General features: G+C 62.1%; 97 protein-coding genes (1 of these 97 running past the window's edge). 54 read left to right on the forward strand and 43 right to left on the reverse strand.

Going from position 1 to position 115,343, the window contains the following annotated elements:
- The 3 genes from BLW21_RS06810 to BLW21_RS06820 form a co-directional block, all read left to right on the forward strand.
- The coding region (locus BLW21_RS06810; protein WP_139255082.1) for a transposase at positions 1-328 on the forward strand (328 nt) is incomplete at its 5' end.
- 226 nt (positions 329-554) lie between these two features.
- Complete coding sequence (locus BLW21_RS06815; RefSeq protein WP_092738706.1) at positions 555-1,007, forward strand: DUF2147 domain-containing protein; 453 nt, start codon at positions 555-557, stop codon at positions 1,005-1,007.
- A gap of 3 nt (positions 1,008-1,010) precedes the next feature.
- Positions 1,011-2,114: a DUF6268 family outer membrane beta-barrel protein gene (locus BLW21_RS06820; protein WP_139255112.1), complete on the forward strand. Its 1,104-nt coding sequence runs from the start codon at positions 1,011-1,013 to the stop codon at positions 2,112-2,114.
- 225 nt (positions 2,115-2,339) lie between these two features.
- Here BLW21_RS06820 and BLW21_RS06825 read toward each other — a convergent pair whose 3' ends face one another.
- The 3 genes from BLW21_RS06825 to BLW21_RS06835 all read right to left on the reverse strand — a co-directional run bounded on the left by BLW21_RS06825 (position 2,340) and on the right by BLW21_RS06835 (position 4,995).
- Positions 2,340-3,485: a DegT/DnrJ/EryC1/StrS family aminotransferase gene (locus tag BLW21_RS06825; RefSeq protein ID WP_092738708.1), complete on the reverse strand. Its 1,146-nt coding sequence runs from the start codon at positions 3,483-3,485 to the stop codon at positions 2,340-2,342.
- Positions 3,486-3,601: 116 nt separating this feature from the next.
- Entirely contained in the window at positions 3,602-4,297 is a 696-nt protein-coding gene (locus BLW21_RS06830; RefSeq protein WP_092738709.1) for an acetyltransferase, read from the reverse strand.
- A gap of 2 nt (positions 4,298-4,299) precedes the next feature.
- Positions 4,300-4,995, reverse strand: coding sequence for a sugar transferase (locus BLW21_RS06835; RefSeq protein WP_317040222.1), 696 nt, complete (start codon positions 4,993-4,995; stop codon positions 4,300-4,302).
- 171 nt (positions 4,996-5,166) lie between these two features.
- Between BLW21_RS06835 and BLW21_RS06840 the strand changes: the two genes are divergently transcribed.
- Positions 5,167-5,988 (forward strand): 4-(cytidine 5'-diphospho)-2-C-methyl-D-erythritol kinase, encoded by an 822-nt coding sequence (locus BLW21_RS06840; RefSeq protein ID WP_092738710.1) that lies wholly within the window; start codon positions 5,167-5,169, stop codon positions 5,986-5,988.
- A 15-nt stretch (positions 5,989-6,003) separates the two neighbouring features.
- Here the strand turns inward: BLW21_RS06840 and BLW21_RS06845 are convergent, their stop codons facing one another.
- From BLW21_RS06845 to tgt, 3 genes are all read right to left on the reverse strand, one after another.
- The gene (locus BLW21_RS06845; RefSeq protein WP_092738711.1) at positions 6,004-6,927 is read right to left on the reverse strand and encodes a DMT family transporter; all 924 of its coding nucleotides are present in this window, start codon (positions 6,925-6,927) and stop codon (positions 6,004-6,006) included.
- Between the two features lie 174 nt (positions 6,928-7,101).
- Positions 7,102-8,178, reverse strand: coding sequence for an LptF/LptG family permease (locus BLW21_RS06850; RefSeq protein WP_092738712.1), 1,077 nt, complete (start codon positions 8,176-8,178; stop codon positions 7,102-7,104).
- Positions 8,179-8,302: 124 nt separating this feature from the next.
- Positions 8,303-9,433, reverse strand: coding sequence for a tRNA guanosine(34) transglycosylase Tgt (tgt, locus tag BLW21_RS06855; RefSeq protein ID WP_092738713.1), 1,131 nt, complete (start codon positions 9,431-9,433; stop codon positions 8,303-8,305).
- A 153-nt stretch (positions 9,434-9,586) separates the two neighbouring features.
- Here tgt and BLW21_RS06860 point away from each other — a divergent pair, with 153 nt between their 5' ends.
- From BLW21_RS06860 to BLW21_RS06885, 6 genes are all read left to right on the forward strand, one after another.
- Positions 9,587-10,702 (forward strand): glycosyltransferase, encoded by a 1,116-nt coding sequence (locus tag BLW21_RS06860; protein WP_175470887.1) that lies wholly within the window; start codon positions 9,587-9,589, stop codon positions 10,700-10,702.
- Positions 10,693-11,307: an RNA polymerase sigma factor gene (locus BLW21_RS06865; RefSeq protein WP_092738715.1), complete on the forward strand. Its 615-nt coding sequence runs from the start codon at positions 10,693-10,695 to the stop codon at positions 11,305-11,307. Before BLW21_RS06860 ends, BLW21_RS06865 begins: the two co-directional genes overlap by 10 nt.
- 196 nt (positions 11,308-11,503) lie before the next feature.
- Positions 11,504-12,124, forward strand: a complete 621-nt coding sequence (gene rsmG / locus BLW21_RS06870; RefSeq protein WP_092738716.1) for a 16S rRNA (guanine(527)-N(7))-methyltransferase RsmG — start codon at positions 11,504-11,506, stop codon at positions 12,122-12,124.
- 486 nt (positions 12,125-12,610) lie between these two features.
- A complete protein-coding gene (locus tag BLW21_RS06875; protein ID WP_092738717.1) occupies positions 12,611-13,009 on the forward strand; it encodes a hypothetical protein in 399 nt (132 codons plus the stop codon).
- A 99-nt stretch (positions 13,010-13,108) separates the two neighbouring features.
- On the forward strand, positions 13,109-17,551 hold the full coding sequence (locus BLW21_RS06880; protein ID WP_092738718.1) for a CusA/CzcA family heavy metal efflux RND transporter: 4,443 nt from the start codon (positions 13,109-13,111) through the stop codon (positions 17,549-17,551).
- A 95-nt stretch (positions 17,552-17,646) separates the two neighbouring features.
- Positions 17,647-18,837: an efflux RND transporter periplasmic adaptor subunit gene (locus BLW21_RS06885; protein WP_092738719.1), complete on the forward strand. Its 1,191-nt coding sequence runs from the start codon at positions 17,647-17,649 to the stop codon at positions 18,835-18,837.
- A 208-nt stretch (positions 18,838-19,045) separates the two neighbouring features.
- Here the strand turns inward: BLW21_RS06885 and BLW21_RS06890 are convergent, their stop codons facing one another.
- Complete coding sequence (locus BLW21_RS06890) at positions 19,046-20,035, reverse strand: YheT family hydrolase (RefSeq protein WP_092738720.1); 990 nt, start codon at positions 20,033-20,035, stop codon at positions 19,046-19,048.
- 354 nt (positions 20,036-20,389) lie between these two features.
- On the opposite strand from BLW21_RS06890, the gene rpsT reads away from it, so the two are divergent.
- Positions 20,390-20,647 (forward strand): 30S ribosomal protein S20, encoded by a 258-nt coding sequence (gene rpsT / locus BLW21_RS06895; protein WP_092738721.1) that lies wholly within the window; start codon positions 20,390-20,392, stop codon positions 20,645-20,647.
- 156 nt (positions 20,648-20,803) lie between these two features.
- Entirely contained in the window at positions 20,804-22,315 is a 1,512-nt protein-coding gene (locus BLW21_RS06900; RefSeq protein WP_092738722.1) for a T9SS type A sorting domain-containing protein, read from the forward strand.
- Positions 22,316-22,411: 96 nt separating this feature from the next.
- On the opposite strand, the gene pyk is transcribed toward BLW21_RS06900, so the two are convergent.
- Positions 22,412-23,851: a pyruvate kinase gene (gene pyk / locus BLW21_RS06905; RefSeq protein WP_092738723.1), complete on the reverse strand. Its 1,440-nt coding sequence runs from the start codon at positions 23,849-23,851 to the stop codon at positions 22,412-22,414.
- Positions 23,852-23,910: 59 nt separating this feature from the next.
- Complete coding sequence (locus BLW21_RS06910; protein ID WP_092738724.1) at positions 23,911-24,342, reverse strand: IPExxxVDY family protein; 432 nt, start codon at positions 24,340-24,342, stop codon at positions 23,911-23,913.
- Positions 24,343-24,504: 162 nt separating this feature from the next.
- Between BLW21_RS06910 and BLW21_RS06915 the strand changes: the two genes are divergently transcribed.
- The 11 genes from BLW21_RS06915 (at position 24,505) to lgt (BLW21_RS06965) (ending at position 35,228) form a co-directional block, all read left to right on the forward strand.
- Complete coding sequence (locus tag BLW21_RS06915; RefSeq protein WP_019948606.1) at positions 24,505-24,741, forward strand: acyl carrier protein; 237 nt, start codon at positions 24,505-24,507, stop codon at positions 24,739-24,741.
- A gap of 164 nt (positions 24,742-24,905) precedes the next feature.
- On the forward strand, positions 24,906-26,159 hold the full coding sequence (gene fabF / locus BLW21_RS06920) for a beta-ketoacyl-ACP synthase II (protein WP_092738725.1): 1,254 nt from the start codon (positions 24,906-24,908) through the stop codon (positions 26,157-26,159).
- Between the two features lie 98 nt (positions 26,160-26,257).
- Positions 26,258-27,007: a ribonuclease III gene (gene rnc / locus BLW21_RS06925; protein WP_092738726.1), complete on the forward strand. Its 750-nt coding sequence runs from the start codon at positions 26,258-26,260 to the stop codon at positions 27,005-27,007.
- 138 nt (positions 27,008-27,145) lie between these two features.
- The gene (locus BLW21_RS06930; protein WP_139255113.1) at positions 27,146-28,438 is read left to right on the forward strand and encodes a M1 family aminopeptidase; all 1,293 of its coding nucleotides are present in this window, start codon (positions 27,146-27,148) and stop codon (positions 28,436-28,438) included.
- A 93-nt stretch (positions 28,439-28,531) separates the two neighbouring features.
- Positions 28,532-30,505, forward strand: a complete 1,974-nt coding sequence (nadE, locus tag BLW21_RS06935; RefSeq protein ID WP_092738728.1) for an NAD(+) synthase — start codon at positions 28,532-28,534, stop codon at positions 30,503-30,505.
- Between the two features lie 181 nt (positions 30,506-30,686).
- Positions 30,687-31,388 (forward strand): DUF433 domain-containing protein, encoded by a 702-nt coding sequence (locus BLW21_RS06940; RefSeq protein WP_175470888.1) that lies wholly within the window; start codon positions 30,687-30,689, stop codon positions 31,386-31,388.
- Entirely contained in the window at positions 31,372-31,776 is a 405-nt protein-coding gene (locus tag BLW21_RS06945; RefSeq protein WP_092738730.1) for a PIN-like domain-containing protein, read from the forward strand. Before BLW21_RS06940 ends, BLW21_RS06945 begins: the two co-directional genes overlap by 17 nt.
- A 238-nt stretch (positions 31,777-32,014) precedes the next feature.
- Positions 32,015-32,599: an RNA polymerase sigma factor gene (locus tag BLW21_RS06950; RefSeq protein ID WP_245711832.1), complete on the forward strand. Its 585-nt coding sequence runs from the start codon at positions 32,015-32,017 to the stop codon at positions 32,597-32,599.
- The gene (locus BLW21_RS06955) at positions 32,592-32,891 is read left to right on the forward strand and encodes a hypothetical protein (RefSeq protein WP_092738732.1); all 300 of its coding nucleotides are present in this window, start codon (positions 32,592-32,594) and stop codon (positions 32,889-32,891) included. The genes BLW21_RS06950 and BLW21_RS06955 overlap by 8 nt, the downstream gene beginning before the upstream one ends.
- Before the next feature lie 119 nt (positions 32,892-33,010).
- Positions 33,011-34,015 carry a prolipoprotein diacylglyceryl transferase gene (gene lgt / locus BLW21_RS06960; RefSeq protein WP_092738733.1) on the forward strand — a complete coding sequence of 335 codons (1,005 nt, stop codon included), beginning with the start codon at positions 33,011-33,013 and terminating at the stop codon, positions 34,013-34,015.
- A gap of 226 nt (positions 34,016-34,241) precedes the next feature.
- On the forward strand, positions 34,242-35,228 hold the full coding sequence (lgt, locus tag BLW21_RS06965; RefSeq protein WP_092738734.1) for a prolipoprotein diacylglyceryl transferase: 987 nt from the start codon (positions 34,242-34,244) through the stop codon (positions 35,226-35,228).
- A 167-nt stretch (positions 35,229-35,395) separates the two neighbouring features.
- Here lgt (BLW21_RS06965) and fbaA read toward each other — a convergent pair whose 3' ends face one another.
- A complete protein-coding gene (gene fbaA, locus BLW21_RS06970; protein ID WP_092738735.1) occupies positions 35,396-36,481 on the reverse strand; it encodes a class II fructose-bisphosphate aldolase in 1,086 nt (361 codons plus the stop codon).
- A gap of 137 nt (positions 36,482-36,618) precedes the next feature.
- Positions 36,619-37,527 carry an SdiA-regulated domain-containing protein gene (locus BLW21_RS06975; protein ID WP_092738736.1) on the reverse strand — a complete coding sequence of 303 codons (909 nt, stop codon included), beginning with the start codon at positions 37,525-37,527 and terminating at the stop codon, positions 36,619-36,621.
- Positions 37,528-37,655: 128 nt separating this feature from the next.
- Between BLW21_RS06975 and BLW21_RS06980 the strand changes: the two genes are divergently transcribed.
- Positions 37,656-38,759: an aldose epimerase family protein gene (locus tag BLW21_RS06980; RefSeq protein WP_092738737.1), complete on the forward strand. Its 1,104-nt coding sequence runs from the start codon at positions 37,656-37,658 to the stop codon at positions 38,757-38,759.
- A gap of 72 nt (positions 38,760-38,831) precedes the next feature.
- On the opposite strand, the gene yidD is transcribed toward BLW21_RS06980, so the two are convergent.
- Entirely contained in the window at positions 38,832-39,053 is a 222-nt protein-coding gene (gene yidD / locus BLW21_RS06985) for a membrane protein insertion efficiency factor YidD (RefSeq protein ID WP_092738738.1), read from the reverse strand.
- A gap of 146 nt (positions 39,054-39,199) precedes the next feature.
- Here yidD and BLW21_RS06990 point away from each other — a divergent pair, with 146 nt between their 5' ends.
- From BLW21_RS06990 to BLW21_RS07015, 6 genes are all read left to right on the forward strand, one after another.
- Positions 39,200-41,506, forward strand: coding sequence for a S46 family peptidase (locus BLW21_RS06990; RefSeq protein ID WP_092738739.1), 2,307 nt, complete (start codon positions 39,200-39,202; stop codon positions 41,504-41,506).
- Positions 41,507-41,688: 182 nt separating this feature from the next.
- Entirely contained in the window at positions 41,689-43,419 is a 1,731-nt protein-coding gene (locus BLW21_RS06995; protein ID WP_245711833.1) for a ribulokinase, read from the forward strand.
- 88 nt (positions 43,420-43,507) lie between these two features.
- A complete protein-coding gene (locus BLW21_RS07000; RefSeq protein ID WP_092738741.1) occupies positions 43,508-44,845 on the forward strand; it encodes a family 1 glycosylhydrolase in 1,338 nt (445 codons plus the stop codon).
- A 246-nt stretch (positions 44,846-45,091) separates the two neighbouring features.
- On the forward strand, positions 45,092-45,991 hold the full coding sequence (locus tag BLW21_RS07005) for a hypothetical protein (protein ID WP_092738742.1): 900 nt from the start codon (positions 45,092-45,094) through the stop codon (positions 45,989-45,991).
- Complete coding sequence (locus tag BLW21_RS07010; RefSeq protein ID WP_092738743.1) at positions 45,988-48,141, forward strand: helix-hairpin-helix domain-containing protein; 2,154 nt, start codon at positions 45,988-45,990, stop codon at positions 48,139-48,141. Before BLW21_RS07005 ends, BLW21_RS07010 begins: the two co-directional genes overlap by 4 nt.
- Positions 48,142-48,253: 112 nt before the next feature.
- Positions 48,254-48,751, forward strand: a complete 498-nt coding sequence (locus tag BLW21_RS07015; RefSeq protein ID WP_139255114.1) for a hypothetical protein — start codon at positions 48,254-48,256, stop codon at positions 48,749-48,751.
- 168 nt (positions 48,752-48,919) lie between these two features.
- On the opposite strand, the gene BLW21_RS07020 is transcribed toward BLW21_RS07015, so the two are convergent.
- The 6 genes from BLW21_RS07020 to BLW21_RS07045 form a co-directional block, all read right to left on the reverse strand.
- Complete coding sequence (locus tag BLW21_RS07020) at positions 48,920-52,492, reverse strand: reprolysin-like metallopeptidase (protein ID WP_092738745.1); 3,573 nt, start codon at positions 52,490-52,492, stop codon at positions 48,920-48,922.
- A gap of 203 nt (positions 52,493-52,695) precedes the next feature.
- Positions 52,696-54,633, reverse strand: a complete 1,938-nt coding sequence (locus BLW21_RS07025) for a DUF3857 domain-containing protein (protein WP_092738746.1) — start codon at positions 54,631-54,633, stop codon at positions 52,696-52,698.
- Between the two features lie 252 nt (positions 54,634-54,885).
- Entirely contained in the window at positions 54,886-56,946 is a 2,061-nt protein-coding gene (locus BLW21_RS07030) for a DUF3857 domain-containing protein (RefSeq protein WP_092738747.1), read from the reverse strand.
- 83 nt (positions 56,947-57,029) lie between these two features.
- On the reverse strand, positions 57,030-59,051 hold the full coding sequence (locus BLW21_RS07035) for a transglutaminase domain-containing protein (RefSeq protein ID WP_175470889.1): 2,022 nt from the start codon (positions 59,049-59,051) through the stop codon (positions 57,030-57,032).
- A gap of 244 nt (positions 59,052-59,295) precedes the next feature.
- Entirely contained in the window at positions 59,296-60,528 is a 1,233-nt protein-coding gene (locus BLW21_RS07040; RefSeq protein ID WP_245711834.1) for an MFS transporter, read from the reverse strand.
- Positions 60,529-60,745: 217 nt separating this feature from the next.
- On the reverse strand, positions 60,746-63,031 hold the full coding sequence (locus tag BLW21_RS07045; RefSeq protein ID WP_092738750.1) for a LysM peptidoglycan-binding domain-containing protein: 2,286 nt from the start codon (positions 63,029-63,031) through the stop codon (positions 60,746-60,748).
- A gap of 360 nt (positions 63,032-63,391) precedes the next feature.
- Between BLW21_RS07045 and BLW21_RS07050 the strand changes: the two genes are divergently transcribed.
- Complete coding sequence (locus tag BLW21_RS07050) at positions 63,392-64,111, forward strand: porin family protein (protein ID WP_092738751.1); 720 nt, start codon at positions 63,392-63,394, stop codon at positions 64,109-64,111.
- Positions 64,112-64,615: 504 nt separating this feature from the next.
- Here the strand turns inward: BLW21_RS07050 and BLW21_RS07055 are convergent.
- From BLW21_RS07055 to BLW21_RS07080, 6 genes are all read right to left on the reverse strand, one after another.
- Positions 64,616-67,564, reverse strand: a complete 2,949-nt coding sequence (locus BLW21_RS07055) for an outer membrane beta-barrel protein (protein ID WP_092738752.1) — start codon at positions 67,562-67,564, stop codon at positions 64,616-64,618.
- A 111-nt stretch (positions 67,565-67,675) separates the two neighbouring features.
- On the reverse strand, positions 67,676-68,320 hold the full coding sequence (locus BLW21_RS07060; RefSeq protein ID WP_092738753.1) for an O-methyltransferase: 645 nt from the start codon (positions 68,318-68,320) through the stop codon (positions 67,676-67,678).
- Between the two features lie 8 nt (positions 68,321-68,328).
- Positions 68,329-69,204, reverse strand: a complete 876-nt coding sequence (locus tag BLW21_RS07065) for a YDG/SRA domain-containing protein (protein WP_092739000.1) — start codon at positions 69,202-69,204, stop codon at positions 68,329-68,331.
- Between the two features lie 112 nt (positions 69,205-69,316).
- On the reverse strand, positions 69,317-69,751 hold the full coding sequence (locus BLW21_RS07070; RefSeq protein WP_092738754.1) for a YDG/SRA domain-containing protein: 435 nt from the start codon (positions 69,749-69,751) through the stop codon (positions 69,317-69,319).
- Positions 69,752-69,872: 121 nt separating this feature from the next.
- The gene (locus BLW21_RS07075; protein ID WP_092738755.1) at positions 69,873-71,105 is read right to left on the reverse strand and encodes a M16 family metallopeptidase; all 1,233 of its coding nucleotides are present in this window, start codon (positions 71,103-71,105) and stop codon (positions 69,873-69,875) included.
- Positions 71,106-71,343: 238 nt separating this feature from the next.
- Positions 71,344-72,384 carry a glycosyltransferase family 9 protein gene (locus tag BLW21_RS07080; RefSeq protein WP_092738756.1) on the reverse strand — a complete coding sequence of 347 codons (1,041 nt, stop codon included), beginning with the start codon at positions 72,382-72,384 and terminating at the stop codon, positions 71,344-71,346.
- Positions 72,385-73,007: 623 nt separating this feature from the next.
- Between BLW21_RS07080 and BLW21_RS07090 the strand changes: the two genes are divergently transcribed.
- The 3 genes from BLW21_RS07090 (at position 73,008) to BLW21_RS07100 (ending at position 76,883) form a co-directional block, all read left to right on the forward strand.
- Entirely contained in the window at positions 73,008-74,297 is a 1,290-nt protein-coding gene (locus BLW21_RS07090; protein ID WP_092738758.1) for an aminopeptidase P N-terminal domain-containing protein, read from the forward strand.
- Between the two features lie 383 nt (positions 74,298-74,680).
- Positions 74,681-76,156 carry an OmpA family protein gene (locus BLW21_RS22040; protein WP_092738759.1) on the forward strand — a complete coding sequence of 492 codons (1,476 nt, stop codon included), beginning with the start codon at positions 74,681-74,683 and terminating at the stop codon, positions 76,154-76,156.
- Between the two features lie 166 nt (positions 76,157-76,322).
- On the forward strand, positions 76,323-76,883 hold the full coding sequence (locus tag BLW21_RS07100) for a DUF4252 domain-containing protein (RefSeq protein ID WP_175470890.1): 561 nt from the start codon (positions 76,323-76,325) through the stop codon (positions 76,881-76,883).
- A 232-nt stretch (positions 76,884-77,115) separates the two neighbouring features.
- Here BLW21_RS07100 and BLW21_RS07105 read toward each other — a convergent pair whose 3' ends face one another.
- From BLW21_RS07105 to BLW21_RS07125, 5 genes are all read right to left on the reverse strand, one after another.
- Positions 77,116-78,741: a hypothetical protein gene (locus BLW21_RS07105; protein ID WP_092738761.1), complete on the reverse strand. Its 1,626-nt coding sequence runs from the start codon at positions 78,739-78,741 to the stop codon at positions 77,116-77,118.
- Positions 78,742-78,946: 205 nt separating this feature from the next.
- Entirely contained in the window at positions 78,947-79,360 is a 414-nt protein-coding gene (locus BLW21_RS07110; protein WP_092738762.1) for an EVE domain-containing protein, read from the reverse strand.
- 101 nt (positions 79,361-79,461) lie between these two features.
- Positions 79,462-79,914, reverse strand: a complete 453-nt coding sequence (locus BLW21_RS07115; RefSeq protein ID WP_092738763.1) for a hypothetical protein — start codon at positions 79,912-79,914, stop codon at positions 79,462-79,464.
- Between the two features lie 66 nt (positions 79,915-79,980).
- Positions 79,981-80,361, reverse strand: coding sequence for a hypothetical protein (locus tag BLW21_RS07120; RefSeq protein WP_092738764.1), 381 nt, complete (start codon positions 80,359-80,361; stop codon positions 79,981-79,983).
- Between the two features lie 74 nt (positions 80,362-80,435).
- Positions 80,436-80,840, reverse strand: a complete 405-nt coding sequence (locus tag BLW21_RS07125; RefSeq protein ID WP_092738765.1) for a hypothetical protein — start codon at positions 80,838-80,840, stop codon at positions 80,436-80,438.
- A 164-nt stretch (positions 80,841-81,004) separates the two neighbouring features.
- Between BLW21_RS07125 and BLW21_RS07130 the strand changes: the two genes are divergently transcribed.
- From BLW21_RS07130 to BLW21_RS07170, 9 genes are all read left to right on the forward strand, one after another.
- On the forward strand, positions 81,005-82,759 hold the full coding sequence (locus tag BLW21_RS07130) for a helix-hairpin-helix domain-containing protein (protein ID WP_092738766.1): 1,755 nt from the start codon (positions 81,005-81,007) through the stop codon (positions 82,757-82,759).
- A gap of 152 nt (positions 82,760-82,911) precedes the next feature.
- Complete coding sequence (locus tag BLW21_RS07135) at positions 82,912-83,976, forward strand: glycosyltransferase family 9 protein (protein WP_092738767.1); 1,065 nt, start codon at positions 82,912-82,914, stop codon at positions 83,974-83,976.
- Between the two features lie 295 nt (positions 83,977-84,271).
- A complete protein-coding gene (locus tag BLW21_RS07140; RefSeq protein ID WP_092738768.1) occupies positions 84,272-84,928 on the forward strand; it encodes a hypothetical protein in 657 nt (218 codons plus the stop codon).
- A gap of 153 nt (positions 84,929-85,081) precedes the next feature.
- Positions 85,082-85,387: a phosphoribosylpyrophosphate synthetase gene (locus tag BLW21_RS07145; RefSeq protein ID WP_092738769.1), complete on the forward strand. Its 306-nt coding sequence runs from the start codon at positions 85,082-85,084 to the stop codon at positions 85,385-85,387.
- A 3-nt stretch (positions 85,388-85,390) separates the two neighbouring features.
- Positions 85,391-85,840, forward strand: a complete 450-nt coding sequence (locus BLW21_RS07150; protein ID WP_092738770.1) for an OsmC family protein — start codon at positions 85,391-85,393, stop codon at positions 85,838-85,840.
- Between the two features lie 139 nt (positions 85,841-85,979).
- Positions 85,980-86,549 carry a biliverdin-producing heme oxygenase gene (locus tag BLW21_RS07155; RefSeq protein ID WP_092738771.1) on the forward strand — a complete coding sequence of 190 codons (570 nt, stop codon included), beginning with the start codon at positions 85,980-85,982 and terminating at the stop codon, positions 86,547-86,549.
- On the forward strand, positions 86,531-88,870 hold the full coding sequence (locus BLW21_RS07160) for an ATP-binding protein (protein WP_092738772.1): 2,340 nt from the start codon (positions 86,531-86,533) through the stop codon (positions 88,868-88,870). The genes BLW21_RS07155 and BLW21_RS07160 overlap by 19 nt, the downstream gene beginning before the upstream one ends.
- Positions 88,867-89,310, forward strand: coding sequence for a response regulator (locus BLW21_RS07165; protein ID WP_092738773.1), 444 nt, complete (start codon positions 88,867-88,869; stop codon positions 89,308-89,310). The genes BLW21_RS07160 and BLW21_RS07165 overlap by 4 nt, the downstream gene beginning before the upstream one ends.
- Positions 89,311-89,339: 29 nt before the next feature.
- On the forward strand, positions 89,340-90,533 hold the full coding sequence (locus tag BLW21_RS07170) for a sensor histidine kinase (RefSeq protein ID WP_139255117.1): 1,194 nt from the start codon (positions 89,340-89,342) through the stop codon (positions 90,531-90,533).
- Between the two features lie 99 nt (positions 90,534-90,632).
- Here BLW21_RS07170 and serS read toward each other — a convergent pair whose 3' ends face one another.
- Positions 90,633-91,910: a serine--tRNA ligase gene (serS, locus tag BLW21_RS07175; protein WP_092738775.1), complete on the reverse strand. Its 1,278-nt coding sequence runs from the start codon at positions 91,908-91,910 to the stop codon at positions 90,633-90,635.
- A 563-nt stretch (positions 91,911-92,473) separates the two neighbouring features.
- Between serS and rho the strand changes: the two genes are divergently transcribed.
- On the forward strand, positions 92,474-94,654 hold the full coding sequence (rho, locus tag BLW21_RS07180; protein ID WP_092738776.1) for a transcription termination factor Rho: 2,181 nt from the start codon (positions 92,474-92,476) through the stop codon (positions 94,652-94,654).
- Positions 94,655-94,744: 90 nt separating this feature from the next.
- Here the strand turns inward: rho and BLW21_RS07185 are convergent, their stop codons facing one another.
- Positions 94,745-95,476 (reverse strand): hypothetical protein, encoded by a 732-nt coding sequence (locus tag BLW21_RS07185; protein WP_092738777.1) that lies wholly within the window; start codon positions 95,474-95,476, stop codon positions 94,745-94,747.
- A 94-nt stretch (positions 95,477-95,570) separates the two neighbouring features.
- Positions 95,571-96,851, reverse strand: coding sequence for a T9SS type A sorting domain-containing protein (locus tag BLW21_RS07190; protein WP_092738778.1), 1,281 nt, complete (start codon positions 96,849-96,851; stop codon positions 95,571-95,573).
- A gap of 216 nt (positions 96,852-97,067) precedes the next feature.
- Here BLW21_RS07190 and BLW21_RS07195 point away from each other — a divergent pair, with 216 nt between their 5' ends.
- A complete protein-coding gene (locus tag BLW21_RS07195; protein ID WP_092738779.1) occupies positions 97,068-97,745 on the forward strand; it encodes a DsbA family protein in 678 nt (225 codons plus the stop codon).
- Positions 97,746-97,811: 66 nt separating this feature from the next.
- On the opposite strand, the gene BLW21_RS07200 is transcribed toward BLW21_RS07195, so the two are convergent.
- The 4 genes from BLW21_RS07200 to BLW21_RS07215 all read right to left on the reverse strand — a co-directional run bounded on the left by BLW21_RS07200 (position 97,812) and on the right by BLW21_RS07215 (position 100,843).
- On the reverse strand, positions 97,812-98,444 hold the full coding sequence (locus BLW21_RS07200) for a hypothetical protein (RefSeq protein ID WP_092738780.1): 633 nt from the start codon (positions 98,442-98,444) through the stop codon (positions 97,812-97,814).
- Between the two features lie 120 nt (positions 98,445-98,564).
- Positions 98,565-99,437, reverse strand: coding sequence for a UbiA family prenyltransferase (locus BLW21_RS07205; RefSeq protein ID WP_092738781.1), 873 nt, complete (start codon positions 99,435-99,437; stop codon positions 98,565-98,567).
- Between the two features lie 84 nt (positions 99,438-99,521).
- Positions 99,522-100,346, reverse strand: coding sequence for a hypothetical protein (locus BLW21_RS07210; RefSeq protein WP_092738782.1), 825 nt, complete (start codon positions 100,344-100,346; stop codon positions 99,522-99,524).
- Between the two features lie 62 nt (positions 100,347-100,408).
- Positions 100,409-100,843 (reverse strand): hypothetical protein, encoded by a 435-nt coding sequence (locus BLW21_RS07215; RefSeq protein WP_092738783.1) that lies wholly within the window; start codon positions 100,841-100,843, stop codon positions 100,409-100,411.
- A gap of 405 nt (positions 100,844-101,248) precedes the next feature.
- Here BLW21_RS07215 and BLW21_RS07220 point away from each other — a divergent pair, with 405 nt between their 5' ends.
- The 7 genes from BLW21_RS07220 to BLW21_RS07250 all read left to right on the forward strand — a co-directional run bounded on the left by BLW21_RS07220 (position 101,249) and on the right by BLW21_RS07250 (position 105,566).
- On the forward strand, positions 101,249-101,887 hold the full coding sequence (locus BLW21_RS07220) for a hypothetical protein (protein ID WP_092738784.1): 639 nt from the start codon (positions 101,249-101,251) through the stop codon (positions 101,885-101,887).
- A gap of 136 nt (positions 101,888-102,023) precedes the next feature.
- Complete coding sequence (locus tag BLW21_RS07225; RefSeq protein ID WP_092738785.1) at positions 102,024-102,317, forward strand: winged helix-turn-helix domain-containing protein; 294 nt, start codon at positions 102,024-102,026, stop codon at positions 102,315-102,317.
- Between the two features lie 55 nt (positions 102,318-102,372).
- The gene (locus BLW21_RS07230; RefSeq protein ID WP_092738786.1) at positions 102,373-104,004 is read left to right on the forward strand and encodes a DUF4153 domain-containing protein; all 1,632 of its coding nucleotides are present in this window, start codon (positions 102,373-102,375) and stop codon (positions 104,002-104,004) included.
- A 112-nt stretch (positions 104,005-104,116) separates the two neighbouring features.
- Entirely contained in the window at positions 104,117-104,347 is a 231-nt protein-coding gene (locus BLW21_RS07235; protein WP_092738787.1) for a hypothetical protein, read from the forward strand.
- A gap of 6 nt (positions 104,348-104,353) precedes the next feature.
- Positions 104,354-104,728, forward strand: coding sequence for a hypothetical protein (locus BLW21_RS07240; RefSeq protein WP_139255118.1), 375 nt, complete (start codon positions 104,354-104,356; stop codon positions 104,726-104,728).
- Positions 104,725-105,099: a hypothetical protein gene (locus BLW21_RS07245; RefSeq protein ID WP_092738789.1), complete on the forward strand. Its 375-nt coding sequence runs from the start codon at positions 104,725-104,727 to the stop codon at positions 105,097-105,099. Before BLW21_RS07240 ends, BLW21_RS07245 begins: the two co-directional genes overlap by 4 nt.
- Positions 105,100-105,170: 71 nt before the next feature.
- Complete coding sequence (locus BLW21_RS07250; protein WP_092738790.1) at positions 105,171-105,566, forward strand: hypothetical protein; 396 nt, start codon at positions 105,171-105,173, stop codon at positions 105,564-105,566.
- On the opposite strand, the gene BLW21_RS07255 is transcribed toward BLW21_RS07250, so the two are convergent.
- Positions 105,563-106,129: a hypothetical protein gene (locus tag BLW21_RS07255; RefSeq protein WP_139255119.1), complete on the reverse strand. Its 567-nt coding sequence runs from the start codon at positions 106,127-106,129 to the stop codon at positions 105,563-105,565. The two genes, BLW21_RS07250 and BLW21_RS07255, sit on opposite strands and share 4 nt — an antisense overlap.
- A gap of 172 nt (positions 106,130-106,301) precedes the next feature.
- On the opposite strand from BLW21_RS07255, the gene BLW21_RS07260 reads away from it, so the two are divergent.
- On the forward strand, positions 106,302-108,686 hold the full coding sequence (locus tag BLW21_RS07260) for a transglycosylase domain-containing protein (protein WP_245711835.1): 2,385 nt from the start codon (positions 106,302-106,304) through the stop codon (positions 108,684-108,686).
- Here BLW21_RS07260 and BLW21_RS07265 read toward each other — a convergent pair.
- The 4 genes from BLW21_RS07265 to BLW21_RS07280 all read right to left on the reverse strand — a co-directional run bounded on the left by BLW21_RS07265 (position 108,676) and on the right by BLW21_RS07280 (position 112,038).
- Entirely contained in the window at positions 108,676-109,911 is a 1,236-nt protein-coding gene (locus tag BLW21_RS07265; protein WP_092738793.1) for a hypothetical protein, read from the reverse strand. The genes BLW21_RS07260 and BLW21_RS07265 overlap by 11 nt on opposite strands.
- An 8-nt stretch (positions 109,912-109,919) precedes the next feature.
- A complete protein-coding gene (locus tag BLW21_RS07270; RefSeq protein ID WP_092738794.1) occupies positions 109,920-110,834 on the reverse strand; it encodes a TIGR01777 family oxidoreductase in 915 nt (304 codons plus the stop codon).
- 120 nt (positions 110,835-110,954) lie between these two features.
- Positions 110,955-111,638 (reverse strand): GTP cyclohydrolase I FolE, encoded by a 684-nt coding sequence (gene folE, locus BLW21_RS07275; protein WP_175470891.1) that lies wholly within the window; start codon positions 111,636-111,638, stop codon positions 110,955-110,957.
- The gene (locus tag BLW21_RS07280; RefSeq protein WP_092738795.1) at positions 111,631-112,038 is read right to left on the reverse strand and encodes a 6-pyruvoyl trahydropterin synthase family protein; all 408 of its coding nucleotides are present in this window, start codon (positions 112,036-112,038) and stop codon (positions 111,631-111,633) included. The genes folE and BLW21_RS07280 overlap by 8 nt, the downstream gene beginning before the upstream one ends.
- Before the next feature lie 238 nt (positions 112,039-112,276).
- Between BLW21_RS07280 and BLW21_RS07285 the strand changes: the two genes are divergently transcribed.
- Positions 112,277-112,987 carry a hypothetical protein gene (locus BLW21_RS07285; protein WP_092738796.1) on the forward strand — a complete coding sequence of 237 codons (711 nt, stop codon included), beginning with the start codon at positions 112,277-112,279 and terminating at the stop codon, positions 112,985-112,987.
- A gap of 107 nt (positions 112,988-113,094) precedes the next feature.
- Here BLW21_RS07285 and BLW21_RS07290 read toward each other — a convergent pair whose 3' ends face one another.
- Positions 113,095-113,679 (reverse strand): inorganic diphosphatase, encoded by a 585-nt coding sequence (locus BLW21_RS07290; protein ID WP_175470892.1) that lies wholly within the window; start codon positions 113,677-113,679, stop codon positions 113,095-113,097.
- 194 nt (positions 113,680-113,873) lie between these two features.
- Positions 113,874-115,343, reverse strand: partial view of a M1 family metallopeptidase gene (locus tag BLW21_RS07295; RefSeq protein ID WP_092738798.1) — the 3' end only. The gene runs 1,509 nt beyond the window's last position; the window shows 1,470 of its 2,979 coding nt (coding positions 1,510-2,979); its start codon lies off the right edge, out of view; it ends in the stop codon at positions 113,874-113,876.

The following is a 115,343-nucleotide window of genomic DNA, read 5'->3' on the forward strand; positions in this document are numbered from 1 at the left end:
AGGTGAACAAGCCGATTGCACCGTGCTACCGGAACTGCTGGCCGCCCTGCCCGAAAAGCCCGGCGCTGTGGTGGCCGATAAGGCCTACGACACGAACGCCGTGCTAGCGGCTGTGGCCGGGCAACACGCGCAAGCCGTGATTCCGCCTAAGGCCAACCGGATAGACCAGCGGGCCTATGATGAGAACCTGTATGCGGACCGCAACAAAGTCGAACGCTTCTTTGGCCGGCTTAAGGAGGCGCGGGGCTTTGCCACCCGCTACGAGAAAACCGCCACCTGCTTCTTAGCCGGCGCTCACCTGCTCGCCGCCCTCGATTGGCTCCGATGACTGTCCACACAGTCTAGTATAACCGGTTGACCCGGTAACGGAGTGGTGCTAACTGCGCAGATAGGAGTGTAATAGGTTGTTTTTCAAGGCAATGAGCACAGGCAGAGGTGCTTAAAGAAAACGTGTGGATTAAAATAGTATTAAAACTACTTTTAAAGATAGTATTGCTTTGATTTTGAATCTGCATATGATACTTTTAGCCGTTCTATCTCATTTCCAACTTCCTATGAACCAGTTCAAAAAGAGCCTGTTAATCCTATTTGTCTGCCTGTTTAGCGCCGTCGCAGCCCTGGCTGATAATCCCGATGCCGTAGTGGGCGTGTGGAAAAACGGGGAGGGCACGGGCATGATTCAGATTTACAAAAGCGGCGATAAGTACTTTGGTCGGCTGGTGTGGCTGAAAGTGCCCAACAACCCCGATGGTACCCCCCGCACTGATGTCAACAACCCCGATGAAGCGGCCCGCAAAAAGCCCCTGAAAGGCCTTGTGAACATGCGCAGCTTCACCTATGCCGGCGACAATAAATGGGAAGCTGGCAACATTTATGACCCCAAAAACGGCAGCGACTACTCCTGCGAGATGACGCTCGTGGACCCCAATACGCTGGAAGTACGCGGCTTTATCGGTGTGTCGCTTTTCGGCCGCACCGACGTTTGGAAGCGGCAGGTAAAGAAGTAATCGATGCAGCCTCTCTTCCACTTCCTGCTGCCCGGGGCCTTGTTGGTCCTGGGTTCTGTATTCGCCGCGCCGGTCTGTGCCCAGGACCTACCCACTCCCTCCGACTCGTTGGACGTTGAGGACTTTAGCAGCTTTGGCAATGCCGATGCCAGCGCCAACCGCCCCTACGCCAGCCAGAAGGTGCTGTTGCAAAGCCCCACCAAACTCATTTCGGTGGGCTATGAAGGACAGGGGCACTTCGACTTCAACTCGGTAGGTCCGCACCGCCAGCTGTTCGTGCCCCGCCCCGAACCTAACCCGACTGGCTCCGAACCGACGGCCTCCACCGAGTTGGATGAGCGGGTAAACCGTTTCGGGGGACTGCGGCTGGGCTTCAACGCGCCGGTTATTTCTAACTCGAAGCTGATTTTGAACTTGGGCCTCACGTACTGGAATACGGACGTGAACATCAATAATCCCCGTACTTCGTCGCTGTTTACCGGGCTGAACAGGGGGCTGCGTTCAACAGGCTTCAACGCTACGGTTTTTCGGCCCCTCAATGAGAAGAACTACCTGCTGGTGCAGGGCAACATCGACCTGAACGGAACCTACCGCAACTTCGACGATGTGAGCAGCAAAGGACTTACGTACAGCGGCACGGCTATTTACGGCTGGAAACCGACCGAAAGCTACATGTGGGGGCTGGGCGTTACGCGCACCTACCGGGCCGGACAGCTGCTGCATATTCCGGTGGTGTACTATTTCCGCACCTTCAGCCCTAAGTGGGGGGTAGAGGCTATTTTCCCGGCCCGCGTGAACCTGCGCCGCAGCTTCGGGGCAAATTCGCTGCTCATGCTCGGCTACGAGATAGAGGGCAACGCCTACTACCTCGGGTCGGTTAACGGGCAGGACATGTACCTGCGCCGGGGCGAGCTGAAGCCGCGCCTCACCTACGAGCGCAAGCTCACCGGATTCGTGTGGCTCTCGGCGCAGGCAGGCTACCGCTATAACTACCGCTTCGACGCCTTCAGTACCCAAAACCCGGAAGGGAACGACAACCCGGTGTTCACCAACACACTGACCAACCCGCTCTACTTCAACCTGAGTATCAATCTGGTTAGCCCTTAGCCCTGCGGCTCCGCTAACTTCTATTCCAGCTGACAACACATTTTCCGCATGTGGAGCTGGTTTCGGGCCACGCCTGCTGCAACGGGCGTGGCCCTTCTGCGCGCCCGCTGGCGGCGGTCAGAAATATACCCACCATGTTCTGGATATACCCCTGAAAAGAGAACTTGTACTCTTAGAACTGCCGATGGAACCTTATGTGCTATCCATCGGCAGGTTGTGCTGAATTTAGACGGGTATCAATTCGCGTACGGCGTCGGCCACGCGCCGCAAGTGGGTTTCCGTCATGGCCGAGCCGGAGGGCAGACAGATGCCGCGGGTAAATAAATCGGTACAAACTGCGCCGCCGAATACAGGCACGCCGGCGAAAAGTGGCTGCAGGTGCAGCGGTTTCCAGAGCGGGCGGCTTTCCACGTTGTGGGTTTCGAGGTGCAGGCGCAGTTGTTCGGGCGTAATACTGGTTTCGGCCGGGCTGAGGAGCAGGCAGCTGAGCCAGCGGTTGGAGCGCCCCCCGGCCGGCTCGGCGGGGCCGAAGGACAAGCCGGGCAGGCCCTGGAGCTTGTCCTGATACCAGGCGTAAATTTCGCGGCGCTTCTTCACGCGGTCATCCAGCAGGCCCATCTGGCCCCGGCCGATGCCCGCGAGCAGGTTGCTGAGGCGGTAGTTGTAGCCCAACTCCGAGTGCTGGTAGTGAGGTGCGTCGTCGCGGGCCTGGGCAGACCAAGCGCGGGCTTTGGCAGCCCAAGCGGCGTTGTTGGTCACGAGCATGCCGCCGCCGCTGGTCGTCAGGATTTTGTTGCCATTGAAGGAAAACACGCCCACGGCTCCGAACGAGCCCAGCGGCCGGCCTTCGTAGGTAGAGCCCAGGGCTTCGGCCGCATCTTCGAGCACCGGCACGCCGAACTCTTCGGCCAGCGCCAGAATTTCGCGCAGCCGGCAGGGCATGCCGTACAGATGCACCACGATGAGGGCGCGGGGCTGGCGGTTCTGGCGGCGGCGGTCTTCCAGGGCCTCACGCAGCCGGTTGGGGCACATGTTCCAGGTTTCGGCTTCGCTGTCGATAAATACCGGCGTGGCCCCGAGGTAGGTGATGGGGTTGGCCGTGGCCACGAACGTGAACGAGGGGCACAGCACTTCATCACCCGGCCCTACACCCAGCAGCCGCAACCCGAGGTGGATGGCGGCCGTGCCCGAGTTGAGGGCCAGCGCGTGCTGCGCACCGGTAAAGGCGCATACGTCCTGCTCGAAACCGTCGAGGTTGGGGCCGACCGGAGCCACCCAGTTATCCTCGATGGCCTTGTGCAGGTAGTTGAGCTCGTGGCGGCCGAGGTGGGGGGGGGAGAGGTATAGTCGGTCGTAATCCTGGCTGTTCATAGGTGGTTTTCTGGCGGAGGTTGTAGTGCGAAGCTCCAGCTTCGCGTGCCGTTGAACGACGTTGTTTGGTAGTCAGCAACGATACGCGAAGCTGGAGCTTCGCGCTACATTTCGCGCTACACGATCCGGGCCGGCACGCCCACGGCCGTGCAGTCGGCGGGTAGGTTGCGGATGGCTACGGCCCCGGCTCCAAGCACCGTGCGGGCCCCAATGCGGACTTGCTGGAGTACCGTGGCATTGGTGCCCAGGTAGGCGCCGGCTTCAAGGTGGGCGCCGCCGCCTACGTTGGCGTGGGGCATCAGCGAGCAGAAGTCGTCCAGCACGGCATCGTGGCCCACGGTGCCGCCCAGGTTTAGCAGCACATGGCGGCCCAGGCGGATATCGGTGGTAAGAATGCAGCCCTGCGTGATAATGCAGCCGGCTCCAATCTGCAGGTGCTGGAATGATTCGGTGCTGACGCCAGGATGAATGAGGACGGGGAAGTGGAGTTGCGGCGAGGTGAGGCGGGCCACCACGGCTGCCCGGCTGGCGCTGCTGCCCACGGCTACGGCCACGGCCAGCGGCTCGGGCGTGGCGTTCAGGTCGGCGGCTGTGCCAAGGTAGCGCAGGCCATGAATAAGGTCGGTGGCGGGCGGCTGGTCGTCGTAGAAGCCCACCAGGTCCCAGGCGGGGGCCACGGCGTTAAGCTGCCGCAGCAGTACCAGCACCTCGCGGCCCAGTCCGCCGGCCCCGAAAATGGCCAGCCGACGCGGCGTTTCGGGTTGGGGTGGGGCCGAAGGGACCGGTGTGGCGGCGCTGTTGGAAAGTTGCACAGTTAGCTGGGAGAATTGAAATCAGAAGAAGAAGCCGGTGTGCCGGTGAAGGCCGTGGCCGTAGCCTGGCCGGGGGCGGCAATACCGCGCGCGCCGAGCACCCGGGCCACGGTGCGCCCCAAAATGCGCAAATCCAGCCAGAAAGAAAGGTGTTCGACGTACCAGACGTCAAACGCAAACTTTTGTTCCCAGCTCAGGGCATTGCGGCCGTTCACCTGGGCCCAGCCCGTAATACCGGGGCGCACCGTATGGCGGCGGGCCTGCTCGGGCGAATACAGCGGCAGATACTGCACCAGCAGCGGCCGCGGGCCCACCAGGCTCAGCTCGCCGCTCAGCACGTTCCAGAGCTGGGGGAGCTCGTCGAGGGAGGTCGCCCGTACCCAGCGGCCCAGCCGCGGCAGCCGGGCTGCATCGGGCAGCAGCTGGCCGCTGGCATCGTGGCGGTCGGGCATGGTCTGGAGCTTGTAGAAGTTGAATACCCGACCCTGGTACCCCGGCCGGGGCTGGCGGAACAACCACGGCCCGCCGTTCTGGACGGCCAGCGCCAGGGCCACCGGCAGCAGCAGCGGCGCGGCCAGCAGCAGAGCCGGGGCAGCCAGCGCCACATCGAGCAGGCGCTTGCCGCGGCGGGCATACCAGCTGGTTGCGGAGCTGTTAGCTGGTAGCTGATAGCTGTTAGCTTTCGTTGGGCGAGCCAAGGCGTGGTGGGGTGGATGGGATGAAAAGGGTGGCCGTAACGTATCGGAATATAGGGCCAGCAGTTGTTTATAACCTGAAAACTGCGGATTCCTGCCAGAACTTCGAATATTGCATACCGTTTCAATCCCAAAGCTAACAGCTAATAGCTAGCAGCTAACAGCTCCAATGAAATGCTCGTCTTTCCTAACGCCAAGCTCAACCTGGGCCTCTACATCACCAGCCTCCGGCCCGACGGATTCCGCAACCTCGAATCGGTGTTTGTGCCGCTGCCTTGGTGCGACGCCTTCGAGGTGCTACCCGCCCCTGCCGGGGCCGAAACCAGCCTTAGCTTCAGCGGCCTGCCTATTCCGGGCGAGCCGGAAACCAACCTGTGCCGGCGCGCCTACGAGCTGCTGGCCACTGATTTCGACCTGCCGCCGGTGCGGCTGCACCTGCACAAAGACGTGCCCATCGGGGCCGGGCTGGGCGGTGGTTCGGCCGATGCGGCTTTCGCCCTCAAGGCTATCAACAGCCAGTTCGACCTGAAGCTGCCACCCGAGCAACTCGAAAGCTACGCCCGCCGCCTGGGCTCCGACTGCGCCTTTTTCATCCGCAACGAGCCGGTTTTTGCTTACTCGCGGGGCGACATGTTTGATGATTTTGCTCTCGACCTGCGCGGCACGCCGGCGTTGGTCGTGTACCCCAACCTGCACATTAGCACGGCCGAAGCGTATGCCCGCGTGGTGCCCCGCACCCCGTGCCACGACCTGCGCCAAAGCCTCGCCCAGCCCATGGCTAACTGGCGTACCACCGTCAGCAACGATTTTGAAGAGGCTCTGATGCCGACTTATCCGGTACTGGCTGAGGTGAAGCAGCAACTCTACGCCGCTGGCGCTACCTACGCCAGCCTTTCGGGCTCGGGCTCGGCCGTGTACGGGCTGTTTCCGGAGCTGCCCCAGGTGCCGGAGCTACACTGGCCGACGGGCTACACGGTCTGGAGCGGGCAGTTGTAAGGGCGTGCTGCGTCCTTACGTAAGAGCCGGATTTCGCTTGAGCAGCCGGCGCTTGTCCCAACGGTCGAGTAGCGGGTGAATAAGCACGCTGACGAGGATAATGGCGGTGCCGGCATAGAAGCCGGGCGAAAGTTTCTCTTCCTCGAAGCCCGCCACGCCCCACGAATACAGGCCCACGGCCAGGATGATGCCGTACACGGGTTCGAGGTTGATGGTGAGGTTGACCACGAAGGCCGACAGGCGCTTCATCAGCTCCACCGAGGCCGAGAAGGCGTACACGGTACACACGCCGGCCAGCAGCGCCAGCCATAGCCAGTCGGAGCCGTGCAGGGCCAGCTGCAGGCCCCGGCCGTTGGTGAAATAGTGGCTGTAGAGCGGCAGGAACAGCGCGATGCTCAGGCAGGCACCTACCATCTCATAGAGCGTCAGCTTCAGGGGCGGATGCTTTTTTACCAGCTTGGAGTTGATTACGCTGAACAGCGCCGATAGCCCGGCGGATAGTATCGCCACGCCCAGCCCCAGCAGTTGCCCCAGCTCGGCCTGCGATACAATGTAGAGGCCCACCATCGTAAGCAGCCCCAGCGCCACCTCGTAGCCGCGCACTTTGCGCCACAGCACCAGCGGCTCCAGCAACGACGTCCAGAGGGCCAGCGTGGCCATGCCCGCCAGGCTCACGCTCACCGAGGAAAGCCGGGCCGAGAGGAAGAACGTAATCCAGTGGGCGGCCACGATAGCGCCCACGCCCAGCAGCCGTAGCACGTCGGCGGCCGGCATGCGCCAGGGGCGGCGCCGCACCAGCAGCAGCCCCAGCAGCCCCACGCTCGCCAGGCCCGTGCGCCAGAATACCAGCTCGACCGGCGGCACCGTAATCAGCTTGCCCAGAATGGCCGTGAAGCCCCAGAGCAACACGATAAAATGCAGGCGTAGATAGTCTTTCAAGCGGTGAAATGGTGAGGGGGTGAAATGATGGGTTTGATGTTCGGGAAGGAGAGGGTAAGAGGCCATCCTGTCATCCTGAGCGGAGCAAAAGGCCCCCCTAACGCTGCCACAGTTGTGCTGACGTGAGAAGGTCCTTCGCTCCGCTCAGGATGACAGGGCGTGAATCTACTTCATCTACTGCGGTATCACCTTGTAGAGCACCGCCCCGATGGTGGTGAACACGATGCTCGGGACCCAGGCGGCCAGCAGGGGCGAGAGGGTGCCGACGGCGGCCAGGTTGCGGCTTAAAATCACGAAGATGATAAACACGAAGGCCAGCACGAAGCCCAGCGCAATCTGGCCGCCCACGCCGGCACGGCTCTTGCGGGCGCTCATGATCACCCCAATTACCGTGAGGATGAACATGGCGTAGGGGTAGGCAAACCGCTCGTATTTCTCGCTCAGGTACACTTGGGTGTCGTCGGCGCCGCGGGCTATTTTGGTGTTGATGTAGCGGTTGAGCTCGGGCAGCGTGAGGGTTTCGGCCAGGCGGTAGGTGCTGGCGAAATCCTTGGGGAACAGGTTGAGCGTGGTGTCGCGGGCGGCCAGGGTTTTGAGGCTTTCCTTTTCGCCGGCGAAAGTGCGCACCAGCTGGGGCGTCAGGTGCCAGGCCTGCTTGGTCGAGTCCCAGGTGATGGCCTCGGCCGTGAGCCGGCGCTTGAGCAGCTGCCCGTCGATGGTTTCGAGCGCGAACTTGTAGCCCACATTGTTCACGTTGTCGTAGCTCTCCATGAACGCATAGTCCTGGGGGCCGATTTTAAAGTGCACGTTGCGCCCGCTGAACCGGTAGGGGTTTTTGATGTATTTCTTCTCGAACTCGACCCGCGTTTTGTTGGCAATCGGAATCAGCCAGCCCGTCATGGCCATGGTGAGCAGGCCCAGAATGGCGCTGCCCATAATGTAGGGCAGCAGAAACCGCTTGAAGCTGATGCCCGAGGCCAGCATGGCCACCACCTCGGTGCGCGCGGCCAGCTGGGCCGTTACGAACACCACCGCAATAAACACCGTGATGGGCGAGAGCAGGTTGGCGAAGTACGGGAACAGGTTCAGGTAGTACTCCGTCAGAATCTGCCACGCGCCCAGGTCGTGCTGAATGAAGTCGTCGTTCTTCTCCGTGAAGTCAATCACGCAGATAACCGACACGAGCAGCACCACCGTGAAGAAAAACGCGGTGAGAAACTTCGTGATGATGTACTTATCGAGAATCTTCAACTTAGTGCTTCGTTGTTAGAGGCCGGCCAACCCAGATTCCCAGGGCTGAAGCCCAGGGCTATTCAGCGTTCTGATGAACCTGCTCCGTAGCCCAGGGCTTCAGCCCTGGGAATCTGGGGCCAGCCTACAATCTAGTCATCAGCTTCTTTACCATCACGTCCTTCCACTCCCGAAACGTACCGGCCAGGATTTGCGCGCGGGCCTGCTTCACGAGCCAGAGGTAGAAGGTGAGGTTGTGGATGGAGGCAATCTGGGGGCCGAGCATTTCCTTGCTGTGGAACAGGTGGCGCACGTAGCTGCGCGAGTAAAACGTGCTTACGTAGCCGCCCAGCTCGGCGTCAATCGGCTCAAAATCCTCGGCCCACTTGCGGGCCGCCAGGTTCATGATGCCCTGGGTGGTGTACACCAGGCCGTTGCGGGCATTGCGGGTGGGCATCACGCAGTCGAACATATCTACGCCCAACGCAATATTTTCGAGGATATTGGCCGGCGTGCCCACGCCCATCAGGTAGCGGGGCTTGTCTTTGGGCAGAATGTCGCAGACCAGCTCGGTCATCTCGTACATCATGTCGGCTGGCTCGCCCACGCTCAGGCCCCCAATGGCGTTGCCCTCGCGGCCCTGCTCGGCCACAAACTCGGCCGATTTAATGCGCAGGTCCTTGAACGTGGAACCCTGCACAATTGGGAACAGCGTTTGGGAGTAGCCATAGTGGCCCTCGGTGCTGTCGAAACGCTGGATGCAGCGCTTGAGCCAGCGGTGGGTCATGTCGAGCGAGCGGGCGGCGTAGTCGTACTCGCAGGGCCAGGGCGTACACTCGTCGAAGGCCATCATAATATCGGCCCCGATGGTGCGCTGAATGTCCATCACGCCCTCGGGCGTAAACAGGTGCTGGGAGCCATCGACGTGCGAGCGAAACTTGACGCCCTCCTCTTTTATTTTGCGCGTGTTGCTGAGCGAGTACACCTGGTAGCCGCCCGAATCGGTGAGAATGGGCCGGTCCCAGCCGTTGAATTTGTGCAGCCCGCCGGCCTGCCGGATAATGTCGAGGCCGGGGCGCAGGTACAGGTGGTAGGTGTTGCCGAGAATAATCTGGGCGTTGATGTCGTCTTTGAGGTCGCGCTGCTGCACAGCTTTCACGGTGCCGGCCGTGCCCACGGGCATAAAAATGGGCGTTTCAATGGAGCCGTGGTCGGTGTGGACTACCCCGGCGCGGGCCTTGGAGTGCGGGTCAGTCGTGAGGAGGTCGAAGGTCATTACAGGAAGAAGCTAGGAGCCAGAAGGTAGGAGCTAGAAGCAAGAAGTGAGAAACCGGCTCGCAGGCCCTGCTTCTGTCTTCTCGCTTCTAACTCCTGGCTTCTTCCTGCAAAGGTACTCCGAATGCCTACTTTTGCGGCTTCTCAACCCATTATGTTGCTTTCTTACTCCCCGGCTCTGGGGCTGCTACTGGCGGCCGTGCTGGTGCAGCTCTACTACGCCGTCTACTACTTCCGGGCCTTTGCCGCCCGCCCGCCCGAGCCTGCCGCTGCTGCTGCCGCCGACCAGCCGGTTTCGGTGCTCGTGTGTGCCCGCAACGAGCACGCCAACCTGGTGCGCCTGCTGCCGCTGCTGCTGAGCCAGGACTATCCCGCCGACTTACTGGAAATCATCCTCATCGACGACCGCTCGACCGATGGTTCGGGCGAGCTGGCCGCGCAGTATCCGGGCGTGCGCCTCGTGACCATCCGCAGCACGCCGGCCGGCCTGGCCCCCAAGAAATACGCCCTCACGCTGGGCCTCAAAACCGCCCGCTACGAGCGGCTGCTCTTCACCGATGCCGACTGCATTCCGGCCACCAACCAGTGGGTGCGGTATATGCAGCGCGGCTTCAGCCAGCCGGCCGGGCTGGTGCTCGGCTACTCGGCCTACGTGCCCGAGCCGGGGTTTTTAAACAAGCTGGTTCGATTCGAAACCCTGCTCACGGGCGCGCAGTACCTCTCGTTTGCGTGGCGCGGCCGGCCCTACATGGGCGTGGGCCGCAACCTGGGCTATACCCGGGCCGTGTTCCACTCCACCAAAGGCTTTGCCTCCCACATCCGCACCCTCAGCGGCGACGATGATTTGCTGGTGCAGGACGCGGTGGCGGCCGGGGCGCGAGTGGCCGTAGTGGCCCAGCCGGGCGCCCACACGCTCAGCGAAGCCGCCGAAACCTGGGGCGCGTGGTGGCGGCAGAAACGGCGCCACCTTTCGGCCGGAAAACAGTACCGGCTGGCCGACCGGATACGGCTGGGAGCATTCATCGGGGCCAACCTGCTGTACTACGGCACGGCAGTCGTCTTGCTGTTTTCTCCCGCCAATTGGGTACCTTTGGCTATCTTGTGCCTGTTGCGAACCGTGCTCGTCGGGGCCGTTTATCAGCAGCTCAACCGTCGGCTCGAAGGGCAGCTGCCGACCGCCGCGCTGCCGCTGCTCGATGCCGCGTATTTCGTAACTTACCTAGCTCTGGGAATTTCCCTATTCCTTAACCGCTCGCTCCGATGGAAGTAAACCAGGAAAAACAGTTTTCCGCCAAAGCCAAGCACGATTTCAAGCTGATTCGGGCCGCCGTTGAAAACAACGACGAAAAGGCCTACGCCGAGCTGATGCAGATTTATAAGAAGCCGGTGTACCACGTCGTGCTGAAGATGGTGCGCAACACCGACGACGCCGACGACCTCACGATTGAGGCCTTCGCCAAGGCGTTCAAAAACCTGCACAAGTTCAATCCCGAGTTTGCCTTCAGCACCTGGCTGTTCCGCATCGCTACCAACAACTGCATCGATTTTATCCGCAAGAATAAAATCAAAACGATGTCGATTGACTCGGCCATCAAGATTGACAACGGCGACGAAATCACCATCGACTTCCGCGACCAGAACCTGAACCCGCAGGAAACGACCATCAAAAATCAGAAAATCGAAATCATGCAGCACGTGGTGTCGCGGCTGCCCGATAAATACCAGCGCCTCGTGACGCTCCGCTATTTCGACGAACTGAGCTACGAGGAAATTGCCACCGAGCTCAAAGCCCCCCTCGGCACCGTAAAAGCCCAGCTCCACCGTGCCCGCGAGCTGCTCTACGACATGGTGAAAGGCAAAAAGGAAATTATTTAAAGGGAGGAGTCAGGAGATAGAAGCCAGGAATTAGAATCCGGCCTGTCATCCTGACGAAGGAAGGACCTTATTACGAAAGCACAAACCGTTGTTACGGGGAGACTTTTGTAATAAGGTCCTTCCTTCGTCAGGATGACAGCCTTTCTTTTACTTCAGCTTCTGACTCTTGGCTTCTAGCTCCTAGCTTCTCAAAGAAATGAACCTGCTCGACCACTACTTCCCCCAGCTCACCGACCAGCAGCGCCGGCAGTTTGCCCAGCTCGAAACCGAGTTTCGCAACTGGAACGAGCGCCTCAACCTGATAGCCCGCTCCGACGTGGACAACCTTGCCGAGCGCCACATCCTGCACTCGCTCGGCATTGCCCGAGTGGTAGCGTTTGCGCCCGGCTCGTCGGTGCTCGACGTGGGCACCGGCGGGGGCCTGCCGGGCCTGCCGCTGGCCATTCTGTTTCCCGAGGTGAAGTTTCACCTAGTCGACAGCATCGGCAAGAAGATAAAAGCCGTTCAGGACATGGCCGAAACGCTGCACCTGACCAACGTGACGGCCGAGCAAATTCGCGCCGAGCAGCTCTCCGCCAAGTACGACTACATCGTAAGCCGCGCCGTGGCCCGCCTGGCCACCTTCCACACCTGGATTGCCCACCGCTACAAGCCCCGCGCCGAAGCTGCTTCCAACAGTGGCCTCTACTATCTCAAAGGCGGTGACCTGACCGAGGAAATTGCCGAGTCCGGCCTCCAGGCCCAGGTAACGGATTTGAGCGACTTCTTCGTGGAGGATTTCTTTGAGACGAAGAAGGTAGTGGTGGTGCCTGTGTAGGGTTTGCAACGCTTTCTGTATGCCCGATTGTAAGAGGCTATGGGAGCTACGCAGCGTATCCAAAGTGCCTGTTTAATTAGGCAAAGTGCTGATGAATAAGCGGTGTTTATACCGTGCTTACAGTGAATTTAAAGAGTGAAAGTAAGTTCGTGAAATGATAGAATGAGGGTCGCTCTCACCGATTCGGAACGCCAGCACCTGTACTGTACCAGCTGCTAACGTAGTGGCGCGCCGACGAGAGCTACGTTAGGGTAACCACGGCCGGGCTGGCGGCCCTGAGCTGGGAGAACTGGCTTTGTACCGACGCACAGACCGTTGGCGCATAGCTCCGGCCCCACGGGGGCGTACCAACTCGATGCCGCCAGACTCTAAGGCCTGCTTTTCGGGTTAGAGACCTTTATGCGGCGCGCGACGGGGCGGCCCCGCCCGCCGCTGGCCGCCATACGGGCTCCGGGGTTCCCGCCTGAACGCCTACCTTTGCCGGATATGAAGCGCCTGTTGCTCCTGTTATTAAGTCTGCACCTGTTGGCCGTGAGCTGCCTGCCGGGCGGCAACGCGCAGGAACTGGCGGAAGCCCCGGCTTTGTGGCAGCACCACAACCAAGACCATGCGGCCAGCGACCTGGCGGATTTCTTCTACGACCATTTTCTGGCCGCCGCCCACACCCACCATGACACCGGCGGGGCCAACAAGCACCAGTCGCTGCCCTTTCATCATGTCCACGACTACGCGGCTCCGGCCGTATTCCTGCCGCCGGTAGCCGCGCGGTGGGCCTTGCTGGTTGCCCCGGCCTGGTCGGCGCTCAGCGCCAGCCGCCCGGCACCGGCCGTGCTGGCCACCCATCCGGGCATGGCCCGCCGGTGCTGGCAGCCTCCCCAAGCCTGAATCAACCCCCGCTTTTCTGGGTAACGCCTCCTCTTGGTCCTGTCGCTACGCGGCAGCCGGCCGGGGTGCGGGCGTCTTATTGATTCAGCCAACTTCTTCATGCTTGATTCCATTATTCGCTTCTCTATCGGCCATAAGCTGCTGATAGGGTTGCTGACCCTGGCCTTGGTGGCCTGGGGCGGCTACTCGGTGCTGCACCTACCCATCGATGCCGTGCCCGACATCACCAACAACCAGGTGCAGGTCATCACCCAAACCCCCTCGCTGGGCGCGCCCGACGTGGAACGGCTCGTTACCTTTCCCATCGAGCAGGCCATTGCCACCATCCCCGACGTGCGGGAGGTGCGCTCGTTTTCCCGCTTCGGCCTCTCGGTCGTCACCATTGTCTTTCCCGACGCCACGGATATATACTGGGCCCGCAACCAGATTACCGAGCGACTCAAGGAGGCCGAGCGGCAGATTCCGCCCGGCGCGGGCACGCCCGAGCTGGCCCCGGTCACGACGGGGCTGGGCGAGATTTACCAGTATGTGCTGCACCCGAAAAAGGGCTACAAAAAGCAGTTCTCGCCCACCGAGCTGCGCACGGTGCAGGACTGGCTGGTACGCCGGCAGCTGCTGGGCACGCCCGGCGTGGCCGATGTGAGCAGCTTCGGCGGCAATATCAAGCAGTACGAAGTGGCCGTGGAGCCCGAGCGCCTGCGGGCCTACAACGTTAGCATTGGGGAGCTGTTCGCGGCTCTGGAGCAGAACAACCAGAACACCGGCGGGGCCTACATCGACAAGAACCCGGCGGCCTATTTCATCCGCACCGAGGGCTTGGTGGGCTCGCTGGAAGACGTGGGCCGCATCGTCGTTAAAGCCCCGCCGGCGGGGGGCGGCGTGCCCGTGCTGGTGCGCGACGTGGCCGAAGTACGCTTCGGCCACGCCGTGCGCTACGGCCTGATGACGCGCAACCAGGAGGGCGAAGTGGTGGGCGGGCTGGTACTCATGCTCAAAGGGGCCAACTCCTCCGAAGTCATTAAAGCCGTGAAGCAGCGCATGGCCGTTATCGAGCAGACGCTGCCCGAAGGCCTGGTGATTGAGCCGTTTCTGGACCGCACCAAGCTGGTGGACCAGGCCATTGGTACGGTGAGCAAAAACCTGGCGGAAGGCGCGCTTATCGTCATTTTTGTGCTCGTGCTGTTTCTGGGCAACTGGCGCGCCGGGCTGGTGGTGGCCTCGGTCATTCCGCTGGCCATGCTCTTCGCCATCAGCCTGATGCGGGTGTTTGGCGTGTCGGGCAACCTGCTGAGCCTGGGCGCTATCGACTTCGGGCTGATTGTGGACGGGGCCGTGATTATCGTGGAGGCCATCGTGCATCGGCTGGCCACGCTAAACCGGCCGGCCGGCGCGCTGGCGCTCAACGGCGAGGAAATGGACGAAGAAGTGTACCAGGCATCGAGCAAAATCCGCTCGTCGGCCGCGTTCGGCGAAATCATCATCCTGATTGTGTACCTGCCGCTGCTGGCGCTGGGTGGCATCGAAGGCAAGATGTTCCGGCCCATGGCCCAGACCGTGGCCTTTGCCATTCTGGGAGCCTTTATTCTGAGCCTGACTTATGTGCCGATGCTCTCGGCGCTGGCCCTGAGCCGCAACACCGACCACCAGCCCAACCTGTCCGACCGGGTGCTGGGCAACCTGGCCCGGCGCTACCAACGCGTGGTAGATTGGGCATTAGGAGCCAAAGCCTTGATTCTGGGCACCGCGCTGGCCTTATTCGTGGGTGCGCTGCTGCTGTTTGGCACCCTGGGCGGCGAGTTTATTCCGACGCTGGAAGAAGGCGACTTCGCCGTGGAAACCCGGGTGCTGCCCGGCTCGTCCATCACCTACACCGCCGAAAAAGCCCAGCAGGCGGCGGGCATCCTCCTCAAAAACTTCCCCGAAGTAAAGGAAGTGGTGGCTAAAGTAGGCTCGTCGGCCATTCCCACCGACCCCATGCCGGTGGAGGCCTGCGACCTGATTATCGTGCTCAAAGACCGAAAAGAATGGACCTCGGCCGACTCGCGGGAGGCCCTCGTGGACAAGATGTCGGCCAAGCTCAGCGCCATTCCCGGCGTCACGTTCGGCTTCCAGCAGCCCATCCAGATGCGCTTCAACGAGCTGATTTCGGGGGCCAAGCAGGACGTGGTGATTAAGATTTTCGGCGAAGACCTTCAGCAGCTCGACGACTACGCGGGCCAGGTGGGGGAGCTGGTGAAGGGCCTGCCCGGCGCCACCGACCTGTACGTGGAGCGCGCCACCGGCCAGAGCCAGCTGGTGGCCCAGGTGGACCGCGAAAAGCTGGCCCAGTACGGCCTGTCGGTGAATGACGTGAACCGCACGGTGCAGGCCGCCTTCGCCGGGGAAGTAGCCGGCCAGGTGTTCGAGAAGGAACGCCGCTTCGATTTGGTAGTGCGCCTGAAGGAGGACGCCCGCCAGGATATCAGCAACCTGCGCCAGCTCTTCATTGCCGCCCCCGACGGCCGGCAGGTGCCGCTGGAGCAGGTGGCGAAAGTGTCCCTGGTTTCCGGCCCCAGCCAGATTCAGCGCGACGATGCTAAGCGGCGCGTTATCGTGGGCTTCAACGTGCGGGGCCGCGACGTGGAAAGCCTGGTGCAGCAGGTGCAGCAGCGCATTGACAAGCAAATGAAGTTTGCGCCCGGCTACTACGTCACCTACGGCGGGCAGTTCGAGAACCTGCAATCGGCCCGCGCCCGGCTGCTGCTGGCCGTGCCGGTGGCGCTGCTGCTCATCTTCGTACTACTCTACGCCACCTTTAACTCTGTCAGCCAGTCGGTGATGATTTTTACCGCCATTCCTCTTTCGGCCATCGGCGGGGTGCTGGCGCTGTGGCTGCGCGGGATGCCGTTCAGCATCTCGGCCGGCGTGGGCTTCATTGCCCTGTTCGGGGTGGCTGTGCTCAACGGCATCGTGCTCATCGGCTACTTCAACCAACTCAAGCAGGAAGGCATCACCGACCTGCGGGCCCGCATTCTCGAAGGCACCCACGTGCGGCTGCGGCCGGTGCTGATGACGGCCACCGTGGCCTCGCTGGGCTTTCTGCCGATGGCGCTGTCCAACTCGGCGGGGGGCGAGGTGCAGAAGCCGCTGGCCACCGTGGTAATTGGCGGGCTGGTGACGGCTACGCTGCTCACCCTACTAGTGCTGCCGGTGCTTTATTACCTGGAAGAAACCTGGATGGCCCGCCGGGCCGCCAAAAAAGCAGCGGCCGGCTCGTCGGCGCAGCTCGGCGTGGCTGGCCTCGTGCTACTACTGGCCGTGGGTGGGGCGTTGCTGCCCGGCCGGGCGCTGGCCCAGAATGCGGCCGGGCCTGAAATTGGGCCGCTCAACGCCTCCCAGGCGGTAGCGGCCGCCCTGGCCCAGAGCGGTACCGTGCTCGGGGCCGAGCAGCAGCTGGCCGCCCAGCAGGCGGCCGTGCGTGCCGCCCGCGACTTCGGCCGCACCACCGTGCAGGGCAACTTTGGCCAGTACAACTCGGCGCGGAAAGACAACTCGTTCACCATCAGCCAGCCGCTGGCCTGGCCGGGCTACTACGGCACACTCAGGGCCCTGGCCAAGGCCCAGGTAGCCACCCGGGAGCAGCAGCTGGCCCTGGTGCGGGCCGACGTGCGCCGCCAGGTGCGCCTGCAATACGAGGCCGCCGTGCACGCCCGCCACCGCCTGCGCACCCTGCGCGCCCAGGACAGCCTCTACACCGAGTTCGTGCGGGCCGCCCAGCTGCGCTTTCGCACCGGCGAAACGGCCCGGCTGGAAGTAGCCACGGCCCTGGTGCAGCAGGGCGAAACCCGCATTCGCCTCGCCCAAACCCGCACTGAGTATGCGGTGGCCGTGCGCCAGCTCCAGGCCCTGCTCCAACGCCCCGAGCCCGTGGCCGTGGCCGACAGCACCCTCGCGCCGCTAGTGCCCCAAATGCCAACCATCCCCGGCGACACGGCCGCCTTCGCCCGGAGTTTGCTGGCCCAGGTACTTGCCCAACAGGTGGTCGTGGCCCGCGCCGAAACCCGCGTGACGCAGGCCCAAGGCAAGCCGGGGATTAGCGTGGGCTACTTCAACCAGTCGCTCATCGGCCCGCAGCTGGTAGACGGCGTGGCCCGCAACTACGGGGCCGGCGACCGGTTTCAGGGCGTGCAGGCCACCGTGGCCGTGCCCTTGGTGCAGGGGCCGCAAAAGGCGCGGGTGCAAGCCGCTCGCCTGCAGGAAAAAGTGGCCCAGACCGGCTACGCCCGCTACCAGGCCGAGCTGGCCGGCCAGGTTGAGGCCCTGTTGCTCCAAGTCGCTGAGCAGCAGCAGCGCCTGCAATTCTACGAGCAGACCGGTCTGCCGCAGGCCGCCGTCATCACCCGCATAGCCACCAAGGCTTTTAAGGCAGGCGAGAACGGCTACACCGAATACCTGCTCAACCTGGACCGCGCCCTGCGCCTGCGCACCGACCACCTCGACGCGCTGCTGCAACACAACCAGACCGTCATCGAGCTGGACTACCTGCTAAACAGCGGCCAGTAAGCCTGTTTCGCACCCATTGATATTCTCACGTTTGTCATGCTTCGACTGCGCGGATGCCAGATAAAGTATGATGTTCTCTTGATAATCCAGACTGTATGAAATTCCTTCTCAAACCTGCCTTCCTTATGGCCGGGTTCCTACTCGCCGCCGCCGGCTGCACCAGCAACACCGAACCCACCGACCTGGCGAATAACCCGGCCCCGACCATCGAAGCCGATAGTGCCGCCGCACCCACCGACCTGGTTTCGCTCACACCCGATGAGCAGCAGCTGGCCGGCATCCAGACCACTACCCTGACCCAGCGCGTGCTGGGGGCCGGCCTTAAAGTCAACGGCGTGCTGGATGTGCCGCCCGACAAGATGGTGTCCGTCAGCGCGCCGCTGGGCGGTATCGTGGAGCGCACAACCCTGTTGCAGGGCATGTACGTGCGCAAGGGCCAGGCGCTGGCCGTCATCAGCAACCCCGAGTTTATCCAGCTTCAGCAGGATTACCTGGAAACGCAGAGCCAGCTGCGCTACGCCAAACTGGAACTGGACCGCCAGCGCGAGCTGGTGCGCGAGGAGGTGGCCCCCGCCAAAAACGCCCAGCAGGCCCAGGCCCGCTACGGGGCCCTGACGGCCCAGGCGGCCGGCCAGGTGGCCCGGCTCCGGCTGGCGGGCCTGCCCGTGGGTGTCCGGCCCTTCGTGACTACCGCCACGCTACGCGCCCCCAAAGCGGCTTTCGTGAAGGCCGTTAACGTGGCCGTGGGCCAGAGCGTGATGCCCACCGACGCGCTGTTTGTGCTCGTGGACCCCGACCACCTGCACGTAGAGCTGACCGTGTTTGAAAAGGATGCCGCCCAATTAAAGCAGGGCCAGCACATCCGCTTCACCGTGCCGAACGACAGCAGCGTGGAGCGCACTGCCGCGGTGTACCTGATTGGCCGCACCGTGGACGAAACCCAGCGCACGGTGCGCGTGCACGGCCACCTCGACCGCGAAAACGACCCCGCCCTGCGCCCGGGCATGTTCGTGCGGGCCGTTATCGAAACCACTACCCGCCGTGTGCCCGCCCTGCCCAACCAGGCCGTGGTCGATTACGAGGGCAGGCAGTACGTGTTCCTCCAGCAGCCGGCGGCGGCCGGCTACCAGGCCTTCCGCATGGTGGAAGTGCGGCGCGGCGAAATGGCCGGCGGCTACAGCGAAGTATTCATTCCCGGCGCAGAAGCGGCTGACGCTACGGCACGCTACGCCACCGAGGGCGCCTATTCGCTGCTGAGCAAGCTCAAGAACGCCAGCGAGGAGTAGCCGTTGCTCTCACAACTGCCCACTGTGTTGTCCTGAAATATATTGACAGCTTTTCACGCTAAAAGCGGTGATGTAAACAGGCACCGCTTTTAGCCAGGGCCTGATAGGGGGCCGTTGTCGGACCCTAGCTACCCCTGAAGCGCTGCGCTCAGTGCTTATGCAAAAGCCGAGCAGGCCATGAGAAGCAATACTGTAGAAAACCACCTAACTACCCCGGCACCTCGCTCGTGAGAAAATCTACGGCCCGGCGCTCCGAGTAGTACTCGCCATCGGGGGTACCTTCGCCAAAGCCTACGTGGCCGCCATCAGTGGGGGTTTCGAGGAAGACATGGGGGCTCGCGGCGGCTATTTCGTGGGGGAAGCAGGAAGGGGGCAGAAACGGGTCGTTTTGGGCGTTGACCAGCAGCGTGGGTACCTGAATGCCACTTAAGTAGCGGCCGGAGCTGGCGTGGGCGTAGTAGTCTTCGGCCGAGCTGAAGCCGTGCATGGGCGCGGTGAATCGGTCGTCGAACTCCGGGAAGCTCTGTAGCAACTCCAGGTCCGTGAGGTCGACCTGGCCGGGAAGTAGGGTGGCCTTCTGGCGCATCTTCTCACGCAGCGTCTTCATAAAGCGCTTCAGGTAGATGCGGTTTTCGAGGCGGCCAATGTGGTAGGAGCTGGCCCGCAGGTCGGTGGGTACCGAAAACACGGCCGCGCGTTCCACCTCGCGGGGCACGCGGGCGGGCTTTTCGCCCAGGTACTTAAGCGTTACGTTGCCACCAGCCGAGAAGCCCGTGAGCAGTATCCGGCGGTAACGGGCCGTGCCCAGGGCGTAGCGCACCACGAAGTCGAGGTCGTTGGTGTCACCGAGGTGGTAGGAGCGGAGCAGGCGGTTCATCTCGCCGCCGCAGCTACGGTAATTCCAGGCCAGCGCGTCCATGCCCGCCTGGTTCAGGGCCCGCACCATGCCGCGCATGTAAGGCCGCCCCGCGTCGCCCTCCAACCCGTGCGATACGATGGCCAGCGTGTCGCTTGGCGGCCCTCCGGCGGGCCGCCGCGACCAGTCGAGGTCCAGAAAGTCGCCGTCCTCGGTTTCTACCCGCTCGCGCTCGTACTGCACTTCGGGCACCGTGCGCCACAGGCTGGGCACAATGGTTTGCAAATGGCCGTTGAAGAGGTAAAAAGGCGGCTGGTAGGCAGATTCGGGAACGAGAGGCATGGCAGATAGGGCGGCTGAAAGCTGCTGGGGTAGCCGGTGGATACTTATAAAATCAGGGCGCAATGCCGACTAAGCAAGCAAGTTACCTAAATAAAAGTATGCATGCATACTGAATTTGGGGTGAGGTGGGTGAAGAAAGTGGTCAATCAGATTGGAACAAGGAATTTGGCTGGCGTCGTTGAGCGGCAGCAAGCAGAATCGTTGTCCCGCGCTGGATGCCACTCGTTTTGTTTGCGTATCCTGCGCACTCCCATTACTTTTTACCGAAAAAGCCATTTGCTAATTCGGCGCAAATCTTTACCTTTGCACTCCGCAATTGAATTGAATCAGAGCAGAAGACCATAATCAACCCTCATGGCAAACCATAAATCCGCCCTTAAGCGCATCCGTTCCAACGAAGCTAAGCGCGTTCTGAACCGTTATCAGGCTAAATCTACCCGCACGGCCATCAAGAAGCTGCGCGCCAACACCGAAGCTTCGGCTGCTCAGGAGCAGTTCCAGAAGGTGTCGTCGATGCTGGACCGTTTGGCCAAGAAGAACATCATCCACAAGAACAAAGCCGCCAACAACAAGTCGAAGCTGGCCAAGTTCGTGAAGTCGCTGGCTGCTTAGGCACCAACCGGCTTTCTGCTCTTTATAAGGTGAGGCCCGGTGCGCAAGCATCGGGCCTTGCTGCGTTGATTGGTAGTTGAATTTAGGTGATTGGTAGTTAGGCAGTTCCGGGCGTACATTAACCAGCCGTTTACCGCCCATCTACTACCGCTGCTTATGCTACACCGCTACCTGCTGCTCTTGGCTTTACTGCTGATAACGGCCCTGGCCGCAACGGCCCAAAACTGGCGGCCCTTCCGGCCCAACGGGGCCGTGCACGCCTACATGCTAAGCCGCAATGGTGCGGCCACCGACAGTATCCTGACGCTACGCCTCGACTCGGCCGGGGTGCGGGGCGCCGATTCGCTGTACTTCTTTAACCGCATTATGCGGCCGGTGAAGAGCACGAACCTGGGCGAGCGGTGGCGGAAGTCGCGCAACAACCAGTTCGGGGCCCGGCTGCGCTACGAGGGGGCCACCCGGGTTTATTGGCTGGAATGGGCGGCCGAAGTCGGCGAGCCGGCCCGCAGCATCCCGCTACCCGTGTTTCGCAAGGCCGGCACCACGTTCACTGGCAGCAGCGGCCCCACGGCCACCGTCGTCAGCCGAACCGTGCGCGAGTTCAATGGCCAGTCCGATTCGGTGGCTACGTTGCAGGTTGGCACCGAGACCTACGAACTAAGCAAAAACTACGGGCTGCTGGCGGGGCCGCAAACCAGCAAGACCGGCCTTATGCTGGCCCGGCTTCCTGTAGCAGCCGGCCTTAGCTACTACAACCCGCTGCTGCTGGCCAATTTCCAACCCGGCGACGAGTTTGGGTATTATAATGAGCGGTTTGCTTTCGGTGGTGGTCTGATTTGTGAGGCCACCAACCTGCTGCAGCGCGTAGTAAGTCGGCAGCAAACAGCCGACAGTCTGATTTACGTGGTGCGCTACCAGTCGCGCACCCGAACCTCGGGGGCCCCGGGCTGTTCGGCGGCAGGTACTACATTTGAGCCACTCCGTACCGCCCGGCTGGCGGCTTCGCTGCGCACCGGGCAGTGGCAGTGGAGCCCCGGCAGGGCCCTAGGGCCATCGAATAATGCGCACCTGCTGGCCTACGAGTGGGTGGGGTTGGGCACGGGTCTCACGATGGGGCACCCGGTCGTGCCCAGCCGCCCAAGCGGCGTGGCGTGCAGCCCCCGAGCCGCGCTCCGGACTCAGAGGTTGCACCTCATCCGAGGGGGAATGGAAAATGTTTACCTGCCCTTTTTCGACTTTGACTGGCCTGGTTTGAATGAGTTTTTGAGCGCTGACCTAGGCGTCGTGCGGCTGAGTGATTCAAACCTGTTGGACTTGGTTTACTACCGCCGCACGAGCAGCAGCGGCGTCGTAGCCACCTGCGGCACCCGTGAGCCGTTCGACCTACTGCTATCGGCGGCCCCTGGCAGCGTGGCGTCGGCTGGCGTGCGGCTCTACCCCAATCCGGCGGCCATTACGGCCACGCTGGAGTTACCAGTTCCCACTACCGCCCCCGCCCATCTGACGCTGCTCAATGGTACCGGCCAAACGATTCGGACGCAACGGCTGCCATCCGGGACCACGCGGGCCACGGTGGCGCTGGCCGGGCTGCCCGTGGGCCTGTACCTGGTACGCCTGGAGCAGTTGGGCAGCCCGCCGCTACTGTTGCGGCTGCAACGCGGGCAGTAGAGTATTTAGGCCATTAGCTACGAAAGAGCGGTGTATGGTGCGGGGACAAGCCGCGCGCCATACACCGCTCTTTCGTAGCTAACAGCTCAAACGAATCTATGCTACGCTCACCTTTACCATGTTAGTTTTGCCCTTTTTGTTGATGGGCATGGAGGCCGTATTGATGAATACGTCACCCTTTTGCAGGTGGCCCGAGGCAGTGAGGGCGAACTTTATGTCGGACACCGTGCTGTCGGTGCTCACCATACGGTCGTAGTAGAAGCCGCGCACGCCCCAGATAAGGCTTAGCGCCGTGAGCAGCGGGCGGTTGTCGGTGAATATGAAAATGTTGGCTTGCGGGCGGTACTTGGCAATCTGGAAGGCCGTGTAGCCGCGGTGCGTCATGCCGGTAATGGCCTTGGCGTTGGTATTCTTAGCCAAATGGCAGGCCGCCGACAGCACGCTATCGACCATGAAGGAGGAAGCAGTGGGGTCGATGGGGAACCAGTGGTTGTAAAGCGTCGGCACCTGCGTTTCCACGCTTTTAATGGTGCCCACCATCGAGCGGATCACCTCGGCCGGGTAAGCACCCACGGCCGTTTCAGCCGATAGCATCACGGCATCGGCCCCGTCGATAACGGCATTGGCCACGTCGCTGGTTTCGGCGCGGGTGGGGCGCGGGGCCGTAATCATGCTCTCCATCATCTGGGTAGCCACAATTACCGGCACGCCCAGCTTATTGCACTTAGCCACGATAGTCTTCTGGGCCATCGGTACTTCCTCCATCGACACTTCCACGCCCAAATCACCCCGGGCCACCATTACGGCATCGGTGAGGGCAATAATTTCGTCGAGGTTGCGCAGGCCTTCGGGGGTTTCAATTTTGGCTATTACCCGGATGCTTTTGCCGCTCTCGGCAATCAGATTCTTGATGAAGCGGATGTCTTCGGCCCGGCGGGCAAACGAGAGGGCAATCCAGTCCACATCGTTTTCGAGGCCGAAGCGCAGGTCCTCGATGTCCTTTTCCGTCATGCTCGGAGCCGATACGTCGGAGTTGGGCAGGTTGATGCCCTTGCGGGGCTTCACGAGGCCGCCGTAAATAACCTCCACGTCCACTTCCTGCTCGCGGTCGGTAGCCAGCACGCGCAACTCAATCTTACCGTCATCAATGAGAATCATGTCGCCTGGCTTCACGTCGCGGGCCAGGCCCAGGTAAATGGTGCTCAGGCGGGTGGCCGTGCTGATTTCCTTTTCGCCGCAGACGAGCTTGATTTTGTCGCCGGCCTTAATTTCGACTTCGCCACCCTCTACTTCGCCGAGGCGGATTTTAGGGCCCTGCAAATCCTGGAGCAGGCCCACGTTCATGCGCAAGTCTTTGTTGAGGCGGCGCACGGTGTGAATAACGGCCTGGTGGTCTTCGTGGGAGCCGTGCGAGAAGTTGAGCCGGAACACATCAACGCCCTCACGCATGAGCATGGCTAGCTTGTCGTAGGTGTTGGAGGCGGGGCCGACGGTGGCAATAATCTTGGTTTTATTGAAATGCGACGTGACTTCCATGAGGTAGCTAAGAAACGAAAAGGCAAAAAAAAGGAACCGTGGCTGGTTGGCCGCGGCCTTTAGAAAAGAAAATTCTCTTTAAACTTCAGGTCGTTGGGGTCGAACTGGCTGATGAGTTGCACTTCGGGCAGCGCCGTGAGGTGGGCTATGAGCTGTGGGGCGGGTAGCAGGTCGGTTCCCCCGGCATTGATTTGCAGCAGGTAATCGTACTGCCGGATGTCGGGGGCAAGGAAGGGTTTTTTGAGGGCGGAGGCGTCGGCGCTGCGGTTGCGAAACAGGCGCAGCGTGTGGTGCTCGGTGGCGTGCAGGTAGTTGCTGATCACGAGGCGGCCCCTCTGCAGCAGATCGAGAATCAGGTCGGGCTGCTTGATCAGGCGCAGGTGCAGGGCCCGGTTGAGCACCCAGGCCAGCGTATGCTCGCGCGACGACGACACGAGCCCAAACAGGTCGAAGTCGCAGGCGTAATCCACGTCCAGGGTGAAGGTTTTCATAGGCGGCGGTGCGGAGCGAAAAGGCAAAAGTACACTGCGGGCCAAGCCTGCGGAACTGATAGGGCCATAATCTTACACCCGTAAGATAAGGGGGTGGAAGTTTGACAATGTTAGCGAAGATGGTGTTATTTGTGCCGAGTTTTCTTTTAAACCCCCACGGAAATGTCTGAAATTGCAGAGAAAGTAAAAGCCATCATCATCGATAAGTTGGGTGTTGAGGCGTCGGAAGTAACCCCCGAGGCTTCGTTCACCAACGATTTGGGCGCCGATTCGCTCGATACCGTCGAGTTGATCATGGAGTTCGAAAAGGAATTCAATGTGTCTATCCCCGACGACCAGGCCGAAAACATCGGCACCGTAGGTCAGGCTATCAGCTACCTGGAAGAGCACGCTAAATAGTGAATAACGAATAGTGAACAGTGAATAGTGTTGCTTCCAAGTTGGTGAAGCCCCCGACTATTCACTGTTCACTATTCACTACGCACTAAACAAACCGGCCGGCCTGCCGCCGGCCGGTTTGCTTTTTTTTGTCCTTTCCATTTTCTCGCTTCTTGAACTCGCCTATGTCTCTTCGGAGAGTTGTCGTGACCGGCCTGGGTGCCCTTACCCCCGTCGGCAAAACTGCCCCCGCCTATTGGGAAGGCCTGGTGGCCGGCCGTAGTGGTGCTGCTCCCATCACGCGCTTTGACGCCGGTAAGTTTAAAACCCGCTTCGCCTGCGAAGTAAAGGACTACAATCCCGACGACTACTTCGACCGTAAGGAGGGCCGTAAAATGGACATCTTCACCCAGTTCGGTCTGATTGCGGCCAACGAGGCCATTGCCGACGCGCGGCTCATTGAGGACGATGTTGACAAGGACCGGGTAGGCGTTATCTGGGGTTCGGGCATTGGCGGCCTCACCTCGCTGCAGGCCGAGTGCATTGCCTTCGCCCACGGCGACGGCACACCCCGCTTCAACCCCTTCTTTATTCCGAAAATGATTGCCGACAGCTCGTCGGGCAACATTTCCATCCGTCACAAATTCCGGGGCCCCAATTTCGTGACTACCTCGGCCTGCGCGTCGTCGTCGGATTCGATTATTTCGGCCTTCAACTACATCCGCCTCAACATGGCCGACGTCATCGTGACGGGCGGCTCGGAGGCGGCCATCACCGAATCGGGCGTGGGCGGCTTCAACGCCCTCAAGGCCATGAGTGAGCGCAACGACGCGCCCGAGCAGGCCTCGCGCCCCTACGACAAGGAGCGCGACGGGTTTGTGCTGGGCGAAGGCGCGGCCTCGCTGGTGCTCGAGGAGTACGAGCACGCCAAGGCCCGCGGCGCCAAAATATACGCCGAGCTGATTGGCGGCGGTATGTCGGCCGATGCCTACCACATCACGGCCCCCGACCCCGAGGGCAACGGCGTGGTGTTAGTGATGCAGAACGCGCTGCGCGACGCCGGCATCAAGCCCGAAGACGTGGACTACATTAATACCCATGGCACGAGTACGCCGCTGGGTGATGGCGCCGAGGTGAAAGCCATTCAGAAGGTGTTTGGTGAGCACGCCTATGGGCTGAACATCAGCTCGACCAAGAGCATGACCGGCCACCTGCTGGGGGCGGCGGGCGCTATTGAGGCCGTAGCCTGCATTATGGCCATGCAGCACGATACAGTGCCGCCCACCATCAACCACTTCACCGACGACCCCGAACTGGATTCGCGCCTCAACTTCACCTTCAACGAGGCCCAGAAGCGGGAAGTGAACATTGCCATGAGCAATACCTTTGGTTTCGGCGGCCACAACACCTCGGTTATTTTCCGGAAAATCAGCGAGTAGTAGAGAAACGGTGTCATGCTTCGACTGCGCTCCGCTTCGCGGATGCCAGATGAAGCATGACACGTTTTTTAATAGCTTCATCACAACAACTAAATAGAATGCCCAAGTCCGGTCAGCCTTTGCCGATATTCGGCTTTTTTCGCCGGCTGATTGGTCGTGACCGGGCCTTTCGGCAGGCCATTACCACCATTACGGGCCACGCGCCGGGCAACGTGCAGTTGTACCGGCTGGCTTTTACGCACTCCTCGGTAGTACGCCAGCAGGGCGAGCAGGCCCGCCACCAAAGCAACGAGCGGCTGGAGTTTCTGGGCGACGCGGTGCTGGGCACGGCCGTGGCCGAATACCTGTTCCGTAAGTTCCCCTACGAGCAGGAAGGTTTCCTGACGGAGATGCGCAGCCGCATTGTCAACCGCGAGAGCCTCAACGGCATTGCCCTCAAAATTGGTCTTGATAAGCTCGTGCAACTTGATGCCGCGCAGGGCCGGGCGGCCCGCTCGCGCTCGGTAAACGGCAACGCCCTGGAGGCGCTGGTAGGGGCCGTGTACCTCGACCACGGCTACAAAGCGGCCCGCAAGTTCGTGCTCGCCCGTCTGCTCAAGCCCTTCGTTGATGTAAAGGCCATGACCCAGACGACCACCAACTTCAAGAGCAAGCTGATTGAGTGGGCCCAGCGTAGCGGCAAAAACATGCGCTACGAGCTGACCGGCGAAGCCCGCCCCGGCGGCGTAATGGAGTTTTCGGCCGTGGTAGTGATAGATGATGAGGAAATTGCCACCGGCATGGGCCTCTCGAAAAAGCAGGCCGAGCAACTGGCCGCCGAGCGGGCGTTGGCAGCGCTGGGGGTGTAAGAACGGCTCTGCGAAACAGCGGGCTTCTGGTAGTCTCGAATGTGCCCGGATATTCGGAAAAATGGCTAGCTCGGGTTGCTGGCTGGCACCGGTGCTTAGTCCGCAATATTTATACGATTATACCTTAACCATTTGCTGATGAATGCCTCTGCTCTTATGCTGGCAAAGCAATACTTCGGCCTGCTACTGGTTCTGCTGACGTTGCGTAGCGCCCAGGCAGAACCACAGTTGCCGAAGGTGCAGGTGCAACTGCGAGCCGACCCCTCTACCCGTAGCTTCAATTGCCATTACCAATTCACGCTGCCCGCTGCCGATACGAGCACGCGGGTGGTGTTGCGGCTGAACCGGGCCTTCCGGGTGCAGCAGGTACAAGCGAAAGGGGCGGCCTCGGTGCGGCAAACGCGCAGTTATTATCCCTATTTCGCCGATACGCTTCAGCGGGTGGAGGTGCGCTTTAAGCGGGGTGCCCGGCAGGCCCGCACCGTGAGCCTAAGCTACTCGGGCACGCTGGATACGCTATTTGCCACTGCTGCCGTGCTGGAGTTTAGTGGGCATACCGGCTGGTTGCCGTTTCAGCCATTGTGCGAGTATGAGCCAGTGGACTACGAGCTGCGCGTGAAGGTACCGGCTGGTTATCAGGTGGTAAGCTCTGCAGACCTGCTAAAATCAGGCGCGGGCGCGTGGCAGTTTCGGGGGCGCACGGGCCAGATTGAAATTACGGCGCTCATAGGCCGGCAGTTCAGCAGAGCGGCGCTTGCGGCGCGCCCGCAGGTGCAAATAGTGAAGGCGGGTGCTACCACCACGCGGGCTGATACGTTGCTGCTGCGCAAAGCGGTGGATGTTGTCGGCTTCTACAACCGCACGATTGGGCGGCAGGATTCGGTGAAGCGGTTCACGGTGCTTTTGCCCGGTACCGACCGCGACGCATTCGGCTTGCGCGAGGATGCGACGGTTATTACTTACCCTGATTTCAACGTGAGCCAGCGCGGGGCTGAGTTAATTCTGGCCCACGAAATCAGCCATAAGTGGTGGGGCGAAGGGTCAGTGCACAACTACAACGACTGGCTGAACGAAGCCGTTGCCACCTACTCCAGCCTGCTCTACCTGCAAGCCCGCGGCGACACGGCTGGCTACCGCATCGAACTGAATAAACGAGCCCAAACGCTGACGGACAGCACACCGGCCATTATCGGCTTTGAAAGTTCCCAGCACCCTTACCAGGTGTTCCGGCAAGTGATTTACAACAAGGGGACGGTGGTGCTGGCGGCGCTGCACGGCTACCTGGGCGACAAGCAGTTTATTCAGCTGCTGGCCACCGCCGCCGGCCGCCGCACCAGCACTACTGAGGAGTTGTTGCAACTGGTGCAGGCGCAGGCAGGGCCGGAGGCGCGAACTTGGCTGCGGGCGAAATTGGAGCGCGTGGGCCGTTGAGGTCTTTTGTCCGACCTTTGCGCTGCGTTGGGGCGGTAGCAGCACTGCTTGCCACCGCGCCGCGCCGTTGTTCACCCCAATTCATCCATCCCCATGCGAATAGCCGGTGCCGCCCTCAACCAGATTCCCTTCGACTGGACTCATAACCTGCGCACGATTCAGACGGCCATAGCGCAGGCAAAAACTGCCAATGTCGAGTTGCTGTGTCTGCCGGAAATGTGCCTGACCGGGTACGGCTGCGAGGATTTGTTTCTGAGCGACTGGCTGCCCGAAAGCGCGCTGCAGCACCTGCAAACCATCCGGCCCTGGACGCAGGGTATCTGCGTGGTGGTGGGCCTGCCGGTACGCCTGAGCGGCCGCACCTACAATACGGCCGCCGTGCTGCGCGATGGGCAGATTCTGGGTTTCGCGGCCAAGCAGTTTCTGGCCAACGATGGCGTGCACTACGAGCCCCGGTTCTTCCATCCGTGGCCGGCCGGCGAAACCACGACGGTGCAGTGGGAAGGGGAGGAGTGGGCGTTGGGCGACCTCACGTTTGAGCATAAAGGCGTGCGGTTCGGGTTCGAAATCTGCGAGGATGCGTGGCGGCCCGACGATGTGCGGCCCGCCAGCCGCCTCAAGGGCAAGGTGGATTTGATTGTGAATCCTTCGGCCTCGCACTTTGCCATGAGCAAGACCGATGTGCGCTACCAGTTGGTGCTGCAGGCCTCGCGCAAGTTCGAGTGCACCTACCTCTACGCCAACCTGCTGGGCAACGAGGCCGGCCGCATGGTGTACGACGGCGAGATTCTGGTGGCCCGCAACGGCCATTTGCTCCAGCGCAACCAGCTGCTGAGTTTCAAGGAAGTGGATATGGAATGCGTGGACGTGGACTTTGCGGCTAACCTGCCCTTGGCCGAGCAGATTCCGGCCCTGCCCGCGCCCGACGAGTATCTGGAGCTGAACCAGGCCCTGAGCCTGGCGCTGTTCGACTACCTGCGCAAGGCCCGCAGCCGGGGCTTCGTGCTGAGTTTGAGCGGCGGGGCCGATTCGAGCATGTGCGCCGTGGCGGTGGCCGAAATGGTGCGCCTGGGCACGGCCGAGTTGGGCACGGCCGAGTTCATGCGGCGCGCCGGCTGCTTCACGGCCACCGATATTGCGGAAATCACTGGCGAGAAACAAGCCGTGCCCATTCCTCGCGAGCTGGTGGCCGCCGACGGTTCGCCGACCCCCGCGCCGGCCGGCAACCTGCCGCTGGCCAGCACGAAGGCCGTTTCGGGCAATCAACGCGAACTGAACCGCCAAATCACCGGCCGTCTGCTTACCTGCGCCTACCAGGGCACCGTCAACTCTTCCGACGACACCTTCAACTCGGCCCAGGAACTGGCCGACGACATTGGCGCCGTGTTTCATCACTGGGAGATTGACGAAGAGGTGAGCGGCTACGTGGGTAAGATTGAGCAGGCCCTGGGCCGGCCGCTCACTTGGCAGACCGATGACCTGGCCCTGCAGAACATTCAGGCCCGGGTGCGCGCCCCCGCCATCTGGATGCTGGCCAACGTGCAGAACTGCCTGCTGATGACGACTTCCAACCGCTCGGAGGCCAGCGTGGGCTACTGCACCATGGACGGCGACACGGCCGGCTCCATCTCGCCCATCGCCGGCGTCGACAAGTTCTTCGTGAAGCAGTGGCTGCGCTGGGCCGAAACCGAGCTGGCCTACCCTGGCCTGCGCCGGGTGAACGGCCTGCAGCCCACCGCCGAGCTGCGCCCGCTGGCCGATAACCAGACCGATGAGCGCGACCTGATGCCCTACGTGCTGCTCAACCGCATTGAGCGGCTGGGTTTCTACGACCGGCTGGCCCCGGCCCAGGTGCTGGCCACGCTCATTAACGAAGACCCCACCGCCGACCCCGAGCAGCTCAAAACCTACGTCAAGCGCTTCTTCAGCCTCTGGAGCCGCAACCAGTGGAAGCGCGAACGGTACGCCCCCGCTTTCCACCTCGACGACTACAACGTGGACCCACGCTCCTGGCTGCGCTTCCCGATTTTGAGCGGCGGCTACACCCAGGAACTGGCGGCGCTGTAGGTAGTGGAGCTATTAGCTGATAGCTGTTAGCTTTCCTGGGTCCTTCAGGCTTGCTTCGACATCCGCAGGGCGCGGGCAACTATCAGAACGAAAGCTAACAGCCAACAGCTATCAGCTAACAGCTCTAAAAAAGCCCTCCGGCTAAAAACCGATACTTTTACAGCTCCATTCCGCGCAATTCGTGTCGCCAACAACTTTCGAGCAGCTCTACCAGCAACGCGAGGCCTACCGGCTGCCGCTGTACTCGGCGCGGCAGGTGGCGAAGCTTACGGGGCTGGCGGCCTCCACAGTGCAGGCCTGGACCCGCGCCACCGACCTGCACGGCGCGCTGGTGCAGCCGGCCAGCGCCGACGGCCTCTCGTTTCTGAATCTGGTAGAAGTACATGTGCTGGCCGCTATCCGGCACCAGCATGGTATTTCGCTGCAGCGGGTGCGCCACGCGGTGCAGTTTGTGCGCGAGGAGCTACAGGCCGAGCATCCGCTGGCCCAGCATCAGCTCGAAACCGATGGCGTGGATTTGTTCGTGCGCACGCTGGAGGATGACAACCTGCTCATCAACGCCTCGCGGCGGGGGCAGATAACTATTCGCGAGCTGGTAGAAGCATATCTGCGCCGCGTCGAGCGGGCCGCCGATGGCTTCCCGCTGCGGCTGTTTCCGGTGTACGCCAGCACCCCCGGCTTCGTGCCCGACGGCGCCCCGGCCCACCTTGTCGTCGACCCGCGGGTGGCCTTTGGGCGGCCGGTGCTCACGGCCACCTACGTGCCCGTCGATGTAGTGGTGGACCAATACCGCGCCGGCGACGCGGTACTCGATATTGCCCGTAATTTCAACCTTCCGGCCGCGGCCGTGGAAGAAGCCCTCCGGTATGAGCTCGGCGCCTGAACCCGTTTTCTTCCTCGACCGCACCCTCGACACGGCGCTGGTGCGCGCCGCCTTGCAGGGCCGGCCCGGCCCGCCAGTGCTACGCCACGCCGAGCTGTTTGAGGCCGCCACGCCCGATGCCGAGTGGCTGCCCGCCGTAACGGCCCGGGGCGGCTTCGTGCTTACCCAGGAGCGGCGGCTGCACTACAACCCGCTCGAACTGCAGGTTCTGCGGGCCAGCGGGGCTGGCACCTTTATTTTCGTGGCTAAAGGCCTCACCGGGGCGGGCTTGGCCGAATGCGTTGTGCGCGCCCTGCCGCGCCTGCGCCGCTTTGTGGGGCGGCACCCACGGCCCTTTGTGGCCAAAGTCTACGTGGATGGTAGCGTACACCCGCTCGACCTTGGCTAAGGCGAGTGGTCTGTGAAGTTGAGCATGAGCATGCGTAGTGGTTGTTGCTAAAATAGTTGCTTGAATTACAGTGCGTTGTAATTTAATCGGAAGGCCCGCCGCAAGTATTCTGCACCAACCGGTCCTAAGCCTGTGTAACTCCCGGTACTTGCGGTAATGACTGGAATTGGTTACGTGTTGTTTCTCGCCTTCTGTTCTACGGGTGTATACTTTTCCGCTGCCTGCCATTCAAAAACCCTTGTCCACTATTGCTTCTGCTGATGCCGAGTTGGTAGCGCAGTTGCAACGGGGCAGCGAGGTGGCATTTCGTGCGCTGGTAGAGCAGTACCAAAACCGCATTTACCGCACTGTGCTGGCCCTGCTTGGTTCCCCGGAGGAAGCCGAAGATGTGGCGCAGGATGTATTTGTGGAGGTTTATCAAACCATTGGCCGGTTCCGGGGCGAATCGACGCTGGCTACCTGGCTCTACCGGCTGGCTACCTCGCGGGCCCTCAAGCACCGCCGGCAGGCCCGCGCCCGCAAGCGCTTCGCCTACTTCACCAGCTTGCTGGGCTTCGACAACCGCGTGCTCTACGAGCCAATGGACAACGAGCACCCCCAAGCGCAAATGGAAGGCCGGCAGCAGGTAGAAATCTTGCGCGCGCGCATTGCCCAACTGCCCGATCAGCAACAGGTAGCCTTCACGTTGCGCCACGAGCAGGAGCTGAGCTACGAGCAAATAGCCGCCGTACTCAATACCACGGTGCCCGCCGTGGAATCGTTGCTGTTTCGCGCCCGCAAAACGCTTCGCAACCACCTTCAACCCATCCCGCGCCATGCCTGATTCTGCTGCTCGCCCCGATGCCGACGAGGAATGGACCGAGCTGCTGCGCCAGCTGCAGGCTCAGCCCGAAGCCCGGCCCCGACCCTACTTCTACAGCCGGGTGCGCGCCCGCCTTGTAAATGCCAGCGCCGTTGCGCGCCCATCGGCGCAAGCCTGGTTGCGCTGGCCCGCTTACGCGGTGATGCTGGGCTTACTGCTGCTGCTGAGTGGCGACGATGCTGCCTTGGGTTCAGTGAGCAGTGCAAACCAAAACAGCGGTAACTGGCTTGAGGCGCCCTTCGGTGGCGAGTAACCGCATCCGGCGGAGGGTCAAATATGTCCGGCGCTTGAGCAGGAAAGCAGGTTGGCAAAACCCGTAGCCCGTTGACTGACGCCAGCTAGCCCATCTCATTTTTTATATTTCTCTTCGCTATGCTGAGTGCCATCCTTTGGAATCCTGACCCCATTATTGCCCACATTGGGCCGCTGACGCTGCGCTGGTACGGGCTGCTGTTTATGTCGGCCTTCGTGGTGGGAACCTTCATTATGAACCACATCTACAAGTCGGAGAAGGTGTCGCCGCGCTGGGTGGATGTGCTTACGATTTACGTGCTGATTGGCACCGTTATCGGCGCCCGGCTGGGCCACGTATTTTTCTACGACTGGCCACAGTACAAAAATAATCTGCTGAGCATATTTAAGATATGGGAAGGTGGCCTGGCCTCGCACGGCGCTACTATTCCCATCATCTTCGCCGTGTGGCTGTTCAGCCGCAACAACAAGTTCGACGTGCTCTGGACCCTCGACCGGATTGTGCTGGTGGTGGCCGTGGGCGGGGCACTCATCCGCATCGGCAACCTGATGAATTCCGAAATCGGGGGGTACCCCACCGACGCGCCCTGGGCCTTTGTGTTCCCCCGCGACACCGGGCACCTTCAGAAATCCGCCCCCGACCAGCCCCTGCCAGCCGGCACTTACGTAGTGAAGTACCAGCGCCCGCCCGGTGCCACCGAACTCACAGTAACGGCCCAACCAGCCGGCCCCGCCGTGGTGGCTGGTTCGCTGGTGGCCGTGCCGCGCCACCCCACCCAGATTTACGAGTCGCTGTTCTGCGTGTTCCTGTTCGTGCTGCTGTATGGCATGTGGAACCGCACCAGGGAGCGCACGCCCCGCGGGCAGCTTTTCGGCCTGTTTGTGGTGCTGCTGTTCTCGTTCCGCTTTTTCATCGAGTTTTTCAAGGAAGATCAGGTGGCCTTCGAGCAGGGCATGCAGTTCAATATGGGCCAGCTGCTGAGCATTCCGTTGGTGTTTATGGGCCTGTACGTGCTCTGGCGCGCCGGCAAGAACCCCGAAAACCCCTACGGCTACGCCCCCCGCGACCTGGCCGAATACGAAGCGGTTGGCCGCCAGCCTTCAGTTGTTGTGAATACCAAGTAGAATGGTTTCATACGCAATCGGGTACAGGCGCCTTTGGGGTAACAGGGCGAACCAACACTAAAGCCAATGGAGCCCGGGCCGCCCTGCAATATGGAGTTGATGGGCCGCTCGGCATCGAGGCTGAACTTCTCAGCGACGATACTTGGGCAGGAAAGTAGGTTGGCGAAACCCATAGCCCATTGTCTAACTACCTTTGACTTCTTCTCATCCTTTTGTAGCCCTATTCATGCTGAGTGCCATCCTCTGGAATCCCGACCCTATTATTGCCCACATCGGGCCGCTGACGCTACGCTGGTACGGGCTGCTGTTTATGTCGGGCTTCGTAGTGGGCACGTTCATTCTGAGCCACATCTACCGCTCCGAGAAAGTGTCGCCGCGCTGGGTGGATGTCATCACCATTTACGTGCTGATTGGTACGGTGCTCGGTGCCCGGTTGGGCCATGTGTTCTTCTACGACTGGCCTCAGTACAAAGACAACCTTTTGAGTATCTTTAAGATATGGGAAGGCGGATTGGCCTCGCACGGGGCGACCATCGGTATCATCTTCGCCGTGTGGCTGTTCAGCCGCAACAACAAGTTTGATGTGCTCTGGACCCTCGACCGCATTGTGCTGGTGGTGGCCGTGGGCGGCGCACTCATCCGCATCGGCAACCTGATGAACTCCGAAATCGTGGGCCACCCCACCGACGCGCCCTGGGCTTTCGTATTCCCTCGCGACACCGAGCACCTCCAGCGGTTCGCCCCCGACCAGCCCGTCCCCGCCGGTTCTTACGTGGTGGAGCGCTTTCGCCAGCCCAACGACGACGTGAAGGTAACGGCCCAACTAGCCGGCCCCACCGTGACTGCCGATTCGCTGGTGGCCGTGCCGCGCCACCCCACCCAGATTTACGAGTCGCTGTTCTGCGTGTTTCTGTTCGTGTTGCTCTACGGCATGTGGAACCGCACCAGGGAGCGCACGCCCCGCGGGCAGCTGTTCGGTCTGTTCGTGGTGCTGCTGTTCTCATTCCGCTTTTTCATCGAGTTTTTCAAGGAAGATCAGGTGGCCTTCGAGCAGGGCATGCAGTTCAACATGGGCCAGCTGCTGAGCATTCCGCTGGTGTTTATGGGCCTGTACGTGCTCTGGCGCGCCGGCAAAAACCCCGAAAACCCCTACGGCTACGCCCCCCGCGACCTGGCCGAATACGAAGCCGAGGAAGCAGCTGCTAAGAAGTAAGCTGTTAGCTGAGAGCGTATAGCTGTTAGCTTTCGTTCTGAAGCCTCAATTACTTCGCACGAAAAAGGGCCCCGCACTCAATTGAGTACGGGGCCCTTTTCGTTTTTCAGCTAACAGCTAACAGCTAACAGCTAACAGCTAACAGCTAACAGCTAACAGCTAACAGCTTAGCGGCGGTTGGCGGCGTTGAGGTCTTCGAAGGCCGATTTGAGGCGGGTGACGAAGCTTTCCTCGCCCTTGCGCAGCCATACGCGCGGGTCGTAGTACTTCTTGTTGGGCGAATCTTCACCGTTGGGGTTGCCGATCTGGCCCTGCAGGAAGGCTTCGTTTTTTTGGTAGTACTGGCGGATGCCGTCCCAGAACGCCCACTGCATGTCGGTGTCAATGTTCATTTTGATGGCGCCGTAGCTGATGGCCTCGCGGATTTCCTCCTGCGATGAGCCCGAGCCGCCGTGGAACACGAAGTTGATGGGCAGCTTGGCATCGAGCTTGAACTTCTCGCGCACGAACTCCTGCGAGTTGTGCAGGATTTTCGGCTCCAGCTTCACGTTGCCGGGCTTGTACACGCCGTGTACGTTGCCGAAAGCAGCGGCAATAGTAAAGCGGGTGCTGATTTTGCTAAGCTCCTCGTAGGCGTAGGCCACCTCCGAAGGCTGGGTATAGAGCTTGCTCGAATCAACGTCGGAGTTGTCCACGCCGTCCTCTTCGCCGCCGGTTACGCCCAGCTCAATTTCGAGCGTCATGCCGATTTTGGCCATGCGCTCCAGGTACTTCTTGCAGGTTTCCACATTCTCCTCGATGGGCTCCTCCGACAGGTCGAGCATGTGGGAGGAATACAGCGGCTGGCCGTGCTGGGCGTAGTGCTTTTCGCCGGCTTCGAGCAGGCCGTCAATCCAGGGAAGCAGCTTTTTGGCGGCGTGGTCGGTGTGCAGCACTACGGGCACGCCGTAGGCTTCGGCCAGCAGATGAATGTGCAGCGCCCCCGAAATAGCGCCGGCAATGCTGGCCTGCTGCTTATCGTTGGGGAGGCCCTTGCCGGCATAGAACTGCGCACCGCCGTTCGAGAACTGGATGATGACGGGCGAATTCAGGTCGCGGGCGGTTTCGAGCACGGCGTTTACCGTGTCGGTACCGGTTACGTTCACGGCGGGCAGGGCGTAGCCGTTGGCCTTGGCGTGTTCGAAAAGCTGCTGTACTTCGTCGCCGTACAGCACGCCGGCCCGCAGGCCGGAAGGGGTGGAGTTGTCAGCCATCTGCTAGGGAATGAGGTAGTGACGCGGTTGGGTAAAGCGCGTCGGATGGGGAATAGCTAGGTCAAATTTACTCAAAGAAAGCGCCCTGACCAATAAAGTGGCCCAACGGACCGCAGAAGACGGTACGTTGGGGCGACCTACTCGAATTGGTAGGTGAACAGGTTGCCCTGCTCGGTGCTGATGTACAGCGTCTGGTCGGTGGTGAACACGGCGCCCTCGGTCTGGCCCACGCCCTTCAGTGAAATCCGGCGCGGCGCGGCCTTCAGGATGGCGGCCAGGTCGTCGCCCTCGAACACGAACAGTTCTTCGCGGGCCAGCAGCACCAGCCGGCGGCCGTTGGGGCTCAGGGCGGCATCGGTTACCTGGCCGTTAATGGCCAGCTTGGTTTGCAGCCTGGCCGTGTAGTTGCCGGCTTGGTCGGGCACGGTGTACACCTTGCTGGTTTTGCCCTCGCCCCGGTCCTTGGTAAACAGGTACACCTGGCCCGCATGCCAGAGGCTGGCTTCCACGTCGAAGTTGCGGTCCTTTTTCTTGGGCGGAAACTCGTTTTGGTCGGGATATTTCAGCTGGATTTCCTGGACGATTTGCGGGTTGAGCGGGTTGAGGCGGTGGATGACCAGGTCCTTGCGGTTGTTGTTGTTGTTGCCCACGTCGCCGATGTACACGTTGCCCACGTTGTCGCGCGTTACGCTTTCCCAGTCGCGGCTTTTCACCGGAACCTCAATGCGAGCCAGCACTTCGCCCTTGGCATCGACCTTGTAGAGAATGGGCTGGTTGCCGTCGTCGCCGTGGGTGTAAAACGTGCCGGGCTCACCCGTCAGGGCCAGGCCGGAACTTTCGGGTACCTCCTTCATCTTGCCCACTTTCGTCAGGTTATCAATGTCGTCGCCTTTGCCCTTTTTCCCCTTCTTGCCCTGCTCTTTGGCGGAGGTAACCGGGTCGGCGGCAGTGGCAATTGCCAGGCCTTCGGGCTGATTGGTTTTGGCTTCGGAACAGCTGCCGAGCAGGGTGGCTGCCAGGGCAGGAACAACAAGGAATGCACGCATAAGAAAACAGGGAAGTAGCACAACGAACGCGCCGCCTATGGGCGGCGCCGAACCCCGGTATACGGCCCTGCGGCCGCAAGGGTATCTTTGGGTCCGGGCCGGCACTGGTCCGTTCACCTTCTTCCCCGATGGCTACCAATTCCTTCCTCCCCAACTCCGGGAAACCCACCACTACTGCCCACCCGGCCACCGGGCCCACAGTGGTACCATTCGGGGAAGCACCCGACGGAACGGCCGTGCACCTGTTTACGCTGCACAACGCCCACGGCATGCAGGCCAGCATCAGCAGCTACGGCGGCATCATCACGCGGCTGCTGGTACCCGACAAAACCGGCCAGCCGGGCGATGTGGTGCTGGGTTTTGATACGCTGGACGAGTACCTGCGCGAATCGCCCTACTTTGGGGCCCTGATTGGGCGCTACGGCAACCGTATTGCCCGGGGCCGCTTCACGCTCGATGGCAAGGACTACCAGCTGGCCACCAACGACGGCCCTAATCACCTGCACGGCGGCCCGCGCGGTTTCGATAAAGTGGTGTGGCAGGCCGCGCCCGGCACCTCCGCTGCCGGCCAGACCCTCACGCTACACTACACCAGCCCAGACGGCGAGCAAGGCTACCCCGGCACCCTGGCCGTGACGGTCGTGTATACGCTCACCGCCGATAACGCACTGCGCCTCGACTACTCCGTCACCGCCGACCAGGCCACGCCAGTCAACCTCACCAACCATAGCTACTTCAATCTAAGCGCGGGCCAATCGGAAGATGTGCTGGCCCACGAGCTGACGCTGAATGCCAACAGCTACACCGTGGTCGATGATCAGCTGATTCCGACCGGCGAGCTGCGGCCGGTGGCGGGTACGCCGATGGATTTCCGGCAGGCCCACGCCATCGGGGGGCGCATTGCCCGGGTGCCCGGCCCGCCGCCCGCCGGCTACGACCACAACTGGGTGCTTGACGGCGACGGAATGCGCCCAGTGGCCCACGTGTACGAGCCCGTCTCGGGCCGCACATTGGAGGTGCGCACCGACCAGCCGGGCCTGCAGTTCTACTCCGGCAACCAGCTCGACGGCAGTCTAACGGGCAAAAACGGCCAGGTGTACGGCCCGCACGCCGGCTTCTGCCTCGAAACTCAACACTTCCCCGACTCGCCCAACCACCCCCACTTCCCCAGCACCATCCTGCGCCCCGGCCAAACCCTGCGCACCAGCACAATTTTAGCTTTTAGCCATTAGCTGACAGCTGTTAGCTTTGTCTCGATGAACGCAAGCTAACAGCTAATAGCTTTCAGCTAACAGCTTAAAAAATCAAGGCACCGGGTCCTCGCCGAAGCTGCCCCAGGGGTGGCAGCGGCCGATGCGGCGTAGCGCCAGCCGGCCGCCGCGCCAGGGGCCGTGCTTTTCGATGGCCTCCACGGCATAGGCCGAGCAGGTAGGCACGAACCGGCAGCTGGGCGGCTTGAGCGGCGAAATCAGGTGGCGGTACACCCACAGCAGGCCCAGCAGCAGCTGGCGAAACAGGTACGTCATGGTTGGTCGAAGATACGGCCTGTTGGCATTTCCCGCAGAACAGCTCTGTGGACCTCTGCAGTTCTCCTCCGCGCTCCTCTGTGGGAAATGCTACAAGCACAATTCCGTAACTTCGCCCAAACATATTTCCCACCATCACTCTACTTATGCGCACCAATCACTGGGCCAAAGCCCTGCTGCTGACGTTGCTGCTTCCCTTCACGGCCCGCGCCGATGAGGGCATGTGGCTCCCCATGTTCATCAAGCGCCTCAACCAGGCCGACATGCAGAAGAAGGGCCTCAAGCTGACGGCCGAAGAAATTTACGATGTCAACAATGCCTCGCTGAAAGATGCCGTGGTGCAGCTCGGCGGCTTCTGCACCGGCGAGTTCGTGAGCTCGCAGGGCCTGCTGCTCACCAACCACCACTGCGGCTACGACGCCATCCAGAGCAACAGCACGCCCCAAGACAACATCCTGCAAAACGGCTTCTACGCCGCCACCAAGGCCGATGAGAAGAAGAACCCCGGCCTGTTCGTGGATATTCTGGTGCGCATGGAAGACGTGACGGGCAAGATGCTCGAAGGCATTACGGCCGCCACGCCCGAGGCCGAGCGTATGGCCACCATCCAGCAGCGCCAGCGCGAAACCGCCGAGGCTGCCAAGGAAAACGGCCAGTACGTAGCATACGTGCGCGACATGTTCGGCGGCAACGAGTACTACCTGTTCATCTACCAGCGCTTCGGCGACGTGCGCCTGGTGGGCGCGCCGCCCGAGGCCGTGGGTAAGTTCGGTGGCGACACCGACAACTGGATGTGGCCCCGCCACACCGGCGACTTCTCGATGTTCCGGGTGTACGCCGACAAAAACAACAAACCCACCGCCGGCACCCAGGCCGATAACGTGCCCTACGTGCCCAAAAAGCACCTGCCCGTCGCCATGCATGGCATCCAGGAAGGCGACTTCGCGATGGTGTTCGGCTTCCCCGGCCGCACCCAGCGTTTCTTGCCCGCCGCCGGCCTGCAGCTCACGCTCGACGAAAGCAACCCGGCCCGCATCAAGCTCCGCGACACGCGCCTCAAAATCTGGAAGTCCGACATGGACAAAAACCCCGACCTGCGCCTGCAGTACGCCAGCAAGTACGCCAACATTGCCAACTACTGGAAGTATTTCATTGGCCAGAACGAGGGCATGAACCGCCTGAAAACTGTTGATACCAAGAAGGCCGAGGAGGCTGCCCTGGCCCAGTGGATTGCCCAGGACCCCACCCGCCAGCAGCAGTACGGCGAGGCCTTGGGCACGATTGAGCAGGCCTACAAAGTGCAGCGCCAGTACAACCTGAGCAGCCAGTACGTGAACGAAGGCGCTTTCGGCACCGAAATCGTAACGCTTTCTGCCCGCATGATGCCGCTGGCCAATGCCCTGAAAAGCGGCGACAAAGGCGCCATCAGCAAGGCCACCGAAGCCCTGCGCGAGCCGGTGAAAGACTACTTCAAGGACTACAGCGCCCCCACCGACCAGAAGGTGTTTGCGGCCCTGCTGAACCTGTATATGCAGGATGTGCCCGCTGCCCAGCAGCCCGACGTATTTGCCACGGTGAAAAAGCAGTACGGCGGCTCGATGCAGAAGTACGCCGATTACGTGTTCAGCAACTCCTTCCTGACCTCGGAAGCCAAGGTAAACGCCTTTCTGGCCAACCCAACGCTAGCCAAGCTCGAAGCCGACCCAGCCTACAAAACCTACCAGTCGGTGTACTCGAACTATGTGCAGAACATTGCCCCCAAACTGCAGGCCTCGCAGGCCGGCCTGGGCCGCGCCAACCGCCTGTACGTAGCCGCCCTGCGCGAAAAGAACTCCCAAAAGGTATACTCGCCCGACGCTAACTCGACGATCCGCCTGAGCTACGGCACCGTGCGCCCCTACAACGGCCGCGACGCCGTGCACTACGACTACAAAACCACCGCCCAGGGCATTCTGGAAAAGCAGGACCCCACCAACCCCGAGTTCGTGGTGCCCGCCAAAGAGCTGGCCCTGATTAAGGCCAAAGACTTTGGCCGCTACGCCGACAAGGACGGCCAACTGCCCGTAGGTTTCATCACCGATAACGACATCACCGGCGGCAACTCCGGCTCGCCCGTCATCAACGGCCGCGGCGAGCTGATTGGCCTGGCCTTCGATGGCAACTGGGAAGCCATGACCGGCGACTTGGCCTACGACCCCGAACTCAAGCGCTGCATCAACGTGGACATCCGCTACGTGCTGTGGTGCGTTGAGAAGCTGGGTGGTGCCAAGCACCTCGTAGACGAAATGACGCTGCAAAACAACGGCCCCAGCCCCGGCGTGGGTGCTGCCTCGGCCATGAACAGCTCAATGGGCGCCGATATGAGCGACGTGGAGAAGATGAAGGTAAAAACCGAAAACGGCGGTAAAACTAAAATCAAGCGTAAAAACAAGAAGGAAGCCGCCCGCATGTAAGGCCCGGCGCTGCGCTGGATAATTACGTTGCCCGCGGTAGGGGCGGGGCTTATCCCCGCCCGCCATTCGCACCGTTTCAACGATAATCGTTAACAGTGGGCGGAGACAAGCCCCGCCCCTACAAGCCCCTGTTGCCACCCGGCAGCGGGGGCTTTTTGCGTCGTTTGTTTAGCGGAAGTCGTATGTTGAAGTCCTCCCACCACTCCCGTACCGCTATGCAAACCAGCCCCCAATACGTCATCGGCCTCGATTTTGGCACCAGCTCGGTGCGCGCTTTACTTGTGGAGGTAGCCACCGGCCGCGAGGTGGCCGAGGCCGTGCGGCCCTTCCCGCGCTGGGATGCCGGCCAGTTCTGCGACCCCGACCTGAACCAGTTCCGCCAGCACCCGCTCGACCACCTCGAAGGCCTCGAACAGGTGGTGCGCGAAGTAGTGGCCTTGGTGGAAGACCCCGCGCAAATAGTTGCCCTGGCCGTAGACGCCACCGCCTCGACGCCCGGCCCCGTGAACGAGCAGGGCCGGCCCCTGGGCTTGCTGTCCGAATTTGCCGAGGAGCCCGATGCGCTGTTTATCCTCTGGAAAGACCACACCGCCGTAGCCGAGGCCGAAGAAATCAACCAGCTGGCCCGCTCCTGGGGCGGCCCCGACTACACGAAGTACTCGGGTGGCGTGTACTCGTCGGAGTGGTTCTGGTCGAAAATCACGCGCATCACCCGCTGCAACGAGCGGGTGGCCCGGGCGGCGCACGCGTGGCTGGAGCACTGCGACTGGCTAACGCTCGAACTCACCGGCCTGCCCCTGGCCGAGCTCAAGCGCAGCCGCTGCGCCGCCGGCCACAAGGCCCTCTGGCACCCCGACTGGGACGGCCTGCCCGCCGAAGAGTTCCTGGTCCGGCTCGAACCCAAGCTAGCCGGTCTGCGCGCCCGCCTCTACCAGCAAACCTACCCCGCCGACGAAGCCGCCGGCACCCTGAGCCCCGAGTGGGCCAAAAAGCTGGGCCTGCGCCCCGAAACAGTGGTAGCCGTGGGCACCATCGACGCCCACGCCGGTGGGGCAGGGGCGGGCATCACGCCGTATGCCATGGTAAAAGTGATGGGCACCAGCACCTGCGACATCGTGGTGGTGCCGCCCGCCGACCTGGCCAGCCGGGCGCCGGTGGCCGGTATCTGCGGGCAGGTGGAGGGCTCGGTGGTGCCGGGGCTGGTGGGCCTGGAGGCCGGCCAGTCGGCCTTCGGCGACCTGCTGGCTTGGTTCGAGGAGCTGCTCCGCTGGCCGCTGGCCGCCGTGCTGGCCCACGCCGACAGCCTCAACGACAAGCAGCGCGAGCAGCTGCGGCAGGAAGCCGAAAGCAGCCTGCTGGGCCTGCTCACCGAAGCCGCTCAGGCCCTGCCCTTCGCGCAAAGCCCGGTGCTGGCCCTCGATTGGGTGAACGGCCGCCGCACGCCCGACGCCAACCACCAACTGCAGGGCGCATTGCGCAACCTGACTATGGGCAGCAGCGCCCCCGAAATATTCCGCGCTTTGGTAGAGGCCCTGTGCTACGGCTCGCGCCGGATTCTGGAGCGGTTCGAGCAGGAGGGCATCGTCATCAAGGAAATCATTGGCGTGGGGGGCGTGGCCAAAAAATCGGCCTACCTGATGCAGACGCTGGCCGACGTGCTGGGCCGGCGCATTGCGGTAGTGGCTTCGGAGCAGGCCCCGGCCCTGGGCGCGGCCATGTATGCGGCCGTAGCCGCTGGCTGCTATGCCAGCGTGGCGGCGGCCCAGCAGGCCATGGGCAGCGGCTTTTCGGAGCACTACCAGCCCGACCCGGAACGGGCAGCAGCCTACCACGCCCGCTACGCCGAATACCGGGCGCTGGGCGAGTTTATCGAAGCCACCACGCCCGGCCCCGAAAGTCCGGCCGGCACCTAATTCGGGAACAAATTGGACTTGGACGGTTAATCGTGCGTACTACCCAGCGCGCTGCCTAATCGCGCGTGCTTACACCCCCTTCGTATACATGGCTAAATCCTTTCTGACGGAAATTAAAGAACACTTCGGTAGTGGCAACTACGAGGGCGACGAACACGGAGGGGCCAACGGCGCTTCGGGCCAGGGCCTGCCCACCGGCTCGCCGGGCAACTTCATGTTTGCCACCGGCATCGAGTGTTCGTACCCCACCATCGAACACGGTAAAGTGCGCCGCGACCTGCTCGAAGAGTGCGGGCACTACGAGCATTGGAAGAAAGACCTGCAGCTGGTGCAGGATATGGGCCTGAAGGTACTGCGCTATGGCCTGCCCTACTACAGCATGCACAAGGGCCCCGGTGAGTACGACTGGGAGTTTGCCGATAAGGTAATGGCCGAAATCCAGCGGCTGGAAATCACGCCCATCCTCGATTTGATGCACTTCGGGGTGCCCGACTGGCTGGGTAACTTCCAGAACCCCGAGCTACCGGTGCACTTTGCCGAATACTGCGGCGCCGTGGCCCAGCGCTATCCGTGGGTGCGCTATTACACGCCCATCAACGAAATCTACGTAACGGCCAAGCTGAGTGCCAAAGACGGCATTTGGAACGAACAACTGCGCTCGGACGAGGCCTTCGTGACGGCCATCAAGCACATGGTGGCGGCCTCCATTATGGGCAACCAGCAAATTGCCAAGCACCGCCCCGACTGCGTGATTGTGCAGAGCGAATCGGCCGAGTACACCCACGAGCTGCGCACCGAGCGCACGCCCCATATTCAGCTGGAAAACAAGCTGCGTTTCCTGGCCCTCGACCTGCTCTACGCCCATCATCCCGACGGCGAGGTAGTCTCCTACCTGCGCAAAAACGGCCTTACCCAGGAAGAGTACGACTGGTTTATGGTCGGTGAGCCTCCGGGATACCAGATTATGGGCAACGACTACTACGGTCGCAACGAGCGCATGATTCTGCCCGATGGCGAAGTGCTGGTGGCCTCCGATGTAATGGGCTGGTTCAACATCACCCACGATTACTACTTGCGCTACCGCAAGCCGGTGATGCACACCGAAACCAACATCTTCGACCCCAATGAGGCGCCAATCTGGCTCTGGAAGCAGTGGGTGAACATTCTGCAGATGCGCAAAATCGGGGTGCCCGTGCTCGGTTTCACCTGGTACTCGCTCATCGACCAGGTCGATTGGAACCGGGGCCTGGAGGTGAAGGAGGGCACCGTAAACGCCTGCGGCCTTTTCGATATGGACCGCAACCCCCGCCCCGTAGCCGCGGCCTACAAGCGGCTGCTGCAGGAATACGGCCAGATTGCCATTATTCCCCACGGCGAATTGTTCGAGCAAACCAGCCGCCCGGCCACGCTGAAAGTGGAGATTTAGACTTTGATAAGCGAGAGGCTGGGGTTTAGCATAAACCACCTGTCATCCTGACGCAGGAAGGACCTTATTCTACCAGAAAGTATCGTTAATACGGTACTTCTGGTGAGATAAGGTCTTTCCTGCGTCAGGATGAAGGTAGTTTCTTCTGGCTTCTTGCATAATCTATGAAAAAATAATCCTACCATATTTGTAAGAACGAAATAGAGTGGCTACTTTCCAGCAGCTCAACTGCTTAACGGCCACTGTATGGCGAAACTCTACTTTCTGGTAGTTCTTTTGACTGGGCTGCCGCTTGCGTCGCGCGCGCAGGGCTTGTGGGGTGCCCGCTCGGCCGCATTGGGGCAGATTGGCACCGTGCTGGAGGCCGATGGCTGGGCCGGCGCCAGCAACGCCGCCGCGCTCGGCCTGCTTAGCCGGCCCACGGTAGCAGTGGGGGCTGAAAACCGCTACTTACTGCCCACTCTCAACACGGTTTCATTGGTGGTAGCGGTGCCCATCGGCTATCGCCGCGCCGATGTTCTGGCCGCACCAGTGGCGGGCGTGGCAGCCGCCATAGCCGGTGCCGAGGCGCCGCGCTACGGCACCGTGGGCGTTACGGCGCAGCGTTTTGGGGGCACGCTGTACTCCGAGCAGCGGCTGGGGCTGGGCTACGGCTACCAGCTGGGCACCGTGCGGGTGGGGGCCCGAGCCGAGGTGCTGCAAACCAGCATTCAGGGCCTCGGTAGCCGCCGGGCCGTGGCTGCCTCGCTGGGGGGGCAGGCCGATATCATTCCGCGCAAGCTCACCTTCGGGGCCACGCTCTACAACCTCAACCAGGCCCGCTTGGCCGAATACCAGGACGAGCGCCTGCCCACCGTGCTGCGGGCCGGCCTGGCCTGGCGCCCCGCCGACAAGGTGCTGCTGCTGCTGGAAACCGAAAAAGATGTGGAGCAGGATGCCGACTTCAAAGCCGGCCTCGAATACCAGCCCCTGCCGGCCCTGGCCTTGCGCGCCGGCCTGAGCACGCTCACCAGCCAGCTTACCGGCGGCCTGGGCCTGCGCACCGGGGCATTCCGGATTGATTATGCCGCCGGCTGGCACGAGGCGCTGGGCCTGAGCCAGCAGCTGAGTGCCGCCTACGTGTGGGAAAAGCCCGGTAAACCATGAAGCCGTGCCCGCCGCTGGACCGCCCGCTGGCGCGCCCGCTGCCCGCGCTGCTGCTCTTGGTGCTGCTGCTCCTGCTAAGCGCCACCACGGCCCGGGCCCAGGAGTACCCGCGCCCGCCCGTGCCCGACCTCGACCGGCTGACGCAGGAGCTGTTTGCCGAAATCCAGAGCGACGAGAACAGCGTGGCCTACGAGGACCTCTATGAAACGCTGTTGCTCTACTACCAGACCCCGCTTAACCTCAACCTGGCCACCCGCGACGAGCTGCGCAGCCTGCTGCTGCTTTCCGAAACCCAGATAACCCACTTGCTCGACCACCGTCAGCGCACCGGCCTGCTGCTGAGTTTGTATGAGCTGCAAAGCGTCGAGGGCTTCGATCTGCGCACTATCTACCGTATCGCGCCCTTCGTGGCCGTGCTGACGACGGACCCCAACGCGGTGCGCGGCAACCTCTGGCAGCGCATTGGGCAGGAAGAAAACAACGCCCTGTTTCTGCGCTACGAGCGCACCGTGCAGGGCCGCCCCGGCTACAGCCGCGCCGATACGACCAGCACCGGCCGCCCCGCCACCCGCTACCTGGGTTCGCCCGACAAGCTGCTGCTGCGCTACCGCGTGAGCCGGAGCCGCGACTTCAGCCTGGGTTTCACGGCCGAGAAAGACGCCGGCGAACAACTCATCTGGAGCCCTAACACCCGCCGTTACGGGGCCGATTTTTACTCGGCCCACTTCGTGGTGCAGGAGCGGGGCCGGCTCAAAACGCTGGCGCTGGGCGACTATCAGCTGCAATTTGGGCAGGGGCTGTTGCTGTCGTCGGGGTTTGTGGTGGGCAAGGGGGCCGAAACCATTACCACCGTGCGTCGCAGCTCGGTGGGCGTGCGGCCCTACGCCTCGGTGCTCGAAAACTCGTTTTTTCGGGGCGCGGCGGCCACGGTGGCCGTTACGCCCACGGTGCGGGCCACCGTGTTCGGCTCGCGCAAGCGCGTCGATGCTTCTATCCAGCAGGCCCAGGATTCGCTGGCCGAGTTCCGCGAGTTTACTTCGGGCTTACAGCTGAGTGGTTTCCACCGTACGCCCACCGAACTGGCTAACCGCAACGCCCTGCAGGAAACCGTGCTCGGCGGCCACGCCCAGTACACCAGCCTGAGCGGCGACCTGCAGCTGGGCGCCACCGCCATCAACACCCAGTTCGATAAGCCCCTGCAGCGCCGCGACGAGCTATACAACCAGTACGAGCTGCGCGGCGACCACAACCTGGCCCTGGGGGCGCATTACAGCTACGTGTGGCGCAACCTGCTGCTGTTCGGCGAAACGGCCCGCAGCACCAGCGGCGGCCTGGGCACCGTGAACGGCTTGCTGGCCAGCCTCTCGCCGGCCGTCGATGTGTCGGTGCTGCAGCGCCACTACGCCCGTAACTTCCACACGCTCTACGGCAATGCGTTTGGCGAGAATACGCGCAACATCAACGAAAACGGGCTGTACGTGGGCCTGAAAGTGCGGCCCGCGCCGCGCTGGGAGGCCTCGGCCTACTACGACCGGTTCAGCTTCCCGTGGCTACGCTACCAGGTGGGCGCCCCCAGCACCGGCCACGACTGGCTGCTGCGCCTCACCTTCAGCCCCAGCAAAACCAGCTTGCTCTATATGCAGCTGCGCCAGCGTACCAAAGCCTACGACGCCGATACGCTGCGGGCCGTGCCGCTGCCCGTGCCCACCCAGCGCCGCAGCCTGCTGCTGTTTTACGACACCAGCCCGCTGCCCCAACTCAGCTTGCGCACCCGTGTGCAGGGCAGCAGCTACCGCGAAGACGGTGGCCCGGCTAGCCGCGGCTACGTGCTGGCCCAGGACGTAACCGTGCAGCCCCTGCGCCGCCTGCGCCTCTCGGCCCGCTACGCCCTCTTCGACACCGACGACTACGACACCCGCCAGTACGTGTTCGAGCAGGACGTGCTCTACGCCTTCTCCATTCCGGTGCTTTCGGGCCAGGGCACCCGCACCTACGTGCTGGCCCAGTTCGAGGTCAACCGCCACTTCACGCTCTGGCTGCGCTACGCCGACACCCACTACCGCCACCAAACCACCGTCGGCTCGGGCCTCGACGAAATTCAGGGCAACCGCCGCTCCGACGTGAAGGCCCAGTTGCGGTACCGGTTCTAGGGGAGGTTCCACATTAGCAACAACCCTTCTCCGAATGGTTAAGGGCACTGCTGAGAGTGAAGCTGTGTAACTTGCCTCTATGAAGCCGATAATTATCCTTTCTATGATAGCGATGTTGGTATCTGCCAACGCATTCGCCCAAGCACCTAACCCGCCGCTGCTACCCAAGCCTACCGTTACCAAAGACGACCCCCAGGTGTATAACGTGACCCGTAACGGCCTGGAGATGAACGTGCAGTACCGTGGTCCACGCGAGTGCGCCCTGGCCTTTCTGCAACAGGCCCGCGAGGAAGGGTGGAACAAGGAAGAGCAAGCTGAGCAAGCTGCCAAAGTGCCTCCAGGTGGCTACTTGCTCGGCTATTGGTCGCGGTCAACGGCAGCGTTAGCTTCTGCCGAGCACTTCACCATTACGGTGGAAGCGGCCGACGGGCACCCTATTGTGCGCTGGCAATCCCCTGTTTCAAAACCTGAACAGTTGCGCCTGGGAACCAGTATCTTATATACGGAAGTAGTTACGGTGCACCTCCCCGTACCGCTAGCTGACGGGGACCGGGTGCTGGTGGAGGAAAGCACTGTCAAGAAGCGCTTTGTGTTTGTAATTCGGCTGTAATTAAGGTAGCGGCGTGGTTAATGACAACAGCCCGGCAGCGAATATCTTTTGCCGGATATGCTACCACCCGAAAGCGCATAAAAAAACGGTCATCCCCCGCCCATAAGCGAAGGATGACCGTTTTTTCTAAGCTCTAAGCTCTAAGCTCTAAGCTCTAAGCTCTAAGCTCTACTGCTTCAGCAGGCGCACCACGCTCGTGCCGTTGGGCAGGTCGAGGTGCAGCTGGTAGATGCCGGTGCCGAGCGGGCTCAGGTCGAGGCTGGTTTGCAGCTCGGCCGCGCCCTTGGTCAGGGTCTGGGTTTTCACCACCCGGCCCACGGCGTCGGTGACGCGCAGCGTGACGGGGCCGCGCTGGTCGTTGCCGATGCGTACCCGGAACAGGCCGGTGCTGGGGTTCGGGGCTACCTCAATGCCCTGCAGGGCGGCAGCTACGGCACGCGTAATCACTGAAACCGTCTGGCAGGCTTGGTTCGAGTAGGCCGAGGCGCCGGCCGTGTTGATGGCCCGCACGCGGTAGCACAACTGGCCGTTGGTCGTCACCTTGTCGGTGAAGAACGTAGAGCCGGCGGCCACGGTGCCTACCTTGGTGAAGGTAGTAGAGGGGGCCAGCGCGCGCTCAATCTCGTAGCCGGTTTCGTTGGTAGCGTTATCGAGCCAGATCAGGTCGATATCGGCGCCCGTGGCGGTAGCCATCGGCGCCAGAGCGGTCAGCGAGGTAGGCGCCAGGGGCAACTCATCCGAAGTGCATACTTCCAGGCTCCAGCCCGTGAGCGTGCCGCCGTTGCCGGGCTTACTGTCGATAATGGTGAGCGTCCAGTTGCCGTTGGCTGGCTGGTTGAGCAGCTCGCCAAACGAGTTGAGCGGCCGTACCGTGGTGCCGGCTACCAGTGGGCAGGCAATGGCGGCAGTAGCGGCATCGTCGAAGCTCAGGTTTAGGTTGGCACCCGAGCAGTTGCCAGTGAACAACACCACCCGACGGCCGGCGGGGTTGGTGAGCGAAATTTCCAGCTCGCTCACGTCGGGGTGCGTGATGGCCAGGTTGCGCACCCGAATGTTGGAGGTGCGGTTGGTGCTGGTTACGGCGATAATCGACGTAACAGTTGACGTGCCCGTAGCCGAAATGGTGAGCGGTACATTGGTGGCAGCCAGCGTCTGGCAGGTCTGGGTACCGGTCGTAAAGTTGGTCACGGCCGAGTACGGACCCGCCCCGCAGCCGCCCACAGCCCGCACCCGCACAAAGTACTGGGTGGAAGCCTGCAGCTGGTTTGGCACGAACGAGTTGGCCGGGCTGATGGTCTGCGTGATGACGCCCGTGGTGAAGGCCGCATCAAGCGCCAGCTGCACCTCGTAGCCGGTAGCGTCGGGCACCGGCGACCAGCTGATGAGCGGGCGTAGCGTGGTGCGGGTGCTGGCCGTAGTCGGGGCCGTGATGGTCGGGGCCTGGGTAATGCCTGGCAGAATCGTTAGCGGCACATCAAGCGTGCGCGTGTCGGTGCCGCTGACACCCGTCAGCTGCAGCGTGTAGGTACCCGCGGCCGTCGTGCCAGCGGCCGTGATGGTGGCTGTGGTGCTGGTGCCGGCCGCCACGGTAGCGGCGGGGAAGGTAACCGTTACGCCGGCCGGCAGGTTGGTGGCGGCCAGTGTTACCGGGCCGGTAAAGCCCTGGAGCTGGCCCACGGTGAGGGCCACCGTGCCCGAGTTGCCGGCGCAGAAGCGCAGGGCGCTGGCCGGTCCGGCCGGGCCCTGCAGGAAGAAGGTTGGCCCGGTGGGCACGTCAATTTTGAAATTACGGTCCGACACGTCGAAGAAAATACCGCCCGTGGCCTGCACCTTGATGCGGGCCTGTGCGGTAGCGGCCACACTGGCCGGTAGCGTCAGCGTTTCGTAGCCGTCGTTGGGGGTGTTAGCCAGCAGCGTAGTCGGGAAGGTCAGGCCGCCATCGGTCGAGAGCAGAATGTCCACATTGGCGGCGCTGATGGGGGCCTGGGTGGTGTTGGCCACGTCCCAGCTTACCTGCTGCGGGGAGCCTACCAGCCAGTTCGTGTTGGCCGAGTTGGGAGCCGTTACCACAAAAGGACCAGCCGTAGGCACCACGACCACGTTCATCGAGTCGTAATCAACCCCACCGCCGCCGGTCCGGTTGTCGCGGGCCACGAGGCGGAAAATGAGGCGGCGGCCGTAAGTTGGCAGCAGCTCGCCCCGGGTTTGGGTGTTGTTCAAGATGTCGCTCAGGCGCGGGAAAGTGCGGCTGGGGCTGGTGGTGGGAGAGAAGGTGCGGAACAGGGGGGCGTCGCCCTCGGGCGCGTTGGGCGCACCGGCCGGCCCCAGGTTGTACTGCTCCCACGAGTAGGTGAGGGCGTCGTTGTTGGCGTCGGTGGCCGAGCCAGTGAGCGTGAAAGGCGTGCGCACCGGAATGGCGTAGTTGCGGCCGGCATTCACGGCCGGGGCCGTGTTGCCGGTAGCCGTGGCCGCCGAGCAGTCCTGCGCCCGGGTAATGTGGGCCACAATCTGGTCGAAGCTGCGCGAGTGGAAGAAGGCGTCGGAGTTGGGCTGGGTGTTATCAGCCCCGCAGATGCCGGCGTAGGCCATGATAGTGGTGCCCGAGCCCGGCTCGTAGGCCGAAACGGCGGCCCGGTTGCCCCCGCCGCAGCTGCCGGTCTGGCTGTTGAAAGTGTGGTCGCCGCCGAACTGGTGCCCCATTTCGTGGGCTACGTAGTCGACGTCGAAGGCGTCGCCGATGGGGCTGTTGGTGCCCGTTACGCCCCGGGCCTTGCCCGTGTTGATGCACACCGAGGGTTTCTGGGCCACGCCCCCGCCGTTGGTGCTGAACACGTGGCCGATGTCGTAGTTGGCGTTGCCGATGCGCGTATCAACGGTCGTCTGGTTCTGGTTAAGCATGGCACTCCCGTTGTTGTTGGTGTACGGGTCGGTGTCAGCGTCAAAGAAAATCAGGGTGTCATTCTTGGGCACTATCACCATGCGCACGGCCACTTCGCGCTCATAGATACCGTTGATGCGGTTCATCGTGGTGGCGAAGGCCGCCATCACCGACTCCTTGGTACCGCCGTGGAAGGCCGAGTATTCGGCCGTGGCGGCCAGCGCCAGCCGGTAGGTGCGCAGGGTGGTGCCGTTGGCTACGGCCGCACGCTGGGCGGCGCTCAGCTTTATTTCGGGCTCGTTGCCGTCGGGCGCGGGTACGGCGCAGGTGAAGGCGGGCATCAGCATGTTGCGCCGCTCAAACACGAGATGGGTGCTGCTGCCCTTGGCCGTCGGGTCGATGTAGACGGTGTAGCCGACGGCCAGAATCTGGGCGTGGAAGCCGGCGGGCGTTATATCAAGCCGGGCCGTGGCCGAGGGGTCGTCGAGGCCCTGGGCCACGTAGGTGCGGATGCTGGGGTAGCGGGCGGCCAGCGCCGGAGCCATTACCGGCACCTGCTCTACCCGAAACCGCTGCGAGGTGCCGTTGGGCAGGGGCAGCGAAATAACCGTGGCCGGGCCCCGGTTGCCGGTGCGCTCCAGTGGTGCTGTTTTCAGCGCTTCGCGCACGGCGTCCAGCTGAAAACTTACCGACCGGAAGTGGCTGAGTGCCTGCGTAGCGGCGCGGGCCTGGGCGGGTACCTGCGGCGCATCGGCCCACAGCACGCGCTGGGCCTGAGCCGCCGATGAGCCCGCCAGTAGCAGTGCCGAGCCGGCCAGCAGCGGCCGCCACGTTTGCCGTAGCAGAGTAGAAAGTAATTGCATAAAGAAACAGAAGGGTGAGAAAGAATAGAAAGAGGGCGCATCCTCCGCATTAGCAAAGAAAACGCCCTCAAGATATGATATTTGTCGGCAGCCTGTCGGATTTTCTGCTAAAATGGCAGCCGGATTTAGCAAGTAGATCAGCCGAAAATAGGTCAGCCAAACGAAAGCGCATCCCGGATTACTATTCCGCCGCTGGTACCCGCCTACGCGTCGGTTTTCAGTAGTACCAGTTGGGCTTTATCGGCGGCGCTTACTTTGCGGCGGAACTCCAGGTAGGCTGGGTAGTCGGCGCGGGCGAAGCGGGTGCGCGGCATTTCGAGGCGGCGCACGTAGCGGATGCTGCCATCGGGCAGGGCCTGCAGCTGGCTGGAGTAGGTGCCGAAGGGTGTCGTCAGCTGTACCGGGGCCGGGAGCTGCTCGGGCTGCAGGCTGGCGGGCAGGTGCAGCTGCACGGTATCAAGCTGGGTGAACGCATAGTCGAGCCAAACGTCGGTTTGCCGCTCGCCCACGGCTGGCGTGGGGGCCGAGAGACGGCTGAGCAGATTGGGCGTAATAAACACGCGTTTGCCGCTGGGCGGAGCCAGGCCGGGCAGCGTGAGGGCCAGCGTTTCTACCAGGCCCGGTATGGTAGCCGTGGTTGGCAGCGGCTGGAACGCCACCTTATCGAGCGTGAAGTTGCCCAGGGCCAGGCGGTTGCTCACGCGCTTCTTCTGTTCGCTCAGCTCCAGGCCCGCCAGGCCGGCTACGGCATCATACTCGAGGCCAGTGCGTAGGGTGCGCAGCGTGGCCTTCGCGTTGCCGTTGGCATCAAGATACACATCGGCGTGGCGCTGGCGGCGGTTTTCGGCGGCCCCGTAGCGGGGCGTGGGCACCAACCGACCGCCTTCGGGCAGCAGCAGCAGCGCATGGCGGTTGCCCGTAAAGCTGCCCATGTAACCGAAGGGGTTGGTCTGGTCGGTGCATTCCAGCCACACGGTATCGGCCTTAGCAGCTTTCAGCGGCACGCACAGCACCACATGGTTGAACTGCGAGCTGGGAAAATCGGTGCGGATGTCGTGCTCGTCGGCGCCGGCCTTTATCAGGGCAGCATGGGCCGTGATGCCGGCCGCGCTCAGCAGGGCCTGGCAATAGTTGGTCAGGGCCTTGCAGTCGCCGTAGCCCTTGGCGGCCACATCGGCGGCCGGAAACGTCTGCCAGCCGCCCAGCCCCAATTGCACCGAGATGTAGCGGGTGTTGGCCTGCAAAAACTTGTACACCTTCCGGATGCGGGCCCGCTCGTCGGTTTCGCCGGCTACCAGCGCCTGCATGCCGGCCACCAGGGCCGGGGGCAGCGTGGCGCGGTTGGCGTTCAGCTCGTAGGTCCAGCGGCTGAGGTCGGCCCAGCTGTTGAGCTGGCCGGCATGGCCTTCCACCTCAAACGCGCTGGGCGCCGTAAACACGGCCGGCGTCAGCTCCGACACCGGCGGCGCGTCGGTTTCCTCTTCCAGCGCCGCCAGGTTCTGCACCCGCCACGCGTACACCTGCTGGCCGGCCACCGTGCTTTGGGCCAGGGCCGTGCCGGCCGGCAGCCGCCGCTCCTGGAAGCGCAGCGCCAGCCCGGCCGGCATCACCACCTTAAATGTAGCCTCCTGCACGCTGAACTGCTCGGTGGCCTGGGGTTTCCAGGTCGAGTAGAACAAGGGGTTATCCGATACCACTTCGTACTCAAACTCGACGGTGTAGGGGTAGGTGGGCTGGCTGAGGTCGGCCACCCGGCCGCGGGCATCGGTGGCCAGGCTGAAGCCGTCGGACAGGCTGATGTCGCGGATGTCCTGGCTGCGCAGCTGCCGCAGCTGCCGGCCGCCGGCGTCGTACACGGCCCCCCGGAAGTAGCTGATGCGGTTGAGCGAGCTGTAGTACACCAGCTCGGAGGCCCAGCGGCTGCCCGCTTCGTCGAGAATCGTGGTGGCCCGCAGCACCGTTTCCACGGTGCGGGCCGCCGATTTTACCGTCAGCAGCTCATCGTGGCGGCGCTCCACGGCGTGGGCGTTTTCGCGGAGCGCCGCGGGCAGCTCGGCCACCGCGTATTTGGGCGCCGGCCCCGCCCAGGCAGTTAGCGCACTGCCCGCAAAAAGGATAAAAGCGAATGGGATACAACGCATGGCCTTAGTGAATAACGAATAATGAACAGTGACTAAGGAATAGTGAGCTGCGTAATATCGAAGCTGTTTACAAAGTCAAAAGGCGGTCATGCTGAGCTTGTCGAAGCATCTCTACCGCTTCGTCGCAGTCATCCAACGAAGCGGTAGAGATGCTTCGACAAGCTCAGCATGACAATTTCGTAACCATGGCCGACTTTGTAAACAGCTTCATCTGCTCACTATTCCTTAGTCACTGTTCATTATTCACTAAAATCAGGATTTCTTTTTGATGACCAGCCGCTCGCCCTGCTTAGCCATGAGGCGGGCGAAGAACTCGCGCAGGTACGTGTATTCTTCGGCCGAGTAAACTGGCCTGCTCAGGCTCAGGCGGCTTACCAGCTGTATGCCCGCGGGGGTGCTTTGTACTCCGTAAAGAAAGCGCCCGCCCTTTTCGGGCAGATCCATTACCAGGCCCTGGGGTGTTTCGGCCAGCTCATAGCCGGCGGGCAGTGTCAGGGTAATCATGGTAGTTTCTTCCAGCGGGGTGCCAAAATCGACCGGGAAACGGCGGTTCTCGTGCAGAAAGGGGTTTTTCTCCATTCCAAAATCGCGAAGCGGATTCAGATACAGGGTGCCGGCCGGCGCGTTGGCCTCAGCGTTGCTCACAAAATCGTAGTCGAGCGTGAGCGGTTTCTGTAATTGGTCGCGCTCCTTAAATGCGTATTTGGGAATGCTCCAGCCCTCGTGGCCGGCGCTCAAATCGGCTACGTACTTTTTCTCGCCCAGCTCGCGCAGCTTCTCGCGCTGCGCCAGGGCCTGGTAGCCGGCGTGCTCCTGGTGTACACTGCCGCGCAGGCCCCCGTTTTCGTCCAGCGCCATAGTTACCTGGCGGTAGGAGGTGAGGCGCTCTTTGGGCGTAAGCTCCACCCAGCGCGACTCCTGGCCCCGGGGCATAATCAGGCGGCCCTGGCCGTTGAGGCAGCGGTGGGGCAGCATGCCCGACGGAGCCAGCTCCTCGGTGGCATCTACCAGCATTTCCTGGCCGTCGGGTAGCTGCACGTGGGCCAGCACGTAATTGAGGCGGCTGAGCAGCGGCGGCATATCGGGTAGCAAGTGGCCGTGCGAGCGGGTGCTCAGTACCACGGGGTTGGCCTTGAAGCCGGCCTCGCGCAGGGCCGCAATCAGCAGCAGGTTTACATCGGCGGCCGAGCCGGCTTTCTGGTCGTAGGCCCGGCGCACGGTGGAGGTGGCCCGCAGGCTGCTCTGGCCGTTGTGCTTGATGCTGCCACGCACCAGTCCGTGCACGGCGGCCACGCGGGCCACTGGGTCGGTGCCGGCCTTTGCCAGCAGCGGCGTAAGCTGGTCTTTCAGAAAGCCCCCCCGATTCATTTGAGTCCCGAAGTCCTCGTTATTGAGAAGTTCCTCCTCGATTTTGTCCCACGAGCCGGCCACGGCTTCGTAGGGCCGGCCGGGCATGCGCGTGCCCGCCAGCTCGAAATCGATGCGGGCCAGGTAGTCGTCGGTGGTGGTCATGTAAGGCTCCTCGCGCAGGGCCGGTACCTCCTTCATGGCCCAGCGGTAATTGGTCATGAGGGGCGTATACGTATCGGAGCCGCCTGCCGTGCGGGTCGCCGTAAAGCCCCCGCCCTCGCTCTGCCCCGAGTAAGAAACCACGAACTGGCCCGTCGATTTGGTCTGCTCCGTTACCGTTAGCGGCTCGTAGCCCTGCATCACCATCCGGTAGTCGAAATACTCCGGAATAGACGCCCGGTACTCGCTCCAGCGCACCGGAATATCTTCCTGAAACGTCCAGTCCTGGAAGTTGAACGCAAAGTCGGACGCCACCGAGTAGCTGTACTCCACCACCGAGCCCACGCGCACGTTGGGCAGCGTGAATTTGCGCACCGTTACGTTGGCCGAGCTTTCTTCCTTGAAAATAGCATCCGAGTTCAGCTTTTCCTTCACCACCTGCCCGTTTACCAGGTTGTAGGTGAAGCCTTTCAGACTCGTCAGCTTTTCGTCGCGGCCGTTGGCATGGTACAACGGAACCCGGCCGCTGGCGTACTCGTAGCCCGATTTTTTGAGGATTTTAATGCGCTTTACCCGCTCAAATATCACGGAAAAACCTTTGCCACCATACGAAAAGTACGAGCGGCCAAAGTCGCACAGCACCACGGCCGAGGCGGCGCTGTCGGCCACAAAGTTGCGGTCGGTCAGGTCGGCTTCGTTGATGCTGCCGAATTTGATGGGTGCGTCCTGGGCCTGGAGGAGCCCGGCCGTAGCCGTAATGAGCGTGCCGGTTAGCAGCGCCCTGAAAAGTAGCGGTTGCATCATAGTAAGCGGTGGTTTGAGCTTGAAAACATAGTGAAAAATTCCAGGGCAGTGCAGCCCGGCCGGTAGCAGCTCAGCGCCGGCACCTACTGCCGTTGCAGCACAATGGGCTCGGCTATTTTGGCCAGGGCCTTCGTGTAAAATTCGCGCAACGCCTGGTACTCCTGGGCCGAATAGCGGGTTTTGGTGAGTTGCAGCCGACTCACTACCAATAGTTGGCCAGGGCCGTTGGGCGTAGTCTGAAAAACGAATTTCCCGCCGTTGTTGGGCAGCGCCAGCTGCATGCTGGCCGGCAGGGCGGTGGCCGTATAGCCCGCCGGCAGCGTAAGCTCCAGGTGCTGCTCGAGGCGCGGCGCAACGGCAAAATCGACCGGATACATGCGGGTGGCAGCGCGGAAGGGGTTGCTCAGCTCACTCAGTGCCTGCAACGGCCGCAAATACATGGTAGGCGCGGACGACTCGGGGCCGGGCAGGCGGGCCTGCAGGTGCAACACTACCGGGCTATTGGCATCGGTTTCTGCCACTGCTGCCGCCGGCAATGGGGCTTGGTCGAGCTGCCAGTCGGGGTGGTTTTTTTGCCACTGCTGGCGCAGCGTGGCAACCGGCTGGCGGTGCTCGGCGGCGGCGTAGCCGCTGTACTCCTGCCGGATGGTGCCGCTTAGCTCGCCGGTGGGGGCCAGCACCAGTTTGGCTTGGGTATACACAAAATGGGGGGCCGCCGGTGCCAGCGACACCCAGCGCCCTTTGGGGCCCAGCAGCCGGCCCTGCTCATTGAGGCAACCCGCGGGCAGCAGGCCGGCTGTGAGGCTGGCGTCGGTGGCGTCGAGCAGCAACTCTTTGCCACCGGGCAGCGCCACATGTGCCACCACGTAGTTGAATTGGCTGAGCATGGGTAGCTCCGTTTGAATACGGCCGTTGCCGCGGGTGCTGAGCAGCAGCGGCTGGGCGTCCAGGCCCGCTTGTCGCAGCAGCGCTACCAGCAGCAGGTTGAGGTCGGCGGCGTTGCCTTGTCGCAGCTCCAGCACCCGGCGGGGTGGGGTGCTGGCATATAGGGCAGGCGTACTGTTATAGGCCACGGACTCCAGCAGCAGCTGGCGAACGGCTTTGGCCCGCGCGGTTGGGTCGGGTTGTACCGACAAGGTGCCGGCCCTGGCCTGCAGGGGGGAATCCCGCTCCAGGAAGCCACCGAAATCGGCGTGTCTGAGCAGCTGCGCTTCAATCTGCGCCCAGGTGCCCACCTGAAAAACCGGGTCGCGCGATGCGTCAAACTGAATGCGCTCCAGCTCAAAATCCACCCGGCTCATGTAGTCACGTTCCGTGGTCATGAGGGCCTCTTGATGAAATGAGGGCGCATTTTTCAGTACCCAGCGGCGGGTGAGGGCCTGGGCGGTAAGCGTTAGGTTTTCGGCGTAGGCCGGCGAGGTGCCGAAGCCGTTGCCGGACTGCTGGTACGAGGTCCGGTACTGTTCAATACCAGTTTCGTTCACCGTGAAAGGCAGGTAAGTCCGGGTCATCTCCTTGTAAGTATAGAAGGAGGGAATAGCCACCCGATACTCGCTCCAGCGCACCGGAATGTCGTGCTGAAAGCGCCAGTCCTGCAAATTGAACAGGAAGGGGGAAGTCAGCAGATACGTGAACTCGAGGATGGCCCCCGCCCGCACATTGGGCAGCGTGAAGGCGTACTCGTCGTGGTTTTCGTCGAGCTTGCGGCTGAATACGGCCTCCGTTTTCAGGGGTTCCTTGCTGAGCTGGGTGCCTGCCAGGTGGTAGGTAAAACCTTTGAGCTGGCTGATTTGCTCACGGCCGTTTTCTTTATCATGGTAAAGTACCACCCGCACGGTCGCGTGTTCGTAGCCCTCCGACCGGCGGATAAGCAGGCGGGCCGTGCGCTCGAACCGCAATTCGAAACCATCCTGTTTGCCTCGGATGCGCGACTGGCCAAAGTCGCAGAGCACTTCGGCGGCGGCCGAGTCGGGGGTGGGTTGCGCCAGTAGGGCAGCCGCCTCACGGGCATCGAGCTTACCGAACTTCAGCGGGGCCTCCTGGGCCCGGGCCAGCCCCGTAGTTGCCCCAGCAAGCCCAACCAGCAGTAGCTGTCGGCGCAACATGGATACATACATCGACACAACGAAAAAAATAAGCGGCAATAAGCCGGTTAATCCGGCCCGTGCTAACCATACAGGGTTACCATCAGAACCGAAATATCCTATTTATTTCGAAGATGAACAACACATGAAGTAAACTTATTTTCAGACTCCTACGAGCAGGGAGGCCCACGTGCTCCTAGGGTTCAGTAGGCGGTATGTTGCGGCGTTGGGCAGATTTGCCCAACGCCCGGCCCGGGCGGCTTCTTCAGGCTGCTTCCTCGGCCAGCACTGCCGGCACCCGCCGCCGCATCACCAGCAAAAACACTAGCCCGCAGCATACGCTGCCGGCGCTGAGCAGGTGCACGAAGGGCAGGTGAGCGGGCTCGTTGCCGAACACCCAGCCCGCCAGCAGGGCCCCCACGCCGATACCGGCTTCCAGGGCCATATACATTGTGGATACGGCCCGGCCGCGCCGGGCGGGATGGCTCAAATCCACGGTCCAGGCGTAAATGGTAGGCGAGTTGAGGCCCGTGCCCAGCCCGAACAGCATGGCCCCGGCCAGAAATACCGGCACCGAGCTAGCAAAAGCCAGCAACAGCAAAGAAGTGATAATAACGCCGGATGAGCCCAGCAGCACCGGCACCCGCCCGTAGCGGTCGGAGGCGCGGCCGGCCAGCAGGCGTACTAGCAGCGAGGCACCGGTGTAGCAGAGGTAGAACAGGCCCTTGCTTTCGCCGGTGAGGCCCAGCACCCGGCTCTGGTCGGGCACGACCGTGAAAATGGCCCCGAACGGAAACAGGAACAGGAGCGTAGCCGCCGATGGTATCAGCACCCGGGGCTCGAACACTTCCGCCCAGCTTTCAATTTTGAGCAGTTTCCAGCTGAAGCGCTGCCGCTGAGCCGGGGCCAGCGTTTCGGTCATGGTGCCCTGCACGATGAGGCTGAGCAGGGCCAGGCCCGAGGAGCAGTAGAACAGCACGTCGAGCGAGAAGTGGGCCGCCAGCCACGAGCCCAGTGTGGGGCCGGCCGCCATGCCCACCGAACCGGCCACACCCAGCAGGCCCATGGCTTCGCCCCGGCGGGCCAGCGGCACGATATCGGCAATGAAGGCGGCCGTGCCGGTGGGCTTGAAACCGGTGCTGAACCCGTGCAGCAGCCGCAGCCCCAGAAACCCCAGCACCGTAACCGTAAACGGATAAAAGAAGCCGCAGATAAAGCATACCAGCGAGCCAAATACCATCACCGGAATGCGTCCCACGGTATCGGCCAGCTTGCCCGAAAAGGGCCGCGAAAGGCCCGCCGTGAGCGTAAACAGGGCAATGATGTAGCCCTTGTACTCGCCGCCGCCCAGGCTGGTCAGGTAGTCGGGTAGCTCGGGCAGCAGCATGTTGAAGCTCATGAAAAACAGGAGCGACGAGAGGCACATCAGCCAGAAACCAGCCGTGTACACGCGGGGTGGGCGAGGCGCGGGGGCCGTAGTAGTAAGTGGGGAAACCATGCGGCCGCAAAGGTAAGCCGGCCAGGGCGGGGTTCGGCACTCCGGGCTAAGTTACTGCTACAGCTCCGGCTGAAACCTGCCCCCGCAACGGGTGAGCGGTAGCAGTGGACCAAGTCTGCTAGGAACAGCCGAAAAGAGTTCAGCCCCGGCAGAGCAGCGGGGCCGGTAGATCGGTCATGCTGTTCTGCCGGGGCTGAGGAGTAGGCCCGTTTGGCTGCTATTTGGACTGCTGGGCCGGAGCCGTCACGACCAGCACCTCGCCGGGCTTCACGGCGAAATCGGGTTTGCCATTCCACTCCATCAGCTGGTTGATGGTAACGCCGTAGCGGCGCGAAATGGCGTAGAGCGTTTCGCCCGGCTGCACCGTGTAGCGCACGGTAGCGGGCGGAGCAACGGCTGGCGCAGCCGAAGCCTGTGTGGCAGCCGGTGCAGCAGTAGCAGCCGGAGCCGCCACGCGCAGCACCTGCCCGATTTTCAGCGACGGATTAGCCGGCAGTTCATTCCAGGCGATGATATCGGCCGGGCGCAGCTTGAAGCGGCGGGCCACCGAGTACAGGTTTTCCTTGGGTTCCACGGTATGCAGGCCGCTGGCCGGTACCGGCTCCACGATGGTAGGTGGTCCGGCGGCGGGCACGGCAGCAGCTTCCGGGGCCGGAGAGGGTGCCGGGGCCGGAGATGGTGCCGGGGCAGGTGCCGCTGGAGTTACCGCAGTAGGGGCCGGAGCCGGTGGCGGGGTGGCAGCCGGGGCGGGTGTGGCGGGCCGGGGAGCCGGCGTAGCAACCGGGGCCGTCGCGGGTGCGGGCCGCCAAACCGGCGGAGCAGTTCGCGAAGCTTCCATATCGGCCGGAGCAGCGGGTGCTCCACTACGGGGCTCGTCGGCGACGGGGCGCGAGGCCGGCAGCGGCCGCCGCGGCGGTAGCGACGAAGCCGGCGTGGCGGCGGCTACCGGAGCCGCGGCCGGAGCTGGAGCCGGACTCGGAGCCGGAATCGGTTTTGCCGGCGCGGCGGCTGGAGTAGCGGGAACCGGAGCCGCCGCGGTCGGCGACTCGTTTACATCCTCCATCTGGGCGTCGGTCTCGTTGGCTGCCGAATTAGCTTCTGCGGCATCTCCCAGCGTCCGGTTGGCGCGGGCGGTGCTGCCGCGGTAGGGCTCCGGGTCGTTGGTGGTGCGCTTCCTAGGGGCCGGTAGCGGGGCCGGAGTGCTGGATACGGGCTGCTCGAAGGCGGCCAGCGCGGCGCGGTTCTGGCTATCGACGTACTCGATGGGCGTGGTTTTGGGGCGCGTGTGCTGCAACCACAGTACCCGGCCGGGGCGTAGCTCCTCGTTGCGAGCCATCCGGTTTTTCTGCCAGATGGCCTTGGCCCGCAGCCCGTACTTCTGCGACACGGTTAGCACGCTTTCGCCGGGCAAAGCTACGTGGTACTCCACGGCCGCCTTGTCGCGCTTCTTCTGCAGGAAATAGGGCTGGCCGGGCACAATCTGGTCGAAGGCAAACAGGTCGTTGTACTTGAGGAAGCGCCGCAGCTTGAGGCTGCCGCGGCGGGCCAGGGTTTCCTTGGTGTCGCCGGGCAGCGCAATTAGGGCCCGCAGGCCGTTTACGCGCACCAGGGCAGCGTTTTCGGGGTCGGCGGTGGGTGGGTTGAGTAGCTGGGTGGCGGCGGCCGTTTTTTGCTGGGCCGCCAGCAGCGTCAGCTGGGCGGGGTCGGAGATGGGTACCAGCACGGTGTAGGCGCGGTCGGTGGGCACGGTGGGGGCCAGCAGCCAGCGGTTGTGCTTGGCCAGCTCCTCAGGGTCCTGGCGCAGGCTGGTGGCCAGCAGGCTCAGGGGCTGCCCGGCCGGCGCCGGAAACTCCTGAAACAGCAGCGGCGGCCGCGGATTCAGGTTCAGCGCGGGCTCAAAAGCCACCTTGTGGGCCAGAAACGTGAGTACGTAGCCGTTGGTGCGCTCCGAAATCTCCATTTCGGTGGCATCGTAGTCGGTGGGCAGGGTGTAGGGCTTGGCCCCGGTCAGGCCCAGGTTGTAGCTGATGAGGGAGTTAATCCAGTTATGAAACGTTTTGTTGTTGCGCAGCAGGTACTGGGCCGCCGCCTTCGACGAGGCCACAATATGCTTGCGCTCATCCACCGACTCGTTCATCAGCAGCCCAAAATCCAGGGCTGCCTCGCGCTTGAACTGCCAGTAGCCCACGGCGTCGCTGATGCTCTGGGCATTGCCCTGCAAGCCGCTTTCATGGATGGCTAGGTAGCGGAAATCCAGCGGCAGCCCTTCCTGCTGAAAAACCCGGTCGATGAGCGGAAAGTAAGCATCGGCCAGCACTACCCGGGCCTGGAAAGAGGCGGGATGACGGCGCAGCGCGTCCACCTTCTGTTGCACGGCCGCCTGGCCGCCGGGGGTAAGGCGCAGGCGCAGGTTGCCCAGCGTAAGGTTGGCCGGTACAGGCACGGTTTGGGCCACTCCGAGCAGCGGAACCAGCAGCAGGAGCAGCAGATAAAGTCGTTTCATACAAAGCAGGCAATACGCGGAGCCACTGCGCCAGCCCCGCTGGCCGGCCCCGTCAGCCTACAAAGTAGAGGAAAAATCGGGTGCGTTCCGTGCTGGGACTCGCGAATCCAAGAGAATGACGGAATTCTACCGCGTAGCAAAGGGCGGTAAGCGGGCAGTGGTTCGCGCCCGGATCAGTTGCCGCGCAAACCCGGCCAGCGACGCAAGCAGCCCGAATACCGACCCCTTTTATGGCGTTTCGGTTGCTGCACCGATTTTTTTCAAACGTTTCCGATCAGGTCAGCAAGGGGTTACCTTTCCATCACTCGGCGGCCCGTATATTGACTCAAATGAGCGGGGCAGTATCTCTAGCTTTGCACCATGAAACATCTATTTATTCCCTTATTCCTACTCGGTTCCGTTGGTTATGCGCAGGGCCAAACCAGTATCAGCGCGGGGCCCGTTATCGGGTTCAACACCAGCACGGCGCCTTATGAGTACGACCACACCTTTACGACCCACTATCGAACCGGAGGCGCAATTGGCGCACTGGTAAACGTCCAGCGCCAGCACCTGGCCCTACAGGTAGCGGCACTTTACCAGCAGAAAGGGTTTCGCATAGATGATGAGTACACCTCACCCCAAAGTCTGTACACCCGCCAGAAAAACGACTACCGCCTGAATTACCTGAATCTACCCGTGCAGGTGGCCTATGCCTTTCGTGCCGACGGACAAGGCCTTCAGGTGTTTGCCGGTGGCTATGTCGGGTTGCTGCTTCGGGGAAAAGCCGAACTTGACACATACTATGAGGACGCGATGAGTGGAACGAGTGATGCGCGCCAAGCCACCATAAAGCTTAAGCCGGGGCGGGCTACTGATCCTTATTCCATTCATTCCTACTCCCAACGGATTGATGCCGGCCTGCAAGCCGGAGTTGGCTACTGCTACGAGCAGCTACTACTGCAGCTGAGCTACAGCTACGGACTGCGTGACGTTGGCCCCCGGTATGAGGAAGGGGTTGGGGCCGGGTTTATTACGCCCAGCTATTACAATCGGGTAGCACAGGTATCGGTAGCTTATCTGTTTGGGCATTCCGAGTAGCCTGGGCGGGTACTGGGTTTCAGGATCCTCCGGAAACAGGTAGCCGGAGGCCTACATCGCTCAGCCGTTCACGATATACCCCAATCCGAGCACGGCTCACCGACCGTTGCAGGGCTGAACGACAGGCAGGGGATGCTGCCGTATGACATGCAGGTGCAGTTAACATGACGGTCGGTTTACGCGGCTTCTGCAACAGCACAGATCCATTATTTCCATTCTCTCCGGAGAGGATTTGGTGCGCTGCGTAGTTGGTAGCTAGTCAGTGAAGTGGAACCTGGAGTAACGTTTCGGGCGCTGAACCCGCCAAACAGAAGGCCCGCTCCAATCTGGAGCGGGCCTTCTGTTTGGCGGGTTCAGCGGCAAGCTGGCTGGAAGCGGTAAAGCCGCTCGTCATTCCGAGCACAGCCGAGGAAGCTTGTGGGCTGATGTTAGGGCTACTATTGCAACGCCAGTACGCAAGATGCCTCGACTGCGCTCGGAACGAGGTTTTAATAGCCAATGTCCTTACATTCCGCCGCCCCCGGGCCCACTAAAGCCCCCGCCTCCCGGCCGGCCACCGCCGGGGCGCGGGCCGTCGTTGTTGTTGTCGCGGCCTTCGCGCTCGGGTGCCGCGCCGGCGCCGCTGCCGAAGCTGCGGATGTTGTAGGTGAAGCTCAGCAGGAAGTAGCGCTGCAGAATATTGGTGCGCACGTCTTCGGTGTAGGCGGCGGCAATGTTGCGTTGGATGCTGTTGTTCTGACCCAGCAGATCGAAGGCGAATACCTGAATTTCTCCCCGCTGACTGGCAAATATTTTCTTGCCCAGCGAGGCATTCCAAAGCACGAAATTCTGGTTGAAGCCCGCCGCCAGACCCGAGTACAACTGGTGGTTAACATCGGACTTGAGCGTGATGCCTTTGCTGATAATCCAGCTTAAGCGCAGGCTGGTGTTCTGGCGGAAATAGCGGCTGTTGAGCTGTTGCTGCAGGCTGTTGCGCACCCAGTTCTGGCTGGAGTTCGATGAGAGCGTAAAGTCGACCTCGGGGCTGATGTTGCTGCTCAGCGCCAGGCCCAGGTTGGCCGAAGGCGTGCGATTGTAGTTGAGCTCCCCGAACACCAGGCCTGGCGTCTGGGCGTAGTTGGCGCCGGCATTCACGCTCAGGTTCGACTTGATAAAGGCCAGCGGCTGGCTGTAGTTAGCGAAGCTGCGCACCGAGTACTGCTGGCTTAAGTTGACAGGCCGCGTGAGCTGGCCGCCGGCCGGAATAACGATGCCGTCTACGGTCAGTGGGGCGCCGCTGGCGTAAATCGTGTTGTTGGTGATGTAGTTGTTGACGTAGCTGCCGCCCAGGAACGCGAAGAAGGAGCGCGACTTCTCGGGCACCGCCGACGAGTAGCGCACAAACAGGTTCTGGCGGGTTTCCTGGCGCAGGTTAGGGTTGCCTGTGGTCAGCTGCAGCGGGTTGGAGTTGTTCACCACTTCCTGCAGCTGGCCCACCGAGGGGGCGTTGGTGCTGGTGCGGTAGTTGAGGCGCAGGTTCTGCTGCTTCGAGAAATTGTAGCGCACCTGGGCATTGGGCAGCAGGTTAAGGAAAGAGCGGCGGGTTTCGGCAAGCCGGGGGAATTCCTGGTCGCTCTGCAGGCGGGCGTTCTGCAGCTCCGCGCCCACCGACCACTGCAGGTCCTTGTTTTGGTAGCGGTACGTAAGGCCCCCCGAATTTGTGAGGTAGTTGCTCTGAAATACCGAGCTGAGCGTGTCGTTGAGGAGGCTGTACTGCTGCTCGCCGGGCACAAAATCGTAGGTGCGCTTGTCCGATTTGTTGGGCGTGTAGGCAATATCGTACTCGGCCTGCACGGCCCCGTGCTGGCCCAGCGGCTCGGTGTAGTCGAGGCTGCCGCGCCAGTTCCAGCCGGTCTGGGTCAGCTCCGAAAACTGGTTGAGCGTGCTGGTTACCGGCTGCTGCTGGCGGTAGAAAGTAGTGCTCGACAGCAGGTTGTTGTCGCCCCGATTATCGTTGTAGCCGGCGTTGAAACCCGCCGCAAACGTGCGGCCCCGCCGGGCAAAGCGGCGGCGGTACAGCAGCTGGCTGCTGCCCGTGATGCCGGTGAGGGCCGAGCGGTAGGAGCTGGCGTTGGCTCCCTGGGGCGTGGTGGCGTTGGCCGCATCGGCGGCGGCTACAAACGTGTTGCCGTCGAGCAGGCTATTGCCCGTGTTGCGCTGCATCGAGAAGCTGGGTCGCCACAGTAGCGAGTTCAGCGAGTCGAATTTGTGGTCGAGGCGCAGGTTGAAGCGGTTGTTGAGGTTGCGACTGCTGGCACGCGAGTCTTCGGCGTAGCGCAGATCCTGGGGCTGGTCGGTGGTGGGCACGTAGCGGCGCAGCAGGCTGGTGGCGCTGGTGTTGTCGCTCAGGTTGAAAAAGTAGCTGCCCTGCACAGTGGTTTTCGTGCCCCAGGTGTCGGAGTAGTTTAGGCCTATTGCGTGGGTTTTGCTGATGCCGCCCTGCTGGTTCACCAGAAAGTCGCCCGAGTTGTTGCCGCCCCCGCCCTGGCCGCCGCGCCCGCCGCCCCGGCCGCCGCGCCCGCCGCCACCCTGGGCCGAGGAGCCGATGACGCCTAACAGGTCGTCGGTGCCGAAATTCTGCTCGTTGATATTATTGCTCTGCGCCACCACGCTCAGCCGACGCTTGCCCTGGAAGCTGTTCAGGTTGCCGCTTAGCCGGTACCGGTCATCAAGCGGCCCGTAGCCGGCCACCACCCGCCCGAACTTGCCGTTGCGGAATTGCGGCTTGGTGATGATGTTGATGGTTTTCTGCTGGTTGCCGTCGTCGAAGCCCGTAAACTGGCTTTGGTCAGAAGCCCGGTCGTACACCTGAATCTTGTCGATTACCTCGGCCGGCAGGTTCTTGAGCACCGCGTCGGGGTCGTTGCCGAAAAACTCCTTGCCGTCTACCAGCACCCGCTGCACCTGCTCGCCCTGGGCCTGCACCTTGCCGGTGGTAGGGTCCACGGTCACGCCGGGCATCTTGCGAATCAGGTCGCCGGCGCTGGCATCGGGGTTGGTTTTAAACGAGCCAGCATTGAACTGGGCCGTGTCGCCCTTCTGCACGGCCGCGGCGGCCTGGCCTACCACTTCCACGCCCTTCAGCGTCACGCCCCCGGCCTGCAACGTCAGCGCGCCCAGGTTCAGCGGGGCGCTGCCCACTTCTACAACCCGCTGAAGGTCCTGATAACCCAGAAACGATACCGTGAGCCGGTAGCGCCCCGCCGGTACACCCGGCACCACAAACGTGCCGTTGGGCTCCACGGCTGCCCCCCGCCGCACCGAGTCGGGTAGCTGCAGTAGCACCACGTTGGCCCCCAGCAGCGCCGACTGGTCCAGGGCATCAACCACGCGGCCGCTGACGGTCGTCTGGGCCCGGGCGGTAGTCAGCAAAGAGGTAAACAGCAGCAGGCAAAAGAGGAAACGTACTGTCATCGGGTAAAGCGGATAGGGTGTTAGCCAGCACAGACACTAAAAATCCGCCAGCGTTTAATGGTAGCATATATTTATTTTAATAATGACGTGCTGTTTGAAACTGCTGTCTCTTTAGAGCTTGCGCACCAGCAGCAAGCCGTCGCGCAGGGGCAACAGCACGTTTTCCACCCGCACGTCGGCCTGCACTTTCGCATTGAAGGCCCGCACGGCGTGCGTGTCCTTGTCGGCGGACTTCACGGCGTGGAATGGCAATACCTTGCCATTCCACAATACGTTGTCAATCAGCAAAAAGCCCCCTGGCCGCACTTGGGGCAGCACCAGTTCATAGTAGGTGTCGTTGTTAATTTTGTCGGCGTCGATGAACACTAAATCCCAGGTTTCGGCCAGCGCGGGCACCAGCTGCCGGGCGTCGCCGATGTGCAGCTGAATCCGGTCTTCCAGGCCCGCCTCGGCCACGTAGCGCCCGATACGGCCCGCCAGCTCAGGGTTCTGCTCCACGGTGTGCAACAGTCCGTCCGGAGTCAGCCCTTCGGCCAGGCACAGGGCCGAGTAGCCGGTGAAGGTGCCCAGCTCCAGTACCCGCCGCGGCTGCACCATATGGCTCAGCATGCTCAAAAGCCGCCCCTGCGCGTGCCCCGACAACATGCGGGCGTGCAGCACCTGCACGTGGGTTTCGCGGTTGAGGCGGGCGAGCAGCGCGCTTTCGGGGCTGGTGTGGTCGTCGGCGTAGCGCTGGGCGTCGTCGGGGGAGTACATAAGATGCGTTAGAACAAGGTAGGCGCCGAGTGCGGCTGGTAGATGCGGCGGCGGTGGTAATGCAGGTGCAGCGGGTTGACCTCGTGGGCCGGAGCCAGGGTCAGGCGGCCCGGCTGGCCTCGCAACGTCCCATCATCGTTCACCGACCAACTGCCCCGGTCGAAAGTTAGGTGGTGGTTTGGGCACAGGCACAGCAGATTGTCGAGCTTGTCGGGCCCGTGGTGCGGGCCGCCTAGGCCCCGAATGTGGGCCGCTTCGGCGTAGGGCCCGGAGGGCGTAGGCAACCGGGCCGCGCACACCTGGCAGCTGAAATCGTAGAGTTCCTTCACGATCCGCATCAGGCGCGTATCGCGCACTAATCGGTTGGTTAAGGCCAGTTGGCGCGGCGTTGGCTCATACGCCACCGCTGGCTCCTGCACCAGTGTCGTTGCCGAATCTAATGCGCTTTCTGCCGCTATCATTTCCAGCCGAAACTGCCAGATGAGATGACCCGAGCGCCCCATTTGCGCCGCTGAACGGGTAACCAGATACAGCCCGGCGTACTGGTAAAAGGGAGTTTTACCCTGCCATACCTTCCGAATAACGCGCACCGGCGTTTGCTGCTCGAAGCTGAGCTGCAGGGCTAGGTTGCCGCCCTGCAACTGTTGGTCGGCCACCTGCCGGCCCTCCTGGTTGCCGCCCTCGCCGGTGTATAGTATCACCGAGCCCAAATCCAGGTCGTCCTCGTAGCCGCCCGACAGCACAATAGCCTCCGCCGGGTTGCCTTTGAGGCTGGCAATGCCCTTAACAGAGTCCCGGTGCAGCCCCGCGGCTTTCACGTCCAGCCGGTTCAAAAACTCGTGCCCTGGCTCGATGCCCGCAACTGAGCCAAGATGAAGAGGCACCGGACGAGTAGGCATCAGAGAATCGGAGTGGAGTGAGCGGAAGACCAGTACGGTAGTTGGCCCACGGCAAACCTACTAGCATGCGGTACAAAAGCCAAGCAACTCTTCCTTATTACTCGGGCACCAAGCGAAACTTCCAGACCAGAAAGCCCGCTTTGCCGGCCTCATACACCGCTGCCACCACCCGGTACAACCCTTCGTAGCGGTAGCCGTGGCCCGAACCAACCGTAATCCGCCGAAAAACCCGCACCGGGCGGCCGGTTTCGAGGCTTTTGTTGAGGTACAGATTCCGACCGCTCATCTCCTGGTGGGCCGTTTGCCGGCCGGTGCGCGGGTCGCGGCCGCCGCTGCCCGAGTACGTCAGATCATCCTCCCGGAAGTCGTCGTCGGCGTACTGGTCGGCCAGAATGATGGATTCCGCGCCTTCTTGGGCTGAGCCGCTCACACCCGTGCGGGTGGGCCGGTGCAGCCCCGCCCGGCTTAGTGCCAGCCGGTTATCCAGCACATCGCCCGGCCGGTAGTAGCTAACGTGGCCGAAGTGGGGCATGCGGTGAGATGGTGATTTGGTGAAATGGTGAGTTGACGGTCCGCTGGTCCTGTCGGCGTGGTAGGGGCAGCTTGTGCAAGTGGCGCAATCAGGCCCCTGAAACGTCAACTCACCATCTCAACTACTCCGGCACGTATTGAAGTACGCTCAGGTTGTCGTCGGTGAGGATTTCGTTGGCCATTTCCAGCAGCTCGGGGGCCGTTATGCGGCGGATGCGGTCGAAGATTTCGTTGATGGCTTCCACGCGGCCCAGGTCGAGGGTGCTTTTGGCCAGCAGCTGCATCAGGCCGCTGTTGCTTTCTTCGGCCATGGCCAGCTGGCCCATCAGCTGCTCTTTGGCCGTGTGTAGCTGCGAGGTGCCCAGGGTTTGCTCACGCAGGCGCTTGAGCTCCTTCTGCACCAGCGAAACGGTGCGGTTTACCTGCTTTTTCTCGGTGCCGAAATAAATGCCGAACAGGCCCGTGTCGGTGTAGGGCGAGTAAGTGGCGTCGATGGTGTACACGAGGCCGTACTTTTCGCGCACGCCCAGGTTAAGGCGCGAGTTCATGCCGGGGCCGCCGAGCAGGTTGCTGAGCAAAAAGAACGGAATCCGTCGCTCATCGTGCAACGCGTAGGCGGGCCCGCCGATGAGGCAGTGGGCCTGCGTGATGGGTTTGCGCTCCAGCCGCTCCAAGCGCTGGTAGCCGCTGAACCCCAGCCGGGGCCGCGCCCCCAGCCGGGCCGGTAGCGGGGCCAGGTACTTATCGGCCAGACGCTTCACCTCCTTGAAAGGCAGATTGCTTACCGAGCTGAATACCACCCGGTCGGTGCGCACGTTGTCGGCCAGGAACTGGTGAAAATCGGCCTGCTGAAAGCCCGACACGCTTTCGCGGGTTCCGAGGATGTTGTGGCCCAGCGTGTGGCGGGCAAATACCACGTCGTCGAAGTCGTCGATAATGGCGTCTTCGGGCGCGTCATGGTACATGGCCATTTCCTCCAGAATCACGCCGCGCTCCTTCTCAATTTCCTTTTCGGGGAAAGTGGAGTTAAACGTGAGGTCGGTCAGCAGCTCGAAGGCCCGCTCGAAGTGGGTGCTCAGCAGCGAGGCGTAGAAGCAAATCTTCTCCTTAGTAGTATAGGCGTTCAGCTCGCCGCCCACCGTTTCGAGGCGGTTGAGGATGTGGAAGCTCTTGCGCTTGTGGGTGCCCTTGAAGGCCATGTGCTCCCAGAAGTGCGCCAGCCCGAGCTGGTGGGGCTTTTCGTCGCGCGAGCCAATATCGAGCAGAAAGCCGCAGTGGGCAATTTTGGTGTGCGGAACCTGCTTATGCAGCACCCGGATTCCGTTGGGCAACTCGTACAGGTCGTAATCAGTCATTTCGTAGGGTCTGGGAAGCTTAGAGTGCCGGGAGACTCGGACTTTGTATAAGTTACTCCCTGTCCCGGCCTGGTATAACCACGCCAGCGCGTGGTAGGTTGCAAAGATACGTTGAGGTGAGATGGTGAAATAGGTAAACAGGCCGTCATTCTGAGCGGAGCGAAGAATCTCTACCACTTCGTTGCAGGCGTCAGGAGTAGCATTGTGGTAGAGATTCTTCGACTACGCTCCGCTCCGCTCAGAATGACAGTTCTTTCACTGCCTCTCCCAACACCGCCAGCAGCTGCTCCGTCCGGATGTCGTGGGCACAGCGGAAGTGGCCCAAGGGGCATGCGGCGTGGCCGTGCAGGCCGCAGGGGCGGCAAGGCAGAGGCTCCTCGATTTCTACGATGCGCGAAAACGGACTCAGCGGCCCGAAGCCGAAGGCCGGCACCGTGGAGCAGTACACCGCGCATACCGGCGCGCCCACGGCCGAGCACAGGTGCATGGGGGCCGAATCGTTGACGTAGTTGAGCACCGCCCCGCGCATGAGCACCGCCGAGGCCAGCAGCGAGAGGCGGCCCGACAGATTTACCAGCCCCGGCCGGCCGCTCTGCACCAGTAGCCGCTGGCAGGCCTCGGTATCGGGCGGCCCGCCGAGCAGGAACACTGTGTACTCGGGCGGCAGCGCGGCCAGCAGCTTCTGCCACTGGGCCTCCGGAAACTGCTTGGTAAACCACACCGAAGTCGGTGCAAGGCAGATATAAGGCCCACCCCCGGCCGCCGCCACCGCTTCGGCTGCCGCCTGCTCATCGGCCGCGGAAGGGTAGAGGCGGGGTGGCACCACCGGGCCGCGGTAGTCGGGGGTCAGCAGGTGTAGGTTGCGCGTTACCTCGTGTACGCCGGCTTCGAGCACGTGCGGGGCAGTGCGGGTGAAAAACCGGGCCAGCGGGTTCTTATCGAAGCCTACCCGCTCGGGAGCCCCCGAAAAGGCCGTGAGCAAACCGGTGCTCGCGAAGCGCTGCAACGTAACCACGCGGCCGTAGCTGGTGCGCCGGATTTGCTTCAACAGCTCCAGCAGGCCTTGGTACTTGTCCTGCTTTTTATCCCAGACCAACACCTGCCGCACGTGCGGGTGGCCCTTCAGCAGCCCCTCGTTGCCCCGGCGCACCAGAAAATCGACCGGCGTGGCGGGTTCGGTGCGGTGCAGGTACTCCAGCAGGGCCGTGGCCAGAATCACGTCGCCGATAAAGGCGGTCTGGATGAGTAGGACGGCAGGCGGCGGAGTGGGGGCGGGCATGGCGGAGGGCGTGAGCCGGCAAAGATACTGGTCAGGGTCTGGAGCCTTACTCGGCAGTTGCAACGGTGGCCGGGGCTTTTCGGAGCGCGACATGGAGCTTCCAAATGGCTCGTAATAAGGCCAACAGTAGCGCCCCTGGTAGCACAATCATTAGCAAGTAGGCCAACAAGCTACTATGGTCGCTGAGCCCGCTAAGTGCCAACAAGATGCGATACATCCATCCCAAAAACAGAATTTCCAACCCCAACAGTAGTTGAGACAGCCGTAGCAGCCACCGCCAGTCCAGAATGGCGTGCAGAAAAATGGGTATCCCGCTCAGAGCAGGCAGTATCGCCAGCGCCCAGATTGTCGCTAGGGGAAACCCAGTTATTTGCATGGAATACAGGCACCAACCAGCTAATACCAAACAGACGAATGCCCCAGCTAGCCTAAGCAGCAGCCATCCCAGCCACCGGAGTAGCCACCGTAGTTGCAGTTTGAGGAAAGGATTCATCTGGCAAGCATAAGGCCCAAGATATAGCTTAGAAGGTGGCGAAAGGTAACCATAGCTGCTATTTGGAACGTTGTACCTTGCAACGGGCTGCATGTAAGCGCCCACACAATCCTACCTCATTCCCGCTACCATGCGCTACGGTCCTATTTCGCCCGATTTGTTCCTTGAAAACCGCCGCCGCTTCCGCGAGCTGCTGCCGCCCAACTCGCTGGCCATCTTCCAGGCCAACGATATCATGCCCACCAACGCCGACGGCACTATGCCCTTCCGCCAGAACAACGACTTGTTCTACCTGAGCGGCGTTGATCAGGAGGAAAGCATCCTCGTTATCTGCCCCGACGCCACGCTGCCCCAGCACCGCGAAATCCTGTTTTTAAAGGAAACCAGCCCCGAAATCCTCATCTGGGAAGGCTACAAGCTGACCAAGGAGCAGGCCCGCGAGCAAACCGGCGTGCGCACCATTATGTGGCTCGATTCATTCGATTCGGTGCTGCCGGCCCTCATGAACGAGGCCGATAACGTGTACCTGCCCGCCAACGAGCACATCCGGGCCGCCGTGGCAGTCGAAACCCGCAACGCCCGCTTCATTAAGCGCCTGCAGGCCGCCTACCCGCTGCACCAGTACCGCCGCGCCGCCCGCCTGCTCGACCAGTTGCGGGCCATCAAAAGTCCCGAGGAAATCCGGCTCATGCAAAAGGCTGCCGACCTCACCGAGGCGGCTTTCCGGCGGGTACTGGCTTTCACGAAGCCCGGCGTAATGGAATACGAAGTGGAGGCCGAAATCTTCCACGAGTTCCTGCGTAACGGCTCGCGCGGGCCGGCCTACGGCTCCATTATTGCCTCGGGGCCCAGCGCCTGCATCCTGCACTACGTCAGCAACGACCGCGAGTGCCAGGCCGGCGACGTGATGCTGCTCGATTTCGGGGCCGAGTATGGCAACTACGCGGCCGATATGTCGCGCTCCATTCCCATCAGCGGCACCTTCACCAAGCGCCAGCGGGCTGTGTATGAGGCGGTATTGCGGGTGATGAAACTGGCTACGGCGCGCCTCGTGCCGGGCGGCAACATCGAGGACTACCACGCCGCCGTGGGCCGCGATATGGAGCAGGAGCTCATTGGCCTCGACTTGCTCAGTGCTTCGGATGTAAAAAACCAGGACCCCGCCGCGCCGCTTTATAAGCAATACTTCATGCACGGCACCAGCCACTACCTGGGCCTCGATGTGCACGATGTAGGTTTTAAATACCGCACTTTCGAGCCGGGCATGGTGTACACCTGCGAGCCGGGCATCTACATCCCGGCCGAGGGCCTGGGCATCCGCCTCGAAAACGATATTCTCATTACCAAAACCGGCAACGACGATTTGATGAAGAATATTCCGCTCGAAGCCGACGACATTGAGCGGCTGATGCGCCGCTAAGCGCGGGCTGTTCGGGTAGCTTACCGGTAACTCGTAGCCGGGTTGGGGCTGGCGGCTGTTTTTGTTCTCGAAAACGGCCGCCAGCCCTTTTTTGTGGTCTGAATTCGACTCGCTTAAAAAAAAATTAAGACGGTTTTCAAAGGCTGGTCCGCAATGGGGATTACCGGCAAATTACGGCGCATGCGGCAGCTTAGAAAGTGCTCGATATGTCTGATCCGGTGCATCATAGCTGGTTTTCAGCCGCCGCCGACCGCAAAATTAAAGACATATTAGAGCAACCTAATTTTGCGCTGAACGGTATAGGCACCATAGTAAGGCGCGCAGCCGCCGGCGCGGTTCAACGGCCGGAAAAGATACCTTTGCTTTCTCAAACCTCTTTTCTTATGAAAAAAATCCTAACCTCCATCGCGGCCTGTGGTCTCGCGATGTTGTCGTTGGCACCCGATGCGCTAGCGCAGACATCGGATCGTAAAACCAACATCAGCGTTTACTACAACTGGCTGCAGTACCACGGCGACCTGGGGTCGGAGTGGTTCAAGCACGACAAAGTAGAGTACGGCCTTGGTCTGACGGTGAGCCGCTATATCGCTCCGGGCCTCGACATCGGTCTGGACTTGAGCTACGGCGACATGAAGTTCTCGGCCGACTATCCAAAGAACATTCAGTTCCCCATCCGGCGCTTTGATGCCAACGTGGTAAACGTGGGCGTTCCGATCAAGCTGAAGCTCAACAACGGCTGGGCACTGAAGGAGGACGCGTTTATCGCGCCTTACCTGGTGGTACAGCCCGGCGTATTCTTCGCCAGCCCCGACCTTTACGATATCAACGACAAGGTTGTCGGCAACTCAGACGTATACGCGTTCGATATTTCGGCTGCTGCCGGTATCAAGTTCAACTTCTCCGAGTCGGTAGGCCTGTTCATCCAGACCGGCCAGCACTACCCGCTCACCGACCAGGTGGATGGTATTACCAACGAGGGCAAGAAAAACGACCGGTACCTGCAGCACAAGCTGGGCCTGAGCTTCAACCTGGGCAAAGCCAAGGATACGGATGGCGACGGTGTATCGGACCGCAAGGATAAGTGCCCCGACACCCCCGCTGGCGTAGCCGTGGACGAAAACGGTTGCCCGCTCGACGGCGACAAGGATGGCGTTCCGGATTACCAGGACCAGTGCCCAACGGAAGCCGGTACGGCTGCCATGATGGGCTGCCCCGACCGTGACAACGACGGCGTGGCTGACAAAGACGATGAGTGCCCCGACCAGGCTGGCCTGCCCGCTCTGCGCGGTTGCCCTGATGCGGATGGTGACGGCGTAGCCGACAAAAACGACAAGTGCCCCGACACCCCGGCCGGTACCCAGGTAGATGCTACCGGTTGCCCCATGGTGATGGACGCTGACGGCGACGGTGTTGCTGACAACCTCGACAAGTGCCCCAACACCCCGGCCGGCACCCGCGTTGATGCCAATGGCTGCCCAATGGAAGTGAACCCCGCCCTGCGCAAGCTGGAGCAGCCAATTCGCTTCGAGACGAACAGCACGGTTATCAAGCGCACCTCGTACGGTACTCTCGATAAGATGGTACAGGCCCTCAAAGACAACCCCGAGTACAGCATCCGGGTAATCGGCCACGCCGATTCGCGCGGTACCGATGAGTACAACCAGGGTCTGTCGGAGCGTCGTGCCGGTTCGGTGAAGCGTTACTTCACTGGCAAGGCTCTCGACCCCGCTCGTATCGTGACGGAAGGTAAAGGTGAGTCGGCTCCTGCTGCTCCGAACACCTCGGCCGCCAATATGGCTAAGAACCGTCGGGTAGAATTCAAATTTGAATTCTTCATCCCGAATGCTCCCCAGATGTAAGTCATCGGAAGCAATGTAAAAAGCGGCGTACCCCTTGGGTACGCCGCTTTTTTGTTGCCGTATTGCGCGTACTTCGTGCCTGTGCGTGCCCAGTGGCCCAACAGCCGGCCCGGTATTGCGTAAAGCAGCAATACCGTATTGTTTTCCCTTGCTGATATAGATGCTTATGAAAGTTCGTTTCGCTCCATTACTGCTGGCCTTTGCGCTGTTGTGGCTGGCAGGCTGCCGGGCCAGTGGCCCGGGTACGCCGGCCCGCACGGTTGCCCAGTTTTTCAACAAGTATGAAAACCGCTCCGGCTTTAAGGCCACCGACTGGAATGCCGGCCTCACCACCCGGTTTTTGCTGGGCCGCCTGGGCAAGCTTGGCGGCAACTCCGACCTGAGCCAGGCCCTCACTTCCATCCGAAGCGCCAAGGTCCTCACGTTCACGCCCACCAGCAACAGCGCCCAGCAACTGATGGTAGAAGGGCTGGATAAGGAAGTGGCCGGCCTGTTGGCCAGTGAGCGGTATACGCCCCTGCCCATAACTAATACCGACCCCGACATTCCGAACCAGATGCGCTACTCGGTGCGCGAACAGGGCGACCGGGTAACGGAGTTGGTGGCCATAGGCGGCGAGAAAAACACCGGCTCATTTGTGCTGATGGCTATCAGCGGCAGCTTTACCCGCGCGCAGGTTGCCGAGCTGAGCAAAGTGCTGCCCAACGTAACCAGCGGCGGATTCTGAACAGATTTCGGGGACGTAGGTTGTAGGGCGTAGCTACTGAAGCTGTTTACAAAGTCGTCTTTTTTACGAGTGTGTCATCCTGAGCGCAGCGAAGGACCTTATCACGACTGAGCCGCCATTGTGCCGCCATGGTAAGGTCCTTCGCTGCGCTCAGGATGACAGAATTTTTGACTTTCTAAACAGCTTCACTGTTTAATAGCTACGCCCTACAATCTATGCCCCTGTAATCTGCTTAAAAGGCCAGACCGTTGAGGAAGAAAACGTCGCGTACCGGCCCGTGTTCGGGGCGGATGATTTGGTAGCCGACGGCCAGAAAATGGCTTCCATACCAGGGCAGAAGGTGTTCCTGATTGGTGTTAAGGACTTTCTCGCCCGTGCCGTCAGTATTGGTGGCGGCCGCAGCGGCGGGCGGGGTGGTGCGCAGGCGCACCTGCCAGTCGTTGGGCGACGGCTTGGTTTGGTCAACCAGCTTGTAGTACAGCTTATCGTCTTTCAAATAAGCCATTACCATCCGCCCATCAGCCAACGGCCGCAGCACAATGGTTTCCTCCAGCTGATAACGGTTGATATCGTCGAGCAGAAAAGCGTTGTCCCACATAAGGTTGCCTTGGCGGTCGAAGCCGCAGACGATAGCGTGGCTGAAATGGTAGCCATTGGCCGGCCGGCTGCTGCTATTGACGCTGTTGTAGCGCGAGGGGTAGCCGAAGCCTCCCAGCCCGTAGCCGCCGTAGGGCAGGCCGCCGTAACCATAGCCACCGGGCAGGCCATAGTTGGAATAGCCGCCGCTATAGCGGGCATAATACACCTCCGCTACCAGTACGAAGCCATTGGGCGTGGGTAGCATGTCGTGCATGAGCAGCTGGTAGCGGTGGCGCTTCTGGCGCGACATCTGCCGCAGCTTGGCCTGGCGCTGGCGCAGCCGCGCTATCTGGGCCGGCTTCATGAAGTCGAAAAAGTGCTTGAAATTGAGAAAGTCGTAGAACCGCAGGGAGCGGCGTTGGCCGGTAACCGTGATGCCCGACGTGAGGTCGGCTGCAAACAGGCCCTGCGAAAAGCGCGAGTCGCGCAGCGTGTAGGTGCCGGCCAGCACCCGGGCCGCACTGTCGCCGGAGCTGAGTTGGGCATCGAGCAGGCCGCGTTCGGAGCCGGCCTGCACAAACTCGGAGTGCAGCAGTTGCCCCTGGTTGTCGAGCTGCTTGAGCTGCAGGCGCGACTTAAAGCCGTTGTTTTCGCTCAAAATCAGCTCGGCCCGCCGGGTGGTCGAGTCGGCTACCAGCGTAAAGCGGGCGGGCAGCGGCTCGTAAACCGAGGGTAAAAACTGAAACTGGGCCGTGCGCGGATTTAACAACAGCACCGTCAGGTGCTGGTCGACCTCCACCGTGGCAAACAGGTTGCCATCGAGGGCAGTAAGGCCATGAACCTGGCGGGCGCGTTTGGTTTTGAACTCGCCGGTGGCCAGCTCGCCGGTGCGCGTATCGAAAGCGGCCAGCCAGAGCGTGCCCTCCACGGGGCCGCTGAATAGGGCGTATACATCGGTGCCCTCAGCGCACATGCGCTGAAACGCGTAGCCGCGCGGCACCTCCAAGGGCCTAGCCGGGCCGGGCTGCAACTGGTAATCAAGCTTCTGAAAGTAGTAGACAGACCTGCTTGTCAGCCGCCCGTCTTTTTCCACGAGCAGCACTACGCTGCTGTCTTCGGCCAGGGGCTGCACCTGCACCTCGCTACTGAAATACTCCAGCGGCAACTCGGTGCGCAGGTGTTGCCGGGGCTCAAACGGGGGCTTTTCTGCCTTGGACTTCTGGGCCAGCAGCCCCGGCGTGGCACTCAGCAGACAAAAAAACAGTAGTACATATCTCATAGCGGGAACCACCAGGCTTTCGGGGAAAAGGGCTACCGTAAGTTACGCATAAGCCCGGGCTCTGCCTAACACCTACAGCCCCCGGATGATGCCCGGCTCCGCCAAATTCCACACGCTGGAGCGGTGAACTAGTGAACTGATGTTTCGGGGGCCTACCGGCGCAAGTGGAGCAATCAGGCCCCCGAAACAGCAACTCACCAGCTCACTATTTCACCTCTCCCAGCTCCAGCAGCACGTCGAATTCCTCGGCTTTGAGCGGCATTACCGACAGGCGCGACTGGCGTAGCAGGGCAATCTGGCTCAGGCGCTCATCCTGCTTGATGCGGGCCAGCGACACAGGCGCAGGCAGTGGCTGGCGCGGCTGCAGGCGCACGGCCACCCAGTCGGTACCGGCGGGGGCGGTGGCATCGGGCGCGGCGGCGGTGGCTACCTCGGCTACGCCTACTATCTGCTTGTCGCTCACGCTGTGGTAGAACAGCACCAGGTCGGCGGGCTGCATCTGGCGCAGGAAGTTGCGGGCCTGGAAGTTGCGCACACGGGTCCAGTCGGTGCCGCCTTCGCGCACAAATTCGGTCCAGGAGTACGCCGCGGGTTCCGATTTAACAAGCCAGTAGTTCATGAAAAGTAGTTGAGATTCGGCGCAAACATAGCGCAAAACGGCCCGGCCGCCCACCAAGGGCAGCCGGGCCGGTAAGCCGGTAGCGGCGGCTGACGGGCCGGTTAGGGCAGGTAGCGGGCCGTCAGCCGGTCGGTCGTCACCGACACAATCTCCAGCCGCATGTCGGGCCGCGAATCATCGGTTACGTGGAGGCGAAAAACGGACTTGCCGGCCTCGTCGCGCTGCCAGGTGAGGGGATGCGTGGTGGGGCCGGTGCCAATGCCGGGCGCAATGTAGGCGCCCTTGCCGTCGGCGTCGAGCCGGAACCCGTCGCCGCCCTCGAAGGGCATATTGTAGCGCTGGGGCGGGGTGGTCCAGGTGTAGTCGGCGGGCCGGTAAGTGGGCGTCTCGTCGGGGCGGGCTTCGTAGGAATTCACCCACATCTTGCCAAACAGCAGGGCGTCGTCGGTTGAGGCAGCCCCGGATTTTTCGGGGTTGGCGTCGGGGGCAGTAGGCGTGCAGGAATCCAGCGCCAGGGCGGCGGCAGCCAGCATTGTCAGCAGGAAAATACGCATCGAATGAAGTAAACTAAAAAGGTGGAGTGATAGGGGGGAATAGCTGGCTAACGAACAGCATCTGAATCAGTTGTCGCGGCGGGCCTGCAGCTGGGTGGCTGTTGGTTTGCTGATGAGCAGCAGATAGCCCTTGCGGGAGGGGTCGTGGAAAGTAATACGGTACTTCTGGCTGCTTTCCCGCTGCCAGGTGCCCGGCCGGCTTTCCGGGCTATCGACGGGGTTGAGGCCATACTCCAGGAAGCTGCCATCGGTGTTGAGGCGGAACCCATCGTGGAACCAGGGCAGGTTGGGGTTGGTGGTGGAGAAAATCAGGTGCCCATCGTCGCCCGGCTGATACGTGTTGTACCAGCTTTTACCAAAAACATAGTCTGGTGTCGGTTCTTCCGACTTTTTGCAACCGGCCGCAAGTAGGAGGGATGCTGCGAATAAATAGGGCGAAAAACGCATAAAGTGAGCGGTAAGAAATCAGGCAAAAGCACCTGCCAGCAAGAGCCAATGGCCCGCCGAGCGGTTGCAGTTGCCTATAAATCTTTGCGCCGCACCTTGAGCACGTTGTTTTCCAGCGACACAATTTCGAGCGCGTAGCCGGAGTCCGGCTGGTCGTCGAGGTCGATGAGCAGGGTATTGTCTTTCTGCACTTTCCAGCGGCCCTTGTGGCCTTCGAGGCCATCGGTGGGGGCAATGTCGTACTGCGTGAATAAGCCGTTGCGCTCGAAGGCAAAGCCCGTACGGCCCCGCGAGGGCGGAAAGGCGTAGGTGTTGGGCCGGTACACGAGCACGTCGGCCTGGTCTTCCTCGTGGGCGTGCAGCCAGGTGCCTTCCAGCTGCTTCAGGTTCGGGGGCAGGCGCGAGTCCTGCGACTCGGGCCTGCAGGTAGCGGCCAGCAAGAGTACGCTTAAGGCCGCAAAGAGGGTAAATAGACGCATGGCGAAGGCAGTAGTAGGTGAGAAAGGAGTGAGGAGGAAAGTTATACAGTTTACAGGTTAAAGCACCGGCAGGTTGGCAAAAGAGCCTCAACGCGGCGGCCCGCCGGCCAACTTCCGCGCCCATAAACCGTCTAACTTCGTTGCACCCCCTACCTTTGCCTGCCATGGACAACCGCGCCCTAACCCGAGCCTTCCGCCTGGCCGCCCAGCTGCTGGAGCTGCACGGCGAAAATCCGTTTAAAATAAGGGCCTACGAAGGCACCGCCAGCGCCCTGGAGGCCCTGAGCTTCCCGGTGGCCGACGTGGAGCGTACCGGCCTGCCCGACCGCACCGGCCTAAGCAAAACCGCCGCCGCCAAAGTGGCCGAAATGCTCGATACCGGCTCGTTCGAGGAGCTCGACCGGCTGCTGGCCACTACCCCGCCCGGCGTGGTAGAGCTGCTGAAAATAAAAGGCATCGGCCCCAAAAAAATCCGCAGCCTGTGGAAGGACCTGGGCATTGAGGACGGCACCCAGCTGCGGGCGGCCGCCGAAAACGACGAGGTCAGCAAGCTGAAGGGCTTCGGCCAGAAAACCCAGCAGTCCATCCTCGACGCCCTCGACTTTACCGACCAGAGCCGCGGCAAGCTGCTGTACCCGCAGGGCGAGGAGCTGGCCCACGAGCTGCTGGCCCACCTCGAAGCCGCGCCCGGCACCGCGCAGGCGGCCGTGAGCGGGGAAGTGCGCCGCCGCCTCGAAACCATCGAAACCGTGCTGCTGGTGGCCGCCACCACCGATGCCGCTACCGCCCGCCAGGTGCTCAATGGCCTCGACGGCCTTACGGCCGACCCGCGCCGCAGCGGCCCGTTTGCCTGGCGCGGTACGGCCACGGCCTCGGGCGTGCAGGTAGAAGTGCGGCTGGTTTCGCCCGCCGAGTTCGTCAACCAGCTCCTGCTCACTTCGGCCACCGACGCCCACCTGAACGGCGCCCTGACCGACGAACTGCTGCCCGGCCAGCCGGCCAGCCTGCGCCAGTGGCTGAAGCGCGAGCAGTTCGCCACCGAAACCGAGCTTTACCAGCGTGCCGGCCTGCAGTACATCGAGCCCGAGCTGCGCGAAGGCCTCTGGGAGCTGCCGCTGGCCCGCCAGCAGAAGCTGCCTCAGCTGCTGGAGCCCGGCGACCTGCGCGGCTCGCTGCACAACCACAGCACCTACTCCGACGGCACCCACAGCCTGCGCGAAATGGCCACTTTCCTGCGCGACGGCGGCTACGAGTACCTGGGCATCTGCGACCACTCGCAGGCTGCCCACTACGCCAACGGCCTGCCGGTGGAGCGGGTGCGCCAGCAGCACCAGGAAATCGACCAGCTAAACCAGGAATTGGCGCCGTTCCGCATTTTCAAGGGCATCGAGTCGGATATTCTCTCGGATGGTGGGCTGGATTATGCGCCGGCCGTGCTCGAGACCTTCGACTTTATTGTGGCCTCGGTGCACTCGAACCTGAAAATGGACGAGCGCAAAGCCACGACGCGGGTGCTGCGGGCCATCGAAAACCCCTACACCACCATGCTCGGCCACCCCACCGGCCGGCTGTTGCTGCGCCGCGAAGGCTACCCGCTCGACCACAAGGCCATTATCGACGCCTGCGCCAAGCACAACGTCATCATCGAAATCAACGCCAACCCCTGGCGCCTCGACCTCGACTGGCGCTGGGTGCATTACGCGTTGGAGCAGGGCGTGCAGCTCAGCATCAACCCCGACGCCCACCACACCAGCGGCTACGCCGATATGCGCTACGGCGTGCTGATGGGCCGCAAGGGCGGCCTCACCAAAGCCACAACCTTCAATACGAAGTCGGTGGAAGAAGCCGCCGAGTACTTTGCCCGGCGTAAAGCCGGAATCAAGCCGCCACTGGATTTCCAGGATTCGCTGTTTGGGTAAGAACGGTTGGATTGGTACGGATAACACCGCCTGTCATCCTGAGCTTGCGAAGGACCTTATTACATTAGTACAAGCCGTTTTTACGTGATAAGGTCCTTCGCAAGCTCAGGATGACAGGCGGTGTTACCTGAAGCTTCCAAGTAAAAATTCACATGAAGATTCTGATTCTGCGGTTTTCCTCCATCGGCGACATCGTGCTGACGACGCCCGTTATCCGGGCCGTGAAGCAGCAGGTGGCGGGGGCCGTGGTGCACTTTGCCACCAAACCCGCCTTCCGCGGAATCGTGGAAAACAACCCGCACGTGAGCCGGGTGCACTGCCTGACGGGCAGCCTGGGCGAGCTGGTGGCCGAACTGCGGGCCGAGCAGTTCGACTTCATCATCGACCTGCACCACAACCTGCGCACTGCCCTGATCAAGGCCCGGCTGGGCGTAAAAGCCAGCAGCTTCGACAAGCTGAATGCCCGCAAGTGGCTGCTGGTAAACTGGAAGCTTGATACCCTGCCGAAGGTGCACATCGTGGACCGCTACCTGGCCGCCGCCGCGCCACTGGGCGTGCGCAACGACAACCAGGGGCTCGATTATTTCATTCCGGAAGAAGACGAGGTAGAGGTGGAGGAGATGCTGCCGCCCGCTTTCCGCAACGGCTACGTGGCCTTCGCCATTGGGGCCCAACACGCCACCAAGCGCCTGCCCACCGAGCGGATTATCGAGCTGTGCGGGCTGTTGCGCCAGCCGGTGCTGCTGCTTGGCGGCCCCACCGACGAAAGCACCGGCCACGTAATCGAGCTGGCGTTTGATGCGGGTGCGGCCACCTCGCCACCCGCGCCGCCCCAACTACCCGAAAGCCCTTATTACTTCCCAAAAGCCCCAGGTGTTCAGGCCGCCCGCACAATTATCTACAATGCCTGCGGCAAATTCAACCTCAACCAATCGGCCTCGCTGGTGCGGCAGGCGCAGTTGGTGGTAAGCCACGACACCGGGCTGATGCACATAGCGGCGGCATTCCAAAAGCAAATCTTCAGCGTGTGGGGCAATACTGTGCCCGAGTTCGGCATGTATCCCTACCGCACCGAGTTCCGGCTGCTGCAGGTGGAAGGGCTTTCTTGCCGGCCCTGCTCAAAAATCGGTTTCGACAAGTGTCCGCAGGGCCATTTCAAATGCATGCGCGACATCGTCTTTAACCTCGACCTGCCCCCGGCCCGCGACGGCCGCTAGGGGTGGCCATTGCTGAGAGAAACGGGGAGCGGCAAAGAAATACCGCAACAGGGCAGTTGTTTGTCTTTAGAGAAGGTTGGGAGCAGCGAAGCCAGGTAGGTACATCGGTTGAGCTTGGATCTGAGCCCCTGAAAAATAGGCTGTTAAATTTATTGCCCCATGGTGGGCAATATGTCAGAAAAATGTTAATTTTCGGCGAAATTCAGCTGAGCCGAGTGCCCCTTTTAGCAGGTATGGGCGTCGGTAAGTCGGATGGCTTACTTTCCTCTTTTTTTATTTCCCCCTTTTCAATTTGATGAAAACTTCTACCCTTAACCTAGGGGCTGTGGCCCTGCTATGCCTTTTCCTGACGGCTTGCGGGCCTTCTATCTATCTGGCCAATGATTTCCGGGCGTATGCGCCCAAGCACAAAACGGTAGCCATTCTGCCGGCATCGGTAACCATGGAGTTGCGGCCCAACCAGGCCCGCAACACGCCGCCCGAGCAACGGCTGTCGATGGAAGAGAAGAGCGGCATTGATTTTCAGGAGCAGATTTTTGCCTGGCTACTGCGCCGCAGCCAGCAGCGCGGCTACACCGTGCAGTTTCAGAGCGTGATGGAAACCAACGCCCTGCTGCGCGAAAGCGGCATTCCGACGGCCGAGCTGCGCAGCCACACGCCGCAGGAGCTGGCCGATCTGCTGGGCGTAGATGCCGTGCTGACGACCAGCGTCCGGACTTCCAAGCCCATGAGCGACGGGGCTGCCGTGGCCGTGGGGCTGTTGGTGGGTGCCTGGGGTAGTACCAACCAGGCCAATATCAGCGTCAATATTCATGAGGCCGAGGCGGGTAAGCTGCTCTGGAAATATGATTATGTGGCCGCCGGCTCGGTGTTCAGCTCCTCGGCTACGGTAGTAGAGGCGCTGATGCGCAACGCTTCCAAGAAATTCCCTTACACCAGCCCCAAGTCCTGATTGGGCAGCTACCCGACCCGTAACCTGCTTTTTTTCGGGGGCCGCTTGTGCGTAATGCACGAGCGGCCCTTTGTTTTGCCGGCCCGCCCCGCCTAAAGCACAACGGTTGGCAAGCGGCTGCGTACTTCTGCTAGCGCCTTTCCCTAAACAGTCATGAAAACCTACGACACGCTTAGCGGGGCCATCCGCGACCTGCAGCAACACGGTTACGACCAGGATTTCAACCTCGCCGACGACCACCTGCACTGCCCCGGCCTGGATTTGAAGCTGCACCCCGCCAATTTCCAGGTGCGCGAGTTCTACCGCTTCGAGGGCGATACCGACCCCGCCGACGAAAGCATCCTCTACGCCATTGAGTCGGATGCGGGCGTGCGCGGGCTGCTGGTGAGTGCCTACGGCGCGTACTCGTCGCCGGCCAACGACGCGCTGATGCAGAAGCTTACCATGCCCATTGCCTGAACGATGATAGATACCTCTCCCAATACCTATACAGTGCTGGTAAAAGTCGGTCCCGAGGCCCTGACGGCCGATGTGCAGGCCGGCCGCCACACCTGGCTCGTCGATGAGCCCGTAAGCGTGGGCGGCCACGACCGGGGCCCCACGCCCTACGACCTGCTGCTCTCGGCCCTCGGAGCCTGCACTGCCATTACGTTGCGCCTCTACGCCAGCCGCAAGCAGTGGCCGCTCGAAGGCGTGGAAGTGCGCCTGCGCCACGGCCGCGTACACGCCCAGGACTGCGAACAGTGCGAAGAAGCCGGCCAGCTACTCGAACAGGTGGATAAGGAGTTGCGCTTGCTGGGGCCCCTCACGCCCGAGCAGCGGCAGCGTCTGGAAACCGTTTCCTCCAAGTGCCCCGTCCAGAAAACGCTGCAGGCCAGCCTGCGCATTATTACCACGCTGGTTGATGCCTAGCTGATAACAGGCCATAGGTTGTAGGAGTCGGGTAAGCTCAACAGCAGCCTGTCTGGGTCTGATGAGGGTATATTTGTTGTCCTGGTTTCTCCCTGAACTGCCGGCGCATGTGTGCTGGCGGAGTGGCCGGCCGTCGCCTATGTCGCTTTCCCCCGATTCCATCCTGGCCCGCCTGCGCCAGGAAACCCGACCTTACCACGATGCGCTGGAGGCGCAGCCCTTCAACCAGGCCCTGCGTACGGGCGCGCTCACGGCGGCCGGCACCCGCCACTTCCTGCAGAAGCTCTACGGGTTTGTGGTACCGTTTGAGGCGCAGCTTCAGGCCCACGAAGCGGAGTTTGGTGCCGAGTGGGAGCTGGCCCGCCGCTACCGCGCCCAACTGCTGCGCCAGGATTTGCCCAATGCCGACCAGCTGCCCCACGCCCCCAACCTGCCCCCGCTCGATACCCGCGCCCGGCTGCTGGGCGCCCTCTATGTGCTCGAAGGCTCGACGCTGGGCGGGCAGGTAATTGCCCGCCAGCTGGCCGCGGCCGACATTACGACCCGCACCTACTTTGCGGGCCGCGGCGCCCAGACCGGGCCCCTCTGGAAGTCGTTTACCGCGCTGCTGGAGGCCGAAGTAGCTGCTGAGCCTGCCCTGGCCGATGACGTGGTGGCCTCGGCCGCCCTCACTTTTCAACGCCTGCACGCATGGATAGAACTGGCCTGACACTCACCGACGAAAGCCTGGCCGGGCAGCCCGTTACGCTCACCAACTGCGACCGGGAGCCCATTCATATACCCGGGGCCATCCAGCCCTACGGCCTGCTGCTTTGCCTGGCGCCCGACACCCACCGCATTGTGCAGGCCAGCGCCAACACTGCCGCGCTGCTGGCCCTGCCGGCCGAAACCCTGCTGGGGCGGGGGCTCGACTGCCTGTTTGCCGGGCCCCGCCAGGCCGAGGTAGCGACCTGGCTGCCCACCCTGCGCGAGCAGCCCAAGCTGCTGGGCGTGCGCCTCGACGCGCTGCCCGGGCAGCCTTTCTTCAAGCTTATCGGCCATCAGTTTGATAACCTGCTGTGGCTGGAGCTGGAGTCCGTGGCCGAACCGGAGGCCGCCAGGCCGCTGAATTTGCCCTCGCTCAACGACGCGCTGGCCGAGCTGCTGGCCGCCGAGTCGGTGGCCGACTTCTGCCAGGCCGCCGTGCGCCAGGTACGCGACCTGACGGGCTTCGACCGGGTGATGACCTACCGTTTCGGGGCCGACGGCAGCGGCGAGGTAGTGGCCGAAGCGGCCCGCGCCGACCTCGAACCGTTTCTGGGGCTGCGCTACCCGGCCACCGACATTCCGCAGCAGGCCCGGGCCATGTACCTCAAAAACTGGCTCCGCTTTATTCCCGACGTCGATTACGTGCCCGTGCCGCTGGTTCCGGCGTTCAACCCCTTGAGCGCCCGCCCGCCCGATATGACGTACTCGGTGCTGCGGAGCGTGTCGCCCATCCACCTCGAATACCTCAGAAATATGGGCGTGGCGGCTACCATGGCCATTTCCGTAATTCGTGACGGGGAGCTGTGGGGGCTTATTGTGTGCCACCACGCTACGCCCCGGCTCGTGAGCTACGAGCTGCGTGACCTGTGCCTGTTTCTGGGTAAGACGTTTTCGGCCCTGCTGCGCGGCAAGGAACAGGCCGACGATTACGCCTCCCAGCTGCGGCTGCGCGAGCACCAGGTCCACTTGTTCGGGCTGCTGGCCGAAGCTGCCGACTTCCGCGAGGCCCTTTACGACCACCTGCCGGCCGTGCAGGCCGTGTTCGACTGCGGCGGGCTGCTGGTGCGCTTCGATGGCGAGCTGCGCACCGTTGGCAGCGTGCCCGAACCCGCCCAGGTAACCGCATTGCTGGACTGGCTGCACCACGAAGCCCCTGCCACCGCCGACGTATTTGCCACTAATTCCTACGTCCGTCACCGGCCGGCCGGGGTGGCGGCCCGCGCTACGGCCAGCGGCCTGCTGGCCATCTGCCTCGACCCCACGGCCGGCGACTATATTGTGTGGCTGCGCCCCGAGCTGCTACAAACCGTAACCTGGGCCGGCCGCCAGCAAAAGGCCGAGGAACTGCGCGACGGGCAGGTGTTTCTTTCGCCCCGGCAGTCGTTTGAGGCCTGGAGCCAAGCCGTGGAAAACACCGCCACCCCCTGGAAACCCATCGAGCTGGAGGCCGCCCGCGAAATCCGGCTGCGCATTGCCGATATCCGCCTGCGCCAGCTTGGCGAGGTGCAGGCCCGCGCGCGGGCCCTGAACGCCCTCAATGCCGAGCTTGCCCGCAGCAACAACGACCTCGACTCCTTCGCCTACGTGGCCTCGCACGATTTGAAGGAGCCGTTGCGCGGTATTCATAACTACTCCATTTTCCTGCTTGAAGATTACGCCGACCAGCTCGATGCCGAAGGCGTGAATAAGCTGCAGACGCTGGTGCGCCTGAGCCAGCGCATGGAGGCCCTGATTGAGTCGCTGCTGCGCATTTCGCGGGTGGGCCGCCTGGAGCCCGAATTGCAGGCCGTGGACGTGAATCAGGTGGTGGCCGAAGTGCTCGACCTGCTGCACCCGCGCCTGACCGAAACCGGCACTACCGTAAGCGTACCAGTGGCCCTGCCCATGGTACAAGCCGACCCGGTGCGCCTGGGGGAGGTATTCAATAATCTGATAACGAACGCCATGCGCTACAACGACCAGCCGCACAAGGCCGTGAGCATTCTGGCAATGCCGGCGGGCAGCGTGGTCGGCCCGCAGGGTCCCATCGACCCGGCCCGCTACCAGGTGCTGGCCGTGCGCGACAATGGTATTGGTATCGAGGCCCGCCACTTTGAGAATATCTTCAAGCTGTTTAAGCGTCTGCATGGGCAGGATAAGTACGAGGGCGGCACCGGCGCCGGGCTGGCCATCGTCCGGAAAATGATTGAGAGCCTGGGTGGTCAGGTATGGCCCGAGTCAACCCCGGGCCAGGGTACCACGTTCTACTTTACTATCCCCACCTTCACGCCCCCTGCCCCATGATTGCTGCTCCTCTAAAACCCGTGCTGGTTGTGGAAGATAGCCTGGAAGACTTTACGGCCCTGGGCCGCGCCTTCCGCAAGCACGCGCTGCAAAATCCGGTGCTGCGGTGCGAAGACGGCGACCAGGCCCTCGACTACCTGCTCGGCTACGGCCACCGCGCCCCCTGGCCTTCGGTGTTGCCCGCCCTGATTCTGCTCGATCTGAATATGCCCGGTACCGACGGCCGCGCCGTGCTCGATCAGGCCAAGCACGACCCCCAGCTAAGCTCCATCCCGATTGTAGTGTTCAGCTCCTCGGCCAATGCCCGCGATATTGAAGACTGTTATCGGCTGGGGGCCAACAGCTACGTAACCAAACCCATCGGCTACGGTGCGCTGGAAGAGAAAGTGCAGCAAATTGTGCGCTATTGGCTGAGCACGGTGGAACTGCCCGTAAACTGATTTGGCCCCCTGACGCTAGCCCCGCGCCCGTGAAAAAGATCTTATTGGCCGACGACAACGAACCCGACCGGGTACTTTACCGCCGCTTTCTGGGTCGGCAGATGGGCTTTCAGCGCCTGGAATTTCACGAAGCTACTTCGGGCCAGCAGGCCGTGGAGCAGTTTACCCGGTTGCGGCCCGACTGTGTGCTGCTCGATTACCACCTGCAGGATATGGATGGGCTGGAGGTGCTCGAACAGTTCCGCCGACTGGTGCCAGCCGAGGGCCTGTGCGTGGTAATGATAACGGGCAGCGGCAACGAAAAACTAGCCGTGCGGGCGCTGCAAAGCGGCGCGCTCGACTACCTGATGAAGGGGCAGTTCGACCAAGAACTGCTGACCAAAACGGTAACTCATGCCATCGAAAAAAATGAGTGGCGCCAGTACCAGGCCCGCTACCATACCGAGGTGGAAACCGTTAACCAGGCCCTGCGGACCTCCCTGGCCGAGCTGACCGAAACCCGCCAGCTGCTGCAGGCCCGCAACCAGCAGTTGGCCCGCACCAACGCCGACCTCGACAACTTTGTATACGCCGCCTCCCACGATTTGCGCCAGCCGGTACACAATCTGGCGGGCCTATTTGAGGAGTTGCGCCGCTCGGCAACTTTCGCCGACCCCGACGAGGCGCAGCTGCTGGGCTTGATTGACAGTTCGCTGCAGGCCCTGACCACCACCATCGACGACCTGGCCATTGTGGTGCAGGAACAGCGCCGCGCCGAACCCACGGCCACCGAACAGGTGCTGTTCCAGGAAATCGTGGATGATGTGTGCCAGGCCCTGCGGCCCCAGATCCTGGAAAGCCGGGCCCGCATCAGTACCGAGTTTGGGGCCCTGCCCACGCTGCTCTACAGCCGGGTGAACCTGCGTACCGTGCTGCTCAATCTGGTGTCCAACGCCCTCAAATACCGTCACCCCAGCCGCGCCCCACACATCATCGTCCGCACCAGCCAGCCCCAGGGCCGGGCCCTGCTCGAAGTGCAGGACAACGGCCGGGGCTTCGATCTGGCGCGCCACGGCTCCGAACTGTTCCAGCTCTTCCGCCGCTTCCACCCCGATGTGCAGAACGGTACCGGCGTAGGCCTGTTCCTCGTCAACCGGCTGGTACAAACCGCCGGCGGCCACATCGAAGTCGAAAGCCAACCTGACGAAGGCAGCACGTTCAAGGTATTTCTGGCGGAGGAGTAGGCCAACCGAAAAAAGGAAACGTCATTCAGCGCATGCTGCGCTTAGAGCAGCATGCGCTGAATGGCGTTCTTCTAATTACTCCGTCACCGAATCACCCTACTACTCAATCGACTCAAACCCGCAGTACGAGTGCAGCACCTGGGGCAGGCGGATGCCTTCGGACGTCTGGTTGTTTTCGAGCAGGGCAGCCACGATGCGGGGCAGGGCCAGGGCCGAGCCGTTGAGCGTGTGCAGTAGCTGGGTTTTGCCACCAGCCTCGGGGCGGTAACGGAGCTTGAGGCGGTTGGCCTGGTAGGTTTCGAAGTTGGAAGCCGAACTGACTTCCAGCCAGCGCTGCTGGGCCGCGCTCCACACCTCCAGATCGAAGGTGAGGGCCGAGGTGAAGCCCATGTCGCCGCCGCAGAGGCGCAGTACGCGGTAGGGTAGCTCCAGTTTCTGCAGCAGGCTTTCGATGTGCGCCACCATCACCTCTAGGGCCGCGTAGCTGTTTTCGGGCTGCGTGATGTGCACGATTTCCACCTTATCAAACTGGTGCAGGCGGTTGAGGCCCCGCACGTGCGCGCCCCACGAGCCGGCCTCGCGGCGGAAGCAGGGCGTGTAGCCGGTGTTGCGGATAGGCAGCCGCTCGGTGGCAATAATGTCGTCGCGGTAGAGGTTGGTAATGGGCACCTCAGCCGTCGGAATCAGGTACAGGTCGTCGGCGGTGGCGTGGTACATCTGGCCCTCCTTATCGGGCAGGTTGCCGGTGCCGTAGCCGCTGGCCTCGTTCACTAGAATTGGAACCTGCACTTCGGTGTAGCCAGCGGCACGAGCTTCGTCCAAGAAAAAGTTGATGAGCGCCCGCTGTAGCCGCGCACCTTTATCCTTGTACACCGGGAAGCCGGCGCCGGTAATTTTGTTGCCCAGCGCGAAGTCGATAATGTCGTACTGCTCAATCAGGTCCCAGTGGGGCTTGGCGTCGGCGGCCAGCTCGGGCTTGGTGCCCCACTCGCGCACTACCTCGTTGTCGTCGGCTCCGCGGCCTTCTGGCACGCTCTCGTGGGGCAGGTTTGGTAGCTTGTAGAGCAGCTGCTGGAGCTGCTTTTCGGTGTTGGCCAGCTCGTCGGAGTGCGTTTTGGTTTGCTGCTTCAGCTCGCCAGTGCGGACTTTGAGGGCTTCAGCCTCGGCTTTCTGGCCTGTTTTCATCAGGCCGCCAATCTGGCGGGCCAGCTCGTTGGCTTCAGCCTGGGCTTGGTCGTGGCCGGTCTGTAGCTCGCGGCGGCGCTGGTCGAGGTCGAGCACAGCCTGCACGTCGGCCTCGGCAGTGGGGTAGTGGCGCTTGGCCAGGGCGGCCAGTACGGCGGCGGTATTTTCTTTCAGGACGGCAACTTGCAGCATATCGGCGGGGCAGAAAAGGCAGATTCGGAAGCCCAAAAATAGCCGTTTGATTTCGGCCGCCAAGCACCGGCTGTTTCCGGGTCGCCAAACTGGCCCCCGCCCGCCCCGGGAACCCGGCAAGCCGCTGCCTTCGTTACCCTGACAACCGGCTCGCGGTAGCGGCTCACGGCATCCTTTTAGAGCCGTCGGCCGTATGCGTCGGTAGCGGGTTGCCACACGGCTGGTCGCTGGCTTTTTCGGGGCTGCTTCTCCCTGCGTCGTGGCCGTGGGGCCACCTGTACAAGGCTGAGTGGCCGGATTGAAACCCGATTTGGCAGTTCCCGCATATTCCGTTAACATTGCACATACAAGTCGGCTTTAGCTGGCGGGCCCGTTAGCTGTTTTATTCTTTACGCCCCGCCCGTCTTCGCCCCGCGCCAGCCGGTTTCACTTACCCCATTTCCTGCTTTTCCCTGCATCAGGCCCCGCACCGCGGTTGCTGCTGATGTCCGGAATGCCCCTTACCCCATCTGTGTGGGGTGCGCGCGGCCCCGAACCCCCTTTTTTGCCCCCCCCATCAGTATATGTACACCATCGACGAGCTAAAGGACCGTTTGTTGTCCGAGTTGAAGGAAATTGCCGAAACCATTCAGGTGGGCAATTTCAAAAAGCTAAGCAAGCAGGACCTTATTTACAAGATTTTAGATCACCAGGCCAAGGGCCCCGCGCCCAAACCCGCGCCGCGGGCCGCCGCCGAAGCAGCCCCCGAAACGGCGGAGGTAGCACCCCAGAAGCCGGCGGCCCGCGCCCCCAAAGAAGCCGCTGCTAAAAAGCCCGCCGCCCGCCCGGCCGCCAGCCGCACGAAAGCCGCTGCCGCCGCCGCCGCCGCCGAGCAGGCTCCTATCGAAACCGCACCCGCCGAGAAGCTGGCCCCCGAGCCCGAGGCGGCTCCTGAAGCCAACGCTCCGGTCGTGCCGGTTTCCTCGCCTACTTTCGACGACGTAACGCTACCCGCCGCGTCTGCCGAATCGGCCATCACCACTACCGACGGCCCCGCTGGTGCCGACCGCCCGGTTAAGCTCTACCAGCGTCCCGAGCGCCGTACGCGCACCGACCGCGCCGGTCGTCCTATTGCCGCTTCCGATATTTCCCTGGTCGATGCGGCACTGACCGACGTGGCGCTTTCCGACGACATGGCCGAAAGCGCTGCTCCCACCGAGGCAGCCCGCGAGATGACCGACGCTGCCCGCAACGGCCGCTCCGACCAGCCCCGCAACTTCCGCGACGACCGCCTCGAAAACGCTGGCCGGGATGGCCGCGAAAATCGTGATGGTCGGGAGAATCGCAACGACCGCGAAAACCGCAACGACCAGCCCCGCAACGATCAGCCACGCGAAGGCCGCCAGCGCGACGGCAACCGCCCCGATAGCCGCGAGCAGCGGGAGCAGCGCCGCGGAGAGCGGTTTGCTGCCCGCGAGCTGGCCCGCCAGCAGCGTCTGGCCGAGCGCCAGAATGGCGGCGCCGAGGCCGGCCGCTCAGATTCGGGCCGGCAGGAGCAACGCCAGGACCGCCAGGACCAGCCGCGTAACGACCGGCAGGACCAGCAGCAGCGCGGCAACGAGCAGCGTGGCAATAAGCTGCCGGAAATGGACCTCGTAATTCCCGGCGACGGTACGCTGGAAATGATGCCCGACGGCGGCTACGGCTTCCTGCGGAGCCCGTTCTACAACTACCTGACTTCGCCCGACGACATTTACGTGTCGCCGCAGCAGGTCAAGCAGTTCGCCCTCAAGGCCGGCGACTCGGTGAAGGCCACTATCCGCCCGCCCCGCGAAGGCGAGAAGTATTTTGCCCTGGTAGGCGTGGAAAGCGTAAACGGCCGCTCGGTAGAAGAGGCCCGCGACCGAATTCCGTTCACCAACCTCACGCCTCTCTTCGCCGAGGAACGCCTCAAGCTCACCACCAAGCCGACCCAGTACAGCACCCGGATTCTCGACCTGTTCGCCCCCATCGGCAAGGGCCAGCGGGGCCTGATTGTAGCCCAGCCCAAAACCGGCAAAACGGTGCTGCTCCAGGAAATTGCCAACGCCATTTCGGAAAATCACCCCGAGGTGTACCTGATGATTCTGCTCATTGATGAGCGCCCGGAAGAAGTAACCGATATGGCCCGCACCGTAAAGGCCGAAGTGCTCAGTTCGACCTTCGACGAAACGGCCGACCGCCACGTAAAAATTGCCACCATCGCGCTGGAGAAGGCCAAGCGCCTCGTCGAGTGCGGCCACGATGTGGTGATTCTGCTCGACTCGATTACCCGCCTGGCCCGCGCCTACAACGCCGTGCAGCCCGCTTCGGGCAAAATCCTTTCGGGGGGTGTCGATGCCAACGCCCTGCACAAGCCCAAGCGCTTCTTCGGCGCGGCCCGCAACGTGGAGGACGGCGGCTCGCTCACTATTATTGCCACGGCCCTCATCGAAACCGGCTCCAAAATGGACGAGGTAATCTTCGAGGAATTTAAAGGCACCGGCAACATGGAACTGCAGCTGGACCGCAAGCTGGCCAACAAGCGCATCTTCCCCGCCATCGACGTACCCGCTTCCGGCACCCGCCGCGAAGACCTGCTCATGAGCAAGGACGAGCTCAACCGCATCTGGGTGCTGCGCAAGTTCATGTCCGACATGACGGCCTCCGAGGCCATGGAGTTCCTGAAAGACCGCATGAAAGGCACCAAGGACAACGAAGAGTTCCTGCTGGCCATGAACGGCTAGTCAACCATGGGTAAAACCACAAAAATGGCCCGTTTCGCGCTGCGCGAAACGGGCCATTTTTGTGATGGACCAGAACAAAAAGCGCCGAATCTACGGTTGCCGCTTATCCAGCACCTGTTCCAGCACGAAGTCAATCTTCGTTCCATCGTAGAAGCGGTAGTGCATTTCGGTGAAGCCGTACTGCGGATGGAAGTAGAAATCGAGGTAGCTCTTGCCCAGCTTACTATGCTCCCCTACTGCCTTAATCAGCCAGCAGCCGGGCAAGGATAATGCGCCGTACTGGCGGGTTTCCTGCTTTTCGACCTGGTAGCGGTTGGTGGCTTTCCCATTGAAGGCACCCTGAAATAAGAAGACCATTTTGCCTCCCCAACCCAGGCCGGCTACCAATGAATCCTGTTTCACTTCCGGGAATGGCGCCACTTCGGTATAGTTATACTGATTGTCGCGAATAGGATGGATCCACACTTCCTGCTTATCCTCCTTTGCCCCGGTAGTATAACTTTTGATCCAATTGTAACGCTTCGGCTTATCCGGGCCCTTCGACTCCGGGTTCAGGCGAACGGAGAAGGTTGCTGAATCTTGCGGTGAATTGTTGAAGATGACCCGAAAAGCAGTCTGAACTTTCTTCTGGGCTATCCACGGCTCCCCAGAGGGCTGCAATGTTACCCGCTCGCGGCTCAGCGTATCGCCGGTGGGGCTGATAAATACGGCGCGGTAGTGATAGGTGCGGTTGGCATTGAAGATGATGAGGCTGTCGGTGGGGCCGGAGCCGGGGGGCGGCAGCGGGGTGGTGAGACTGAGTAAAGCGGCCAGTAAAAACATCTGAGTAGAATAAAAAGCCGCCTGCTATGGTGCAAACAGCCCGTTGCGCAAAGTACGCAACGGGCCGATAAGGTGAGCAAATGAGCGGGCGCAGCTATTGCCGCACAAAACGCTGGACGTGGCGCTGACCGTCGGTAAGGAGTTCGAGCAGGTACAGGCCGGCCGGAATCTGTTGTACGTCCAGGGCAGTACCGCCGGCCCCGTGGCCGGCCAGCACGGTGCGGCCGGTGGCCGTGTAGATGCGGTAGCGAATGGCCTGTTCTGCTCCGGCGGGTAGGGTAATAGTCGTTGTGCCGGGGTTGGGGTAAATGCGGGCCTCCAACTGTTGCCGGCCGGTAGCTACTGCTACCGCGGAAAACACTTCGCTACCGTCGTGGTCGGTTTGGCGCAGGCGGTAGTAGCCCGAGCCGGGCAGGGGCGCAGTATCGGTGAAGCTGTAGGTAGCTCCCGAACTGGTGTTACCCGCGCCGGGTACTCTACCAATCGGGGCGAAAACCCGGCCGTCGGCGCTGCGCTGCACCTCAAAGTAGTCGTTGTTGAGTTCGGTGGCCGTTGCCCAGTCGAGCTTCACGCCAGAAGGGAGGGCCTGGGCCGTAAAGCGAACGAGCGTGACGGGTAGGGGCTGGCCGCAGGTTGGGTCGTTGCTCGCCGGGGCCGTTTGCATGGGGCCGGTAGAGGGGCAGCTGCCGAGGCCTAGTTTGCCCTCTATGCACACGAGCAAGTTGCCACTGAACACGTTGTGGGTGCCTCCGTTTACTCCCGTAAAAACCCCGACGACATGTGTGCCCGCAGGCCGCAAGCCTGAACCGGTACCTTCAATAGAACCATTGCCGTTGGAAACATCAATGTTGCCCGCCACGGTGAGCAGGGCATTTTCGGCGAGTTCAATGCCCCCCTGGTTGCCGATCATCAGGCAGGTAACCTGGACAGCCGAATTGGCTTCTAGGCTCACCAGCGCATCGAAGTTGCCCCGCTGGGTGTAAGCAACTTCGAGAACCGATATGCGCAACCGCGGTACGCTACGGTTAGCCACCGCCTGCACCCGCAGAATGCCGTGGCTGATAGTGAGGGTGCGGGAAGTGGCGTCTTCCAGCAACGACCCGGTAGGGCTGATGATGATGCTACCGGACGTTTTGTTGTTAGTAGTGCCCGACACCGTGAAATTCTGGTTGAGCGTAACCTGGTGGTTGATAATGATAGTGCTGAGCGAGGCCGGCAAGCTCGGACACCCTGAACCACCCGACGTAGCATAAATAGTAGGGTCATTGAAGTTGCCGTCCCGAATGGTGGTGTAAGTACACTGGCCCAGCGCGGTTTCGGAGCCTGCCAGCAGCAAGGCTACCAGCAGGAGAATAGGGGAGAAGAGAGTTTTCATGGTGGATCATCCGCATAGCGAGGTTAAATGGTGAAAAAAGATGTACTTCTCTGAATCTTACTTTATGTATAATATACGAATAAATTATGTGTATATTAATAATATATATAAATTATAGTAAAATAGTTATATAAAAAGACTGTGCGTCTCCCTGACTTTCCTGCATATTTTCCTCCGATTTGGCTAAGCTGATTTCGCATCGGTACTTTGCCGCCCATGCAGCCTACTCCAACTCCCGACCTGCCCGAACTCCTCTACCTCTACGACGCACACTGCGGCTGGTGCTACGGCATGAGCTCCGTAATGCAGCGCGTGGAAGCCAGTTTTACGGGCCGCCTGACTATTTCTGTACTGAGCGGCGGTATGCTGGCCGGCGAACAGGCCGAGCCCATCGCAGACTCCTGGGGCTACATAGCAGGCGCTATGTCCCAGGTAGAGCAGGCCACCGGCGTGCGGTTCGGCGAGGCCTACAAGCAGCTTGGCGCGGCCGGTACTTACTTTCAGGATTCCGAAGCCCCGGCGCGGGCCCTGTACGTAGTGCGGCAGCTCGATGCGCAGGGGCGGGTGCTGAATTTTGCCCACGAGGTTCAGTTGGCCCTGTTTGCGCGCGGCGAGGACCTGAACGACGTGCGTACCTACAAGCCGCTCGTGCAGGCGCTGAACCTTGAGTTCGACGAATTTGCGCGCCGGTTTGCGTTGCCCGAAACCGGAGCCGCAGTGCGCCGCGAGTTCGAGGCGGTAGCCCGCATCGGCGTGCAGGGCTTTCCCACCATTATTCTCCGGGCCGGCTCGCAGGGTTACGTGCTGAGCCGCGGCTTCCAGCCGTACGAAGCCTTCGCCCGCAACCTCGAAGACGCCCTCGCGCAAGTAGCCGAAGAGCAGGCGGGCAGCTGATTAAAAGTAGGCTTAAATGGACAGGTAGGCCGGCTGGTTAACTGTTTGTGCCGCCTAGCCGAGCAGTTAAGGCAGGTGTACGACCTGCTTGCTGAGCGGCGACCAAGCCAGGTGGCGGCGGTCTTCTTTGCCTACCAGGTAGTTGAAACGCACGGCATCGGGGCGCTGGCGCAGGTCATTCCAGGTGGCGCGGTCGGGGCTGGCGGGGGCGGGGCTGGGGTAGGCAGCCGTTGGGGCCAGGGCCGGCCGCTGAAAGTTGGTAGCGGCGAAGAACTCCTGCACCCGGCGGCGCACGTAGGCCTCGCGCTCGGCCTGGGTGGCGGTAGGCGTTTTCATCTCGTACACCAGCGCCGCCTCCAGCTCGGGCGAGGTCATAATTTCCCGGAAGATGACCTCGCCCGTAGCCGTGGTGATGGTGAAAGTAGCCTCGCCGCTGAGCACCGACGGGCCGCGGAGCACCAGTGTAAATACGTCGGGAGCGGCCGGGTTCGAGAATACATGGCGGTTGCGGCGCACCAGCAGCGTATCGGACTGGGCATTGACCGTGGCAGCGCGGGCCGTATCGAGTGGTTCCGGCGCGGCGGCTCCGGTCGTATCGGGGGCAACCGCAGTGGTAGCCGAACCGGCCGGTTGGTCGGCGGGGCCGGAGCAGGCGGCGGCCAGCGGAAGCAGGGCAGGTAATAGCAGGCGTAAGCGCATAGCAGAGAAGGGGAGGTGTATAGGGCTTTCTACGCAAGGATAAACCCGGCAGTTAGGCCGCCCGATGCCGCCGGAGCTCCATCCACTGCCAGGGCGTTGGCCCGGCCATCAGCCCGATACCTAGAAAAACAGCATCAGCACGAAGGCCAGGCTCATACACAGCGAAGAAACCTGGTTCATGCGCATTGTGTGGTCGAAGTTGGCGGCAGCCGAGTCGTGCCAGACGGCCCAGGCCCAGCGCCCGAACAGCCACACCACCGGGCCGGTGGCCACCAGAAACAGGAGCAGGTGCGTTGACTCGTGGCGGCGCAGGTAGGTGTAGGCCAGCAGTCCGGCTCCGGCCGCCAGGGCCAGCCCGGCAAACACAAACGTGCCCCGGATGCCCAGGCGCAAGCTCAGTGTCCGGTCGCCGCGGCGGGCGTCCTCGGCGTGCTGGTACACCTGGGTGAGGGGGTAGGAGCCGCACAGAAACAGGCTGCTCACCAGGGCCAGCAGCAGGTTGTCGGGGGCCAGCAGTTGGCCGGTGGTGGCGCCTACGCCCACCTGGGTCATCAGAAACGTGTAGGCTCCCTGAAACACCACCACCACGGCCGTGCTCAGCAGCGGATACTTTTTGAGGCGGATGCCCTCGTAGCTATAGGCCTTCGATACCAGCAGGTACACCGCCACCAGCCCCGCAAAGGCCGGGCTCAGCAGCCAGGCGCCTGCCACCGCCAGCGCGTCGAACAGCCACACCAGATGCAGCAGCTCGGGCGACACTTTCGGGGGCGTGCGCAGGCCGCCGATGCTGCCTTCGTCGCGGTCGTAGTAACTGTTGTAGCCATTGGAAGCGGGGTAGGCCAGCAGGTGCAGGACCACAAACACGCCCGCCGCCCGCCACGGGCTAAACGACCCTGGCAACGCGCTTAGTCCGAACCAGAACACCGGCATCAGGTATACCGAAAATGGTATCCGTAGTAGCGGCAGGGCCTTTTTGTACTTGGTAATTGTCAATTGATAAGGCCGGTGAAGTAAGAGCGAAAGGCGAAGTTACGGGAGTTGAGAAAGAACGTCATTCAGAGCATGCGGCACTATGCGTCACATGCTCTGAATGACGTTTTTACCACTCTCCTCCCTTTCTGTCCGGGGCACACCAATCAAATACGTTACCTGGGGCCCCCACCAGTGGCGCACTTTGCCAGCCTGCCAGCTAAAGCTGCCGGTTGGGTCGGCACGGTGGGCCAGGGCCAGCAGCTGCGCGGGCGGATACATGCGCAGAATGCTCACGCAGCCGTCCCAGATGGTAAAGAGCGGAATCAGAGGCACCACATAAGTGAAAAACAGCCGGCCGAGGCGGAATGGCCGGATGAAGGGCGTGATGAGCAACTGGGCTACCGGCAGCACCGTGAGGGCCAGCAGCAGCTCCAGCCAGTGCTTGCCCGCGCCCTCAAACACCCCAATGCCCGTGCGCTGCCGCACGGCATCGGCCAGCAGGGCCTCGGCGGCAGCGGGCGGGAAGTGGTGGAAAGCCGAAAAAATAGTGCGGAAGCCCGGTAGCCCGGCCGGCACGGCCAACGCGTTTACCGGGGCCGGCTCGAATTCCAGGCCGGGGGTACTGGCTTGCAGCGGCTGCCAGGCGGCGGGCTGGGGGTAGAGGTCGGTGAGGCAGACGCGGGCCTCGGGCAGGCCGCCCGCCCGCAGGTCGCGCAGTACGCCGGCCGTGCCGCCGCCCGCCCCGGCACCCAACTCCAGCACCCGCGTCTGGTCGGTGTGGCGCAGGGCTGCCAGCAGCAGGGGCACAATGGGCGAGTAAGTGCCTAGGGCCGAAATCATGAACCGCAGGTAATCCATCATCCCGGCCCGAATCACTTTCGGAAACCAGGGTAAATCCTCGAACTCGAACAGGTGCAGGCGCAGCTTCATGCCGTGGGCTTACGGGCAGAACGGACCTTGCGTTGGCGGGCCCGGCCGAAACAGGCAGCGGGTTAGCGGGTCCGTTGCGAGGGGGCGGCCACGTGCCGGGCAGGACCATAGAGCCAAAGCACACCTAGCACTGCCGCAATACCGTAAGGCAGCGAAAACGGCAGCAGCTCGGCCACCGAGTTCATAGGGATAAGACCGAGCAGGACTTGGTTGGCCAGCAGGAAAAACAGGATGATGCCCGTCAGGGCCACCGTGCGGCGCGGCCAGTCGGCCTGCAGGCGGCTCATGAGCACGAAGAAAGGCACCACTAGCGGCACAATGGCCAGCGACGTCAGCGCCGCCGTCAGGCCGACCATCAGGGCAATCGGGTAATCCTCGAGCCGCTCGTAGGCAAAATCCAGCGTTAGCCACAGGGTGCCCCCGATGTTGCTCAGCAGCCACAGAATAAGCGTGCGGATAATAGTGGAGTAGTTGGACGGAGTGTAAGCGTAGGTCATAAGGGTAGGCGGTTAGGGAAATGAGAAGGAAATAAATATGGCCGGGAGTGGGGCGAACCACGCCCCGGCAGTGGGGCAATCGATGCAAGAACTTACGCCCCAAAAGTTCCCTTTGGATTGATTTAAAGCAGTTTTTTGATGGGAAAACCTCGTGTCAAAATGGGCCAGCTGCCAGTAGCCCACAGCGTGGTGGCAGCACGGTTTCGGTTGCATTTGGCAACCTCTTGTCCGCCGCCGATAACTCATTTTGGGACGGGTTCGACCACCTGACTGCGGGCTGCGGGGCCTGCGGCCTCCGGCAAAACCACTCGGCTGGAGGCGAGGCCCTGACAAAAAAGAAGCGACAGTGCTTGGGAAACCGGCGAAATATTGTTTGCTTTGTAGTGCAAAGTTCTTTCTGAAAATATGGCCCAGCCTACTCCCGACCCGCTCGCCCAACTCACCGAGATTCGCGCCATCATGGAGCGGTCGTCGCGCTTTATTTCCCTGAGCGGACTGGCCGGGGTAGGGGCGGGGCTGGTGGCGCTGGCCGGGGCCGGATTCGGCCATTGGTACCTGAACGGGCTGTATCCGTATGCCGGCTACCTGGGGCTGCTGGAAAGCTCGGCCGCCGAGCGGCGGGCAGTGCTGCCGTTTCTGCTGGGGCTGGCAGCGGTAATCGTGGTGTTGGCGCTGCTGGTGGCCACGTTCTTTACGTTGCGCCGGGCGCGCCGCAACGGGCAGCCGCTCTGGAGCGCGCTGGGCCGGCGGCTGGCCATCAGCCTGGCCATTCCGCTGGTGGCGGGCGGACTGTTCTGCATTGCGCTGTACCTGGATGGCGCGGTGGCGCTGGTGGTGCCGGGCATGCTGCTGTTCTACGGCCTGGCCCTGCTCAACGCCAGCAAGTACACCCTCGACGAAATCCGCTGGCTGGGCCTCACCCAAATCGGCCTCGGGTTGGTTGCCATGTTGATTCCCGGCCTGGGCCTGCTGTTCTTTGCACTCGGTTTCGGCCTGGGCCACATCGGCTACGGGTTGCTGATGTACAACCGCTACGAGCGGTGAGGTGGTGATTTGGTGATTTGGTGAGTTTGACGTTCAACAGTCCTACTTGCGCCAAATGCACCGTTAGCACCATTCGCGCCATCAGGACCCCTCGAACATCAAAATCACCAAATCACCACCTCACCAAATCACCACTTTGAAGCACCTGATTCACACGCTTAATAAGGCTTTCGACAACCGGGTGCGGTTGGGCGTGATGGCGGTGCTCATGGCCAACGAGGTAGTTAGCTTCACCGAGCTCAAGGAGGCCCTCGACCTGACCGACGGCAACCTGGCCAGCCACGTCGCGGCCCTCGAGAAGGTCGGCTACGTGAGCGTCAGCAAGCAATTCGTTGGCAAGAAGCCCAACACCACGTACTCGGCTTCCAAGGAAGGTAAGACGGCTTTCCAGGAGCATCTGGAGGTGCTGGAAAAACTGTTGCGCGGATAGTGGCCCTCTTTTTTTGCCTTTAAACTTTGAAATACAAAGTTCTTTTAAAAAATATATGACGACATTCACTTCCCCGGCAGCCTCGGCGCCGGCCTTCCCGCCCGCGGTTGCTGCCCGCCGGATTCCGCTGCCGCTCACGGCCCTCCAGAAACTGCTGCTGCCCCTGGGCGCGGTGCTCTTCGACGTGCTGTTCTACCGGCAGGGGGTGGGGCTGAATCTGGCCCTGTACACGCTGTTTGTGGTGGCAGCTACGCTGGTGGGCCTGCCCCGACACGCGGCAGTCTGGCGCTCGGGCTACTTCCGGCTGCTGCTGGCCGGTACAATGTTGAGCGCGGGCGCCGTGCTGTGGTATGGCTCGGGAGCCGCCTGGCTGGCCTGCGTGGCCTCGCTCGTCATGCTGCTGGGCCTCGTCAATCAGCCCCACCTGCGGCTGCTGGCCTTCGCGTTGCTCACGGCGCTGGGCGCGGCCGCGCGGGTGCTGCCGGGGCTGCTGCCCTACCTGCGGCTACCCCAGGCCGGAGCGGGCCGCTGGGGGAGCACGCGCTTTTACGGCCGTTTGCTGCTGGCGCCGCTGGCGGTGCTGGTCGTTTTCCACTTCCTGTTCGTGCTGGCCAACCCGCGCTATGCTGCCCTGGCCGGGCAGGTATTCGAGCGGCTGGGCGACTGGCTGCTGGCGCTGCTACCCGCTATTTCCATCCCGCACCTGCTGTTTTTTCTGGTCGGACTCGCACTTACGGCCGGGACGCTGGTCGTCGTGCCGCTGCACTTCTTCCAGGACCGGGAGTCGCGGCTGGGCGAATTTGTGCGGCGGCAGCGCGACCGGGTGGCCTCACTGGGCGTGCGCCGGCCCGATTTCCGGACCCTCAACCGCAAAGCCCTCGATTTACGCAAGGAATACCTGGCGGCCCTGGCCGTATTCGGCCTTGTGAACGGACTGCTGCTGGTCGTCAACGTCATTGATATCCGCTGGATCTGGTCTGGCTTCGTGCCGGCCCCCGGCTTCGACCTGACCCAGTTCGTGCACGAAGGCACCTACGTGCTCATTTTCAGCATTCTGGTGGCCATGGGCATTGTGCTGTGGTTTTTCCGGCGCAACCTCAACTTCTACCAGCCCGGCCTGGTGGCCCTGCGCTGGGGTGCTACCGTCTGGGTGGTGCAGAACGCGGTGTTGGTGGTGTCGGTGGGGCTGCGCAACTACTACTACATCCAGTACACGGGCCTGGCCTACAAGCGCATAGGGGTGTACGGGTTTCTGCTGCTGACTTTCTTCGGCTTGGTTACCGTGCTGCTTAAAATCTGGCAGCGCCGCTCGGCCTTTGCGCTGGTGCGCCTCAACTCGCTGGCCGCCTACGGGCTGCTGCTGCTGCTGGCGCTGGGCAACTGGGAAATCTGGATTGGCCGCTACAACCTCAACGCCCGCTTCCAAACCCTCGACCTGGGCTTCCTGCTCGAAATGCCCGCCCGGGTGCTGCCCGAGCTGGCCGCCCGCCAGCAGGTACTCGACGGCATGAGCCGCATCATTATCAGCCCACCCGGCTCCTACACCGCAGAAACGGCCCCACCTACCGAAGCCCGCGCCCTCCTTCAGCGCCGCCTTGCCAACTGGCGGCTGAACTATCCGCGCCAGCGCACCTGGCAAAGCTGGACCGCCGCCGAATCGGCGGCGTTTGCTGAGGCCTCAAAGTAGCACCCCCTCTCCCGGAGGATGTCGCGCATCGAGCGAGGTGGGGCGGGGGTGGGGTGCGCCGTCTGAACGAAGCTCAACGAAAATCATATCGAACCGCTAACAGCTCAAAACCATGAATTTCTTCCTCTCTTTCCTGGGCCTGTTCTGGTGCGTGGGCAGCATTGTGGTGCTGGCCACGCTGCTCACCTGGCACGAGCGGGCCGCCACACCGCCCGAGCGGAGCCGCCGGCTGCTGGCTGTGGTGCTGCCCGCGGCGGCTCTGCTGCTGGGTTCCGTCCTCTGGGCGCTGTTGCATGTAATGCTGCTCTGGGGCCCGGGCGCGGCGGCCGTAGCGGTGCGGTAAATGGTTATGCACTCGACTATTGCCACCTCTCCCGGCCGCTGCTTGGCGGTGCTGCTGGCCACTTGTGCCTTACTCTGGACCGTCTGGCAGCTACCCGGCTGGTACCGCCTGGGCTCCACCGACGCGGCCGGCCTCGCTATGCTGGTGCGGCTGTGGCAGCAGCCGTTGCTGGTGGCCCTGCTGCTGGCCGCGGCCAATGCCGGGGTGCTGTACCGGGCCACGCTGCCGCTGGCGCTGCCCGATACGCCGGCCTCGTTGCTCGACCGGCCCCGCTACCAGGCCGATTTCGTGTTCTGGCTCTGCGTGGTTTTTCATCTGGGCACCCTACTGTTTCTGCTGCTGTTTGGCGCCGGCTGGCTGCACCTCAATCCGCTGCCATGAAACCGACCGAATCGTATCCGACGCAGCTACGCCGGTTTTTGTGCCAGGTGCTGCTGCCGGCCGTGCCACGTCCGGTAGGGTGGGCGCTGGGCCTGATTGGTTTTAGCGCCCTCAATCTGCTGTTTGTCGAGGAGCTATGGCCGCATTTTCCGCAGGCTGAAAAGTGGTTTGGGCTTTTGCTGGTGTCCGGCCTGGGAACCCTGCCGTGGCTGGCCGCTGCCACCGCCGGGCGGGTGCAACGGCGGATGCGGGGTTTGTGGTGGCGGGGGATTTGGCAACTGGCCACCATCGGCACCTATGTGGTAGCGGTGTTACTGTCGATGCTGCTTTTCGTTGGGTTTCTGCTTTTGCTGGCAAACAATCAATGGTAGCCGCAACCGCATAATTTTGCTAGCTTATGGCGCAACTTCCGGTAACGTCACCGGCCACTAACTCACCCCTCATGGCCCGCACCTCCCTCCTGATTCTGCTTGTTGTGGCCCTGCTGTTCGAGCTGCTGCTGACCGCGGGCGGCTTCTTTGCCCCCGACATGCTACTGGAAAAATTCGGAGCCGGCGTTACGGCCGACACCCGGTTTCTGGCGTTCGTGGTGGCCTGGTTGCTGCTATTCGTGAGTCTGGCCATCGTACTGGCCCTCGTGTGGGTGGGGCGGCGCCATGCGGGCTACCCGGCTTTATGCTACCTGCTGGGCTTCTGGTGGATGGGTATCGGGCTGGGCCTGTACCTGGTATATGGCCGCTTCGATAACCTGTTGCTCGACGGGCTGAAAGGTCTGCTGCTGGTGCTGGCTACCTGGGCCACCCGCCGGGCGGAGGCCAATCGGCTAACAGGGAGTTAGCCTGCCGCATCAGCCTGCCAACTGCCTCCCGGCAGCAAGTCGCGGTTGACGTACCAGGCCGAGGCCAGCGCCGCGAGTAGCCAGGGAAACGCGCAAACGGAAAATATGCGGACGACACCCAGTACTATATCGGATTGGCTCGTTAGGTACTGCCAGTAACTCAGGCGATGCGCAGGCCCCTCCAGCCACATATACAGTGAAAAAAGGCCGGCCGCAACGGCAGCGTAGCTGATAAAGACCACCAAGGTGCCGATAAGCAGCGTAGCAGCGCGTCCCCAGGGGGTAACTAGCTGACTTACTACATTAAATAATCGCCGCATGACTGGCTCCCGCAGGAAGGCGAATAGTAGCGCCGGTACTATCCCCACGACCAATAGCATGCCACTCATTTGAAGGAATAAGATGAAACCACGTTCTATTGACGTTTCCGGGCCAATGCCGGCAATCAAGCCGCCTACTACCAACGGCACCAGTACGGCCCCGCCGCCCACCGTGAGCGAGGTATGCTGTTTGGTGCGGGTTGCGGCGTCGTAGGCCATCGGAATGGGTGGAGTCAGCGGCATAGGCTAGGTATATTGGCGTGCGTGAGTCCGCCCTGTAGCACCTTGCGGTACGGGAGGGCGGCCCGGCAAACCAAGGTACACACCGTTGCTTTCTCGGCGGCCCGGCCGCAACTGGTATATTTGCGGCTCCGCTGCCGGCCTGTCCGGCGCTGCCTGCTACCCCGCGCCCTGCATGTCTGCTTCCCAAAGCCCTCAACCAACTGATTCTGCCGCTGCTGCCCGGCCCGGGCGGCGCTGGCCCAACCGCGTTTCCCGGCTCCTGTGGGCTGGTTTTGTGGTGGGGCTGGGCGTGTTTCTGCTCTACCCGATTCTGGTGAGCATGAACTTCATGTACCTGTTTGGTAAGTCGCCGAGCCTGGAAGAGCTGGAGAGCCCGCGCGTTGAGCAACCCTCGCAGGTGTTTACGGCCGATGGCGTGCTGCTGGGCCGTTACTTCCGCGAAAACCGCAGTCCGGTACCGCTCAGCAAAATGTCGCCCTGGCTGATTAAGGCGTTGGTGGCTACCGAAGATGCCCGCTTTCAGGACCACTCGGGCATCGACCCCATTGCCATTGGCCGGGCCGTGGCCGGCGTGGCCACCGGCGGCAGCGGGGGCGGGGGCTCTACCATCACCCAGCAGCTGGCCAAAAACCTGTACAAAACCCGCCGCAAGGAAAACACCGGCGCCCTGGGCCGGATACCGCTGCTGGGCACCGTCATCAGCAAAACCAAGGAGTGGCTGACGGCCGTGGAGCTGGAGCGGCGCTACACCAAAAACGAAATCCTGGCCCTGTACTTCAATACCGTCGAGTACGGCTCGCAGGCGTTTGGGGTGAAAGTAGCCGCCAAAACGTTCTACAGCACCTCGCCCGACTCGCTCACCGTCGAGCAGGCGGCCATGCTGGTGGGCATGCTCAACAACCCCACGGCCTTCAACCCCCAGTTCCATCCCGAAGCCGCCAAGCGCCGCCGCGACTTAGTGCTCACGCGCATGGGCCAGGCCGGCGTGCTGTCCGCCGATGAGGTTGTTGCCCAGCAGGCCACGCCCATCGTGCTCCAATACCAAGTCGAAAAGCACGTCGATGGGCCCGAAACCTACTACCGCAGCGCCATCGGCCAGCGAGCCAACGAGTGGTGCAAGGCCAACGGCTACGACCTGTACCGCGACGGCCTGAAGGTGTACACCACCATCGATTCGCGTATGCAGACTCACGCCGAAGAGTCGGTGGATAAGAAGATGAAGAGCCTGCAGCAGGCCTTCGACCGGTTCTGGCGCAACCGCGGCACCGACCCCTGGGTGGACGAAGACGGCAACGTGATTCCGAACTTCATCGAAACCCAGATTAAGCGCACTCAGCAGTACAAGCGACTGGCCCTGAAGTACAAAGACCAGCCCCAGCGCCTGGATTCGGCCTTGAACGCCAAGCGGCCCATGAAGGTGTTTACCTGGAAGGGCGACCGGGATACCACGCTGCTGCTCTCGCCGCTCGATTCGCTGGCCTATTACAAGCACTTCCTGCACGCCGGCCTGATGACCATGGACCCCTCCACGGGCCAGATCAAGGCCTGGGTGGGCGGCATCGACTACCGCTTTTTCCAGTATGACCACGTGAAGCAGGGCAAGCGCCAGGCCGGCTCCACCTTCAAGCCCTTCGTGTACCTGACGGCTCTCGACAACGGCTACGCCCCCTGCGACCGAATCCGGGACGAGCGCGTGACCATTAACTACGTGGAAAATGGCAAGCCCATGGAGTGGAAGCCCGACAACGTGACCCGCGAATACACCGGCATGAACATGACGCTGCGCTACGCCATGGCCCGCTCGGTGAACTCGGTTACGGCCCAGCTCACCGAGAAAGTCGGCTGGGACAACGTGGCCAAGTACGCCCACAAGGTGGGCATCAAAAGCAAGCTGCTGGGCGTGCCCAGCATCGGCCTGGGCTCGGGTGGTGATGTGAGCGTGTACGAAATGGTGAATGCCTACAGCACCTTCGTCAATCAGGGTTTCCGGCCCGAGCCCATGCTTATTACCCGCATCGAAGACCAGAACGGCAACGTGCTGGTGCAGTTCGACCCGCGCCAGAAGCGCGTGATTCCGGCCGAAACGGCCTGGCTGATGACGTACATGCTGCGCGGCGGCATGGAGGAGCCGGGCGGCACCTCGCAAGCACTCTGGGACTATGAGCTCTGGAAGAAAAACAACCAGATTGGTGGCAAAACCGGTACCACCAGCAACTACTCCGACGGCTGGTACATGGGTATTACCAAAGACCTGGTAACCGGCGTGTGGGTGGGCGGTGAAGACCGCAGCATCCACTTCGTGGGCTCGCAGCAGGGCGAGGGCGGCCGTACGGCGCTGCCCATCTTCGGTACCTACATGGAGAAGCTGTACCAGGACCCCGAGCTGGATATCAAAATGGGCCCCTTTCCGCAACCCACCGTCAAAATCAACAAGAAGTACAACTGCATCACCGCTGAACCCCGCCGCCGCCCCGAGCCCGTGGATAGCCTCGTGGTAGATGATTTACTGGAGAAGATAAACAGCGGCCTGGCCATCCCCGACAGCATCAAGCTGTAAGCTGCGAGTGTTGGCGGCGGGGGCGCAGCCCCCGCACCCCGGCCAGCAACCCCGCCGCTACCAGCGCCGACAGCAGCTGAAACCAACCGCGCCAGCCCATTGAGCCCCGGATTTCGCGGCTGGCCTCTACCGAGTTTCCCCAGGCAATAAAGGCATCGGCGATGGGCAGCTGCCCGAACAGGTAGCGTTTGCCAGCTGAGGTGGTAAGCGCCACCCCGAAGCCTTCAATGCTGTTGCGCAGGCCCACGGCCGTGGTGCTGTCGGCGTAGCACTGCATGGTGCGGCGGCCCACCAGCGAGGCCGCGCCACCCACGCCCCAAACCACCGGGCCCGAGTCAATATCGTCGGTTGGGGGCGCACCATGGGCGGCCTCGCGAATGCCCGGCAGGCCCAGGCGGGAGGTGAGGAAGTGGCGGCGGTAGTTCTGGAACTGCTGGCGGGCGAACGTGGAATCAACCTCCAGCAGAAAGTTGAGCAACTGGCTCTGAGAGGAGCCCCGGGCGTCTTCCCCGCTCTGGCCGTTGCTAGCCGCCGCACGATGCGGAATCAGCCCCCGCTGATCGAGGTGGCCCTTTACCTGTTGTACCCACTGCCGCAGCAGGGGCTGGTAGCGGGCCGGATACAGCCGGTCGTGCCCGGCCAGCGCGGCCACGCCCAGCACGCCATCGGCGGGCCAGGCCGCCCCGGCATACGATTCGAGGTAGGGCGAGGGGCTGGCGGCCAGTGCCCGGGCAATCAGGGCGCACTGCCGCCGGAACCGGCCCACATCGGCCGTGTCGCGGCGGTGGGCGGGCTGGGCGGCCAGGTAGCGCCCCAGCACGTAGGCCGACCAGCCCTGGTAAAAGGCGCCGTTGGGCAGCGGTAAATCGGGGTTGATAAACTGCGCGGAGCCATTCGGCGACTGGATTTCGCGCACCGCCCAACCCGCTTCCGCCAAGCCCTCCTCATACATCGGGGTCTGCGGGGCCAGATGTGGGAGCAGTTCCAGCCAGGCCAGCGCGTACAGCGCGTTCAGGTACACGAAGCCCTCGGGGTAGAGGCCCTGCATTTGCTGGCCGGCCCCGGCGTGCATGGGCCCGCGCAGAAACCGCAGCTGCGCCACCACATCGCGGTTGATGGGCTGGCCGTTTTCGGGGCTGAAATCGGGACGGTAGTACAGGCGGATGTTCAGGTAGCCAAGCGCCAGTAGCAGGCCCAGCAGAATTCCTTGGCCCAGGCGGCGCATCAGCGGCCCTACTTATCGTCGCCGTAGAACGACTCCAGGGCTGGTTTCAGGGTGGGGAATTCAAACTGGAAGCCCCGGCCCAGCACTTTTTCGGCACTCACCCGCTGCGAGGCCAGCACAATTTCGCTCATCTCGCCCATCATCAGCTTCAGGCCAAACTCGGGTACTTTGGGCAGCACCAGCGGCCGGTGTAGCACCTCGGCCAGGGTTTCGGTGAACTCCTTGTTGGTAACCGGGTTGGGCGCCACGGCATTGTACAGGCCACGCCACTGCTCGTCCTCAAGGGCCTTAATAAAGAGCCGGCACAGGTCGTCGAGGTGAATCCAGGACATGTACTGCTTGCCCGAACCCAGCGGGGCACCAGCCAGCAGCTTCACGGTGCGGGCCAGTGGCACCAGCGCCCCGCCCTCGGGGCTGAGCACGATGCCGATGCGCAGGATGGCCGTGCGGATGCCATCCTGCTCCACATACTCGGCTGCCTGTTCCCACTGCCGGCACACATTGGCCAGGAAATCGTCGGGGGCGGATGAGGTTTCCTCGGTCAGGAGCTGGTCGCCCTGGTCGCCATAAATACCGATGGCCGAAGCCGATACGAAGCCGCGCACGTGGTGGCCGGGTTTGCGCAGCTCCTGGGCCAGCAGCTGCGTGCCCGCCACCCGGCTCGACAGAATCTGCCGCTTGCGCTCCTGCGTCCACTTGCCATCCGATACGCTGCTGCCGGCCAGGTTGATGATGAAGTCGGCGTAGGGCACGGCTGCCTCGTCGATGGTGCCGGCCAGCGGGTCCCAGCGGAAGCTGAAGTAGCGGTTGTTGCCGGGCGTACGGCTCAGCAAGGCCACCTCGTAACCGCCATCAATCAGCATTTCGGCTAGCCGGGTGCCAATCATGCCGGTACCTCCCGTTATCAGAACCTTACGCGACATATCTTTTTAAGCTTCTAGCTATCAGCTATTAGCCGTTAGCTTATATTTTGGAGTGAAAAATCGGAATCGAAACGGCAAGCTACTACCGAACCGCGTATCGTCAGACAACCGCCAACAGCTTCACTTGCCAATCAGGCGCAGAAACTCCTGGCGTAGGGCAGCATCCTGACCGAAGGCGCCACCGTATTCGGCCGTGAGCGTGCTGCTGCTCGTGTCGTTTACTCCCCGGCTCATCACGCACAGGTGGTCGGCCTCAATAAGTACGGCCACGTCGTCGGTGCCCAGGCTCTGCTTAAGCTCCTCGGCAATCTGGCGCGTCAGGCGTTCCTGCACCTGGGGGCGGCGGGCAAAGTACTGCACCACCCGGTTCAGCTTGCTCAGGCCTACCACGTTCTCGCCGGGCAGGTAAGCCACGTGGGCTTTGCCAATAATAGGCACGAAATGATGCTCGCAGCATGAGAACAGCGTGATGTCGCGTTCCACCAGCATCTGCCGGTACTGGTAGCGGTTTTCAAACAGGCGCACCTCGGGGCGGTAGGCCGGGTTGAGGCCCCGGAACCACTCCTGCACGTACATTTTGGCCACCCGCCGGGGCGTGCCAGCCAGACTGTCGTCGGTCAGGTCGAGGCCCAGCACCTGCATAATTTCGCGAAAATGGCCGGATATGGCTTCAATCTTGGCGTCTTCGCTTAACTCAAAAGCGTCGGCTCGCAGGGGCGTACGCAGGTCGGGGGGAAGTTGGGTGTCGGTGGCGGCGGCGGCGGGGCCGCCAGCCACTGCTGCCGACAGCGGCAGGTTATCCATGGTATTCTACAAAGTTGCGTTCGGTCTCGTACAGCGTAACCGATAAAGCTAACTGCGGCGCCAGGTGGGGCCGCAGCCGGTTCCAACTTACTACCGCAATGTTTTCGGCTGTTGGGTTGAGGTTGCGGAACTCGGCCACATCGAGGTTCAGATTCCGATGGTCAAAGGTATCGAGAATCTCCCGTTTGATGAGGTCACTCAGCTTCTTCATATCGTACACGTAGCCCGTTTCCGGATCAATTTCCCCCGTCAGGCGCACGATGAGCTGGTAATTGTGGCCGTGGTAGTTGGGGTTGTTGCACTTGTCGAACACCTGTTGGTTACGCTCGTCGGACCAGGCCGGATTGTGCAGGCGGTGGGCGGCGTTGAAGTGCTCTTGTCGGCAGATAGTTATGGTCATAGTCAGCACGCAACCTGTTGCAGGTGGCTTTTGTTCAGTGCACCTGCTCAGGAAATAAGTTTGGCATATAAGCAAGTTGCTATATGAAGTTTCCTTTAAAAGTCTAATTTCCTGAAAAAAAACAATCCGGAGTATAGTAACATGCAGGTAGGGTAGTTAAATTTGGTCAGTCGGAAAGCCATTATCTGGCCTTATTGCCGTCGCGCAAGCTTTTCTTTTTCAATCTATTGCTCTCCTTATGAAACGAAGCGTACTTTTTCCGCTGCTGCTGGTGCTGGTATCGTCGGTAGCCGGCTTCGCACAGACCTCCCCGGTAGACGAAACCGAAATGGCCATTAAAGGCATCCCGCGCAAAGGCCAGCGGATTTCCATGCAGCTCGACAGCAAGCGGGTAGAAGAGTCGTGGAAGAAGCAGCTCGACTCGCAGTTCGGCAACAAAGTAAAGTCCGATAAGGGTATTTACACAATGGACGGGGTGGTCATCGACGCTCTTTCTAAAACGCCGGTGCGCGTTATCAGCAAGGTGGATGCTGTGCCTACGGGCACCACCATCTGGTGGTCGATTGACTTGGGCAACGCTTACCTGAGCAAAGATGCCACGCCCGTAGAATGGAAGTCAGCTGAAGGCTATCTGAAGGACTTCTCCGTTAAGCTCTACCGCGAAGACATGGCCGTGCAGGTGATGGCCGCCGAAAAATCACTGCAGCAGGCCCAGGACCAGCACATTGCGGTTATTGCCAAGGCCGATGCCTTCAAGCGGGATATCGAAAAAAACAAGCAGAAGAAAGTGGAGATTCAGCAGCAGCTGGCCCAGAATGGCGCCGAGCTGCAGCAGCTCAACAATCAGGTTGATACGAACCTGAAGGAGCAGGAAGGTGCCCGCGCCGACATCGTTAACATGCGTGTTGCGCTGGAGGCCGTAAAAGAGCGCCTCAACAAAATTCAGTAGGCGCTCCGGTTAAGCCGCCCTTTCGGCTGCAACTCCTTGTACGAGCTAGCAAAGCGCCCCGTCGGCTAAACCGGCGGGGCGCTTTTTTGTGCCCGCTAGTTGCCCGCTTACCTCATCCATTGCCGAACCAGCAGGCTGGCGGCCTTCTCATCTTTCCAGCCAACGATGCGCGTGTTGGGGGCGCGGTGGCGGAACCACAGGTCGAGGAAGGGCCGCACGCCGGGATACACCCGTCTGAGGCTGGCCCAATCGGTGGCCTGGGGCAGAATGCGCTGGCTGGGCCGTGCCGGCACGGCTACTACCACCGGGCGTAGGAGCCCGTCTACATCGAGCATGAGCAGGGCGATGGGCAGCACTTCGAGCACGGTGCCGGCGGGTTGGCTTTCGGCCAGCAGCAGGGCGGGCAATGGCTGGCCCGGCTGGCCCTGGGCCTCATCGGGTGGGCTGGTGCCGGGCACGAAACCCAGGTTGCCGGGCGCGGGCAGAAACTCGACCACGGCCTCCAGCCCCGCCAGCCTCAACGGCTCAAATGCATTGGTTGTGGGGTTGTACCGCTGCTCGTGGTTGGTGCCGGCCGGCGTTTCTACTACCAGCTGCAGCAACTTGCGCTCGACCGAAAACGTGGGCAAATCGGCGTGGCGCGGGCCGCAGCCAGCCAGTAGCAGGCAGAAAATGGAGAGGCATCGGCGCATGGCGGCAAAGTACTGGCAAAAGGGCGCAACCGCAACCAGATAGGTCAAAGGGGGCGAATTACTGCGCCAAAAGCAACTGTCGGTACCGGAAATTACAGCCAGAAGGGCACCCATATTAGCCCGCAGAACAACAACGCCCGGCCGCGTAATGCGGACCGGGCGTCGGCGGGGGGTAAGCATAAAACAGGGCTGGCCTACTGGGCCAGTCGTTGGTTCAGGACGCGGAAGGGGCTCAGCTCTTCGAAATGAAAAACAAAGCGGATCTGGTCGGTGAACTCCTTGCGGCTACCAGGCAGCCCGTTGCCGTACTGGCTGCCGACCAGGGGCAGGTAAAGGCGCAGGATATTATTGGGTATGGGCAGCAGTAGTCTGGTTACGGGCAGTACCAGCCCGGCATCATAGTAGCCGTTTACGCGGCCAGAATTCGACTGACCGGCCCGGTTTACCAAGCCGAAATCGGCAAAAATTACCAGTGGGGTAACAGGCAGATCGGCTTCGAGGCCCAGGGTGGTAAGCCACTTCTGAGAAGCTACGGGCAAATAAGCCTTAAATCCGCCGTCCCGATCATCAGTTTGGTTGAATTGGGCCGGATACGTATGGGAAATCTGCCGGCGGTCCAGGAACATCGTCTGGCGGCGGTAGTCGAAGCTGCCACTCAGGCCCATGGCAAACGGGCTCTCACTCCCCGAGTTCAGGAAGGCGCCGCCAAATAAGCGGGCCCGGATTTGTTTGGTGGGATTGTAGTAGCGGCCGTAGGTGGCGGTGGCCCGCAACAAGGTCGCGTTCTGGCTGGTGTTGTCCGATGCTGCGTTGGGGCTGAGCTGGTTGAGCTCCACGTGGCCCGACCAGTTTTGCAGGGCGTTGCCGTCGCGCACCAAGTACTCCAGGGTCTGAATGCGGGTAGTCTGGCGGCGGTCCTGGTCGCGGATATTGGTATTGGCAAACCGCACGAGGTGCTGGGCCCGGTTGAAAGCAGAGTGGGGTAAGTGCAGCGTCAGGCTGGGCTCAATTTTGCGGTAGCGCTCGAAGCGGGTTAGCTGCACGGTGGTCAGCAGCTGGCGGGCCCGCGCCTGGGGCAGCACGTTCAGCGTCAGCATCCCAATGCCATTGAGCTCCCGGCGGTTGAAGCTGTACATCGGCATGGCCAGGTAGTTTAGCCGTTTGGGCACCAGCAGGTTGTTGTAGAAGGCCACCCCGAGCATAAACTTGTCGGAGGTATTCGCTCCCAGCACCGGCATCCAGTTGATAGCCTGCTGGTCCCAGCGCTCCAGGCTGGCCAGGGGACGCAGGTGCAACGGTTCGAGGCGCCGCAAAGTACCGCCAACCTTCATTCGGTCGTCGCGGCGGTTGAGCTGGGGCGTGAGGTAGCCCGCATCGATTACCACGGCCGTCACGCCGGCGGCACGAAAGTCGAGCTGGGTTTCGTCCTTCGTATCATCGTCGGTGCCGCCGAAAGCGGGCGTCCATTTGGTTTCCAGCACCCGGCCCCGGGCATCGAGGGTAGAAACGGGCACGGCAAATGGGGCGGGCGAGTCGTTGCGCACCAGCACCTTCAGCGTTTCGCCCTGCACCAGCAAATCCGACAGGGCCGCTTCGTAGGGGTGTTGGCTCGTGAGCATCTGCTGGAAAAACCAGTCCAGTTTTTGGCCCGTTGCCTGCTCGAA

The organism is Hymenobacter psychrophilus (genome assembly GCF_900107135.1).
GTDB classification, from domain to species: domain Bacteria; phylum Bacteroidota; class Bacteroidia; order Cytophagales; family Hymenobacteraceae; genus Hymenobacter; species Hymenobacter psychrophilus.

Bases quoted from the DNA above. Each gene is read 5' to 3' on its own strand.
- BLW21_RS06815 (WP_092738706.1), top strand. From the start codon at position 555: ATGAACCAGTTCAAAAAGAGCCTGTTAATCCTATTTGTCTGCCTGTTT.
- BLW21_RS06820 (WP_139255112.1), top strand. From the start codon at position 1,011: ATGCAGCCTCTCTTCCACTTCCTGCTGCCCGGGGCCTTGTTGGTCCTG.
- BLW21_RS06825 (WP_092738708.1), bottom strand. From the start codon at position 3,485: ATGAACAGCCAGGATTACGACCGACTATACCTCTCCCCCCCCCACCTC.
- BLW21_RS06840 (WP_092738710.1), top strand. From the start codon at position 5,167: ATGCTCGTCTTTCCTAACGCCAAGCTCAACCTGGGCCTCTACATCACC.
- tgt (WP_092738713.1), bottom strand. From the start codon at position 9,433: ATGACCTTCGACCTCCTCACGACTGACCCGCACTCCAAGGCCCGCGCC.
- BLW21_RS06860 (WP_175470887.1), top strand. From the start codon at position 9,587: ATGTTGCTTTCTTACTCCCCGGCTCTGGGGCTGCTACTGGCGGCCGTG.
- BLW21_RS06865 (WP_092738715.1), top strand. From the start codon at position 10,693: ATGGAAGTAAACCAGGAAAAACAGTTTTCCGCCAAAGCCAAGCACGAT.
- rsmG (WP_092738716.1), top strand. From the start codon at position 11,504: ATGAACCTGCTCGACCACTACTTCCCCCAGCTCACCGACCAGCAGCGC.
- BLW21_RS06875 (WP_092738717.1), top strand. From the start codon at position 12,611: ATGAAGCGCCTGTTGCTCCTGTTATTAAGTCTGCACCTGTTGGCCGTG.
- BLW21_RS06880 (WP_092738718.1), top strand. From the start codon at position 13,109: ATGCTTGATTCCATTATTCGCTTCTCTATCGGCCATAAGCTGCTGATA.
- BLW21_RS06885 (WP_092738719.1), top strand. From the start codon at position 17,647: ATGAAATTCCTTCTCAAACCTGCCTTCCTTATGGCCGGGTTCCTACTC.
- BLW21_RS06890 (WP_092738720.1), bottom strand. From the start codon at position 20,035: ATGCCTCTCGTTCCCGAATCTGCCTACCAGCCGCCTTTTTACCTCTTC.
- rpsT (WP_092738721.1), top strand. From the start codon at position 20,390: ATGGCAAACCATAAATCCGCCCTTAAGCGCATCCGTTCCAACGAAGCT.
- BLW21_RS06900 (WP_092738722.1), top strand. From the start codon at position 20,804: ATGCTACACCGCTACCTGCTGCTCTTGGCTTTACTGCTGATAACGGCC.
- pyk (WP_092738723.1), bottom strand. From the start codon at position 23,851: ATGGAAGTCACGTCGCATTTCAATAAAACCAAGATTATTGCCACCGTC.
- BLW21_RS06910 (WP_092738724.1), bottom strand. From the start codon at position 24,342: ATGAAAACCTTCACCCTGGACGTGGATTACGCCTGCGACTTCGACCTG.
- BLW21_RS06915 (WP_019948606.1), top strand. From the start codon at position 24,505: ATGTCTGAAATTGCAGAGAAAGTAAAAGCCATCATCATCGATAAGTTG.
- fabF (WP_092738725.1), top strand. From the start codon at position 24,906: ATGTCTCTTCGGAGAGTTGTCGTGACCGGCCTGGGTGCCCTTACCCCC.
- rnc (WP_092738726.1), top strand. From the start codon at position 26,258: ATGCCCAAGTCCGGTCAGCCTTTGCCGATATTCGGCTTTTTTCGCCGG.
- BLW21_RS06930 (WP_139255113.1), top strand. From the start codon at position 27,146: ATGAATGCCTCTGCTCTTATGCTGGCAAAGCAATACTTCGGCCTGCTA.
- nadE (WP_092738728.1), top strand. From the start codon at position 28,532: ATGCGAATAGCCGGTGCCGCCCTCAACCAGATTCCCTTCGACTGGACT.
- BLW21_RS06945 (WP_092738730.1), top strand. From the start codon at position 31,372: ATGAGCTCGGCGCCTGAACCCGTTTTCTTCCTCGACCGCACCCTCGAC.
- BLW21_RS06955 (WP_092738732.1), top strand. From the start codon at position 32,592: ATGCCTGATTCTGCTGCTCGCCCCGATGCCGACGAGGAATGGACCGAG.
- lgt (WP_092738733.1), top strand. From the start codon at position 33,011: ATGCTGAGTGCCATCCTTTGGAATCCTGACCCCATTATTGCCCACATT.
- lgt (WP_092738734.1), top strand. From the start codon at position 34,242: ATGCTGAGTGCCATCCTCTGGAATCCCGACCCTATTATTGCCCACATC.
- fbaA (WP_092738735.1), bottom strand. From the start codon at position 36,481: ATGGCTGACAACTCCACCCCTTCCGGCCTGCGGGCCGGCGTGCTGTAC.
- BLW21_RS06975 (WP_092738736.1), bottom strand. From the start codon at position 37,527: ATGCGTGCATTCCTTGTTGTTCCTGCCCTGGCAGCCACCCTGCTCGGC.
- BLW21_RS06980 (WP_092738737.1), top strand. From the start codon at position 37,656: ATGGCTACCAATTCCTTCCTCCCCAACTCCGGGAAACCCACCACTACT.
- yidD (WP_092738738.1), bottom strand. From the start codon at position 39,053: ATGACGTACCTGTTTCGCCAGCTGCTGCTGGGCCTGCTGTGGGTGTAC.
- BLW21_RS06990 (WP_092738739.1), top strand. From the start codon at position 39,200: ATGCGCACCAATCACTGGGCCAAAGCCCTGCTGCTGACGTTGCTGCTT.
- BLW21_RS06995 (WP_245711833.1), top strand. From the start codon at position 41,689: ATGTTGAAGTCCTCCCACCACTCCCGTACCGCTATGCAAACCAGCCCC.
- BLW21_RS07000 (WP_092738741.1), top strand. From the start codon at position 43,508: ATGGCTAAATCCTTTCTGACGGAAATTAAAGAACACTTCGGTAGTGGC.
- BLW21_RS07005 (WP_092738742.1), top strand. From the start codon at position 45,092: ATGGCGAAACTCTACTTTCTGGTAGTTCTTTTGACTGGGCTGCCGCTT.
- BLW21_RS07010 (WP_092738743.1), top strand. From the start codon at position 45,988: ATGAAGCCGTGCCCGCCGCTGGACCGCCCGCTGGCGCGCCCGCTGCCC.
- BLW21_RS07015 (WP_139255114.1), top strand. From the start codon at position 48,254: ATGTTGGTATCTGCCAACGCATTCGCCCAAGCACCTAACCCGCCGCTG.
- BLW21_RS07020 (WP_092738745.1), bottom strand. From the start codon at position 52,492: ATGCAATTACTTTCTACTCTGCTACGGCAAACGTGGCGGCCGCTGCTG.
- BLW21_RS07025 (WP_092738746.1), bottom strand. From the start codon at position 54,633: ATGCGTTGTATCCCATTCGCTTTTATCCTTTTTGCGGGCAGTGCGCTA.
- BLW21_RS07030 (WP_092738747.1), bottom strand. From the start codon at position 56,946: ATGATGCAACCGCTACTTTTCAGGGCGCTGCTAACCGGCACGCTCATT.
- BLW21_RS07035 (WP_175470889.1), bottom strand. From the start codon at position 59,051: ATGTTGCGCCGACAGCTACTGCTGGTTGGGCTTGCTGGGGCAACTACG.
- BLW21_RS07040 (WP_245711834.1), bottom strand. From the start codon at position 60,528: ATGGTTTCCCCACTTACTACTACGGCCCCCGCGCCTCGCCCACCCCGC.
- BLW21_RS07045 (WP_092738750.1), bottom strand. From the start codon at position 63,031: ATGAAACGACTTTATCTGCTGCTCCTGCTGCTGGTTCCGCTGCTCGGA.
- BLW21_RS07050 (WP_092738751.1), top strand. From the start codon at position 63,392: ATGAAACATCTATTTATTCCCTTATTCCTACTCGGTTCCGTTGGTTAT.
- BLW21_RS07055 (WP_092738752.1), bottom strand. From the start codon at position 67,564: ATGACAGTACGTTTCCTCTTTTGCCTGCTGCTGTTTACCTCTTTGCTG.
- BLW21_RS07060 (WP_092738753.1), bottom strand. From the start codon at position 68,320: ATGTACTCCCCCGACGACGCCCAGCGCTACGCCGACGACCACACCAGC.
- BLW21_RS07070 (WP_092738754.1), bottom strand. From the start codon at position 69,751: ATGCCCCACTTCGGCCACGTTAGCTACTACCGGCCGGGCGATGTGCTG.
- BLW21_RS07075 (WP_092738755.1), bottom strand. From the start codon at position 71,105: ATGACTGATTACGACCTGTACGAGTTGCCCAACGGAATCCGGGTGCTG.
- BLW21_RS07080 (WP_092738756.1), bottom strand. From the start codon at position 72,384: ATGCCCGCCCCCACTCCGCCGCCTGCCGTCCTACTCATCCAGACCGCC.
- BLW21_RS07090 (WP_092738758.1), top strand. From the start codon at position 73,008: ATGCGCTACGGTCCTATTTCGCCCGATTTGTTCCTTGAAAACCGCCGC.
- BLW21_RS22040 (WP_092738759.1), top strand. From the start codon at position 74,681: ATGAAAAAAATCCTAACCTCCATCGCGGCCTGTGGTCTCGCGATGTTG.
- BLW21_RS07100 (WP_175470890.1), top strand. From the start codon at position 76,323: ATGAAAGTTCGTTTCGCTCCATTACTGCTGGCCTTTGCGCTGTTGTGG.
- BLW21_RS07105 (WP_092738761.1), bottom strand. From the start codon at position 78,741: ATGAGATATGTACTACTGTTTTTTTGTCTGCTGAGTGCCACGCCGGGG.
- BLW21_RS07110 (WP_092738762.1), bottom strand. From the start codon at position 79,360: ATGAACTACTGGCTTGTTAAATCGGAACCCGCGGCGTACTCCTGGACC.
- BLW21_RS07115 (WP_092738763.1), bottom strand. From the start codon at position 79,914: ATGCGTATTTTCCTGCTGACAATGCTGGCTGCCGCCGCCCTGGCGCTG.
- BLW21_RS07120 (WP_092738764.1), bottom strand. From the start codon at position 80,361: ATGCGTTTTTCGCCCTATTTATTCGCAGCATCCCTCCTACTTGCGGCC.
- BLW21_RS07125 (WP_092738765.1), bottom strand. From the start codon at position 80,840: ATGCGTCTATTTACCCTCTTTGCGGCCTTAAGCGTACTCTTGCTGGCC.
- BLW21_RS07130 (WP_092738766.1), top strand. From the start codon at position 81,005: ATGGACAACCGCGCCCTAACCCGAGCCTTCCGCCTGGCCGCCCAGCTG.
- BLW21_RS07135 (WP_092738767.1), top strand. From the start codon at position 82,912: ATGAAGATTCTGATTCTGCGGTTTTCCTCCATCGGCGACATCGTGCTG.
- BLW21_RS07140 (WP_092738768.1), top strand. From the start codon at position 84,272: ATGAAAACTTCTACCCTTAACCTAGGGGCTGTGGCCCTGCTATGCCTT.
- BLW21_RS07145 (WP_092738769.1), top strand. From the start codon at position 85,082: ATGAAAACCTACGACACGCTTAGCGGGGCCATCCGCGACCTGCAGCAA.
- BLW21_RS07150 (WP_092738770.1), top strand. From the start codon at position 85,391: ATGATAGATACCTCTCCCAATACCTATACAGTGCTGGTAAAAGTCGGT.
- BLW21_RS07155 (WP_092738771.1), top strand. From the start codon at position 85,980: ATGTCGCTTTCCCCCGATTCCATCCTGGCCCGCCTGCGCCAGGAAACC.
- BLW21_RS07160 (WP_092738772.1), top strand. From the start codon at position 86,531: ATGGATAGAACTGGCCTGACACTCACCGACGAAAGCCTGGCCGGGCAG.
- BLW21_RS07165 (WP_092738773.1), top strand. From the start codon at position 88,867: ATGATTGCTGCTCCTCTAAAACCCGTGCTGGTTGTGGAAGATAGCCTG.
- serS (WP_092738775.1), bottom strand. From the start codon at position 91,910: ATGCTGCAAGTTGCCGTCCTGAAAGAAAATACCGCCGCCGTACTGGCC.
- rho (WP_092738776.1), top strand. From the start codon at position 92,474: ATGTACACCATCGACGAGCTAAAGGACCGTTTGTTGTCCGAGTTGAAG.
- BLW21_RS07185 (WP_092738777.1), bottom strand. From the start codon at position 95,476: ATGTTTTTACTGGCCGCTTTACTCAGTCTCACCACCCCGCTGCCGCCC.
- BLW21_RS07190 (WP_092738778.1), bottom strand. From the start codon at position 96,851: ATGAAAACTCTCTTCTCCCCTATTCTCCTGCTGGTAGCCTTGCTGCTG.
- BLW21_RS07195 (WP_092738779.1), top strand. From the start codon at position 97,068: ATGCAGCCTACTCCAACTCCCGACCTGCCCGAACTCCTCTACCTCTAC.
- BLW21_RS07200 (WP_092738780.1), bottom strand. From the start codon at position 98,444: ATGCGCTTACGCCTGCTATTACCTGCCCTGCTTCCGCTGGCCGCCGCC.
- BLW21_RS07210 (WP_092738782.1), bottom strand. From the start codon at position 100,346: ATGAAGCTGCGCCTGCACCTGTTCGAGTTCGAGGATTTACCCTGGTTT.
- BLW21_RS07215 (WP_092738783.1), bottom strand. From the start codon at position 100,843: ATGACCTACGCTTACACTCCGTCCAACTACTCCACTATTATCCGCACG.
- BLW21_RS07220 (WP_092738784.1), top strand. From the start codon at position 101,249: ATGGCCCAGCCTACTCCCGACCCGCTCGCCCAACTCACCGAGATTCGC.
- BLW21_RS07230 (WP_092738786.1), top strand. From the start codon at position 102,373: ATGACGACATTCACTTCCCCGGCAGCCTCGGCGCCGGCCTTCCCGCCC.
- BLW21_RS07235 (WP_092738787.1), top strand. From the start codon at position 104,117: ATGAATTTCTTCCTCTCTTTCCTGGGCCTGTTCTGGTGCGTGGGCAGC.
- BLW21_RS07240 (WP_139255118.1), top strand. From the start codon at position 104,354: ATGCACTCGACTATTGCCACCTCTCCCGGCCGCTGCTTGGCGGTGCTG.
- BLW21_RS07245 (WP_092738789.1), top strand. From the start codon at position 104,725: ATGAAACCGACCGAATCGTATCCGACGCAGCTACGCCGGTTTTTGTGC.
- BLW21_RS07250 (WP_092738790.1), top strand. From the start codon at position 105,171: ATGGCCCGCACCTCCCTCCTGATTCTGCTTGTTGTGGCCCTGCTGTTC.
- BLW21_RS07255 (WP_139255119.1), bottom strand. From the start codon at position 106,129: ATGCCGCTGACTCCACCCATTCCGATGGCCTACGACGCCGCAACCCGC.
- BLW21_RS07260 (WP_245711835.1), top strand. From the start codon at position 106,302: ATGTCTGCTTCCCAAAGCCCTCAACCAACTGATTCTGCCGCTGCTGCC.
- BLW21_RS07265 (WP_092738793.1), bottom strand. From the start codon at position 109,911: ATGCGCCGCCTGGGCCAAGGAATTCTGCTGGGCCTGCTACTGGCGCTT.
- BLW21_RS07270 (WP_092738794.1), bottom strand. From the start codon at position 110,834: ATGTCGCGTAAGGTTCTGATAACGGGAGGTACCGGCATGATTGGCACC.
- folE (WP_175470891.1), bottom strand. From the start codon at position 111,638: ATGGATAACCTGCCGCTGTCGGCAGCAGTGGCTGGCGGCCCCGCCGCC.
- BLW21_RS07280 (WP_092738795.1), bottom strand. From the start codon at position 112,038: ATGACCATAACTATCTGCCGACAAGAGCACTTCAACGCCGCCCACCGC.
- BLW21_RS07285 (WP_092738796.1), top strand. From the start codon at position 112,277: ATGAAACGAAGCGTACTTTTTCCGCTGCTGCTGGTGCTGGTATCGTCG.
- BLW21_RS07290 (WP_175470892.1), bottom strand. From the start codon at position 113,679: ATGCGCCGATGCCTCTCCATTTTCTGCCTGCTACTGGCTGGCTGCGGC.